This is a genomic window from Candidatus Nitrososphaera evergladensis SR1, from assembly GCF_000730285.1.
Lineage (GTDB): Archaea > Thermoproteota > Nitrososphaeria > Nitrososphaerales > Nitrososphaeraceae > Nitrososphaera > Nitrososphaera evergladensis.
The window spans coordinates 1,074,625-1,188,137 of the sequence record NZ_CP007174.1; the positions used below are offsets into that span (position 1 = coordinate 1,074,625).

Annotated in this window: 129 protein-coding genes, 3 tRNA genes and 2 pseudogenes (1 of these 134 running past the window's edge); 77 read left to right on the plus strand and 57 right to left on the minus strand. The window is 51.4% G+C overall.

Going from position 1 to position 113,513, the window contains the following annotated elements; translation table 11 throughout:
• On the plus strand, positions 1-254 hold the final stretch of the coding sequence (leuS, locus tag NTE_RS05665) for a leucine--tRNA ligase (protein WP_148700138.1). The gene continues 2,647 nt to the left of window position 1, outside the view; the window shows 254 of its 2,901 coding nt (coding positions 2,648-2,901); its start codon lies off the left edge, out of view; the stop codon is at positions 252-254.
• 36 nt (positions 255-290) lie between these two features.
• Here leuS and NTE_RS05670 read toward each other — a convergent pair whose 3' ends face one another.
• On the minus strand, positions 291-1,211 hold the full coding sequence (locus tag NTE_RS05670) for an NmrA family NAD(P)-binding protein (RefSeq protein WP_148700139.1): 921 nt from the start codon (positions 1,209-1,211) through the stop codon (positions 291-293).
• Positions 1,212-1,309: 98 nt separating this feature from the next.
• Between NTE_RS05670 and NTE_RS05675 the strand changes: the two genes are divergently transcribed.
• Positions 1,310-2,230 (plus strand): Lrp/AsnC family transcriptional regulator, encoded by a 921-nt coding sequence (locus NTE_RS05675; protein WP_148700140.1) that lies wholly within the window; start codon positions 1,310-1,312, stop codon positions 2,228-2,230.
• Positions 2,231-2,265: 35 nt separating this feature from the next.
• On the opposite strand, the gene NTE_RS05680 is transcribed toward NTE_RS05675, so the two are convergent.
• Positions 2,266-2,460: a hypothetical protein gene (locus NTE_RS05680; protein ID WP_148700141.1), complete on the minus strand. Its 195-nt coding sequence runs from the start codon at positions 2,458-2,460 to the stop codon at positions 2,266-2,268.
• 109 nt (positions 2,461-2,569) lie between these two features.
• On the opposite strand from NTE_RS05680, the gene NTE_RS05685 reads away from it, so the two are divergent.
• On the plus strand, positions 2,570-3,592 hold the full coding sequence (locus NTE_RS05685; protein WP_148700142.1) for an NAD(P)/FAD-dependent oxidoreductase: 1,023 nt from the start codon (positions 2,570-2,572) through the stop codon (positions 3,590-3,592).
• A gap of 87 nt (positions 3,593-3,679) precedes the next feature.
• On the opposite strand, the gene NTE_RS05690 is transcribed toward NTE_RS05685, so the two are convergent.
• Both NTE_RS05690 and NTE_RS05695 read right to left on the minus strand, forming a co-directional pair.
• Positions 3,680-4,063 carry a VOC family protein gene (locus tag NTE_RS05690; protein WP_148700143.1) on the minus strand — a complete coding sequence of 128 codons (384 nt, stop codon included), beginning with the start codon at positions 4,061-4,063 and terminating at the stop codon, positions 3,680-3,682.
• A gap of 27 nt (positions 4,064-4,090) precedes the next feature.
• Positions 4,091-4,495: a DUF1428 family protein gene (locus NTE_RS05695; RefSeq protein WP_148700144.1), complete on the minus strand. Its 405-nt coding sequence runs from the start codon at positions 4,493-4,495 to the stop codon at positions 4,091-4,093.
• A gap of 140 nt (positions 4,496-4,635) precedes the next feature.
• On the opposite strand from NTE_RS05695, the gene pfdA reads away from it, so the two are divergent.
• From pfdA to argF, 3 genes are read left to right on the plus strand one after another with little or no spacing between them, the layout of a single operon-like run.
• Positions 4,636-5,163: a prefoldin subunit alpha gene (gene pfdA / locus NTE_RS05700; RefSeq protein ID WP_148700145.1), complete on the plus strand. Its 528-nt coding sequence runs from the start codon at positions 4,636-4,638 to the stop codon at positions 5,161-5,163.
• 20 nt (positions 5,164-5,183) lie between these two features.
• Positions 5,184-6,719 (plus strand): signal recognition particle-docking protein FtsY, encoded by a 1,536-nt coding sequence (gene ftsY / locus NTE_RS05705; protein WP_148700146.1) that lies wholly within the window; start codon positions 5,184-5,186, stop codon positions 6,717-6,719.
• A complete protein-coding gene (gene argF, locus NTE_RS05710) occupies positions 6,691-7,656 on the plus strand; it encodes an ornithine carbamoyltransferase (RefSeq protein WP_148700147.1) in 966 nt (321 codons plus the stop codon). Before ftsY ends, argF begins: the two co-directional genes overlap by 29 nt.
• Here argF and NTE_RS05715 read toward each other — a convergent pair.
• Positions 7,640-8,320, minus strand: a complete 681-nt coding sequence (locus NTE_RS05715) for a DedA family protein (RefSeq protein ID WP_148700148.1) — start codon at positions 8,318-8,320, stop codon at positions 7,640-7,642. The genes argF and NTE_RS05715 overlap by 17 nt on opposite strands.
• Positions 8,321-8,380: 60 nt before the next feature.
• Here NTE_RS05715 and NTE_RS05720 point away from each other — a divergent pair, with 60 nt between their 5' ends.
• A complete protein-coding gene (locus NTE_RS05720) occupies positions 8,381-9,529 on the plus strand; it encodes a DUF763 domain-containing protein (protein ID WP_226987194.1) in 1,149 nt (382 codons plus the stop codon).
• A gap of 86 nt (positions 9,530-9,615) precedes the next feature.
• On the plus strand, positions 9,616-9,924 hold the full coding sequence (locus tag NTE_RS05725; protein WP_148700150.1) for a Rieske (2Fe-2S) protein: 309 nt from the start codon (positions 9,616-9,618) through the stop codon (positions 9,922-9,924).
• 2 nt (positions 9,925-9,926) lie between these two features.
• Here NTE_RS05725 and NTE_RS05730 read toward each other — a convergent pair whose 3' ends face one another.
• Entirely contained in the window at positions 9,927-10,232 is a 306-nt protein-coding gene (locus NTE_RS05730) for an MTH1187 family thiamine-binding protein (RefSeq protein ID WP_148700151.1), read from the minus strand.
• Positions 10,233-10,447: 215 nt separating this feature from the next.
• Between NTE_RS05730 and NTE_RS05735 the strand changes: the two genes are divergently transcribed.
• From NTE_RS05735 to NTE_RS05760, 7 genes are all read left to right on the plus strand, one after another.
• Positions 10,448-11,290: an SAM-dependent methyltransferase gene (locus tag NTE_RS05735; protein WP_148700152.1), complete on the plus strand. Its 843-nt coding sequence runs from the start codon at positions 10,448-10,450 to the stop codon at positions 11,288-11,290.
• Between the two features lie 35 nt (positions 11,291-11,325).
• Positions 11,326-11,694, plus strand: coding sequence for a hypothetical protein (locus tag NTE_RS05740; protein ID WP_148700153.1), 369 nt, complete (start codon positions 11,326-11,328; stop codon positions 11,692-11,694).
• 26 nt (positions 11,695-11,720) lie between these two features.
• Positions 11,721-11,987, plus strand: coding sequence for a hypothetical protein (locus tag NTE_RS05745; RefSeq protein ID WP_148700154.1), 267 nt, complete (start codon positions 11,721-11,723; stop codon positions 11,985-11,987).
• A 132-nt stretch (positions 11,988-12,119) separates the two neighbouring features.
• Positions 12,120-12,278 carry a hypothetical protein gene (locus tag NTE_RS16435; RefSeq protein WP_158385159.1) on the plus strand — a complete coding sequence of 53 codons (159 nt, stop codon included), beginning with the start codon at positions 12,120-12,122 and terminating at the stop codon, positions 12,276-12,278.
• Between the two features lie 120 nt (positions 12,279-12,398).
• A complete protein-coding gene (gene pckA / locus NTE_RS05750; RefSeq protein ID WP_148702047.1) occupies positions 12,399-13,967 on the plus strand; it encodes a phosphoenolpyruvate carboxykinase (ATP) in 1,569 nt (522 codons plus the stop codon).
• 233 nt (positions 13,968-14,200) lie between these two features.
• On the plus strand, positions 14,201-14,398 hold the full coding sequence (locus tag NTE_RS05755) for a hypothetical protein (protein WP_148700155.1): 198 nt from the start codon (positions 14,201-14,203) through the stop codon (positions 14,396-14,398).
• Between the two features lie 228 nt (positions 14,399-14,626).
• Positions 14,627-15,595 (plus strand): UbiA prenyltransferase family protein, encoded by a 969-nt coding sequence (locus NTE_RS05760; protein WP_148700156.1) that lies wholly within the window; start codon positions 14,627-14,629, stop codon positions 15,593-15,595.
• A 6-nt stretch (positions 15,596-15,601) separates the two neighbouring features.
• On the opposite strand, the gene NTE_RS05765 is transcribed toward NTE_RS05760, so the two are convergent.
• The 3 genes from NTE_RS05765 to NTE_RS05775 all read right to left on the minus strand — a co-directional run bounded on the left by NTE_RS05765 (position 15,602) and on the right by NTE_RS05775 (position 17,318).
• Positions 15,602-16,570, minus strand: a complete 969-nt coding sequence (locus NTE_RS05765; RefSeq protein WP_148700157.1) for a hypothetical protein — start codon at positions 16,568-16,570, stop codon at positions 15,602-15,604.
• 233 nt (positions 16,571-16,803) lie between these two features.
• A tRNA-Gln gene (locus NTE_RS05770) sits at positions 16,804-16,923 on the minus strand.
• Between the two features lie 35 nt (positions 16,924-16,958).
• Positions 16,959-17,318 (minus strand): hypothetical protein, encoded by a 360-nt coding sequence (locus tag NTE_RS05775; protein WP_148700158.1) that lies wholly within the window; start codon positions 17,316-17,318, stop codon positions 16,959-16,961.
• Between the two features lie 54 nt (positions 17,319-17,372).
• Here NTE_RS05775 and NTE_RS05780 point away from each other — a divergent pair, with 54 nt between their 5' ends.
• The 3 genes from NTE_RS05780 to NTE_RS05790 all read left to right on the plus strand — a co-directional run bounded on the left by NTE_RS05780 (position 17,373) and on the right by NTE_RS05790 (position 20,288).
• Complete coding sequence (locus NTE_RS05780; RefSeq protein WP_226987196.1) at positions 17,373-18,092, plus strand: YkgJ family cysteine cluster protein; 720 nt, start codon at positions 17,373-17,375, stop codon at positions 18,090-18,092.
• A 70-nt stretch (positions 18,093-18,162) separates the two neighbouring features.
• The gene (locus NTE_RS05785) at positions 18,163-19,416 is read left to right on the plus strand and encodes a hypothetical protein (protein ID WP_148700159.1); all 1,254 of its coding nucleotides are present in this window, start codon (positions 18,163-18,165) and stop codon (positions 19,414-19,416) included.
• 113 nt (positions 19,417-19,529) lie between these two features.
• On the plus strand, positions 19,530-20,288 hold the full coding sequence (locus tag NTE_RS05790; RefSeq protein ID WP_148700160.1) for an LAGLIDADG family homing endonuclease: 759 nt from the start codon (positions 19,530-19,532) through the stop codon (positions 20,286-20,288).
• On the opposite strand, the gene NTE_RS05795 is transcribed toward NTE_RS05790, so the two are convergent.
• Complete coding sequence (locus NTE_RS05795) at positions 20,278-20,901, minus strand: superoxide dismutase (protein WP_148700161.1); 624 nt, start codon at positions 20,899-20,901, stop codon at positions 20,278-20,280. The two genes, NTE_RS05790 and NTE_RS05795, sit on opposite strands and share 11 nt — an antisense overlap.
• Positions 20,902-20,943: 42 nt before the next feature.
• The gene (locus NTE_RS05800; RefSeq protein ID WP_148700162.1) at positions 20,944-22,101 is read right to left on the minus strand and encodes a SpaA isopeptide-forming pilin-related protein; all 1,158 of its coding nucleotides are present in this window, start codon (positions 22,099-22,101) and stop codon (positions 20,944-20,946) included.
• Between the two features lie 104 nt (positions 22,102-22,205).
• On the opposite strand from NTE_RS05800, the gene NTE_RS05805 reads away from it, so the two are divergent.
• Both NTE_RS05805 and NTE_RS05810 read left to right on the plus strand, forming a co-directional pair.
• The gene (locus NTE_RS05805) at positions 22,206-23,654 is read left to right on the plus strand and encodes a peptidase (protein ID WP_148700163.1); all 1,449 of its coding nucleotides are present in this window, start codon (positions 22,206-22,208) and stop codon (positions 23,652-23,654) included.
• A complete protein-coding gene (locus NTE_RS05810; protein ID WP_148700164.1) occupies positions 23,651-24,046 on the plus strand; it encodes a hypothetical protein in 396 nt (131 codons plus the stop codon). The genes NTE_RS05805 and NTE_RS05810 overlap by 4 nt, the downstream gene beginning before the upstream one ends.
• Here NTE_RS05810 and NTE_RS05815 read toward each other — a convergent pair.
• Positions 24,043-24,654, minus strand: a complete 612-nt coding sequence (locus NTE_RS05815) for a nitroreductase family protein (protein ID WP_226987197.1) — start codon at positions 24,652-24,654, stop codon at positions 24,043-24,045. The genes NTE_RS05810 and NTE_RS05815 overlap by 4 nt on opposite strands.
• 254 nt (positions 24,655-24,908) lie before the next feature.
• On the opposite strand from NTE_RS05815, the gene NTE_RS05820 reads away from it, so the two are divergent.
• Positions 24,909-26,309 carry a hydroxymethylglutaryl-CoA synthase family protein gene (locus tag NTE_RS05820; protein WP_148700165.1) on the plus strand — a complete coding sequence of 467 codons (1,401 nt, stop codon included), beginning with the start codon at positions 24,909-24,911 and terminating at the stop codon, positions 26,307-26,309.
• On the opposite strand, the gene ilvA is transcribed toward NTE_RS05820, so the two are convergent.
• Complete coding sequence (ilvA, locus tag NTE_RS05825) at positions 26,306-27,559, minus strand: threonine ammonia-lyase (RefSeq protein WP_148700166.1); 1,254 nt, start codon at positions 27,557-27,559, stop codon at positions 26,306-26,308. The genes NTE_RS05820 and ilvA overlap by 4 nt on opposite strands.
• Positions 27,560-27,712: 153 nt before the next feature.
• Positions 27,713-27,976 carry a DUF2024 family protein gene (locus NTE_RS05830; protein ID WP_148700167.1) on the minus strand — a complete coding sequence of 88 codons (264 nt, stop codon included), beginning with the start codon at positions 27,974-27,976 and terminating at the stop codon, positions 27,713-27,715.
• A gap of 127 nt (positions 27,977-28,103) precedes the next feature.
• Here NTE_RS05830 and NTE_RS05835 point away from each other — a divergent pair, with 127 nt between their 5' ends.
• A complete protein-coding gene (locus NTE_RS05835; RefSeq protein ID WP_148700168.1) occupies positions 28,104-28,883 on the plus strand; it encodes an MBL fold metallo-hydrolase in 780 nt (259 codons plus the stop codon).
• A gap of 6 nt (positions 28,884-28,889) precedes the next feature.
• Here the strand turns inward: NTE_RS05835 and NTE_RS05840 are convergent, their stop codons facing one another.
• Positions 28,890-29,429, minus strand: coding sequence for a response regulator (locus NTE_RS05840; RefSeq protein ID WP_158385161.1), 540 nt, complete (start codon positions 29,427-29,429; stop codon positions 28,890-28,892).
• Between the two features lie 528 nt (positions 29,430-29,957).
• Between NTE_RS05840 and NTE_RS05845 the strand changes: the two genes are divergently transcribed.
• Positions 29,958-30,431: an Lrp/AsnC family transcriptional regulator gene (locus tag NTE_RS05845; protein ID WP_148700170.1), complete on the plus strand. Its 474-nt coding sequence runs from the start codon at positions 29,958-29,960 to the stop codon at positions 30,429-30,431.
• Between the two features lie 46 nt (positions 30,432-30,477).
• Here NTE_RS05845 and NTE_RS05850 read toward each other — a convergent pair whose 3' ends face one another.
• A complete protein-coding gene (locus NTE_RS05850; RefSeq protein ID WP_148700171.1) occupies positions 30,478-31,029 on the minus strand; it encodes a hypothetical protein in 552 nt (183 codons plus the stop codon).
• Positions 31,030-31,276: 247 nt separating this feature from the next.
• On the minus strand, positions 31,277-31,726 hold the full coding sequence (locus NTE_RS05855) for an Lrp/AsnC family transcriptional regulator (RefSeq protein ID WP_158385163.1): 450 nt from the start codon (positions 31,724-31,726) through the stop codon (positions 31,277-31,279).
• A 578-nt stretch (positions 31,727-32,304) separates the two neighbouring features.
• Here NTE_RS05855 and NTE_RS05860 point away from each other — a divergent pair.
• Together NTE_RS05860 and NTE_RS05865 are read left to right on the plus strand one after the other, a co-directional pair.
• Entirely contained in the window at positions 32,305-33,828 is a 1,524-nt protein-coding gene (locus NTE_RS05860) for a thioredoxin-like domain-containing protein (RefSeq protein WP_148700173.1), read from the plus strand.
• A 43-nt stretch (positions 33,829-33,871) separates the two neighbouring features.
• On the plus strand, positions 33,872-34,504 hold the full coding sequence (locus tag NTE_RS05865; protein ID WP_148700174.1) for a nitroreductase family protein: 633 nt from the start codon (positions 33,872-33,874) through the stop codon (positions 34,502-34,504).
• Here the strand turns inward: NTE_RS05865 and NTE_RS05870 are convergent.
• Positions 34,498-35,241, minus strand: coding sequence for a DUF432 domain-containing protein (locus NTE_RS05870; protein WP_158385165.1), 744 nt, complete (start codon positions 35,239-35,241; stop codon positions 34,498-34,500). The two genes, NTE_RS05865 and NTE_RS05870, sit on opposite strands and share 7 nt — an antisense overlap.
• Positions 35,242-35,440: 199 nt before the next feature.
• On the opposite strand from NTE_RS05870, the gene NTE_RS05875 reads away from it, so the two are divergent.
• Genes NTE_RS05875 through NTE_RS05885 form a run of 3 tightly spaced genes read left to right on the plus strand, consistent with a single transcriptional unit; the run spans position 35,441 to position 38,651 of the window.
• Complete coding sequence (locus NTE_RS05875) at positions 35,441-36,376, plus strand: magnesium transporter CorA family protein (protein WP_148700176.1); 936 nt, start codon at positions 35,441-35,443, stop codon at positions 36,374-36,376.
• 50 nt (positions 36,377-36,426) lie between these two features.
• Positions 36,427-37,407 carry a mechanosensitive ion channel family protein gene (locus NTE_RS05880; protein ID WP_148700177.1) on the plus strand — a complete coding sequence of 327 codons (981 nt, stop codon included), beginning with the start codon at positions 36,427-36,429 and terminating at the stop codon, positions 37,405-37,407.
• A gap of 53 nt (positions 37,408-37,460) precedes the next feature.
• Positions 37,461-38,651 carry an MFS transporter gene (locus tag NTE_RS05885; protein WP_148700178.1) on the plus strand — a complete coding sequence of 397 codons (1,191 nt, stop codon included), beginning with the start codon at positions 37,461-37,463 and terminating at the stop codon, positions 38,649-38,651.
• A gap of 2 nt (positions 38,652-38,653) precedes the next feature.
• Here the strand turns inward: NTE_RS05885 and NTE_RS05890 are convergent, their stop codons facing one another.
• On the minus strand, positions 38,654-39,520 hold the full coding sequence (locus NTE_RS05890; protein ID WP_148700179.1) for a hypothetical protein: 867 nt from the start codon (positions 39,518-39,520) through the stop codon (positions 38,654-38,656).
• Between the two features lie 84 nt (positions 39,521-39,604).
• On the opposite strand from NTE_RS05890, the gene NTE_RS05895 reads away from it, so the two are divergent.
• Entirely contained in the window at positions 39,605-40,465 is an 861-nt protein-coding gene (locus NTE_RS05895) for an adenylate/guanylate cyclase domain-containing protein (RefSeq protein ID WP_226987198.1), read from the plus strand.
• 24 nt (positions 40,466-40,489) lie between these two features.
• On the opposite strand, the gene rpsI is transcribed toward NTE_RS05895, so the two are convergent.
• The 4 genes from rpsI to NTE_RS05915 are packed head-to-tail and all read right to left on the minus strand — an operon-like array spanning position 40,490 to position 42,449.
• Positions 40,490-40,936, minus strand: coding sequence for a 30S ribosomal protein S9 (rpsI, locus tag NTE_RS05900; RefSeq protein ID WP_226987199.1), 447 nt, complete (start codon positions 40,934-40,936; stop codon positions 40,490-40,492).
• A 2-nt stretch (positions 40,937-40,938) separates the two neighbouring features.
• Positions 40,939-41,400 carry a 50S ribosomal protein L13 gene (locus NTE_RS05905; protein WP_148700180.1) on the minus strand — a complete coding sequence of 154 codons (462 nt, stop codon included), beginning with the start codon at positions 41,398-41,400 and terminating at the stop codon, positions 40,939-40,941.
• Positions 41,393-41,743, minus strand: a complete 351-nt coding sequence (locus tag NTE_RS05910) for a 50S ribosomal protein L18e (RefSeq protein WP_148700181.1) — start codon at positions 41,741-41,743, stop codon at positions 41,393-41,395. Before NTE_RS05910 ends, NTE_RS05905 begins: the two co-directional genes overlap by 8 nt.
• A 49-nt stretch (positions 41,744-41,792) precedes the next feature.
• Positions 41,793-42,449, minus strand: a complete 657-nt coding sequence (locus NTE_RS05915) for a DNA-directed RNA polymerase subunit D (protein WP_158385167.1) — start codon at positions 42,447-42,449, stop codon at positions 41,793-41,795.
• Positions 42,450-42,576: 127 nt separating this feature from the next.
• Between NTE_RS05915 and NTE_RS05920 the strand changes: the two genes are divergently transcribed.
• Complete coding sequence (locus NTE_RS05920) at positions 42,577-43,266, plus strand: ribosome assembly factor SBDS (protein ID WP_148700183.1); 690 nt, start codon at positions 42,577-42,579, stop codon at positions 43,264-43,266.
• Positions 43,267-43,293: 27 nt separating this feature from the next.
• Here the strand turns inward: NTE_RS05920 and ada are convergent, their stop codons facing one another.
• On the minus strand, positions 43,294-44,388 hold the full coding sequence (ada, locus tag NTE_RS05925; protein WP_338031185.1) for a bifunctional DNA-binding transcriptional regulator/O6-methylguanine-DNA methyltransferase Ada: 1,095 nt from the start codon (positions 44,386-44,388) through the stop codon (positions 43,294-43,296).
• Positions 44,389-44,816: 428 nt separating this feature from the next.
• Here ada and rrp4 point away from each other — a divergent pair.
• The 8 genes and pseudogenes from rrp4 to NTE_RS05965 all read left to right on the plus strand — a co-directional run.
• A pseudogene (rrp4, locus tag NTE_RS05930) lies at positions 44,817-45,482 on the plus strand (exosome complex RNA-binding protein Rrp4); the annotation flags it as partial.
• 164 nt (positions 45,483-45,646) lie between these two features.
• Entirely contained in the window at positions 45,647-46,387 is a 741-nt protein-coding gene (gene rrp41 / locus NTE_RS05935) for an exosome complex exonuclease Rrp41 (RefSeq protein WP_148700185.1), read from the plus strand.
• Positions 46,384-47,208: an exosome complex protein Rrp42 gene (rrp42, locus tag NTE_RS05940; protein WP_148700186.1), complete on the plus strand. Its 825-nt coding sequence runs from the start codon at positions 46,384-46,386 to the stop codon at positions 47,206-47,208. Before rrp41 ends, rrp42 begins: the two co-directional genes overlap by 4 nt.
• On the plus strand, positions 47,198-47,431 hold the full coding sequence (locus NTE_RS05945; RefSeq protein ID WP_148700187.1) for an eL43 family ribosomal protein: 234 nt from the start codon (positions 47,198-47,200) through the stop codon (positions 47,429-47,431). Before rrp42 ends, NTE_RS05945 begins: the two co-directional genes overlap by 11 nt.
• Complete coding sequence (locus NTE_RS05950; RefSeq protein WP_148700188.1) at positions 47,406-47,654, plus strand: KEOPS complex subunit Pcc1; 249 nt, start codon at positions 47,406-47,408, stop codon at positions 47,652-47,654. Before NTE_RS05945 ends, NTE_RS05950 begins: the two co-directional genes overlap by 26 nt.
• Before the next feature lie 38 nt (positions 47,655-47,692).
• The gene (locus tag NTE_RS05955) at positions 47,693-48,094 is read left to right on the plus strand and encodes a prefoldin subunit beta (protein ID WP_148700189.1); all 402 of its coding nucleotides are present in this window, start codon (positions 47,693-47,695) and stop codon (positions 48,092-48,094) included.
• 45 nt (positions 48,095-48,139) lie between these two features.
• The gene (locus NTE_RS05960; protein ID WP_148700190.1) at positions 48,140-48,871 is read left to right on the plus strand and encodes an ERCC4 domain-containing protein; all 732 of its coding nucleotides are present in this window, start codon (positions 48,140-48,142) and stop codon (positions 48,869-48,871) included.
• 28 nt (positions 48,872-48,899) lie between these two features.
• Positions 48,900-49,673, plus strand: a complete 774-nt coding sequence (locus NTE_RS05965) for a sulfurtransferase (protein WP_158385169.1) — start codon at positions 48,900-48,902, stop codon at positions 49,671-49,673.
• On the opposite strand, the gene NTE_RS05970 is transcribed toward NTE_RS05965, so the two are convergent.
• Together NTE_RS05970 and NTE_RS05975 are read right to left on the minus strand one after the other, a co-directional pair.
• Positions 49,663-50,157, minus strand: a complete 495-nt coding sequence (locus tag NTE_RS05970; RefSeq protein ID WP_158385171.1) for an NOB1 family endonuclease — start codon at positions 50,155-50,157, stop codon at positions 49,663-49,665. The two genes, NTE_RS05965 and NTE_RS05970, sit on opposite strands and share 11 nt — an antisense overlap.
• Positions 50,147-50,959, minus strand: coding sequence for an NAD(+)/NADH kinase (locus NTE_RS05975; protein WP_148700193.1), 813 nt, complete (start codon positions 50,957-50,959; stop codon positions 50,147-50,149). Before NTE_RS05975 ends, NTE_RS05970 begins: the two co-directional genes overlap by 11 nt.
• Before the next feature lie 109 nt (positions 50,960-51,068).
• Between NTE_RS05975 and NTE_RS05980 the strand changes: the two genes are divergently transcribed.
• From NTE_RS05980 to NTE_RS06000, 5 genes are all read left to right on the plus strand, one after another.
• Positions 51,069-51,920, plus strand: a complete 852-nt coding sequence (locus NTE_RS05980; RefSeq protein WP_148700194.1) for a sulfurtransferase — start codon at positions 51,069-51,071, stop codon at positions 51,918-51,920.
• A 32-nt stretch (positions 51,921-51,952) separates the two neighbouring features.
• Entirely contained in the window at positions 51,953-52,270 is a 318-nt protein-coding gene (locus tag NTE_RS05985; RefSeq protein WP_148700195.1) for a hypothetical protein, read from the plus strand.
• A 762-nt stretch (positions 52,271-53,032) separates the two neighbouring features.
• Positions 53,033-53,347, plus strand: coding sequence for a 4Fe-4S dicluster domain-containing protein (locus NTE_RS17555; protein ID WP_264357949.1), 315 nt, complete (start codon positions 53,033-53,035; stop codon positions 53,345-53,347).
• Positions 53,348-53,411: 64 nt separating this feature from the next.
• Entirely contained in the window at positions 53,412-55,484 is a 2,073-nt protein-coding gene (locus NTE_RS05995) for a glycosyltransferase (protein WP_226987200.1), read from the plus strand.
• Between the two features lie 1,156 nt (positions 55,485-56,640).
• Entirely contained in the window at positions 56,641-56,934 is a 294-nt protein-coding gene (locus tag NTE_RS06000; RefSeq protein WP_148700197.1) for a hypothetical protein, read from the plus strand.
• A 344-nt stretch (positions 56,935-57,278) separates the two neighbouring features.
• Here NTE_RS06000 and NTE_RS06005 read toward each other — a convergent pair whose 3' ends face one another.
• Positions 57,279-57,599, minus strand: coding sequence for a hypothetical protein (locus NTE_RS06005; RefSeq protein ID WP_148700198.1), 321 nt, complete (start codon positions 57,597-57,599; stop codon positions 57,279-57,281).
• 290 nt (positions 57,600-57,889) lie between these two features.
• Between NTE_RS06005 and NTE_RS06010 the strand changes: the two genes are divergently transcribed.
• The 6 genes from NTE_RS06010 to NTE_RS06035 all read left to right on the plus strand — a co-directional run bounded on the left by NTE_RS06010 (position 57,890) and on the right by NTE_RS06035 (position 67,390).
• Entirely contained in the window at positions 57,890-58,168 is a 279-nt protein-coding gene (locus NTE_RS06010; RefSeq protein ID WP_148700199.1) for a hypothetical protein, read from the plus strand.
• A 591-nt stretch (positions 58,169-58,759) separates the two neighbouring features.
• Positions 58,760-59,395, plus strand: coding sequence for a hypothetical protein (locus NTE_RS06015; protein WP_148700200.1), 636 nt, complete (start codon positions 58,760-58,762; stop codon positions 59,393-59,395).
• 6 nt (positions 59,396-59,401) lie between these two features.
• The gene (locus NTE_RS06020; RefSeq protein ID WP_148700201.1) at positions 59,402-61,030 is read left to right on the plus strand and encodes a hypothetical protein; all 1,629 of its coding nucleotides are present in this window, start codon (positions 59,402-59,404) and stop codon (positions 61,028-61,030) included.
• 271 nt (positions 61,031-61,301) lie between these two features.
• On the plus strand, positions 61,302-62,372 hold the full coding sequence (cas1, locus tag NTE_RS06025) for a CRISPR-associated endonuclease Cas1 (RefSeq protein WP_148700202.1): 1,071 nt from the start codon (positions 61,302-61,304) through the stop codon (positions 62,370-62,372).
• A gap of 227 nt (positions 62,373-62,599) precedes the next feature.
• Positions 62,600-63,547 (plus strand): HEPN domain-containing protein, encoded by a 948-nt coding sequence (locus NTE_RS06030; protein ID WP_158385173.1) that lies wholly within the window; start codon positions 62,600-62,602, stop codon positions 63,545-63,547.
• 492 nt (positions 63,548-64,039) lie between these two features.
• Positions 64,040-67,390 carry a pentapeptide repeat-containing protein gene (locus NTE_RS06035; protein ID WP_148700204.1) on the plus strand — a complete coding sequence of 1,117 codons (3,351 nt, stop codon included), beginning with the start codon at positions 64,040-64,042 and terminating at the stop codon, positions 67,388-67,390.
• Between the two features lie 87 nt (positions 67,391-67,477).
• On the opposite strand, the gene NTE_RS06040 is transcribed toward NTE_RS06035, so the two are convergent.
• The 4 genes from NTE_RS06040 to NTE_RS06055 are packed head-to-tail and all read right to left on the minus strand — an operon-like array spanning position 67,478 to position 70,382.
• Complete coding sequence (locus NTE_RS06040; RefSeq protein ID WP_148700205.1) at positions 67,478-69,319, minus strand: DNA polymerase; 1,842 nt, start codon at positions 69,317-69,319, stop codon at positions 67,478-67,480.
• Entirely contained in the window at positions 69,298-69,690 is a 393-nt protein-coding gene (locus tag NTE_RS06045; RefSeq protein WP_148700206.1) for a hypothetical protein, read from the minus strand. Before NTE_RS06045 ends, NTE_RS06040 begins: the two co-directional genes overlap by 22 nt.
• Positions 69,691-69,745: 55 nt before the next feature.
• The gene (locus tag NTE_RS06050; RefSeq protein ID WP_148700207.1) at positions 69,746-70,141 is read right to left on the minus strand and encodes a hypothetical protein; all 396 of its coding nucleotides are present in this window, start codon (positions 70,139-70,141) and stop codon (positions 69,746-69,748) included.
• A 4-nt stretch (positions 70,142-70,145) separates the two neighbouring features.
• Positions 70,146-70,382, minus strand: a complete 237-nt coding sequence (locus NTE_RS06055; RefSeq protein ID WP_226987201.1) for a hypothetical protein — start codon at positions 70,380-70,382, stop codon at positions 70,146-70,148.
• Positions 70,383-70,455: 73 nt separating this feature from the next.
• On the opposite strand from NTE_RS06055, the gene NTE_RS06060 reads away from it, so the two are divergent.
• Positions 70,456-71,058 (plus strand): hypothetical protein, encoded by a 603-nt coding sequence (locus NTE_RS06060; protein WP_226987202.1) that lies wholly within the window; start codon positions 70,456-70,458, stop codon positions 71,056-71,058.
• Positions 71,059-71,518: 460 nt separating this feature from the next.
• Complete coding sequence (locus tag NTE_RS06065; RefSeq protein ID WP_148700209.1) at positions 71,519-71,746, plus strand: hypothetical protein; 228 nt, start codon at positions 71,519-71,521, stop codon at positions 71,744-71,746.
• A gap of 196 nt (positions 71,747-71,942) precedes the next feature.
• Here NTE_RS06065 and NTE_RS06070 read toward each other — a convergent pair whose 3' ends face one another.
• Entirely contained in the window at positions 71,943-72,386 is a 444-nt protein-coding gene (locus NTE_RS06070; protein WP_148700210.1) for a DUF3237 family protein, read from the minus strand.
• Positions 72,387-72,917: 531 nt separating this feature from the next.
• Between NTE_RS06070 and NTE_RS06075 the strand changes: the two genes are divergently transcribed.
• Positions 72,918-73,709 (plus strand): hypothetical protein, encoded by a 792-nt coding sequence (locus tag NTE_RS06075; protein ID WP_148700211.1) that lies wholly within the window; start codon positions 72,918-72,920, stop codon positions 73,707-73,709.
• A gap of 441 nt (positions 73,710-74,150) precedes the next feature.
• On the opposite strand, the gene NTE_RS06080 is transcribed toward NTE_RS06075, so the two are convergent.
• Positions 74,151-74,726 (minus strand): hypothetical protein, encoded by a 576-nt coding sequence (locus NTE_RS06080; RefSeq protein WP_148700212.1) that lies wholly within the window; start codon positions 74,724-74,726, stop codon positions 74,151-74,153.
• 166 nt (positions 74,727-74,892) lie between these two features.
• Positions 74,893-75,207 carry a hypothetical protein gene (locus NTE_RS06085; RefSeq protein WP_148700213.1) on the minus strand — a complete coding sequence of 105 codons (315 nt, stop codon included), beginning with the start codon at positions 75,205-75,207 and terminating at the stop codon, positions 74,893-74,895.
• A 517-nt stretch (positions 75,208-75,724) separates the two neighbouring features.
• Between NTE_RS06085 and NTE_RS06090 the strand changes: the two genes are divergently transcribed.
• The 3 genes from NTE_RS06090 to NTE_RS06100 all read left to right on the plus strand — a co-directional run bounded on the left by NTE_RS06090 (position 75,725) and on the right by NTE_RS06100 (position 77,484).
• Entirely contained in the window at positions 75,725-76,738 is a 1,014-nt protein-coding gene (locus NTE_RS06090) for a hypothetical protein (RefSeq protein WP_148700214.1), read from the plus strand.
• Positions 76,739-76,847: 109 nt separating this feature from the next.
• A complete protein-coding gene (locus tag NTE_RS06095; protein WP_148700215.1) occupies positions 76,848-77,309 on the plus strand; it encodes a hypothetical protein in 462 nt (153 codons plus the stop codon).
• A complete protein-coding gene (locus tag NTE_RS06100; RefSeq protein WP_148700216.1) occupies positions 77,302-77,484 on the plus strand; it encodes a hypothetical protein in 183 nt (60 codons plus the stop codon). Before NTE_RS06095 ends, NTE_RS06100 begins: the two co-directional genes overlap by 8 nt.
• Positions 77,485-77,547: 63 nt before the next feature.
• On the opposite strand, the gene NTE_RS06105 is transcribed toward NTE_RS06100, so the two are convergent.
• From NTE_RS06105 to NTE_RS06130, 6 genes are all read right to left on the minus strand, one after another.
• Positions 77,548-77,625 (minus strand) — tRNA-Gly (locus tag NTE_RS06105).
• Between the two features lie 52 nt (positions 77,626-77,677).
• On the minus strand, positions 77,678-78,298 hold the full coding sequence (locus NTE_RS06110) for a hypothetical protein (RefSeq protein ID WP_148700217.1): 621 nt from the start codon (positions 78,296-78,298) through the stop codon (positions 77,678-77,680).
• A gap of 46 nt (positions 78,299-78,344) precedes the next feature.
• Positions 78,345-79,358, minus strand: a complete 1,014-nt coding sequence (gene hemB, locus NTE_RS06115) for a porphobilinogen synthase (protein WP_148700218.1) — start codon at positions 79,356-79,358, stop codon at positions 78,345-78,347.
• Positions 79,327-80,655 (minus strand): glutamyl-tRNA reductase, encoded by a 1,329-nt coding sequence (gene hemA / locus NTE_RS06120; protein WP_148700219.1) that lies wholly within the window; start codon positions 80,653-80,655, stop codon positions 79,327-79,329. Before hemA ends, hemB begins: the two co-directional genes overlap by 32 nt.
• Positions 80,652-81,320, minus strand: coding sequence for a precorrin-2 dehydrogenase/sirohydrochlorin ferrochelatase family protein (locus tag NTE_RS06125; protein WP_158385177.1), 669 nt, complete (start codon positions 81,318-81,320; stop codon positions 80,652-80,654). Before NTE_RS06125 ends, hemA begins: the two co-directional genes overlap by 4 nt.
• An 83-nt stretch (positions 81,321-81,403) precedes the next feature.
• Entirely contained in the window at positions 81,404-82,036 is a 633-nt protein-coding gene (locus tag NTE_RS06130) for a transcription elongation factor Spt5 (protein WP_148700221.1), read from the minus strand.
• A 70-nt stretch (positions 82,037-82,106) separates the two neighbouring features.
• On the opposite strand from NTE_RS06130, the gene NTE_RS06135 reads away from it, so the two are divergent.
• Both NTE_RS06135 and NTE_RS06140 read left to right on the plus strand, forming a co-directional pair.
• Complete coding sequence (locus NTE_RS06135; protein ID WP_148700222.1) at positions 82,107-82,928, plus strand: D-aminoacyl-tRNA deacylase; 822 nt, start codon at positions 82,107-82,109, stop codon at positions 82,926-82,928.
• 28 nt (positions 82,929-82,956) lie between these two features.
• A complete protein-coding gene (locus NTE_RS06140) occupies positions 82,957-83,289 on the plus strand; it encodes an MGMT family protein (protein WP_148700223.1) in 333 nt (110 codons plus the stop codon).
• A 9-nt stretch (positions 83,290-83,298) separates the two neighbouring features.
• Here the strand turns inward: NTE_RS06140 and NTE_RS06145 are convergent, their stop codons facing one another.
• The 3 genes from NTE_RS06145 to NTE_RS06155 all read right to left on the minus strand — a co-directional run bounded on the left by NTE_RS06145 (position 83,299) and on the right by NTE_RS06155 (position 84,587).
• Positions 83,299-83,748, minus strand: a complete 450-nt coding sequence (locus NTE_RS06145; protein WP_148700224.1) for a 50S ribosomal protein L19e — start codon at positions 83,746-83,748, stop codon at positions 83,299-83,301.
• Between the two features lie 3 nt (positions 83,749-83,751).
• Positions 83,752-84,186 (minus strand): 50S ribosomal protein L32e, encoded by a 435-nt coding sequence (locus NTE_RS06150; RefSeq protein ID WP_148700225.1) that lies wholly within the window; start codon positions 84,184-84,186, stop codon positions 83,752-83,754.
• A gap of 80 nt (positions 84,187-84,266) precedes the next feature.
• Positions 84,267-84,587, minus strand: coding sequence for a hypothetical protein (locus NTE_RS06155; protein WP_148700226.1), 321 nt, complete (start codon positions 84,585-84,587; stop codon positions 84,267-84,269).
• A gap of 90 nt (positions 84,588-84,677) precedes the next feature.
• Here NTE_RS06155 and NTE_RS06160 point away from each other — a divergent pair, with 90 nt between their 5' ends.
• Positions 84,678-85,613: a metallophosphoesterase family protein gene (locus NTE_RS06160; protein WP_158385179.1), complete on the plus strand. Its 936-nt coding sequence runs from the start codon at positions 84,678-84,680 to the stop codon at positions 85,611-85,613.
• On the opposite strand, the gene rnz is transcribed toward NTE_RS06160, so the two are convergent.
• Positions 85,608-86,534: a ribonuclease Z gene (gene rnz, locus NTE_RS06165; protein ID WP_226987203.1), complete on the minus strand. Its 927-nt coding sequence runs from the start codon at positions 86,532-86,534 to the stop codon at positions 85,608-85,610. The two genes, NTE_RS06160 and rnz, sit on opposite strands and share 6 nt — an antisense overlap.
• Positions 86,535-86,583: 49 nt before the next feature.
• A complete protein-coding gene (locus NTE_RS06170; protein ID WP_226987204.1) occupies positions 86,584-87,477 on the minus strand; it encodes a ribose-phosphate diphosphokinase in 894 nt (297 codons plus the stop codon).
• A 114-nt stretch (positions 87,478-87,591) separates the two neighbouring features.
• Between NTE_RS06170 and NTE_RS06175 the strand changes: the two genes are divergently transcribed.
• On the plus strand, positions 87,592-88,905 hold the full coding sequence (locus NTE_RS06175; RefSeq protein WP_148700228.1) for a CFI-box-CTERM domain-containing protein: 1,314 nt from the start codon (positions 87,592-87,594) through the stop codon (positions 88,903-88,905).
• On the opposite strand, the gene NTE_RS06180 is transcribed toward NTE_RS06175, so the two are convergent.
• On the minus strand, positions 88,895-89,461 hold the full coding sequence (locus tag NTE_RS06180) for a DUF309 domain-containing protein (protein WP_158385181.1): 567 nt from the start codon (positions 89,459-89,461) through the stop codon (positions 88,895-88,897). The genes NTE_RS06175 and NTE_RS06180 overlap by 11 nt on opposite strands.
• Before the next feature lie 146 nt (positions 89,462-89,607).
• Between NTE_RS06180 and NTE_RS06185 the strand changes: the two genes are divergently transcribed.
• From NTE_RS06185 to NTE_RS06200, 5 genes are read left to right on the plus strand one after another with little or no spacing between them, the layout of a single operon-like run.
• Positions 89,608-90,615 carry a multicopper oxidase domain-containing protein gene (locus NTE_RS06185; protein ID WP_420835304.1) on the plus strand — a complete coding sequence of 336 codons (1,008 nt, stop codon included), beginning with the start codon at positions 89,608-89,610 and terminating at the stop codon, positions 90,613-90,615.
• A 13-nt stretch (positions 90,616-90,628) separates the two neighbouring features.
• Positions 90,629-91,843 (plus strand): ZIP family metal transporter, encoded by a 1,215-nt coding sequence (locus NTE_RS06190; protein ID WP_158385183.1) that lies wholly within the window; start codon positions 90,629-90,631, stop codon positions 91,841-91,843.
• A gap of 51 nt (positions 91,844-91,894) precedes the next feature.
• Positions 91,895-92,068, plus strand: coding sequence for a hypothetical protein (locus NTE_RS16440; protein WP_158385185.1), 174 nt, complete (start codon positions 91,895-91,897; stop codon positions 92,066-92,068).
• 48 nt (positions 92,069-92,116) lie between these two features.
• On the plus strand, positions 92,117-93,178 hold the full coding sequence (locus tag NTE_RS06195; protein WP_148700230.1) for an FxLYD domain-containing protein: 1,062 nt from the start codon (positions 92,117-92,119) through the stop codon (positions 93,176-93,178).
• Positions 93,179-93,194: 16 nt separating this feature from the next.
• Positions 93,195-93,443, plus strand: a complete 249-nt coding sequence (locus NTE_RS06200) for a hypothetical protein (protein ID WP_158385187.1) — start codon at positions 93,195-93,197, stop codon at positions 93,441-93,443.
• Here the strand turns inward: NTE_RS06200 and NTE_RS06205 are convergent.
• Together NTE_RS06205 and NTE_RS17085 are read right to left on the minus strand one after the other, a co-directional pair.
• Positions 93,440-93,679, minus strand: coding sequence for a hypothetical protein (locus NTE_RS06205; protein ID WP_148700232.1), 240 nt, complete (start codon positions 93,677-93,679; stop codon positions 93,440-93,442). The genes NTE_RS06200 and NTE_RS06205 overlap by 4 nt on opposite strands.
• A gap of 115 nt (positions 93,680-93,794) precedes the next feature.
• Positions 93,795-94,358 (minus strand): annotated as a pseudogene (locus NTE_RS17085) (methane monooxygenase/ammonia monooxygenase subunit C).
• Positions 94,359-94,629: 271 nt separating this feature from the next.
• Between NTE_RS17085 and NTE_RS06215 the strand changes: the two are divergent.
• The 10 genes from NTE_RS06215 (at position 94,630) to NTE_RS06260 (ending at position 102,103) form a co-directional block, all read left to right on the plus strand.
• The gene (locus NTE_RS06215) at positions 94,630-95,808 is read left to right on the plus strand and encodes a multicopper oxidase domain-containing protein (RefSeq protein WP_148700233.1); all 1,179 of its coding nucleotides are present in this window, start codon (positions 94,630-94,632) and stop codon (positions 95,806-95,808) included.
• Between the two features lie 116 nt (positions 95,809-95,924).
• On the plus strand, positions 95,925-96,218 hold the full coding sequence (locus NTE_RS06220) for a hypothetical protein (protein WP_075053487.1): 294 nt from the start codon (positions 95,925-95,927) through the stop codon (positions 96,216-96,218).
• Positions 96,219-96,887: 669 nt separating this feature from the next.
• A complete protein-coding gene (locus NTE_RS06225) occupies positions 96,888-97,241 on the plus strand; it encodes a hypothetical protein (protein WP_148700234.1) in 354 nt (117 codons plus the stop codon).
• 136 nt (positions 97,242-97,377) lie between these two features.
• On the plus strand, positions 97,378-98,889 hold the full coding sequence (locus NTE_RS06230) for an FAD-dependent oxidoreductase (protein WP_148700235.1): 1,512 nt from the start codon (positions 97,378-97,380) through the stop codon (positions 98,887-98,889).
• Positions 98,890-98,949: 60 nt separating this feature from the next.
• A complete protein-coding gene (locus NTE_RS06235; RefSeq protein ID WP_275451245.1) occupies positions 98,950-99,348 on the plus strand; it encodes a PKD domain-containing protein in 399 nt (132 codons plus the stop codon).
• A 54-nt stretch (positions 99,349-99,402) separates the two neighbouring features.
• Positions 99,403-100,332 carry an EF-Tu/IF-2/RF-3 family GTPase gene (locus tag NTE_RS06240; RefSeq protein ID WP_148700237.1) on the plus strand — a complete coding sequence of 310 codons (930 nt, stop codon included), beginning with the start codon at positions 99,403-99,405 and terminating at the stop codon, positions 100,330-100,332.
• A gap of 66 nt (positions 100,333-100,398) precedes the next feature.
• Complete coding sequence (locus NTE_RS06245) at positions 100,399-100,938, plus strand: endonuclease dU (protein WP_226987207.1); 540 nt, start codon at positions 100,399-100,401, stop codon at positions 100,936-100,938.
• A 53-nt stretch (positions 100,939-100,991) separates the two neighbouring features.
• Positions 100,992-101,441, plus strand: a complete 450-nt coding sequence (locus NTE_RS06250; protein ID WP_226987208.1) for a C2H2-type zinc finger protein — start codon at positions 100,992-100,994, stop codon at positions 101,439-101,441.
• A 78-nt stretch (positions 101,442-101,519) separates the two neighbouring features.
• Positions 101,520-101,609 (plus strand) — tRNA-Cys (locus NTE_RS06255).
• Positions 101,610-101,653: 44 nt separating this feature from the next.
• Positions 101,654-102,103, plus strand: a complete 450-nt coding sequence (locus NTE_RS06260; RefSeq protein WP_158385189.1) for an SRPBCC family protein — start codon at positions 101,654-101,656, stop codon at positions 102,101-102,103.
• Here the strand turns inward: NTE_RS06260 and NTE_RS06265 are convergent.
• Positions 102,096-103,166: an NAD(P)-dependent glycerol-1-phosphate dehydrogenase gene (locus NTE_RS06265; RefSeq protein ID WP_226987209.1), complete on the minus strand. Its 1,071-nt coding sequence runs from the start codon at positions 103,164-103,166 to the stop codon at positions 102,096-102,098. The two genes, NTE_RS06260 and NTE_RS06265, sit on opposite strands and share 8 nt — an antisense overlap.
• A gap of 12 nt (positions 103,167-103,178) precedes the next feature.
• Positions 103,179-103,499, minus strand: coding sequence for a TRAM domain-containing protein (locus tag NTE_RS17095; RefSeq protein WP_226987210.1), 321 nt, complete (start codon positions 103,497-103,499; stop codon positions 103,179-103,181).
• Positions 103,500-103,726: 227 nt separating this feature from the next.
• On the opposite strand from NTE_RS17095, the gene NTE_RS06275 reads away from it, so the two are divergent.
• Positions 103,727-105,568, plus strand: a complete 1,842-nt coding sequence (locus NTE_RS06275; RefSeq protein WP_226987211.1) for a beta-CASP ribonuclease aCPSF1 — start codon at positions 103,727-103,729, stop codon at positions 105,566-105,568.
• Here the strand turns inward: NTE_RS06275 and sepF are convergent.
• The 4 genes from sepF to pheS all read right to left on the minus strand — a co-directional run bounded on the left by sepF (position 105,560) and on the right by pheS (position 110,342).
• Positions 105,560-105,853 (minus strand): cell division protein SepF, encoded by a 294-nt coding sequence (gene sepF / locus NTE_RS06280; RefSeq protein ID WP_148700241.1) that lies wholly within the window; start codon positions 105,851-105,853, stop codon positions 105,560-105,562. The genes NTE_RS06275 and sepF overlap by 9 nt on opposite strands.
• Before the next feature lie 135 nt (positions 105,854-105,988).
• Complete coding sequence (locus NTE_RS06285) at positions 105,989-107,047, minus strand: DUF814 domain-containing protein (protein WP_148700242.1); 1,059 nt, start codon at positions 107,045-107,047, stop codon at positions 105,989-105,991.
• A 155-nt stretch (positions 107,048-107,202) separates the two neighbouring features.
• Positions 107,203-108,879 carry a phenylalanine--tRNA ligase subunit beta gene (gene pheT, locus NTE_RS06290; RefSeq protein WP_148700243.1) on the minus strand — a complete coding sequence of 559 codons (1,677 nt, stop codon included), beginning with the start codon at positions 108,877-108,879 and terminating at the stop codon, positions 107,203-107,205.
• A complete protein-coding gene (gene pheS / locus NTE_RS06295; RefSeq protein ID WP_148700244.1) occupies positions 108,846-110,342 on the minus strand; it encodes a phenylalanine--tRNA ligase subunit alpha in 1,497 nt (498 codons plus the stop codon). Before pheS ends, pheT begins: the two co-directional genes overlap by 34 nt.
• Before the next feature lie 63 nt (positions 110,343-110,405).
• Between pheS and NTE_RS06300 the strand changes: the two genes are divergently transcribed.
• Positions 110,406-111,581 carry a tryptophan--tRNA ligase gene (locus NTE_RS06300; RefSeq protein ID WP_148700245.1) on the plus strand — a complete coding sequence of 392 codons (1,176 nt, stop codon included), beginning with the start codon at positions 110,406-110,408 and terminating at the stop codon, positions 111,579-111,581.
• Positions 111,578-111,874: a hypothetical protein gene (locus NTE_RS06305; protein WP_148700246.1), complete on the plus strand. Its 297-nt coding sequence runs from the start codon at positions 111,578-111,580 to the stop codon at positions 111,872-111,874. The genes NTE_RS06300 and NTE_RS06305 overlap by 4 nt, the downstream gene beginning before the upstream one ends.
• Here NTE_RS06305 and NTE_RS06310 read toward each other — a convergent pair.
• The 3 genes from NTE_RS06310 to NTE_RS17560 all read right to left on the minus strand — a co-directional run bounded on the left by NTE_RS06310 (position 111,871) and on the right by NTE_RS17560 (position 113,106).
• Positions 111,871-112,209 (minus strand): hypothetical protein, encoded by a 339-nt coding sequence (locus NTE_RS06310; protein ID WP_148700247.1) that lies wholly within the window; start codon positions 112,207-112,209, stop codon positions 111,871-111,873. The genes NTE_RS06305 and NTE_RS06310 overlap by 4 nt on opposite strands.
• Before the next feature lie 62 nt (positions 112,210-112,271).
• Positions 112,272-112,748 (minus strand): phosphopantetheine adenylyltransferase, encoded by a 477-nt coding sequence (locus NTE_RS06315; RefSeq protein ID WP_226987212.1) that lies wholly within the window; start codon positions 112,746-112,748, stop codon positions 112,272-112,274.
• 43 nt (positions 112,749-112,791) lie between these two features.
• Positions 112,792-113,106, minus strand: coding sequence for a 4Fe-4S dicluster domain-containing protein (locus tag NTE_RS17560; protein ID WP_264357950.1), 315 nt, complete (start codon positions 113,104-113,106; stop codon positions 112,792-112,794).
• Positions 113,107-113,513 lie beyond the last annotated feature (407 nt).

Here is a 113,513-nt window from a genome sequence, read left to right on the forward strand (position 1 = left end):
TAAAGTCGGACCCGAACCTCGTCAAAAAGATGCAGGACGACATACTTTCAACGCCACTTGAGGCACGCAGCAGGCGTACTGCACTGACAGACTTTGACGAAGCCTCTGCAATCAAGGACGCTGCTGGGCTGATTGCCAAGGAATTCGACGGCGCAGAAGTGCTCGTCTACTCTGAAGATGACCATTCAAAATACGACCCAAAGGGAAAGGCCAAGTTCGCAAGGTCGTTCAAGCCGGCTGTCTACATGGAATAAAAAGAAGTGGTCGTTTTATTGTTACGACGACCATCTTTAATTGCTGCTGCCGTTGTTGTATATAGCCGCGAATTTCTGCGCAAACTGCTCAAATGACGTCGGGGTGGTGTTTTCGCTCGTTCTCTTTTCTAAAGGAATGCCTGTCCCTTCATTCATGCGCCGATATAATCCAGTCAGCGTTCTTGCTACGTCGAGAGGTATTCCTGCCTGTACCAGAGTTTTTATGTGTTCATCATAAGGAACTTGCACGTACCTCACGTCCTTGTTTATCGCCCTGCCGATTATCTTTGCAGCTTCTGCCATGGAAACGTCCCTCTGTCCAAGCAAGGTTTTCGCGGATTTGCCGCTAAAATTCAAATCAAGCAGCAGCCTTGCCGCCTCTGACGCGATATCCTGCGTCGCAATCATTGGAATGGCAATGTCGGGCTTGATGGGATACGCGATGACTCCTGCCTTCTTGATGGCATTGATGGAGGCAAGGAAATTTTCCATGAACATAGGTGGGCGCAGGTGGACGACATTGATGGCATCTGGGAGCCTGTTTAACCGCTGCTCCTGCTCGTACATCCTGCCCTGGAATCCTTGTTCGTCTTTGTTCGCTGCCATGCTGCTCAGGTTGACAACGTATGGAACGTGCGCCTCTGCAATGGCCCCTGCAAGGGCTTCTCCGACTTTGTCAATATAAGAGGTCCGATCCACTGCCGCCATATTGGGTGGGATCATCGAATAAACGGCCCGCGCGCCGGTAAACGCTTTGGTTAGCGCGGGTTTATCCTCGATCGAGGCTATGAACGGTTCTGCCCCCTTGTCAACCAGAGCCTTGAGATGATCCGCGTTCCTGCTAATCGCCCTTACATTCTTGCCTGACGCCAGCAGCTGTTCGGCAACTATTCTGCCGGTGTTGCCTGACGCTCCGACGACTGCGTACGTCGTCCCGTTGTCCTTGTTGTTTGCCATGCGGCGGATATGGCGTTAAAATTAATAAATCCGGGTCAAGTGAAACTGACCAAAACAGAAATCAGGATATATTAATTGCCATTACGTACCAAATTTCAATGGCAAAAGCTCCCACATTCGACAAAACAGACATCGACATAATCCGCATGTTGCTCCGGGACTGCAGGGTGTCGTACAGGAGCATCGGATCTTCGGTCGGATTGAGCAAAAATGCTGCAAAGACGCGGGTCGACAAGATGGTTTCAACCGGCGTCATCAGCGCGTTTGTAATGTCCGTAAACCCCGCGGTCTTTGGATACCACAAAATCTGCCACCTGATAATCAGGGACAGCAAGACCATGGAAGAAACCTTGAACCGCCTCCGGCTGCTGGGGGAGCCGCTGACCAAGCTGGACTGCGTCGGCGGGATTTCTCTGATCATCGTTGCCATAAAGGAGCGGGAAGAGGAAAGAATCTCCCTGCTCGCTGGCGCACTAAAACCGGCCATTGTCAAAAGCTGCATCGTGGGGCAATACCCTCCGGTAAGGCAGGAACTGCGGGAAACGGACTTTAAGATACTGAAATGCTTGATGGCCAGCCCAAGGATGGGAGTATCCGAGATAGCCAAGAGGGTCTCAATCAGCTCCAAGACTGTGAGCAGCAGGCTTTTAAAAATGAAGGAGAACAGGATACTGGACTTTCGCATCTACACCGATCCGACAAAGATGCAAGGGTATGTCAGGTTCGGGATGGTCATCCGGCTGGAGGGGAAAAACAGCCAAAAAACCAGCAGGCAGATTCACGAAGAGCTGGAGAAGAATTTTGTCATGGCCTTTCCGATGGTGATCCAGCAGGACGTGGTGACCTGGCAGCTCATCGCCCGGAGCATGTTCGACATTGATCCTGCATTGAAAAGGATCGAATTGCTGGACGGGGTTAAAGGTGTAGAGGTGTTCATACCTTTCAGGGCGGATACGTATCAGGACTGGATGCTGAAGGAAATTGACAGCAGGATAAAACACGCAAAGGGCGCTCTTTGACACAAGAAGGAGCACACGAGTCTTCAGTACATCTGTCATCTGGCCCTTCTCTTTGCCCTTATCGACGAGCCCAGGTACAGCACAAAGCCGCCGGCGACCATGCCAAGCCCGTACAGCGAGACTGCGCCCCTGTCATAGTACGTGCCTAGGCCGACTATCAGCGCGCCTACTATCAAGAGGGCGATTCCTGCACGGGCGGCGCCGGGCATCTGGATTTTCGGCTTTGACAATATATCTCTGCGCCTCTATTGCTGCAGGTCCGCTAGATAATCCATTTGGTCTTTTGCCCTGCCAATGTTTTTATTGCTTCCCTAGCCATCCAGCACACGTAAAGATAACATGAAGGTCGCAGTCGTGGGCATCGGCGTGGCCGGCGCGTACCTGATGAACCGGCTTTCTGACATGCGCGACGTGCGCGTGACGGGCTTTGAGCGTATGCCGGAGGACCAGCACGACGCCGTGTGCGCGTGGGCAACGTGCGAAAACGTCATGTCCGGCCTTGCGAAAAACTGCGGCCTCAACTTTGACGACTATGTTCTGCATCAGGGCAGGCACATGAAGGTCGACCTGAATTCTGACGACTATGTCGATTTAAAGCTGAAAGGGATGGTCAGCTATGACAAACTAAAACTGATCCAGGACATGATAAAGGGGACTGAAATAAAATTCGGCCGCGCGCCAAGGAAAGAGGAACTGGAGCCGGATTTCGACCTCATAATCGACGCGACCGGCTTTCACAGGAACTATCTGCCGCGCCTTGAAAACGAGCTGTGGATCCCGTGCGTGCAGTACAAGGTGCGCTACAAGCCGGGACGCGAGCCCTTTGACGATTTCTACCTGAAGGCGTTTCCGTCGATGACTGGCTATTTCTGGTATTTCCCGCTTGGAAACGGCTATGCCCATATTGGCGCCGGCGACTTTGCCAAGGCGCACAACCCGCTTGTACAAGAGTTTCTGAAAAAACACGAATGCGAAACCATCAAAAAAGTGGGAAGGCCGGTGCGCATCAGCCCTCCTGCAAACTGCGAGCCCTTCACCGACGGCCGCAAGTGCGTGGGCGTGGGCGAGTCCATAGGCACGGTGTTTGCGCTCCTTGGCGAGGGCATAATCCCATCGACTTGGTGCGCCGACCTGTTTGTACAGAACATGGACGACCTGCAGGCGTACCGCGACGCGGTAATGAAAAAGTTTCAGGTGTATTCGCTCATCTTCAAGTTCGTGCAGCTAAAGATACAGGGCAAGTTCAACATGGTGAGGCACGCAGGGGACATGCTAAAGATCTACAGGCACATGAAGGGCGAGGAAGACAGGTACGGCATGGCGGTCAGGATGGCCGACATGCTCAAGGTCTCGCAGGTCTAGAGAAGAAGAAAAAACGTCATCATGGTTATTGCCTTGCACTTTTTACCTACATCTTGCCAGCTGCTGGCGGCATCATCATCATCATCATCATCTTTTTGCTTCCCACAGTGCGAAAATGTTGTTTTCCGTGTCCATGCAAATTGCAAGCCAGCCTAGGCCGGGGACTTCTGTCTTTGGAACCATCACCTTGCCTCCAAGCCTTTCGACCTTTTTCGAGTATTCTATCGCAGAGTCGACGCCGATATAGTTCGTGATCGAATGTTTCGGGTACATCCTGTTCATTATGCCTCCGCTTATAGGCTGCTGTCCTTCATTTTCATCGCCGGTCCTAAACGTCCAGTATTCTATAGGGCCGCCTTCCATGGAGGCACCCTGCGTTCTTTCCGCCTTCCATCCAAACAGGCCGTCGTAGAATTTCTTTGCGCGCTCTATGTTGTCGGCAGGTATTTCAAAGTGAACTATTGAAGCCATTTGCAACTCTCGCCTCTCCTTGTGTTCTCACACTATGCGGCTGAACCCGCCGGTAACGAGGCTCTGCCCTTGCGCGATTTCGCCGTAGAACTCTTTGACAACCTTGTTGATGCTCTCGTCCTTTATCACGTTGGAAAGAACCTTGTCCGCGTGATCCCTGTCTCTAAAGAACTGCTGCAGGACCCAGAGATCCTCGCCTTCATCGGCAGCAGAAAGAATGTTGGCAATGCTTTTGCAGCCAGTGGGAACGTCGCGGGTGCCAAGCAAGAACGTCTCTGAGCGCAGCATCCCATGCTTTCTCCAAATCTGGTCGTTTTGCCTGCCGACCTGTACTACTGCGTCGCGGTTCTTTTTCGGCGCCCGCCAAAAGGTAAGCGCGACATAACTTCCAATCTCTATTTCTCTTGCAGGTTCGGTTGTGCTGTTATTCATGCGTGCACTATTGCACGTAACATAAAAGGCATTGCTCCCCAAGGGGAGGTGCTTGTCAACTAGAGAGAAAGAATCGTGCGTTTTGACATCGGATAATCTAAAGCTTTAAAAATCGTGCCGGGGCAGTGAGTTTGAGACATATGCATACCGATGATTCATCCGGACACTCTCATTCACATGATCACGATCACTCTCATCCTCATGACCACCCCCACGATCACGGGCACTCGCACGAGCAAGCCCAGATGCTTGAACAGCAGCTGAACGAAATGGTCCAGCAGGGCAGGGTGCTAGAGGCGTACATGAACGACGTCATGAACCGCCAGGCGGCTGTCGGCAGGATGCTTGAAGAGGCGCGCATCGCGTCGGCCACCATACAGGGCATCAGCGCAGAGACAGAAAGCGAGACGTTGATGCCAGTAGGCATCGGCGTGTACGTCAAGACAAGCGTGCCGGCGGCAAAGAAACTCTTGGTGAGCCTTGGATCGGGCGTCACTATTGAAAAGAGCAGGGACGACGCGCTCAACTACGTGGAGGCGCGAATCAAGGAGTACGAGGTTGCCATGAGGCAGCTGGAAGCCCAGCGCCAGCAGATCGCCATGCAGATGGAGCAGGTCCAGCAGCAGGTGAACATGATGCTCAAGGCCGCCCAGTCGCGCCAAGGCTAATAATATAACGTGCGATAGAGATGTTTGACAAGCTCAAGAAGGCTTTATCAGGCGCCGCAAAGAGCATCGGCCAGAAGGAGATAAACGAAAAGATACTTGACGAAACGCTCCTTGACCTGCAAATAGAGCTTCTTGAAAGCGACGTCGCGCAGGAGGTGGTCGACGACCTTTCTGCCAGACTGAAAAAAGACCTGCTTGGGCTAAAGCTGGAAAAAGGACAAGATGCAAGCCAGGTAATCGAGTCAAAACTGCAGGAAATAGTTGCCGGGATATTTGCCCGCGCAGGCAGGCTTGACATAGTCGAAAAAATCAGGGCAAAAAAGGAGGCAAAGCAGGGCCCGTTTGTCATCGTGTTTCTTGGCATAAACGGCACCGGCAAGACAACGACGGTCGCCAAGGTGGGAAACCTCCTCCGCAAGAGCGGCATTTCCGTAGTGGTCGCGGCAGGCGACACGCACAGGGCCGGCGCCATTGAGCAACTGACGCAGCACGCAGAGCGCCTGTCCCTGAAAGTGATTGCGCAGAGGTACGGCGCTGACCCGTCTGCAGTGGGCCGCGACGCCGTTGATTACGCAAAAAAGCACTACATCGACGCCGTCCTGATAGACACTGCCGGCAGGATGCAGACGTCGAAGAACCTCATGGACGAGATGTCCAAGATCGTCCGGGTGGTCAAGCCGGACATCAAGCTGTTTGTGGGCGACTCGCTTGCAGGAAACGACACGATAAACCAGGCCCGCGAGTTCTTCCAGTACGCCAACTTTGACGGCGCCATCCTAACAAAGATAGACGCCGACGCCAAGGGGGGCGCGGCGATTTCAATAGCGCACCTTACCTCAAAGCCGATTGCATACGTAGGGGTTGGGCAGGGCTATGACGACATGATACCTTTTGACCCTGACAAGTTCATCACGTCGCTATTTGGAAGCGCCGCTGTAAGCGTGCAGGATCTGATGTCTGCTGCGCCGCTTCCGCCTTCGCCGCCAGCCACCGAGCCAGAGACGCGGCAAGAAGAGGTGGAACCCCGGCCCGCGACTGCGGCGGTAGCAAGTGGATCGCCGATTTTTGCCCCACGTGCAGTAGAAGAAGAGCCTATTACAAAGGATGACCATGACCGCGACCTTCCACCCTCTCCTTCTCCCGTACAGGCAAGCTCTCCTCCTTCTCCACCACCGTCGCCGCCATCTCCTCCTCAGTCCTATGTACCAGAACCGGCAAGGGAAGAAAAGAAGAGCCGCTTTGGCGGGCTGTTTGGCCGCAAAAAGAGTAGTGATGATGGCGGCAATGAGGAAAAGCGCAGGCGCGAGGAGGAAGAGGACAACCGGCGCAGGGTCGAAGATCTGAATCGGCGCAAAGAAGAAGACGAAGAGCGCCAGCGCAGAAAAGAGGAAGAGCAGCGCAGAAAGGACGAGGAGCAGCAGAGAAAACGCGAAGAGGAAGAGCGCAAGCGCAAAGAGAAGGAGGAGAAGAAGAAAAAGCGCAAAGATGATAAGGACAGCAGTAAAGACGAGGTTGTATACCTTACAGATGAAGACATTGAAGACCTCCTCAAATAATAATAACAACAAGCGTGACCTGCTGGGAATGCAAGACTTGACGGCTGCAGACATACACGCCATTTTGAAATTGGCTGCAAAACTAAAGAAAGAGCAAAAGACGGGCAAAGCCCGCCCGCTCTTGCGCGGAAAAACCCTTGGCATGATATTTCAGAAACCGTCGACGCGCACCCGCGTCAGCTTTGAGGTGGGCATGAACCAGCTTGGAGGAAGCGCGATATACCTTGGCTCAACGGACATCCAGCTTGCCCGGGGCGAAACAATAGAGGACACCGCAAAGACGCTCTCTCGCTATGTCGACTGCCTGATGGCTCGCGTGTACGACCACGCGGACGTGCAGAAACTTGCCGCCTCTGCGTCGATACCCGTCATAAACGGGCTTTCAGACGCATTCCATCCGTGCCAGATACTTGCCGACCTTTTGACGATTCAAGAGCACAAGAAAAAACTGGAAGGGCTGCGCATGGCGTGGCTTGGCGACGGCGACAATGTCTGCAACGACCTTTTGCTGGGCGCGGCCAAGACCGGCATCAGCATGGCGGCCGCGTGCCCGGCAGGCTATGAGCCGCTTGAAGATGTCATAAAGATAGCAAAAGCTGAGGGCCGGAAAACCGGCGCCGAGATAACAATCACGGCGGACCCTGCCACGGCCGCAAAAGACGCCGACATCATAGTCACAGACACGTTCATCTCGATAGGCAAGGAAGGCGAGCGGGCGACCCGCGAAGCCGTGTTCCTCCCAGAGTACCAGGTAAACGCCGGGATAATGCGGCTTGCAAAGAAAGACGCGATTTTCATGCACTGCCTGCCTGCCAAGCGCGGCCAGGAAGTGTCGGCTGACGTAATCGACGGCCCGCAGTCTGTCGTGTGGGACGAGGCGGAAAACCGCCTGCACGCGCAAAAGGCCGTCCTGTGTATGCTCATGAAGGCTGCCTAGCAGACTTTTTGTTCTTGCGCCTTGCGTACCATATGACGACTGTTGCCGCCAGGCCTGCAAGTACTACCGTCCCTATCACGGTAAACGCCGACGACAGCTCCTCTGCCACTGCGCTCCATGCAGCGCCCACGTAAAACCCGACAAGGGTCAGGGCAGTGGACCACACAAGCGAGCCGGCAAACGTAAAGACCGTGTACCTTGCAAGCTTCATCCCCCCGATTCCGGCAGGTATGGATATGAGCTCCCTTATTCCAGGCACCATCCTTGCGGCAAACACTGCCAGGGAGCCGTATTTTGCAAACCAGCCTTCCGCCTTTTTCAGGTCATCCTCTCCCATGCGGATGTACCTGCCGTAGCGGAGGATGGCGGCGCGGCCTATCTTCATGGCGGCAAGGTAGATTATGATTGCGCCTGCAGTCGAGCCAAGGGCACCAACTGCGGCCATTCCAAGCGCGTTTTGAAGGCCGAGGCCGTTGCTTTGCGCGGTAAAGCCGACCAGCGGGAAGACTATTTCGCTTGGTATAGGCGGAAAGATCATCTCCAGAAATGCGGCGGCAAACACGGCAGGATAGCCGTACTGGACTATCAGGACGGATATGCCATCGGCGATCTGGGCAAGCAGTCCCGCGCTTGCAAGAACTATTATGGCAAGAATCGCTCGCATGGCGATAGCTAGCCTATAAAAAGATATAACACATATATGTTATCTCTTCAAAGGCCCAAGTTGCGCCGGACCCAGTTCATCAACCTGCCCCTGCACACCGGTCATCCGCCGGCCTACCTGATGCGCCGGATGGCAAGGCTGTCGCACGCGATGGCAAAGGTGATGGTCGACTCGTACGGCCAGCAGGAGTTTTTGCGCCGGCTCTCCGACCCGCTGTGGTTCCAGGCGTTTGGCTGCGTCCTTGGCTTTGACTGGCATTCTTCCGGCGTCACGACGGTCGTGACAGGCGTGCTAAAGCAGTCGCTTTCGCCCGACGTGCACGGCATCGCAATAGCAGGCGGCAAGGGCAAAAAGTCAACCTCTGCCATGTCTGACATACCAAGGCTCGCCGGGGATTTTGGCCTGTCGTCTGCAAAAACCGATTCACTTTTGTATGCAAGCAAAATGTCTGCCAAGGTCGACAGCGCAGCAGTGCAGGACGGCTATTCTCTGTACCACCATGCAATACTGTTTGACGAGCGGGGCGACTGGGCAGTGGTGCAGCAGGGCATGAACGCAGAGAACCGCATGGCCCGGCGATACCACTGGGTTTCTGACAGCCTGAAACAGGGAGGGTACGTGCTGGCGCCGCACGCCGGCATAATCTGCGAGCAAAAAACCGCAAGGACGCTTGACATGACTGCAAGCGGCTCGCAGGAAAGCCAAAAGGTCTCACTCGACCTTGCGCGGGGCAACCCTGACAACCTGAAATCTTCGATATACAAGCTGACGGCTGAAAACACGCTTGACAAGTGGCTCATAGAAGGCGAGCCGGCAACAACAAAAAAGAGCACGATGATGACCGGCTACGAGATGCCCCGCCGGCTTGACTGGGACCTTTTCAGGCAGATATACGACGTCCAGCCGAAAAACTATGAAGAGCTCCTGTCGATGCAGGGAGTAGGCGCAGCCACGGTGAGGGCCCTTGCGCTTGTATCTGAACTCATCTATGGCACGCCTGCATCGTGGCAGGACCCTGTCAAGTACAGCTTTGCCCACGGAGGCAAGGACGGCGTGCCCCATCCCGTTGCGCGTAAAGTCTATGACCAGTCGATAAAGTACCTTGAAGGCGCGATTGACGGGGCGGAGCTGGAGCGAGAAGAGCGCACCACCGCGCTGAAAAAGCTGGCGAAATTTTCAGAGGCCATGTTTCCTTCTTCTTCCTCCTAACAAGAATCTGGAAAAGAGCAGAGCAGCAGTGGTAGTAGTAGTTAAGTTAAAAATAGCGCCTGTACGAAAAAAACCTGCATACACATATGGCTAAAGTCGTAGTCGGCAAGGCGTCAGAGATAGGTCCGGGCCAGATGGCTCACGTGACGGCTGGCGGAAAGGAAGTGCTTGTGGCAAACATTGGAGGCGTGTTCTATGCGGCAGGAAACACGTGCAACCACGCAGGTGCTGAGCTTCACGAAGGAACGCTCAATGGAAAAGAGCTGACCTGCCCGTGGCATGGCGCCAAGTGGGACGTCACCACTGGAGAGATGACGTGGTTTCCGCAAAAGCTCAAGCCCATTGGCTCGTACAAGGTGTCGGTGGAAAACGGCACCGTCTATGTCGAGGTCTAGGCCTAGGCAAGCCTCTTTTTTACTGCCCTAACCTTGCTTTCAAGGCTCTGGTCCTTGTCAAGCCTCTCGTCTATCCTTACCGAGGAGATTATCCTTGCCACGCCGGCCTTTTTGACCGCCCCGTGCGCCGCCTTTATCGCGGCAAGCACTGCGGAAATGTCCTCTGCTTCCATCTGGGTTCCAAGCGCCGTGAGCGTCACCCTGATCCCCTGGGTCTTTTTTATTGCGTCAAACGCAACTGCGACCTCTCTGCTCATGCTGGTGCTGCCGGTCACCGGTATCACGCTTATCTCTGCGTGCACTGTCATATATGCCAGAGAAAACGGCCGGCCGGGCTAAAACACTTACTTTTTCTTTTAGAAGCTGATCCCCCATACATATGTGTGGCTACTGCTGCAAAGTCAGCGAGTGGCGCGCTATCTTGAACCGTGTTGAGAGAGATGCCTGCCAGTGATAATGATGATAACGATAACTAGGACGACAGTTTTTCCGTGGCTTTTTATTATCCGGCCTACAAATCCTCTTGCAGTTGAACATCGCCGAGTTCATGTCCACGCTTCCGGAGAACGTGGTAAGAGGGGAGTCCGTAGAACTGCCAGAGCACGCGCTCTTGCAGATGTTCAAGCTTGCAGGCGTGAAAAAAAACGATACTTTTTTCCACCTTGGCTGCGGCCAAGGCGAGGCAGTCGCGCTTGCCGTCAAGAAGTTTGGCGTCAAAAAAGCAGTAGGGGTGGAAATTGATGAAGATGCAGCAGCCAAGGCGCGGCGCAAAATATCCCACCTGAGAAAAAATAACAACGCCGAGATAGTGACAGGCGACATCCGCGATGCGGACATCTCTGGCGCCTCCGTGGTCCTGTTCTGGTTTAGCGATCCCGCTATAGTGGACGCGATGGTCAAAAAGTTCAGAAAAGAGCTGAAAGACGGCGCCCGCGTAATCACGATATGGTCGCCGCCGGGAATGATGCTTCCGCAAAAGGTGGACTTTCCGTTCTTTGTGTGCGAAAAGCCGTTCAAGTACGCGACCTCTGTCCGGCAGCAGATAAAGGCAGTCTATGGCAACAAGTGCATAGACTTTACCGCCGCCTGGCTGCTTGCAGAGCGCTACATCGACGCGCTTGGCGTCGTGCCGGGCCAGTACCGGCGCTTTGTGAACATGCTGCAGAGCATGGTGATATGGATAAACGCGTGGAACATGGGAGTCACGTGCGAAGATGGCGTGCCTCCGCCCGTCAATGCGTACCTGGGCATCCTGCGAGAGTTTTTTGGAATCGACATGAAAGACCTGTTCACGCGGGATCCAAAAGATGAAAGCATGACTATGATGAAGATGCCCTCGGATGATGACAAGATGGGCTGCTGCTGACAAAGTTATTACGCTTGCTCTCTCAAACAATATCTGTGAAGCCGCGTCCCGAGTTTGACCCTGACAGGATTGCCTTCCATGTGGCGTGCGTCGATTACGACAGGGCAAGCCTGCTTGTGTCTGACCTGCTTGAAAACATGGCCCGGATGGTCGGGATCGAGCCCCGTCTTGAGACGGGGCCGGCCGAGCTTGCTCTTGGGTGGACCTTTTACACTCTTTCCGTAAACAAAGAAGTTGCCAGGCGGTTTGCGAGCCTGCCTGAAAGCGACATACTGCAGTCAAAAGGCGCAACCTTAGACCAAAAATTCGCCACGTGGCTCAACCGCCAGCTTGCGGCAAGGATGCAGGGTATCCAGGTGCGCCTGCTGTCTGACCTGAAATCGTCGCAGTTTGGATTCTTTTAATAACAAGCCCTGCCGTACGTGCCCATGTGGACCCGCGGGTGAAAAAGGCTGTTGCGGCCAAGATTGACGAGGCCATATCAAACGCCGACGAAGTGTACAGGATACAGTCAAAACTTGGGATTGCAGGTGGAGCCGACTTTGCTTTTGGAATAGCCATCGGCCGCATCTACAACTCGTTTCACTACCAGACCCGGCGTATCCTTGGGCGCAACGCGACGGCTGCCGAGTTTTCCGAGTTCCTCTCGCTCCTGTCCAGCCGCACGCCTGAAATCCGCCGCGCGTTTTCAAAGTAGCAAAATATGCAATAGCTGCGCGCCCGCCCGTACAAAATGCCGCCGCAAGCTCTTACTTTGCAGCTTGCAGTAAAATTGAGCGTAGAAATCTTCTAAATCTTTTTAAGCTACCAGCTTCCCCTCACACAAAGCTTGGCTCTAGACGTGTCGTCATCGGGGGAGGACATGGACATGGTGCTGCTGACGCCAGACGAGATAAACAGGTTCATCTTGAATCTCAAGATGCGCTACGGTGGCAGTTCGGATCAGCAATATCAAAAGAAAAAGTCAGTCAAGACCATGCATGCGTAAAAAAGCAGCCAGTACAGTAAATAAAACCGGAAGATAGTGACCTGTTATCGTCATTCTTCGGCGTACATTTGCCTAGCTAGGTTATATGGTCCCGGACAACCCAAAGATTATAACCTCATGATGATAGAACTCGCAACGTTGGATATCAAACTTGTCAAGGCCCACATGAACCTGCCGGTACCTGCACTGGTGGAAATGATACTTCAATCCAAGGAAGGGGTGCTCTCGTCTACGGGCGCGCTCTCTGTCAGGACAGGCAAATTCACGGGCCGGTCGCCGGACGACAAGTTCCTGGTCGACGACGACGTCACGCACGGCACGGTCGACTGGGGCAAGGTCAACCGCCCGATATCTGAGGAGAACTTTGACAAGATCTACCGCAGGATGAAAAAGCACATCGAGGACAAGGAGCTGTTCGTGTTTGACGGCTACGTCGGGGCCGACCCCGAAAACCGCCTGCCAATCCGAGTCATAAACAACCGCGCGTGGCACAACCTTTTTGCCCGCCAGATCTTCATCCGGCCAGACAACTCTGGCGAGCTGGACGGCTTTAAGCCCGAGTTTACCCTCATTTCCGCAGACGACTTTGCCGCCAACCCTGCAAGCGAGGGCACAAGGACAGAGACGTTCATCATAGTCAACTTCAAGCGCAAAATAGTCCTCATCGGCTCGACCTCGTACGCAGGCGAGATCAAAAAAGCCATGTTCTCGATAATGAACTTCCTTTTGCCGAGGAAGGGCATCTTTCCGATGCACTGCTCTGCCAACGTGGGCAAGGGAGGCGACGTCGCCCTGTTCTTTGGGCTTTCTGGAACAGGCAAGACGACGCTTTCTGCCGACCCAGAGCGCAGGCTCGTGGGCGACGACGAGCACGGCTGGTCGGACAACGGCGTCTTTAATTTCGAGGGCGGCTGCTACGCCAAGTGCATCAACCTGAAAAAAGAGCACGAACCCCAGATCTGGAATGCGATCAAGTTCGGCTCGCTGATGGAAAACGTCGTAATCACGGACGGCGCAAGGGAGCCGGACTTTGCCGACGGCAGCCTGACAGAGAACACGCGCGTGGTCTACCCACTTGACTTTATCGATGGCGCAATCATCCCAAGCGTAGCCGGCCACCCAAAGGTCATCATATTTCTGACAGCGGACGCGTTTGGCGTCATGCCGCCGATTGCGAAACTGACAAAGGAAGGGGCAATGTACCATTTCATGTCCGGCTACACGAGCAAGCTTGCCGGGACAGAGCGCGGAATCACCGAGCCAAAGGAAACGTTCTCGCAGTGCTTTGGCGGGCCGTTCATGCCACTGCATGCCCAGCAGTACGCCAAACTTCTTGGCAAAAAGATGGACGAGCACGGAACACGTGTCTACCTGATAAACACGGGGTGGACGGGCGGACCCTACGGCATCGGCAAGCGCATGAACCTTTCGTACACGCGTGCGATGGTGACCGCCGCGCTTTCAGGGGATATTGAAAAGTCGCCGGTAAAGCACCACGACATTTTCAACCTCGACATGCCGACATCGTGCCCCGGAGTGCCACCAGAGGTCCTTGACCCGCGCAACACGTGGCACGACAAGGACAAGTACGACGCCGCGGCAAAGAGGCTGGCAGCACTGTTTGCCAAGAACTTTGAGAAATTCGGCAGCGTGTCAAAAGAGATAGCAAGCGCCGGCCCAAGGCCCTAAAACTTGCAGCCGCTCGTGGCATCTGTCTAGTAACTGGCACACACGTTTTGCGTACTGTGCGCATGTCAGAGATATAGCACCGGCTGAATACTCTGAAAAAAAACAAAGCCAGCTTATGCGCAAGCAGGGTATTACTCCCGGCTGGCCAAAATGGTAAGTGCAGGTTTGCTGAAAAGAAAGGTGGGCAAGTATATTATTATCTTGCCACGCTTGGCAAGGCGATTCATCAAAGCGTGTTAAAGATAGCGGGAGACGCGATTGACAACCAATGGAAACCCAAGGCAATCGATACGATGGAGATGCAAAAAGACATTCCGATTGAAGAATGCAGAAAGCTGGTTGAAGAGCTGCTAGGCAGCCTGGAAATTAAACAAATCTTTTACGAGGAAATGTGGTGTATTCACCTCTGCCCTCAGTTCTATGTCGCCTGACTTGATCTAAGCAAAAGTCTTACCGGTCTGTCAGTTAATCCTGCTCTTGATTCCAAAAGAGGACTTTTAGTGATTGCAAATCTCTGCAACACACACATGTCCTACAATGCTCCGCTTTTAGAAACTGCTTAAATACTACTTGTCGTGCCTGCAATACTGTTTATGCCAGTTACTACTTTCAGCAACTAAATTAATCTCCTCCCGAAACTATCACCAGCGTGAGCGTAGTTGAGTGAGGAGGCAGACCAATATGAAAAGCTTGAACTGGAACAAGAAAAAACTACAGCAGCGGCGACGACGACAACAACTGCATGGGAAAAAAATGCAAAGCAACAGATTCTGCTGTTTTTGCACTATGTAAAAGCCCGGTCGAACGTTTACATTTTTGCCTTTGCGACTTTTGTATCATTTCTAATCGGCTCAAACGGCAACTACGATGCACTTGTCGGCCTGCGCGTGGCAGCAAGCTGCTACTTTTTAGCACTTGCCACATACATCTACAACGATGTAACTGACTTTGAGGTAGACAGGGTAAACAAAACCAACAGGCCATCAGTCACCGGAAACGCCTCGAGGAAGCAGCTCTCGGGTCTGGTTTTTGTCTTGTTCGGTTTGTCGCTGGCACTTGCAGCTTCTATAAACATTCAAACACTGCTCATTGCATTGTTGTGTGTAGCCCTGGGTGCAACATACTCGCATCCAAGGTTTAACTTGAAAGAAAGGTTTCCTCTAAAAACAGTAACTACTGCGGCAGGTGCAGCGCTTTCCTCGTTGTTGGGTGGAGCTGCTGCTACGCATATATCATTTCCAATAGTCTACGCAGCACTTTCGTTTTTCCTCTTCTTTTTTGTGCTTGGGCCGCTAGGAGATATTGGCGACCTCAAAGGCGACAGGGCCGCTGGAAGGAGAACCTTTCCAATTGTACTGGGTACGAGAAAGACCTTGATTATCATGTTTTCCGTGCCTGTCATTCTGTTTCTGCTGATAATCACGCAACAATTCTACAAGGTGGCGACCTTTCAGAACGGTTCGTTTGGAGTGTACATGATAGTTGGCACCTGCCTTGTCGCCATGACAATGATCGTCAAAATAAGTAAAAAGATAGAGGATGTCGGCTGGATCCGCGGCCGCGTAAGGCCTGTTATGAGGTTACTCCATGCACTGCTGCAGATCTCGACACTGTTTGCGTTCCTGTAAAATCAATCAACGTGGCAATAGATTACTAGATCTACTGCTTGCAACTGCACGGCAGCCGCCATCATCATGCATTGTAGTAGTAGAAGAGTAGTAGTCTTCTGAGGCGGCATCCCATATTTTCTGATAGAATTCCATCAGCCCTGTGCAGGCCTTCTTGTCCTTTATGAAAATGGCCCCCGTAAATTTGTCCGAATTACTCCTCCCTATCAGCTCGAAACCCGCATGTTTGCCATCTATGATTGCCATGCTGAACGGGACGTGCGCAATCCTTCTCTTGACGTTCCTTGGATACCACGGATTTCTTACCATATTTAGGCGCTCCAAAGAGTGCTCGTCTGTCAAATTCAGGTATTTTTTCTCCATTTCGACGAAGCTGTTGACCATCTTTGCGTCGGCCAGTATTCTTACGTTTACGCCTGCTTTTGTCTTGTTGAGGATGCTGTTTATCAGCACTTCGTTGAGGAATCTGGTGGCAAAGACTATCTCTTGCTTTGCAAATTCTATGGTTTCAGCTAGCTTGGATGCAGCCTCTTCATAAGTCCAGACGAGATCAATTTTTGATGATGATGATAATGATTCTTGGACATCAAGACCGCCTATATTCTTGGCAAATTCCGAGATGTCCTCTTCAGAAAATTCTCCTGCGCGTTTTAGCGTGTCTATCATCCGGAATTGTTTGGTTAGCCTGATATTCTCTACAAGTCCTGAAATATGCCTTTGATGAATCACGTTTCCAAGCGTGGTGTAAACATACGTATCTCCGTGTTTTTCAACAAGACCTGCGTCCTTTAGCTGATTAAGCCTTGTATAGTACTGCTTCTTTGAAAGCCCAATGCTAGATGCTGTGCGCAGTTCGGACCTCAAGCCGTCCTTGACAAGCAGGAAAAGAGCCAGCGTGTCTCTTCTTGACAGGACAGCAAACAAATTTGCAGCACTTTTCACCGATTCAGGTCCTAATGGTGTGTCAGTTGCCATTATATGATATGTGCCTATGAGCAACCTTATAATTATTTCTATGTCATGTCAACAGACAACATGTAAATTTTGTAAATTTTATCATATGGACTTCTAAAACAAGCTACGTGTGTATGTATAAGGCATCTGAAAAGTGGACAGCGGTAGCAAAACACCAGATGGCCTTCGCAAAAGGGACGCACAAAAGAATCTCTCTCTCTCTCTCTGCTACCTTTTTTGTGGATAAAGGAAAATGGTAGCCCGGAGCAGATTCGAACTGCTGTCTCCAGGTTTCTTTTCCCTTCATGAGATCCAGAGCCTGGAATCCCTAGCCCTACCTAATATCTGGAGATTGGCCACTAGACGACCGGGCTGACCAACAAAACGGCTACTTGTCCGCTATTTGACTCTAACGTTTTGTGTTGACTTCGCGTATTACCTGACCGTACTCCAGCTGCGCCTTTTTGCGCATGTACGGGATCAGGCGGTAGTGGATTGAATAGATGTTCTTGTTTCTGGCAATGATGCCCTTTATCAGGAGCGAAACAAAGCCACCTGCGACCCTCGACGGCGGCACGCCTGTAGCCCTGCAAAACTCGTTTCTCTTTGCGTGGTATTCTTTCAGGGTAAAGTACGAGCGGTTGATGTCAAGAATAAGCGGCCAGACGACGTTTTCCCACACCATCCTGCGGTTCTCTGTGGAAGACGCATGCTTGCCCTTGTCCTCGCTTTTCTCTGCAAATTTCTCTTGTTGGGGGCTTTTCAGCATCGTCTTGGGTACATTTAAACACAGCCGGGTTTATAATTTAAGATAATCGCAACTTTGCAGAGTGGTAATTCGGTTAAAGACTCGCTTGACATGCTTGTGAAAAAGTGGCCAGTGGACAAAAGGCTCTATGACATGCAAGTGGGAATGCGCGACGACATTGTCGACAATCAGGTAAATGTGGGTGGCATTGTCTTTCACGTGCCTGCGCTCTCCCGGGACGGCCTGTATGTTTTGTGGAAGTGTCTGTGGCCTGACTGCCACAACTGCTGCGAAAGGCAGGGGCGGCTGCCGTTGACAAAAGACGACATTACAATAATTGCAAAAAAGCTCGGCTACGACTCGAAAGTAGAGTTTGTACGAAGTGAGGCAAGGATATCAAGCTGGCAGGAGCAGGAAGCCTTTGGCAACGTCATTACGACGCTGAGCATGCTTTCGCTCAAGCGAAAAAAGGACGAGCGCGAGGAACAGGACGGCACTCCGTTGCGCTGCCGGTTCCTTGACGACAAGGGATACTGCGGGATACACCCTGAAAAGCCGGGCGTCTGCTGGCTCTACCCGTTTGCGTCTTGGCTTGAATCTGACAGGTTCGGCAAGCCGGTGGTGCACGCGACTTTCCAGTTCACCGGCGACTGCCCCGGGTTTTACCTTGAAAAATCGCTTGATAGCATCATGCCCGTGCTGCAAGAGTACGCGCCCAAGATATACAGCTACAACATGGCGGTGCAGAGGACTACGCGTGAAAATTACGGGTTTATCAATTTCGTGAACGGATAATATCTCACTAATAAGAATCCTAAAGTACCAGTAGTAATGCATCTTCGTTTGAAAAATAAGAGCAACTGAGATGAAGAAAGAATTCTTAGTGGACTATCAAGCAAAAGAAATCGCGGAATATGAAAACTATCGAAAACAAATTGATTCTGGTATTGATGGTGTGGTATTTCCTAATACCCAAAGGTTTGCAAATGCGCGTTTGCCTTTAGTACGCGCAGAAACATCCTATGACTTGATCAAAGAGAAGATTTGGTCGCAAATACCATTTGCAGGTACACTGCTGATTCCTTTGTTTAATGTTAGTAAAGAAAACCTCCTAGACATGAATGGCTTTGAAATTCAGGATATTCCAAAGTTAATTGATTTATCAAAGGAAACTGGACGAGTGCAATTTGTTCTAAATATGACGCCTATAGAATACGAGGGTTTAGATCATCTAGATCCAATTCTTGAAGAATTGAAACCTCCTATGCTACAACCAATTCCTCTGGATAAGTTTGCTAGTCGCAAAACATGGGATACTTGGCATGATGAGTTTGATGAACTTGCAAGTAGATCTTATCTGAAATTTATGTATCAACGAATTACTTCGAATGGAGAAAGTCGCGCTTACTACTCTGCGTTGATGAATAATCATGCCTTTACGTATGGGAAACTGAAGATGTTGAAAATGGATGATGTTGTAGCCATGATCTCTGATACAATGATAAGTGATCCTGATATGGCAAGTAGGCTATTCTTTGCGTATAGCCTTCTTACTGGACCACAATTTGAAGCCTTACCTGCAAATTATAATCTTGCCTTTCTGAAAGCGCAGTTGTTAGGTGCCCAAGATAACAAGTCTCCCAAATATCCTGTAGAAATTGGATCATTCCTTATGGAGAAGATGACATTAAATCCTTCTTCATACTATGGATGTGTGAGTGTAATAGAACGGTATAAACAAAATGATCTTTACAAGGTCTTAGAGTCTGTTGATAAGGCTATCCGTGACCGGGAGCAAACTAAGACTCTTTCTGACATAAACGAACTTGGTATAGTTATGGACAATGTCTGGAAAGATGCAGAGAAGATAAAGAGAACCGATGAAATAACTAAAGCTGGAATAAGTATCGGAGTTGCAGCGATAGGAAGTTTTGCAACATCCTTGCTTGGTGCAGGAGTAGGTATAACAGAAGGTGCATTAGCTGGGATGGGATTCAATGTTGCAGATAGGCTGTTAGAAAAATTCGATTCCTCTCTTAGTAATAAATTGCTTAAATGGTTGAACAAAGATTATATGATTAATATCTACAACTTTCAAAAACGACTTCCTGCTAATTGATAAAATCGGTGCAGCATATAGTAATGTTCTATAATGTGAAGATCATATGAGAATTGTACCTGTCTAGAATAAACCTGCATAAACGAATTCCAGCCTATGCTTTTCTTCAAGAAATGAAGTCAAAAAGCTTGTCTAGGCAATCTACGGTCCATCTTATAAAAGACAAATTCGATATCCCTCTCTCCACATGCTATCTGTGGTTTTCAGGCTCACAGTCGCCGCACGGTGCATTAGGCAAGCTGAAAACTAGGGAAAATTTGTTTTATGTGCTAGGCGTACTTTTGGGAGATGGCTATGCCTACAACTGGCAGAGCTCATACAAAGTCGGAATTCTAGTTAAAGACGAGTCCTTTGCAAAGAAATTCGCAGAACGACTATCAACATGCACTGGTGGAAAGGTAACAGCATACCCCTCTAGAAAGAGAAATCTGTGGTTTGTAAAAGTGGGAAATCATGAACTATTTACTTTGTTCAAGGATTTCAAAAGCAATCTGAACCTAGTAAAAGACGAGACAATCTCGAAAGCACATGCATTGCAATTCATTGAAGGGTTCTTTGACGCAGAGGGCTGCGTAAAAGTGGTAAAAGAGAAAGCTAGGAAGACACCGAAGATATGCTTGGACTTTACCAACACAAACTATGAAGTCTTGGAGGTCGTGCAGAAGTTGCTAAGAACTTCCCTCAACATAGAATCGGGATTCTCAGTCCAGCACGACAAGCGGCCGAACAGAAAACCTGTTTACCACTTGCGAATTTACAAAAAAGACTACATCCGAATATTCTTTGAAAACATGCAGACAATAAAATTGAATAAAGAAAAGGCGCTGCATCTGAAAAAATGGCTGCAGCGCGACGTGACGGTTAAGCTTTGAACCTTTTCGCCACTTCGTCCCAGTTTACGACATTCCACCAAGCTGTCACGTAATCAGCGCGGCGGTTTTGGTACTTGAGATAGTAGCTATGTTCCCATACGTCAAGCCCAAGCAGCGGTGTCATCTTCTCCGCCTTCCAGCGCGTCCACGGGCTTGTCTGGTTTGGCATCGTGATAAACTGCACGCCGCCAGATCCATTCTTTACTAGCCAGCCCCAGCCGCTTCCCTGCACCGCGACCGAGTCTGTCTGGAATTTCGTCTTGAAATCTGCAAAGCTGCCAAACGCCTTCTTTATCGCGTCCGCAAGCTCGCCTGATGGCTCGCCACCGCCGCCCTTTTTCATGTTGTTCCAGAACAGCGTGTGGTTGTTGTATCCTCCGCCGTGAAAGTTGACGGCGCCCCTTGCGCTTTCCGGCACGGTGTCAATGTTCTTCAGGATATCGACAACGTCCATGCTCTGGAACTTGGCGTCCAGGCTCCCAAGCGCCTTGTTCAGGCCGTCCGTGTACGCCTGGTGGTGCTTGGTGTGGTGTATTTGCATGGTGGTGGCATCAATGTGCGGCTCGAGCGCGTCGTACGCGTATGGTAATTGTGGAAGAGTAAAGTTAGCCATGCAGTGAGATAGCCGCCGGGGCATATATTGTTTTAGCGATACTTAGCTGCTGCTTGCCTGCGGCGGGACGCGTGAAAGCGACAGCGCGTGATCGTCTATCATCGTCCCTGCGCCTACGCTTATGCTGTCCACCTTTACTGCAAGCGACGCGCGCTGCTGCGTGTCAAGGCCGTACTTTTCGCCAAGCGCTTCCCTTACCTTTTCGACGGGGTCAGAGATATCATTAAAGCCAGACCTGACAGTCACGTCAAGGGTCTTGCCGATCATCTCCTTGGGTATCTTGCCGGACGTGTCGTTTGTCACTGTAAAGACTATCTTGTCTACAAGCACTTCGTGCGGCAGCTGCTCCAGCGCGTTTGCGGTATAGAACACCTGCACGTCCAGTATGTCGACGCTTGTTCCCTGCCTGCCGACCACTGCAGTCCCGCCTGAAAGCGTGCTCAAAAGGCCGCTGTCAACCGGCACGTTGACCAGTACGAACCCTTCGACGAACGATGTGTCGTTTCCGCCAAAGAGCTTGCGCAGGTCCTTGCACACAATGCCAGTCGATGTCTGCGGCTCAAGCGTCTTTAGTATGGAATTGGTGGTCTTGCCGTTGTTTACTATGGCGTTCCACGTGAACTTGACTGAAAAGTCCTGCTTGTTCAGGATGCCGATGTCGGTGTCATAGTGGCCCGGCCTGAGAGGCCCTTCGTCGCCTGAAATCGTGCCGCACTCGAACTTGGCCGTGTACAGTATGTTGTGCACCTGCAATGTGCTGTTGTCTGGCTGCTGGCCCAAGCCCGCGTTTGAAAATGACGCAGTCGCGCTGTTGTTGTTATTATTATTCACCGCTATGCTCTTTGGCACCTGATCCCTGACGTAGCCGGGAGGCGCCTGCTGCTGCGAAACAGTATAGTTGCCGCTCTTGACTCTCGAGAGGAGTATCATCCCTGCCGCCGGGTTTGCGTCATCCCCGCCGCCGTCCTGCACGCTGTACGTGCCTTGGCCCGTGTACGGGTTTGGCGTGATAGAGTACGTGGCGCCTGTCAAAAGCGAGCCTCCTGAAACCGTGGCGATTGTTATCGAGCCCGCGTCCTTGGCTCCGTCCTGCGCGGCGCCCGGCATGTTCTGCTCCCTTGGAAGCGACACTACTATCGCTGCTACAGTTACGGCCGCTGCAAGTGCTATTGCCAGCGCAAGGCTTTGCTTTGGAGTCAAGTACTAACGCTACTGTTTTGTTTGTGCGGTAATTAAATCGTCGCGTCTTGTTGTTGTTTTTTCATTCCATCACAATTAAATATGCAATTTGTGGAGTTGAGCGCGTGAACACTGGTAGGGGAAAACTCGTAGCTCTTGCTTTTATCGCCGTTCTTGTCCTGCCCACTGTTTTAGCGTCGCAAAAAGCGTTTGCAGACGGCCTTACGCAGGAAAATCTCCCGCCTGCATCATTTGGAGACCAGCAGGCATCCCTTTTTGTCAAGATCAACCCGCCCATTTTGACAACAGAATCCAAACAGGACGCCTATTTGCAGTTCAGGTTGTTTGACGCCAAGACCAACGAGACCATAAAGTTCCCTACTCTCAACATCGCTGTTTACAAGGGCACGGACCCAAACGCCAAGCCTCTGATGCAGGATTTCTTCCAGAGCGAGAACGGGCTGCTGACGATAAAGGTCAAGCCACAGGAAGGTGATGTCCAGGTCCAGGGTAACCGTGAGCCTTTCCTTAACGCATTGAAAGCAGACCCTGGCGGAACAGTTAACATCAGTGGACCTGTGCTGTTGGACGGCGGGCTGTACCGCATTGACGTATCTGTCTTTGGTATCAAATATCCTACCAACATATTCAAGGATGAGGACGTCAAGACGTTTGAAACTGCCCTCTCTGTAGGCGATGTCTATAGCCAGAACGTCCAGTCGGAAGGCAAGACATACCCAATGTCGATAATCTCGTACTACGACAAGGTGGAGGACTTCAAGTTTAATGCAGCCTCAAAGACCTATTCCTGGGCAATGCCATTTAACTGGAACACATCAAGGATACAGAACGCGCCAAACGTCTTTGTGCATGAAGAGGTAAGAGTACCCAAGTCGTTTACGGGCGTGGGCGATGCGTCGGCATTTGACGCCAAGGTCAATGGCAAGCCAATAGCGGGCCGCATGCTGGCAGTCGACCCGTTCTCTGACGAGAACAACCTCATACTTCACTTTCTGATAAACAAGAACGACATACTGGACATGGCAAGAAACAGCCCTCCATCTGATGGCAAGATGTCCTTCTCCTTCTCTCCAGCCGGCGCCTCTGAAGGGCAGCAGACATCCGGCGAGATATCCACCGACACGGGAGGCATACACGCGCTCCTGAACTGGACTCCCGGCCAGCTCAAGGCCGGCGCAGAGACAAAGCTCGACATCCAGTTTGTAGACGCGTTTGCTGGCACCAACATCTCCGACCAAGACGTCAAGTACGACCTAAAGATCTTTGACAAGAATGGAAAGGAGGTCCTTGCAAAGACAGACCAGACAGCCCAGGGCGGCAAGGGCGAGCAGGCCGGATTGAACTTCCCCGCCGACGATACGTACCGCGTCGAGATCACAGTCAATGGCCTTGTCAAGCAGGGGCAGTCTCCTGACCTTACAAGAAACGGGATAGCCAGAGGAATAGTGGTGGTGCCGGAATTTCCTGCCGGAGCAATGGTTGCAGTTGCCGGCGCGATTGGCGCAATAGTTGTGGCCCAGAGATTGATGACGACAGCGCGAAAAAACAAATGATGAAGAGTGGCTTTTACGACGAACTGTCGGAAAAGACCTACAACGAAATACCCCGCATCCCTGCGTCAAATAGGGTGATGCTGCATGTCAGCCAGTTCTCTGTAGGCCAGAGCTACGTCACTGCCAAGGTGGAAAACCGACACGGCAACACCGTCAACATCAACATTGAAGGCGGCCGGCTGGGAGTCGACCTGCAAGAAACGCTGTTCAGGCTGGGCGACAGGCTGCCAAAGTACGCCTACATTGTCACCACCGTGAATGAGACGGGCAAGATACTGGCGCGTAAAGTCCCGGTGCTTGGCGTCAAGGACTGGCTCTTGATATACGAAGACGACTTGTTCTTGCTGGCAGTAAAGGACGCCTACGACGAGATCGAGATAATGGTGGTCTAGATGATGCTAGAGCCCCACTGGCCAAAAAACGCCCATTCGCCTGCGGGCTTTCTTGACCTTGGCGCAAGCTCTTTTTCCCTCGGCTTTTTCGGCAGCGTTTCGGGGTTTCCATAATACCCTATTGCTATCATCGTTGCCGGCTCAAAGCCATCAGGTATTCCAAAGAGCTGCCTTGCTTTTTCTGCGTCAAAGCCTCCCATGACGTGCATGGCAAGGCCCTGGTTGTACGCTTCAAGGAACATGTACGCAGTTGCCGCTCCTACATCGTGCATGTGGTGCCTGTTGTCCTTGTCGTTGTGCGTGTAGGTCTTTTTGGCAGCCGCGCACATCAGGACGGGCGCCCTTTTGGCGTACGAGTTGCCCTCTGAAAGGACCGACCGCGCCTCTTCCATCCTTTCCTTGCTGCCGTTTTCAATAGTAAAGACGATGAACCGCCACGGCTGCTCGTTAGAGCTTGAAGGCGCCCACCGCGCAGCTTCTAAAAGAGACATTATCTTTTGTTTTTCAACTGGCCTGTCGGAAAATGCTCTTGCACTCCACCTTTTTGCAATCAGGGCGTTTATTGGGTAATCTGCCTTGGCGCTTTTGTCCATTATATCTTGAAGCATCTAGGAAAAGGGAATTTCTCTGTTTTGGTAAAAATTCCGTATATGATAATAGCCTGGCCGGACGCAGCTTTTGACCACGCCGACCAGACGTTTGTTCCCCATCGGTTTGGTCGATGTAGCACTCACTATGCAACAAGATAATTTAAACCTGATGGCGCCGCATGAGAGCAAACGTGGGTCTAAAAGCTGCCATTGGCAGGTCAAATAGCTCAAGAAATACCTTTAAATGACTAGGCGCTATCCTGAATGTAGATATGCCAGTCGTGGGGATTGATGATCTGGCGATCTATGTCCCAAAGCTTTACATCGATTACAAGGATTTCGCCCAAGCTAGAGGAATTGATCCGCAGAAACTAGAATACGGCATCGGCATCCGCAAGATGGCAATTGCCGATACCAACCAAGACCCTGCCTGCATGGCAGCCAACGCCTGCCTGAAACTCATGCAAAAGGCCCACCTGCACCCGCAGGACATCGGCAGGCTCTATGTCGCCACAGAATCAGCGCTTGACGAATCAAAGGCCCTCAACTCTTTTGTCATTGGAATGCTGGAGCAGGTGTACGGGGAGGGTTCTTTCGAGCACGCCGGCGGCATCGAGTGCAAGTTTGCCTGCGTCTCCGGCTCGTACGCGCTGCATGACAACGCCAACTGGATACGCGCCGAGGAGAACAGCGGCAAGGCCGCAATCGTCATCGTAAGCGACATTGCAAAGTACGACCTTGGCTCTGCCGGCGAATACACGCAGGGCGCCGGCGCTGTCGCGCTTTTGATAAAGGAAGAGCCCCGCCTCATGGCTTTTGACCCCAAGGTTGCTTCCACCGTCATCAAAAACGAGTACGACTTTTACCGCCCCTTTGGCAAAGAGACCCCGCTTGTAAACGGCGGCTACTCTAACCTCCTCTACCTCATACAGGTAAGAAAGGCGTTTGACGCCTACAAGGAAAAAGCCCTGAAAACGGGCCTGGTAAAACTGAACGAGGGCGAGGCCATCACCGACCACATTGACTTTTTCTCCGTCCATTTGCCGTACCGCAGGATGGGCGAAAAAGCGCTTGCGTACCTCTTGAGGCACGAGTGGCGCCACCTTCCGCGCTGGAAGCATGTCACAAAGGAGATTGGCATGAACGAGCCCCAGCCAAAGGACCCGAGGGGCACGATTGAATCCATCCTTGCCGACACTGATTTCATGAAGGCCGACGAGCAGTTCCGCAGGGCGTTCATGCAGACGTCGTTCTACAACGAGACGTACGAGAAAAAGATGGCAAGCTCCCTTGAAGCCTCTGCGCAGATTGGCAACCTCTACACTGCCTCGATGTACATGGGACTGAGGAGCCTGCTTGAATTCGAGTTCAAGAAGGGCACGGACCTTGAGGGCAAGCGCGTCGGCTTTGGCTCGTACGGGAGCGGAAGCAGCGCCATGGTCTTCTCTGGCATTATGCAGCCCACGTACAAAGAGATCGTCAAGAGCCTCGACCTTGAGAACGACATTGGCGACCGCGTGAAACTGTCAATAGACGAGTACGAGCGCCTCCACAGAAAAGAGATCGACTTTAACTCTGCAGTGACAAAGGCGCACAAAGAGTTCGTGCTTGTAAAACTTGGTGGCAGCACCGCGGACAAGGCCGGCTTCCGGGAATACGACTATGTAAGTTAGCTTACTACCTTGAACTCTATTCCTTTTCTTTTCATATAGTCCAGCAGCTTTTGCGAGCGTTTCTCGTTCTCCAGCTCCAGGCTCAGGTAGACGCCTGCAGTCCCGGCAGGTATGTTGGCCGAGAGCCTGTCGTGTTCTACCTCGACGATGTTGACTGACAGTTCTGCAATGTCGTCAACCACCTCCTTTAGGGCGCCCGGCTTGTCAGGGAGCAGGATGAATATCTTGACCAGCCTGCCCATCTGCATCAGGCCCTTTGCCACCACCTGTCCAAGAAGGTACATGTCGACGTTTCCGCCTGACAAAAGCGACACCACCTTCTCGTTCTTGCCTGCAGGATGGCCGTTTGAGAGCAGGTACGCAAGGCTTGCCGCGCCCGCCGGCTCTACCACAAGTTTTGCGCGTTCCATGAGCAGGAACATCGTCTTTACGATCGCAGAGTCGTCCACAAGCACAATGTCGTCAAGGTGCTTGCTGACTATTTCGTACGTGAGCTTTCCAGGGCTCTTTACCGAGATGCCGTCTGCTATTGTGTATCCTGCCTTTACAGACTGGAGCGAGCCCTTTGCCATCGACTCTTTCATCGCCGGAAAAGCTCTGGACTCGACTCCGATTATCTTGATGTCCGGCTTTTTTGCCTTGATTGCAATAGAGACGCCTGCGGCAAGCCCTCCGCCTCCGACCGGCAGGTATATCCTGTCGGCGTCTGCAATGTCTTCCAGCAGTTCCAAGCCGATTGTCCCCTGCCCTGCTATCACGTCCGGGTCGTCAAACGCGTGGATTATAGTCTTGCCCTCTTGTTTTGCAATTTCCTGCGTGGCCTCCCATGCCTCGTCATAGTTAAAGCCCTTTTGGATGACTTCAGCGCCGTACGACCTTGTGGCCGCGACCTTGGCCGGCGACGCGTTCTGCGGCATGACGATGGTGCAGGGCACATTTTTCCTTGCGCTTGCATAGGCCACCCCCTGCGCGTGGTTGCCTGCAGATGCCGCAATCACGCCATAGCCTGCCTGCTTTTCAGTGAGGCTGCCAACCTTGGCAAGTGCGCCACGCACCTTGAACGAGCCGGTCAGTTGCAGGCATTCGAGTTTTAAAAACACGTTGGTGCCTGCAAGTTTTGAAAACGTGTTGGAACGCTGGAGCGGGGTCTTTCTGACGGTGCCCTCTAGCAGGCGCCTTGCCCTTACGATGTCGTCATAGGTAGGGACCTTGTGCTTCCTGTCTGCCTTCCACACGCTGTCGTCGTTCATATTGCTGTAGACGCAGAGCAACAGCCAAGCGCCTTAATTATAATTTGTGTCTCTCTCTCTCTTTCTGCAAAAAACCTCAAAGGCAAACGGCAAAGTCGCAGAAACGAGAGCGTGTGTTATGATAAAGAAGAAAGAAAAAAGGGCCCTAGTTAGTTAGTTAGGGCAGCCTTCCATTTTCTGTATCCAGTAGCCCTGCTGCTTGATTGATTTCTCTACAAACGGCGGAGCTTCTTGGATGTGGCAGAACTGACACTCTTCAGATGTCATCTTTTGTCCTGCCTGGCCCACGGTTGAGAGCCACTCTTGGCCGTACTGGATGGCCTTTTCATGGGGGGTGTTTGCTTCTACTACGACGTCAAAGTGCATTATCTTGCCGTCCTTCTTTTGCACGTAGGTGTCGTAAACTGCGCATTCCATACGGAAAAAGTCCTAAAAGACGGTATTTAATCTATGAACCCGCTTTTCACCTTGTGAAAAAGGTAGTAGTAGCAGCACAAGAGATGGTTCTAATGTTATTATACCCGGCTCCTCCTCGTTTCGCCACTTGGCCCTGATTTTCCAGCAGATAAGAAGAATGGATTCTGGCTGCGTCACGTACCTGGTAGGGTCGACTGAAACAAAAGAGTGCGCTATCGTCGACCCGCTCCTTGACGCCGATTATGTGATGGAGGAGGCAAAAAAGGCCGGCCTAAAGATAGCGTACGTGATTGACACGCACACGCACGCCGACCACATCTCCGGCGCACGAGCCATCGCCAAAAAGTCCCGCCTTCCCGGCGTCCACATGTCTGAAAAGTCGCAGGGCAAGTTCAAGACGATAATCCCAGTCAGAGACGGGCAGGCGATAAAACTTGGACAGGACGTCGAACTAAAGTTTGTCTATACGCCGGGCCACACATACGACCACGTGTGCGTTCTTGTCAACAACGAAAAGGTGCTGACGGGCGACACGCTCTTTATCGGAGACGTGGGGCGAATCGACCTTGGCGGCGACGCCCGCGACAAGTCCGACAAACTGTTTGACAGCCTGCATGGAAAGCTGATGAAGCTTGCAGACGGAGTGGAGGTGTACCCGACGCACGTTGGGGCTGCCCACCACCTTGCCAACGCCAAGATGTCATCAACCATCGGCGCCGAGCGGGAAAACAACGGCGCGCTAAAGGCTTCTGACAAGGATGCCTTTTTCAAGTACATGACCGAGGACTGGCCGCCCAAGCCACCGGACTATCAGAACATAATTCGCGTCAATTCATCAGATGACTGGCTGTATGGGTTTGTGACAAACGACCTGATGAAGAAGTGGCTTGCTGAGGACAAGGAATAGCAGCTTCTAGTTTCCGGTTTTCTCTTCCAGCAGGGTCATGCACGCGTCGAGCAATTCTAAAAGCTGGGAATGGTTGAGGTTGCATTCCTTGAGCTTTTGCACGTTTAGTCCAAGACTGCCAAGGGCCCTGTACACTTCTGTGCTCTCCAGCAGCTCTACCAAAGCTTCTGGCTCAAAGGGCTTTTGAATTATCTCTACTCTGTCGTACAACTCGTTTTGCAGTTCCACGGTGTATTGCACAGAGTCAGAGACAAACACAATCCTCTGATGGAGGTTGGCTAGTAGGATTTCTTTGGCTGCCTGCAGGCCGTCTTCTCTGTACGAAACCGTGTGGTTTAGTATGACTGCGTCAAAAGGCAAGATGCGAACGGTAGAAGAGTCTTCATTTGCCGCAACAGCGCAAGCCTGTTCTAATTCTGACTTGTATTTTTCTAGGCACTCTTTGGCATCTGCGGCAATCAAGACGTGGTAGCCGGATTTCAGTAGAGTGCTTTCGTAAAACGCCAGATCGCTCTTGTTGTTTTCAGCAATTAGTACTCTTTTCACAAAAGTGAGGGTAGAACCGCATGACAGGTATTAATCCGTATTGCAAAAAGAAGATAGAAGTAGTTAAATAGATCTGTACATTAGATGCATAATCACATTAATAGTGGTTTTTTTATACACAATAACATGCTAAAACCATCTAAAATGAGACCCATTGAGAAAAAGAAGCACCAGATGCCATCGTATTGCATGTTATGCCCAGACGTGGCAACAAAAGAAGTATTGTACGAGCTGGAGAACTGTGTCGTGGTCCAAAGGTATTGTGATAAATGCCTGCCCAGCGCAGAATATGCAAATCCTCAATAAACTCTTTTCTTTGATGGTAAAAAGAATTCTTCTTTCCTCTGCAGCAAAAGAGGTTAGCAAGAAAATTACTGTCGTTGAATTTTAAACAACAATTTTGGGAAAGGTGGCTTTTTTGTCGGCCCAAAAGGATTATCTTAAATAACCTCATAGCCTTCCCACGTTCGTGTGGCGATTCTTGATGATGTCTACGTCACAGTATGATGGAGTCTATGTGTATCGTCAATGAAACTTTGCGCACTAGACAGGGAGATACTGAAAATAATTCTTGCGCCGCACAACGGCAAAATTATCAGCTCAAAGGAAATAGCCAAAAGGCTTTCGGTTCCAGCCACGACCGTTCAGAGACATCGAAGAAAACTAGAAGATGAGGAAATACTGACAGCCTCCTACTGTTTAAACCTAAAGAGGTTCGGCTTGCGGCATGTTGATTTTCTAGTTTCGACACAAAACGGCAAGACAATGCTGGTGATAAAGAAACTGGAAAAAATGAAAGAAGTAGTATCTGTCACAAGGAGCATAGGCCAGCCGACAATCGACCTGCAAGTCGAAACAATTCTGATGGACAACGAGGAAATACTCAACATGCTTGAGACCATAAAGGGCATGGATGGCGTAAGGGACGCGATCTGGTCAGAATCCATACAGCGTGTCGTGCAAAAGGCCGCAGTTCCGTATCATCTGCTTGATTACGTCTAGTCACATCTGTCACTCTGTGTGTATATATATGCTAAAAAATAATCAGTTATTTCTTCGTCGTCGTTGTTGTGACACGCTTGCTTGTCTTTTCGCGTTTGTTTTTTCCAAGTATCTTTGTCAACTTGGGGCTCGTAGACATTGCATACACTTCTTCTGACCATACGACTCTTTCTACTCCATTCATTTGCTTTGTCCACGCTATCAAATCTAGCACTTCACGACTATCCTGAAACACAAAAAATCCCACGATATCTGAATTCCCGATATGCGCTCCGACCGAGTAAATGCCGTCGCGTGCGAGAAGCTTGTCCACAGCATCTGAAACGTTCCCATCGTCCAGATAGACGTGGAGAAATCCTTTCTTGACTCTGAGCCTTGAGTATCCTAATTCAAAAGTAGGCTTTAGCGCTCCATTCTGAATTAGCAGTCGGGCTCTTCTCTGGATTGTGCTCAGCGGCCTTTCTAGAATCTGAGCGCTTTGCCTAGTTGTGTGACCTGATAGTAAGAGATCAATTAACTTTAGGTCAACCTCGTCTAGACGCAATTCTGATTGCGTATTCACATTGATGCCTTCTTGGGGGTCGATGGGCTCAGACAAGGTTGTTTGCTTCCCCCATATCTTCCGTCATGTTATATTGAGCGATGACGGATTATATGAATGGAAGTAATCTGCCAGCGTTACAAAAAACCATGTTTACAATCAAAGATGCATTTTTTGTCATTCTGCATCACGTGAAATGATGGTTTTGCTCTTGCTGCAGTTTTATGCATTTTGGAATTCTTTGTATGAAGAAAGCTGTCGTACCGTCTTGGACTTTTTCGGCTACGAGAAAGAAAATCTCTCTTCAGAGTTTATCGATTATGTGTAGGGGAACCGAGGGCTTTTTTCCAACCACCTGGACTATCTCGCTCCAAACTACATCTTTGATGCCTGGCATGGACTTCAATTGCTCCATGATCCGGAGAATGTCTGCATTTCCCTCAAGAATCGCCTGAACGTGCAGATCTATGGTTTGCTGGCCTATGCTCCTGCCAACATAAACAACTTCGTCAAGTTTTGAAAGTTGTTTTGCAATCGCAATAGTCCTGCCCTTCTCGGTGGCAATAAGAAAATCTACCCTGTGCCAGCCAAACCTTTTCAAATCCAGCGAGTATGTTATGGTCAAAAGATCGTCTTCCAGCTTTCGCCGGCGCCTTTGTACAGTAGTTGCTGGAACGCCGAGTTTGTCTGCAATCGCTTTTGAGGATATTCTCCCATTTGGGGTAAGAAGGATCTTTAAAAGATCCTTGTCCAATTTTGAGAGCCGCTTCACACGCGTGATGATTATGAATCTAAATGCTATTAAATGTAATGCCGTTTGACTCACTTTTTTCCATTAGAATGATCATTTTCGCTCGTTTCAGGCCGTGTCATGAGTTTTTATTCACAAATATCAATAATTGTGATTTGTGCTACTCCAAAGGTAACTATTTATCTCAAAATACTAGAGAATGTGATTCAGAAAACAATACTATTGCAAGAATTGGGCATGGGGGCAGTAATAGACTGGACCAAAACTTTGATGGTGCTCCAAGCGATATATACTCTTTATAATTATGGATTGTATTTTCGTGAACGGCCAGCAAAAAAGTAAGGGGGTGAAGTTTGCTTGGAATCAGGCACAATTTGCCATGGCGCGCTGCTGGCGCGCGCCAGACAAGTGCTAATGATGACGGCAACAACAAAATTTACGATGTTTCTGAATGTGTCCTCTTGTTACCACTTGTCGATCATCAGCTCATGCCTTTTTCTTGCGTCAGTATATCCGAAATGTGCAAAAAGCACCAGTGCGAGATAGTTTAAATCCGATCTCCGGGATATGGTGGCTGCAGCATGTTTCGCAGGATGGCCGGAAACGTCACTAATAGTATGACCAAGGCGCAAGAATTCCCAGAAGGGTTTGCATGGCTCAATACAGAAAAGCCGCTTTCCATGGCAAGCCTGAAGGGCCATGTCGTTGTGCTCGATTTCTGGACGTACTGCTGCATAAACTGTATGCACACGCTTCCCACGCTTGACTGGCTTGAGAAAAAATACCGCGGCCAGCCTGTCGTGTTTATCGGCGTTCATTCTGCAAAATTCTCAAACGAGCAGCAGGCACAAAACGTGCAGGAGGCAATAGGCCGCTACGAGATTGGCCACCCTGTTGTTGTCGACCAGGAAATGAAGATCTGGCGCTCGTACAATGTTAGCGCGTGGCCGACGATTGTCATCATCGATCCAAAAGGCAACGTCGTGTACCAGCAGGCCGGCGAGGGCCAGCGCGATGAGCTTGACGACGTGATTGGCGTTCTGCTGGAGCGTCATCGCGCCGCAGGGACGCTTGCACAAGAGCCAATCTCAATAGAGCATCCAAGGCGAGCACAAGGGCGCGTCCTGTCATATCCCGGCAAGCTTGCATTTTCGCCGGACGGCCGGATGCTTGCGATAAGCGATTCAAACCACAACCGCGTGCTTGTCGCAGACGCGCAAAGCGGCAAGATAATCCACAAGGTGGGAGGGACGGTGCGGGACCTTCGCGACGGCAGTTTTGAAGAGGCGCGCTTTTTCCGCCCGCAGGGGCTTGCGTGGGCCAAAGAAGACAGAATATTCGTTGCAGACACTGAGAACCACGCACTCCGGGAAATCGACATATCTGCAAAAACAGTCAGGACGCTTGCCGGCAACGGCAGGCAGGGCGCGTGGATTTCCGGCGCGCAGGACGGCAAGGTGACGCAGTTGAGCTCGCCATGGGACCTGGCATACTCTGACGGGTTTTTGTTCATCGCAATGGCCGGCCTGCACCAGATATGGGCCTACCATATCGAGTCGGGCAAGATAGGTCCGTTTGCCGGCAGCGGCTATGAAAACATTGTCGACGGCACTTTTTCAGAGGCCCAGTTTGCGCAGCCTAGTGGCCTTTCCATCTATGACAGCAACTTTTTGCTGGTCGCAGACAGCGAAGTGTCTGCGGTGCGACTGCTCAATCTTTCCAAAAAGACAGTGCAGACCGTGGTAGGAGAAGGGCTCTTTGAGTTTGGCTTTAAAGACGGCGCGCTTGCCGATGCAAGGCTGCAGCACCCGCTTGGCGTGCACTGCGCCGGCAACAAGATCTATGTCGCAGACACGTACAACCACGCGGTACGCCTGATAGACCTTGACACGCAGCAGGTGTCAACTGTGGTGGGCAAGGCTGCAGGGGAAAAAACCATGTGCAAAATAGACGACCCTGCGTGCGACACACTTGGACTTTTCGAGCCTTCCGACGTCAAGCAGCAGGGAAACACGCTGTACATAGCCGACACCAACAACCACCTTGTCAGGATGTTTGACCTTGACAAGATGGTGCTAAAGACGCTTGCCATAAAAGAAACCTAACAGGAAACCTTTTTCTGCACTGCGCACACAGCTAGACTCTGAGATGTCATCTTCGTACCCATCCGACGTGTTTTCCCGGCTGTACGCCGGCGAGGAAAGCGACAAGCTGTACCCAAAGGAAGAGGCGGCCGAGCAGGCGCCGGAAGGCGTCGAGGACGTGCTCCAGACCAACATATTCAACGTGATGCTGAACCGCAGGTCGCAGCGCAAGTTCGAGGACAGGCCGGTGGAGGACTCGAAGATGGAGATGATATTTGCAGCTGCTGACACTGCGCCCACAGCCGGCGGGTTCCAGGGGTTTGAGATATTCAACGTCAAAAAAGCCGACGTAAAGGCAAAGCTGGTCGAGGCTGCAAACAAGCAGCCGTACGTGAACGCGCCAGAAGTGCTTGTTTTCTGCATGAACCCGCAGCGGGTGAAACTGAACTTTCCGCCAGAAATCATCCGCAAGTTTTCAGTGCAGGACGCCACGCTTGCCGCCGCTTACGCGCAGCTGGCAGCGCACGCGCTTGGCCTGAGCACCGTCTGGATAGGCATGATAGATGAAAAGAAGGTCATGTCCGCGCTTGGCACCGACCTCGTCCCGTCATCGATACTGTGCATAGGCTACCCGCAAAAGATGCTGCAGCCAAAGCCAAAGCGCAACCTGGTGGAGCTCATACACACGGTTCAGTAGCCGGCGTCCATCATGAACGCCAGCGTCTCTTCCCTCCTGACGATGCTGGTCTTGTCTGAGCGCTTGACCTTCGTGTTGGCCCGAACGTTGACGATGTCTTTTCCAAAGGCCATGTCGAGCCGGACGTCGACCCCTCCGGGCACCCACGTGTCATCCTGCGCGTGGTCCAGCACGATGCCGTCCATGGGCACTATTACCTTGCTTATCTTGATCACGTTGTCGATGCCGTTGCTTATTCTGATCCTTATGAGGGCTTCTGTGTACTTTTCCACGGAGATGCCTTCCTCCGTCGTGCTCGTCTCTGACTCGGCGAGGCGGCAGACGGTGCCGGCTTCAGGCGAGCCGTACAGCGCGTACCTCTGGGGCGAAAGCGAGAACGCGTCTATCAATAGCTCTTCGTCTTCCGACTGGCGGTACACGCCTATCTCTATGGGTATCTTGGCGTACACGACTGCGTCGCTCCTCTGGTCCATGATGATTGGCGACTTGAACTTGATGTACACGTTCTTGGCCACGCGCTTTGGGGTAAGAAGCGGGGCTATTGGAAATATGCCCACTACGATGCCTCCGTCCTTGTCGGAGATTATGGTGGTCTCCGCGGCAAGGGCGCCGGCGGAATAGCGCTTGTACGAGTACGCGCCGGCGGCCTCTCCGACGACTATTTTCTGGTCGCAAAACGTTATTTCAAGCGGCTCTGACCCCGCCTGGACCTTGTGGCGCCCAAACAGTTCCTGCAAACACCTGTGACATCGGAACCTATGATTTGTAAATGTTTTCCACCCGGAAAAATATGCGCCACTAACAGGTAGAGTGCACAGCTACTGCAGTCACGGGCATTATTATCGTCATCATTGTTATTTTGCGTCTCTGCGTGTGTGTGTTTGCGGCAGCGATACACAGTAAAATAGCTCTTTTCAATAGTGATAATGACTGGACATGCTCAGGCAGGTGGAAAACGAGGGCTTTTTGTGGGTGGACATTTCTGCGCCCACACGCAACGACATGCGCGAGCTTGGCCGGCGCTTTTCGTTCCACGAGCTGAACCTGGCAGACTGCCTCTCCAAGATCCAGATACCGAAAATCGACCGCTACAAAAACCACGTCTTTGTCATACTGCACTTTCCAGCCATGACAGAAGAGCGCGTGCCAAAGCCAAGCCAGTTTGCGGCGTTCCTTGGCTCAGGCTACCTCGTGACTGTGCACCAGGAAGACCTAAAGACGGTGGCAGACACGTTTGACGCGTGCCAGCGAAGTCAAGAAGTGCGCAAAGAGCTGATGGGCAGGTCTGCCGGCTACCTGTACCACAGCCTGGTCGACGCGCTGGTGGACGAGCTTTTGAACAATGTGCGCAAGATAATGGGCAACATGGAAGACATTGAAGACGCCGTATTTGACGAGCGGGTGGCAGTGGCCCGGGAGATCTCGTACCTGCGCAGAGAAGTCACGTCGCTTAGGCGCATAGCGATTCCCATGAGGCGGACGCTTGCAGAGCTTGTGGCAAAAGACATCCAGCGTTTTTCAGAAGAAGACCTCACCCTGTACTATGACGACGTGCAGGACCACATCGACAAGGTGATAGAGACGCTCGAAGAGTCCAAGGACACCATAGAGATATTCAAGGACACAGACTTTATGCACAGCAGCGACAGGTCCAACAAGATACTTGCTGTGCTCACGATAATATTCACGCTTTCAATGCCGGCGTCCATACTGGGCTCGTTCTACGGGATGAACGTGCCGATACCTGGCGGCATAGAGGGCGGGCCGTGGACGTTCCTTGGGTCGTACACGAGTTTTGCGATAATCGTCCTTGCGTCAAGCACTTCTGCAGCGGCGATGATAGTGTACTTCCGCCGGATTAGGTGGATCTAAAGAAAGAAAACACATATACATATAGAAGAAAGGCTAATGTGAAAACTGTCTTGGCGGCAGAAGAAGGAGCTCTGTCCAGTGGTAATAGTTCGGCGACATCTGTCTTTGGGCTTCCAAGCACCATCGACCTGTTTGGGGTCCAGGTGACGCCATTTTCGATAATCCTTACGCTTGCCATCATCGTGGCCGGCTTTGCCATAGCGCACGCAGTCAGGCTTGTCACGCTAAAGTACCTTGGCACGCGCCTTCCGCCCGACGCAAGGAAGGCGACCGGCAGGACGATGTACTACGGCATAATAGCGATAGCGCTCCTCTCGGCGCTTGGCGTCTCGGGGCTTGACCTCTCCGGCCTGTTCCTTGCAGGCGGGTTTGCCGGAATCGTGATAGGCTTTGCCACGCAGTCGCTGTTCTCGAACCTGATATCCGGCATATTTCTGCACATCGACAAGCCGATGAAGATAGGCGATCCTGTCCTCATAACGGGCAAGCTTCCAGATGTCACCGGCGTGGTGGTGGAGATAACCGCGCTCTCTTCGCGCCTGCGCATGTTTGACGGGACGCTCGTGCGCCTGCCAAACAGCGACGTCTTTTTGTCAGAGATACGCAACCTTTCCACAGTCGTCGCGCGCAGGATCGAGTTTGTGGTAGGGGTCTCGTACGACTCGGACACGCAAAAGGTGATGGAAATCATCAGGCAGAGCCTGAAGAACACGCCACTGGTGCTTGTCGAGCCGGAGCCGGACGTGTATGTAAACGACCTTGGCGCATCGGCCGTCAACATCAACGTCTGGTGCTGGGTGCCCTTTGTCGTGTGGTTTGACATGAAAAAGCAGCTTGTCGAGCAGATAAAGAGGGAGCTTGACTCAAAGGGAATAGAGATACCCTTCCCGCAGCAGGTCGTTTATGTTAGGGAGGAGGGAAGGAGGAGGAAAAAGGCCCCGTGGAGAGACGTGCCAAGCAACACCGCGCAGCCCGGCCCCGGCTCTAGCGCCGGAGTAAACTTGGAAGAAGCAGTCGACAAGAACGACTAGCGCAGCAATGGATACAAGCGCGGCCTGCAAACATAGTAGGGCATACAATAACATTGGTTGAAGAAGGAGAAAAAGAAAAGGCAGGCCGCAAAAACGTCTATGCCCTTGGCTTTGTCAGCTTTTTCACCGACGTCTCGTCGGAGATGGTCTTTGCGCTGCTCCCGCTGTTCCTCACGGGGCCGCTTGGGGCGTCGCGCACCCTTTTGGGCCTCATAGAGGGCGTGGGCGAGATGCTCGGCTACACCGTCAGGATGGGCTCAGGCGTGCTCTCTGACAGGGCGCAAAGGCGCAAGCCCCTCGTGACACTGGGCTACTCGCTTTCGGCTGCAAGCAAGCCCTTCTTTGGCGCGGCCGCAGGCTGGGCAGACGCTTTTGCAGTGCGCTCGCTTGACAGGATAGGCAAGGGCGTCCGCACCGCGCCCCGGGACGCGCTGATAAGCGAATCGGCGCCGGAGGCCAAGGTCGGCAGGGCGTTTGGGATCCACCGCTCGATGGACCAGGCCGGCGCAATAGTCGGGCCTGCGCTGGCGTTTGCGCTGTTTCCGTACATCGGGTTTCAGGGCGTGTTTTACGCGTCAATTCTGCCCGGCGCGCTTGCCATAGCGGTGCTTGTGCTGTTTGTCAAGGAGCGCCTTGCACCCTTGCCATCTTCTTCAAAAGCCCAGTCAGTGTCTGCAAACGTCAGGGCGGTCCTTTCGCAAAAGAGGTTTGTCGCCCTGCTTGCCATAATGGCCGTCTTTGGCGTCGGCGCATTCAACTTTTCGTTCGTGCTTGTCCGCGCGTCGGACCTTGGCGTTCCAGAAAGCGCAGTGGCGCTTGTCTACCTTGCGATAAACGCGGCCCACACCGCAGTCGGGTATCCCGCCGGCGCGCTTGCAGACAGGGCGGGCAAGGAAAAGATGCTCGTACTTGCGTACGGCATGTTTGCGGCAAGCGCGTTTTTGATGCTTGCAAGTGCAAACGTAACGCAGGCGTACATGCTGGCTATAGTGTACGGGGCCTACGTCGGGATTGCAGAAACCGTCCAGCGCGCAGTGGTCCCCCGGTACGTGGTATCAAGCGAGCACCGCGGAACTGCCTACGGGCTCTACAACCTGGTGGCAGGCTTTTCCTTCCTTGCCGCAAACGTCGTCTTTGGGTTCCTGCTCGACTCGTCGGGGATTGCAGCAGCTGCGACCTACAGCATCATCACGTCTGCACTTGCCGCGGCCGCCATGATGGCGTTTATTATCATCAAAAAGTAAAGTTACTTGGCCTTTTTCAGCGCCTTTGCCACGTTTGCAAGCTCGCCTGCCACTTTGTCGGCGTCTGCCTTTGGTATCTTTCCAGTCTCAAACATTGCCTCGCGCCTTATCGCCTTTTTGGCGCTAGTCTTTATCAGCTCGATGTCAAAATACGTGCAGGCGCCTTCCTCGCCCTGCATCAGCCTGTTATAGTCTATTGGCACGGCCGATGTCTGGTACAATTCTATCATCAAGTCGTTGAGCTCTGCAAACAGCGCGTTCTTTCTCTCGCCCATCTTTTGGAACTCGGCCTGGCCTTTCACCGACGCTGCCTTTTTGTCAAGCTCCTCTGCCAGCTTTTCGTCCTCAAACATTTTGCTAAACAAGCCTTCAAAGTCCATCCCTGCCATGCCGCGCCTTTCAAGCTCTTGCGCAAGGGCCTTGTCCGCGCTTTCCCTGATGCCTCCGTACAGCGCGGTCGCGTCGTCGGCTATCTTGGCAAGCTCTTTTTGGATCTCTATCACGCGCCTGTCAGCCTTGTAGTACGGAAGCGCATGGAACTGGATTCCAAAGTAGCCAGAGATGTAATACTTGTTGCCAACGTCCTTGTTGAACTGGCAGAACAGCCTGTGCAGGTCTTCGGTGACTGACTTTGAAATGCCGCCTGCAAGCCAGCCTTCCATCTTGTTTGTCAGCCTCTGGTAGAACGTCTGCACGTTTTGCGGATCAAAAGTGTCTGTCTGCGTGACGGTGCCGTCGCCAAGCATTGCGTGCGACTTTTGCATGGAAATTGCAGGCTTGACTGCCTCAAGGAACTCTGCCTGGATGTTCTCAAATGCAGCATTTACTTCTTTGCTGAAATAATCCGTGCCCTTGAGCGGAAGCCTCATCTTTCTTGCGCGTGGTGTGTGCTAGTCCTTACATATAATCTCAATGACTTTAAATCTCGCGAATTACAATATCCCAAAGCAGGCGTGGCCCCGGAAGCAAAGGACGACAAAAAGGAAGCCAAGAAGGACAAGTCCGAGGACAATGACAATAATAATAACAGCAGCGCCAGCAAGAACCTCGTCGGGATGATGATGGGGGGAGATAGCAGTTCTGACAAGGAAAAGATGGCAGTCGTAGTCGACTCGGAAACGCTCGTTGCGCAGACGCAGGACAGGCTGTGGCGCGCCCTGAAGCGCCGCTACCAGTACGACTCGTCGCTCAAGCCCGGGCAGGAATATTTGCTATCGCACGTCAGCAGCAAGATCCCCCTTGTCATAATGTACGCCGACCTTGTGGGCTCGACAAACATGAGCATGACGCTCCCTGTAGACAAGCTTGTGACAATCATCCGCGCGTTCACGCAGGAAATGTCCTCTGTCGTGGAAAGCCACAAAGGCTATGTGCTAAAGTACGTGGGCGACGCAGTCATTGCGTTCTTTCCAGCAAGCTACAACCGCCTGAGCGCCTGCGACAGGGCAGTCCAGTGCGCCCGGTCGATGATAACCGTGGTAAAAAACGGCATCAACCCCATCCTCAACCAGTACGACTACCCGGAACTTGGCGTAAAGATAGGAATGGACGTGGGCGAAAACGTCATCGTACAGTATGGCCACGACAAGAGCTCGCCCATTGACATCCTAGGCTATTGCATGAACGTGGCCGCCAAGATAACATCGCTGACGGGTTCAAACAGGATATCGATAGGGCAGGACGTCTACGACCTGCTCCACCCGTCAGAGAAAACCAAGTTCAAGGAGATGAAGCTTGGTACGGAAGAATGGAAGTACCGTGACCGCGTGACGGACAAGGTGTACCGTGTTTATTCTCTGATGGAAAACAGGTAAAAGAAGAGGAAAAAGAGAGAAGGCTTAACGGTACGATTTCTGCTTTCTGCGCCTTGCGCCCGGACCGCCGAACTTTTTCGATTCAGACTGCCTGTGGTCGCCTGCGAGGAAGTGCCTGTCGTACTCTGTCAGTTTCTTGCGGATCTCTTCCCTGATGCTCTTTGGGAACGGGTGCTCCTTGGGGTCCTTGTCGCCCTTGACGTCGCCGGTAAGCGCACGGGAAATCGCGACTGCGCTTGCAAACGCCTGGCCCATAAAGCCTCCGCCTGCAACCTGCACGTTAATGTCCACCTTGTTGCGCTGCTCGCCAACGAGCGTAAGCGGCGTGAGCAAGAGCTCTTTTGCAACCTCTGGCTGCACGAGTTCTGCCGGGATGTTGTTTATCCTGACTTTGCCAGAGCCCTTGGCGATTGTCGCCACGGCCTTGCTTGTCTTTCTCTGGCCCGGGTAAAGGTCTATTTTGCTTGTCATTATTATGGTAATCCCTTCCATCCTATCTGCTTGGCAACGTCGCCCATCGAGATATAGTGCGCCTCTGGCCTTGTAATCTTGGAATCCTCAAACGACTGCATCTTGGCAGCCTTCATTTCTTCAGGGACCCCGATATATACCCTGAGACGCTGGTGCGCTTCAATGCCCGACGTCTTTTGCTTTGGGACCATTCCCCTCACCATCTTTGTCAGGACGGTGTCCGGCCTCCTTGGGTGGAACGGGCCGTGAATCGGGTTTGTGACAGAGTTGATTTCAAGGTGCTCCTTGTATTGCTCGATGACTTTGTAGCGGTTGCCTGAAAGCATCGCCTTTTCGGCGTTTACGATTGCGACCTTGTTGCCCTGCAACAGCAGTTTCGAAACATGCGAGCACATCCTGCCTGCGATGCAGTTTGTCGCGTCAACGACTATGGTTTGCGGCTTCTTTGCTTTATTGTCAGCCAATTATCCTCACACCTTTTCCGTCCGGGTATTTCTTTATCAGGTCGTCAAGGCTTACCACCTTGCCTCCCATGTCGCCGATCTTTTTGGCGGCAGACTCGGAGATTGAAAACGCGCAGACTGTCAATTTGTGGCCCAGATTGCCGGTGCCAAGCACCTTGCCAGGGACCACTATAACCTCGCTTGCCTTTGTGACCTGCGCAAGCTTGCCCAGGTTGACCTCGCTCCTGTTGGACCTTGGGCCGGAAACGCGGCTTTCAAGATCCTTCCAGATAGGCGCCTTGTTTTTCTTGGCCGCCTTGCGGAGGGTCCAAACAGTATTGTCGACTAGAGTGTTAGCGAACATAGTACGTCTTCTTCACGCTCCTAAATCTAGAATCCCCAAATAAACGTACCTAGGCGCTCTTGGGTACCTTGAGCGAGCCTATGACCTGCTTGAAGTTCTTGATCTTGGACTGCAGGCGCTCCGTGGATTCTTTCAGTATCTCTTCTGCCGTAAGGGCGCCGTTTGTTTCGATAATGAGCACTATTTCGCTTTCGTCCTTGCCGTCCTTGACTACTGCTGCTGACGTGGGCTGCCACTTGGCGTGCTGCTTGCCTACGCCAAGGCGTGCGTACGCTTCAAACTTTAGTTTCTGGCTTGGGGCGAGCACGACTATTGGGATGTCCTTGCTCACCGGCTTGACCATCTCGTCTTCTGAAACCATCTCGCCGGAAGTGACGACCTTGGTCTTGTCGGTGGCCTCTGCGTCAAGCACCAGGAGAACCCTGCACTTTGAGCAACCAAGCGTGCTTCCGCAGTCGCACTCGTGGGGCATCACGAACCTGCCGGGGTCCGTCCTGAGCGGTATGAGGCCGAGGCGGTGGGCCACTGCCTCGTCGTGCATGACTGACGAGTTTTCAAGGATTACGACATCATCGATTGCAAGCGTCGGGACCTCGCTTATGGCAAGGCGCCTGAGCGCGTTGACGTACTGCCTTGGAATATTGTTAAACTTGACAACGATCCTGTTATCTGATTTTTCAACAACTTCGACCGAAGGAGAAGCCAATACTTCCGGAAGTTCCCAAAACGTCCTTAAAAATCTACCGAAACTTGCAAAAATTATCGGCTTGCAGGAAGAAGGAGTTGACACGCATAAATACATCTTGATTCAAAAAGCTGCTGTAGTAAGAGATATGACGGAGAACAAGTTCACCATAGTTCGCCTCGCAGTCGAAGGCGACAAGTTCGAGCTGCTGGTCAAGCCCGACCCTGCCCTCGAGTACAAGCTGGGCAAGAGGGCGGACATTTCAAGCGTGCTTGTTTCCGACGAAGTCTACTCTGACGCAAACAAGGGCTCCCGCGCTTCAAGCGAGAAGCTCATGAAGCACTTCAAGACCACCGATTCTGCAGAGGTGGCCCGGCAGATACTTGCCCGCGGGGAATTGAACCTCACCACCGACCAGCGCCGCAAGATGGTCGAGGAAAAGCGCAAGCAGATTGTGGCATACATCAACCGGAGTTTCGTAGATCCAAAATCGCACCTGCCGCACCCGATAACCAGGATAGAGGCCGCCATGGAGCAGGCAAGGGTGAGCATCGACCCGCACAAAAAGGCAGAGGACCAGGCCAAGGACGTGGTAGATGCCCTTCGTGCGATATTGCCATTAAAATCAGAGACTCTGAAGCTGATAGTGAGGGTGCCTCCGCAGTACGCGGGCCAGTCCTACAGCGTGATAAAGCCGGCCGGCGACCTAAAGAGCGAGGAGTGGCAGGCAGACGGCTCTCTGAGAGTGGTGATAGAGATGAACGCCGGCATGCGCGGGAACTTTATCGACCGGCTCGGCTCCGTGACCAAGGGAACGGCAGAAGTGAAAGAGGCATAATGATGGCGCCTGCTTGAACGATGTTTTTTATGATCCGTGCGTTTGGGCGCGCGCCTCTTTTTTCAACAGCACCCGCTTGCGTTCTACGCCCCAGCGATAACCTGACAGCGCGCCGTCGTTTCTCACCACGCGGTGGCACGGAATTGCCACCGCAAGGGCGTTGGCTGCGCACGCCTGGGCCACGGCCCTGACCGATTTTGGGGAGCCGATGCGGTTTGCAATGTCCGTGTAACTTGCCGTAGAGCCGGCCGGGATTTCACGTAGCGCCTGCCACACGCGCTGCTGAAATGCAGTTCCGCGGATATCAAGCGGCAGGTCAAGCCCGAGCGCAGGCGCTTCGACAAAGCCGACCACTTTTGAGACGAGTTGCTCGAACTTGGCATCGCCGCCGATCAGGTTGGCTCGCGGGAACCTGTCCTGCAGATCGCGCACCAATTCGTCGGGGTCGTCGCCCAGAAGAATGGCGCAAACACCATGCTCGCTTTGAGCGACGAGGATAGACCCAAGGGAACACTCTCCAACGGCAAAATGTATTTCTGTACTTGCGCCGCCGGCGCGGTAGTTCGAAGGTGTCATTCCCAATACCTCGTTTGATGTCTCGTAAAATCGTCTGTTCGAGCTGTATCCTGCGTCGTAAATAGCCTCTGTTACCGTTTCACTCTGGCCGAGTTCACTCCGAATGCGTTTTGCGCGGTGTGCCAGCGCGTACTCTCTTGGGGTGAGTCCAGCAACCTTCTTGAACACGCGGTGAAAGTGATACGTGCTCATTCCCGCGTGCTTTGCCAGTTCTTTGAGGCTTGGCGCGTTCTCTGATTCTTCGATGAGTCGGCAGGCTTGTGTGACTTTGGCCGCATGCTGCTCGGTCAGCGAGGGCTGGTTGGGCTTGCAACGCTTGCATGGACGGAGGCCGGCTTTCTCGGCTTCCTCACGCGTCATATGGAAGCGGACATTCTCCGGCCGCGCCCGGCGAGCAGCGCACGAAGGACGGCAGTACACGCCGGTGGTCTTGACCGAGTAATAGAATGTGCCGTCTGCCTCGGTATCACGGGCGACGACAGACGCCCAACGGGGATCACCTTCCGTTGCAGCCGCAAGTTGCGCATTTTTCGGTGTCATGCTCATAACGCTCTCTGCTTACAACTATCCGCAAAATGAATTTAAGACTATTGACGGCTTTTTGCTTTCAAATCCATGGGTGCCGATGCCTGAAATTTCCTTCGCCCCAATCACGTTCATTTTGAAAAAATCAAGATCCGTCTTTTCTCGTCGGCTTTTTGTGCCAAGCCTTCTTGAGAATTTCGCTTGTTCAATGATGCAGGCGATAGCAGTGGCACGGCGTCAGCAGCGATGACAATATTTTTTGTGCAAAAATGTGTGCAAGTCGTATAGGAATAACGCAAATTTTATCTTGGCGAGAACCGGAACCTCTTGTGAGTTGTGCAAATGGGTTATTATATAAGTCGGATATTATTATTGCCCACAAGGAGAAGAAATAATGAAATGGAACAGTCGTTTTGTGACGGGCTTTGCCCCGTGGTGAGTTAGCGTATATGAATGACGTGCGCAGAAGATATGTTATCCCCGGCGACAAGATAGTCGAGGGCAATTACAGGCCGATAATGAACGTTGTAAGGTCGGGAAACGCGCTGATAGCAACCCGCATTGGCATTGCAGAGGCGGGCCGCGACGGCGTCAAGGTGATACCGCTGTCAGGAGTCTACATCCCCCGCGTAAACGACCTTGTGATAGGCAAGATAGTAGACCACACCTCGCTTTCATGGGAGGTGGACATCAACTCATGCTTCTCGGCTAACCTTCCTGCATCCGACGTCTTTGGCAGGGACTTTTCGCCTGCAAGGGACGACATGACAAAGCACCTTGCGATAGGCGACATGATAACGGCCCGAGTCGCGGCCTTTGACAGGACGCGCGACCCGATGCTGACCCTGCAGGACCGCGACCTTGGCAAGATACCAAGGGGCGAGCTGCTAAAGATATCAGCGACAAGGGTCCCGCGCCTGATAGGCAAGCGGGGCTCGATGATCCAGACGATAGAGCAGGCGACGCAGACTCGCGTGCTCATCGGCCAGAACGGCATCGTGGTCGTGACGGGAAGAAGCCCAGAAGGCATAGAGCAGGCGGTAAAGGCTATAAGGATGGTAGAAGACGAAGCCCACACGGCCAACCTGACGCAGAGGATCAAGGTCCTCCTCAACGTGCCGGACACGCCGGCAGCAGCAGAAGAGGCGCCGCCCGCAAGTAGCAACGGTGGCAGTAGTGGTGGGGGGGCTCCGATACCGCCGCCGCAGCAGGAAGCAACCCGCGCGGATTCTTCAAGTGAAACACAACAAGGAAAAGAAATGGAGGTTCCAGATGAAAAATGACACAGACAAGAAATTTGATAGATGAAAACGGCAAGAGGACAGACGGGCGCACGATTGACGAGCTGCGCAACGTCAAAATAGTCGTCGGCACCGTGAAAAACGCCGACGGCTCGGCTTACATTGAATTTGGCAAGAACAAGATTGTGGCGGCAGTGTACGGGCCGCGAGAGGTGCACCCAAAGCACCTCGCGCAGCCCGACAGGTGCGTGCTGCGTTGCAGGTACCACATGTCGCCGTTCTCGACAGACACGCGCAAAAACCCTGCGCCTTCAAGGAGGGAAGTCGAGATTTCAAAGGTGATGCGCGAGGCGCTAGAGCCGGCGTTGATGCTTGAAGACTATCCGCGCGCTGCCATTGACGTGTTTGTTGAAGTGCTCCAGTCAGACGGCGGCTCCCGGTGCGCCGGCATCACAGCCGCGTCTGTTGCACTTGCAGACGCCGGCATCAACATGCGCGACATCGTCGCGGCGTGCGCGGCAGGCAAGGTCGACGAGAAAATAGTTCTTGACATCAACGACACCGAAGACAAGGAAGGCGGAGCAGACATGCCAGTAGCGTACATGCCGAGGCTCGGCCAGGTGACTCTGATGCAGCTGGACGGCAAGCTGACAAAGGAACAATTCAGCGAATGCCTCGACAAGGCAATAACTGGCTGCAACATGGTCTACGAGATCCAGCGCCAGGCGCTGATGCAGAAATACTTTGGCAACGAAACGGAGGTCAAGGAAGAACAATGAGCACATCAAAACGTTCCTCGATAATAGTGGAGCACCTGCGCAAGCAGCAGATGCTTGACATGATGGCAAAGGGCAAGAGGATTGACGGCCGCGCGTTTGACGAGCAGAGGCCGCTAGAGATAGAGACGGACGTGATAAAGAAGGCAAACGGGTCAGCCCGCGTAAAGCTGGGCAACTCTGAGGTGATAGCAGGCGTCAAGGTGGAGACTGGCGAGCCGTTTGAGGGACTTGAGAACAAGGGCGCCCTCATCGTGTCAGCCGAGGTCCTGCCGACCGCGTCGCCGCACGTGGAGCCGGGCCCTCCAGACGAGGAGGTGATAGAGCTTGCACGCGTGGTTGACAGGGGGGTGCGGGAATCCGAGATGGTCGACCTTGAAAAGCTGGTGCTTGTAGAGGGCAAGGTCGTCTACACGATATTCGTGGACTGCAGCGTGCTAAACGCCGACGGCAACCTCTTTGACGCAACGTCGTACGCGACTGTTGCAGCAATCCTGACGGCCAAGATACCCGTCCTTGAAATGCAGGAGGGCAAGGTGGTAGACACGGGCAAGACTATTCCGATGCCCGTTACAACGGTCCCCATCTCCATCACGCAGGTCAGAATAGGCGATGCCATACTGGTCGACCCGACTGCAGAAGAAGAGGGCGCGATGGACGCGAGGATAACCATAACGACGTCGGACGAGGGCTATTGCGCGCTGCAAAAAGGCTACACGGGCTCGTTTACGATAGAGCAGATAAAGAAGGCGGGCGAGACAGCAAGAATTAAAGGAGAGGAAGTCCGCGCCAAGATAAAGGAGATAACGAATTATGGCACGTAAAAAGAGCTCGACAGCCCTGAAGGGCCAAGGCGTCAAGTTCGGCGCCACGGTCCGCAAGCGCTATGGCAAGGTCTACCGCACGCTCCACAAAAAGCGCCGCTGCCCGTCCTGCGGGTCGCTGAGGTTTGGCAGAATCGCCTCTGGCATCTGGGAATGCCCCAAGTGCAGCTTCAAGATAGCGTCGGGCGCGTACGACATTGACCTCGAAAGCCTGCAGAGCTGAAATAAGGATCAGGGTCAAGGAGCCGTCAAAGGCAAGGCCGATTTATTCCGCACTGGCTCCAGACCTGAAAAAACTGCAAGGAAAAAACGAAAGGCTGGGACTGACTGTCTCCGGCTCTTCTCTTGGTTTTTCAATCGAAACGGACGACCTTGCGTCCCTGCGAGCAAACGTAAACTCGTATCTGCGTCTGGTCGACGCGGCACACCGGTGCCTAACGCTATGATTTTATGTTGGTGTGCTTAACGTTTTTCGAATAGCAACATGAGTGAACAGGAACTTCCACCGTGGCTTAGAGAGCAAGTATCACGCTTACAACAACTGCAGCAGAACCTGCAGGCGATAATGATGCAAAAGCAGCAGCTGGAAGTCGAGGCGGTGGAGACTGACCGCGCCCTTGAAGAGCTGAAAAAGGCAGGGCCGGAAGACGCCGTCTACAAGGCCGCCGGCTCTGTGATGGTCAAGGCAAAAAAAGACGACGTGGTAAAAGAGCTTGAGGAAAAGAAAGAGCTGTCTGCCACCCGCGTCAAGGTCCTTGAAAAGCAGGAAGGGCGCGTCAAGGACAACCTCAAGGAGGTCGAGTCCAAGATAAACGAGATGATACGCGGCGGAGGGGGTGGCCCGGGAGCCGCAGGCGCGGCAGGCCCAAAACCAAAGGCCGAATAGATAAATAAAGAAAAAATATAGCCAAGAAGGGCACTCTGCATTTTTGTGCCGGCACGCATCGTAGTCGATGAAAGGGAGCGCCCTAGCGGCATCCCTGACATCCTGCGCAAGTCAGGAGTGGTTGTCGACTTTGCGCAGCTTGTAGTCGGCGACTATATCGTTTCTCCAGACACTGCCGTTGAGCGCAAGACCGTGCATGACCTTGTCCATTCTATATACGACGGCCGGTTGTACGTCCAGTGCGCGCAGCTTGTCAAGCACTACCAAAAACCCATCGTGATAATCCAGGGCGACCTGACAAGGCTTGCAGAAATCCCTGACAACATTGAAGATGAGGAGAAAAAGAAAAAGATGGCCGAGCGCCTGCCGCTTGCCTTTGACGCGCTTGCCACCGTGGCGATGGAGTTTCGAATACCCGTGCTGCATGCGCCAGACGCCGAGCACGCCGCCGTCCTTTTGGGCACGCTTGCCGCAAAGGGACTGCAAAACGGGATAACGTCAGGCCCGCTCTTGAAAAAGATCCGCAAGGAAAACCCTGTTTATTTGCAGCAGCTGTACGTGCTGTCGTCGGTTCCGGGAGTAGGGGACAAGCTTGCCGCAAGGATGCTTGAAAAGTTCAAGACGCCCCAGCGCGCGCTCAACGCGTCGGCGGCGGAGCTTGCGACCATTCCGGGCTTTGGGCTTGCCCGCGCCCAGCGCCTGCGCAAGATACTCGACTCTGCGGCAAAGACAGACAGCGTGATACAAAAGACGCTCTTTGAATCTAATGAATTATAAAATCAGGGTGCAAACCAATGCCTCGCTTATGACGCTAATAACCGTTGAAAGCAAGTGGCTTGCGGCCAACCTTGACAATCCAAACGTAGTTATACTTGACACTCGCGGCCAGATGCTCTACCGCTTTGGCCACATCAAAAACGCGCTTTCCCTCGGGATGGAGATGGTGGTGACAGTCGCGCCAAACGGCGCCAACCTCGTAATAGAGGGCGCGCAGGCAGAAAAGGTCTTTGGCAGTTATGGCATTGACGATTCAAAAAAAGTAGTGGTATACGGCGAGCAGGACGACCCGGCCGCTGCAAGGGTAGCCTGGAGCATAATGTACCATGGACATCCTGACGTTGCGCTTTTGGACACCGGCTTTTCAGTCTGGAAGCACCTTGGCCTGCCAGTCACCAGAGACGCGGCGCAAGCAAAGCCGGCGCAGTTCACGTCAAAGCCAAAGCCTGAGATAAGGATCGACGCCGAGGCCATCAAGGCAAAGGCCGGCGACCCATCGTTTGTAGTGGTGGACGCAAGGACTCGGCAGGAGCACATGCAGGCAAGAATACCCAATTCCGTCCTGCACGACTGGGAGCAGGGCGTGGGCGCAAACGGCTCGGCGTTTCTTTCGCCGGAAGAACTGAAAAAAGAGTTTGAAAGCAAGGGAATAACGCCGGACAAGGAGGTGGTGTGCTACTGCCACTCGGGCGTGCGGGCGTCGCACAAGTACATGCAGTTCCGCCTTGCCGGCTATGAAAAGGTCCGGCTGTACGACGGCTCGATAATCGACTGGGCCATGCGCAGAAACCCTATCCGGTAGAAATTTTTTTGTACCTTCTTTTTAGCTTGTTGCCGCACAGCGGGCACTCTAGCTTTTCTGGTGAAAACGCCTTGCCGCATGCGCTGCAGTACGCAATATACCTCCGTGTCTCTCTGATGCCCTTGCCAGACGATGCGACCGTTTTGATTTCAAGCGTCGCGGCAACATTTGCAACCGCATAGTCGTCTGACGCCAAAGTGGCCTTGCGTTCTAGTGCAAGAGCAAGTATCGAAACGTCGGCGGCAGAAAGTTTCGCCAAGTCGCCTGTCTTTTTTGCGGCTGCGGCAACTGCGTCAATGCTTTTTCTGTCCGGGTCAAGCACCTGTAGGTTCCCTGCGTGTACGAGCGCGTCGAGGGCCGCAGCCTTGACGTGCTTTATTTCGTCAAAAACGGCGCTTGTAGTGACGCATTTTGCTCCTGACAAAAACGCAATCCCTGCGTAGAACGCGCTGGCGTCCAGTGCCAGCTCTTCTCTAGAACCCAAGTTTTGCAAGCTGCCTCATGCCCTTCTTGTTGAGGCGCAGAAAACGCACGTCGTGCGGGTACCGTGCAATCCTTACCTCCTGCCCCGCTTTTATGATGTGGTTTTCCTGCCCGTCAATAACGAGGTGCGACTTGTGGCTGCTCTTTACCACTATCTCCTCTATTGGTATGACAAGCTGCGGCATCTTGTTCACCGGCGCAATGGGACTCAGGATAAGGCAGCTCATGCCTTCGTGCAGGACCGGCCCGCCGATTGAAAGGTTGTGACCTGTCGAGCCTGTGGGCGTCGAAATGACGATGCCGTCCATCCTGTGGCTCTTTTCGTCCCCCATCAGCTTTATCGAGATGGTGGGCGTGCGGGAAAGGTCCGCCCTTGTTATCAGTATCTCGTTGAGCGCCGGCGAAAACGCCGTCTTGCCCAAAAACGCCTGTATCCTTATCCTTGAATCGTAAAAGCCCTTGCCGTCAAGTATGTCGTTTATGGCGCTCTGCATGTTGTCCGTGTCGACTTCGGAGAGTATGCCTCTGTGGCCTCCGACGTTTATTGAAAGCAGTGGCAAGTCGCCGGGTATCGTGCGAAACGCCTTCAGGGTTGTGCCGTCACCGCCTATTGCAAAAACAAGGTCCGCCTTGCCTTTTACGTCGTCTGGTTCAATGGTGTCGATGCCGTTTATCCTGAGCGGGGAAATCGCATATGCCAAGATGCCCTTTGAATCAAGCATCTTGGCTATCTTTGCAGCAGCCGCCTTGGCTTCGGCGTTTTTCCTCTTTGTTATTATGGCCACGGCGCGGACCTTTTCCATCTTCTCTGCTTCTATTGCTATTCTGGCGTCTTAAAATGCGTTTTGCGCATAATCAGCATAGCTACGTACCTTCCAAAGATTTTAAGTACGTCTGCAAGACATCTCCCCTATGGCAAGTTACTCTCATCCAGAGGTTCTCACCGAGACCGACTGGGTTGCAAGCAACCTGAACAACAAGAACATCAAGATACTTGAAGTCGACTATGACCCGGAAAACGCCTACAGGCAGGGTCACGTGCCGGGAGCCCACCTTGTTTGGTGGAAGCGCGACATCAACGACCCCGTCAGGCGCGACATCATAAGCAAGCAGCAGTTTGAAGCGTTGATGAGCAAGGTCGGCGCAACTTCTGACACGGAACTTGTGCTGTACGGCGATTTTAACAACTGGTTTGCGGCATTTGCGTTCTGGGTGTTCCAGTACTATGGCCACAAAAAGATCAAGATAATGAACGGTGGCAGGAAAAAATGGGAGCTTGAAAAGCGCGAGTACGCAAAGGACGAGCCGTCAGTCACTCCAAGCAAGTACGTCGCAAACCCTGCCGACGAGGGAGTGCGCGCCTTCATGCCCGACGTCAGGAGAGCGCTGGAAAGGGCTCAGGAAATAGTCCTTGTAGACGTCAGGTCGCCAAAAGAGTTTACAGGCGAGATAACTGCGCCGCCGGAATACCCGATGGAGCACGCCCAGCGCGGAGGGCACATCCCCGGCGCAAAGAACATCCCGTGGGCGCAGGCGGTCAAGGACGCAGACGGCACCTTCAAGAGCGCAGAAGAGCTAAAGGCGCTGTACGAGGGCAAGGGCGTGACGCCGGACAAGGAGGTGGTGTGCTACTGCAGGATAGGCGAGCGCTCGTCCCACAGCTGGTTCGTGCTGAAATACCTGCTTGGCTACCCGTCTGTCCGCAACTACGACGGCTCGTGGACTGAATGGGGCAACATGATAGGCAATCCGATAGAGAAATAAGCCCTTTCCTTCTTTCTTTTTCTTGTTAAGGCATGCAGCAGATAGACCCTTCTGACACGGTAAAGCGAGGACGTTTTTACTTTATCTACGACAGGCCGCCGCATTTCGTGATGGAGGACAAGACCAAGAGGGGCCTTGAAGTGCGCGAGCACACCTTGGACGAAAAGTACGGGGTTGAGGCCGACCGTGGCATGATATACGACATGGACGGAATAGGTCACAAGGTCGGGATTCGCTGGTACTTTCCAAAATCGCAGCATGCGCTTGAGCAGGTCGTCGCAAAGGCGGAGGAAATGGAAAAGCGCTACCTGGCGATCCGGGAGATGACCTGCCCGGACGACGAAGATTAGGCTATAAGAAGAAAAAACGAAATACTTTTAGACCATATAAAGGCCTAGGTACCACGAACAATCACAATGTCTGCTCTGCTCAAGGATCGAGTATGGACTATGCTGTCAGAGACTGCCAAGAGGGGTGTCTACCCGCTCCATGGCAGCAAGCTTGGTATCTACAGGATTCCAGTCGAGATAACCGACAAGGCCGACATAGCCAGCATCCAGAACGACCTGCGCCCTGCAGGCTTTACCATGCAGACCCACGCGGACAGGATCTACGTCACCTACAAGTGGACAGAGAAGGGCGTCGACCCCGTGACCGGCGAAGATCTTTCGGCAGACCTTAACATTACGGTTGAAATTGTAACGGGCGAGGTAGTTGACCTCATTTACCAGATAAGGCAGATAGAGTACTTTGGCGACCCGTACTGGATAAAGAACTACCGCGCCACTGCAGACAAGAACGCCAAGATGGTGATTGACACTATAATCCGCAATACCAAGATAGGCGACAAGATGATAGCCCAGTACCAAAAGGCCGAAAAGCTGACGCTAGAGCAGGCGATAAAGAAACTTGAAGAGCTCACCCCGCTTGCCAAGAACCCCAAGGCAAGAAGCGCCACCGCGCCTCCTCCGCCAACAGCAGCTTCGGCGGCACCCAAGCCTGCGGCAACTCCTGCAATGGCCGCGCCACAGGCGCCTGCTGCAGGCGGTAGTGGCGATACCACGGTATCGCTTGCAGGCACTGGCACCAATTATTCAAAGGTGGAAGGGCCCATCGACGTCAAGTTCAAGGAAAAGAGGCAGCAGGTCGGCAAGTTCCAGGGTATAGCCGTCTGGGGCCCACTCGACGCCCCCGGACAACTGGGAATATGGGGCACAAACGTCTGCGTCGACTTTGACATATGCGTAGCTGACGGCGCCTGCATCGAGGCCTGCCCAGTAAACGTGTACGAGTGGCTTGAAACGCCGGGGCATCCGGCTTCTGAGAAGAAGGCCTTTATGGCACGAGAAAAAGACTGCATATTCTGCCTTGCCTGCGAGAACGTGTGCCCTCCGCAGGCGATAAAGATATTCCAAAAGAGTGGCTGATACTAGAAGCTTCTCCGAGTAGCTATAAATACTAAATACAGCATAAGGAGGTCTAGTCCAAGATATGGTGATGTATGGCCCAGGTTCTTTTCTGTACGTCATCTTTCTTGTCATCACCTGGGTGACGATGTTTTACTCCCTGAACTTTTACTACCTTGCAATCCAGTCGCGCCACAATGAAAGCCACGAAAGGCGCAAGCGCCAGGTGCCCGAGCTTCCGGCGACTCTGCTTCCAACTGTCACAATACAGCTGCCGCTGTACAACGAAAAGTACGTTGCAAGGCGCCTGATAGACGCCGTGTGCAAGATGGACTATCCAAAGAACAAGATGCAGATACAGGTGCTTGACGACTCTGACGACGACACTGTCGACCTGATACGCTCCATCGTCGATGAATACCGCTTCAAGGGCTTTGACATAGTGCACGTCCGCAGGGGAGACAGGTCCGGCTACAAGGCCGGCGCACTCAAGGCCGGCATGAAGACTGCCAAGGGCGAGTTTATCGCGATATTTGACGCCGATTTCATCCCGCCCTCGTCGTTCCTGAAGCACCTATTGCGCTACTTTTCAGACCCCAAGATGGGCTTTGTGCAGTGCAAGTGGGGACACGTAAACGAGGACTACTCCTCCATGACGCAGGCGCAGGCAGTGTCGCTTGACCTGCACTTTCTGGTGGAGCAAAAGGCCAAGAGCCTCAGCAGGATATTTCTGAACTTTAACGGCACCGCCGGCATCTGGAGGACGTCGTGCATCAACGACGCAGGCGGCTGGCAGACGACCACGCTTGTGGAAGACATGGACCTGAGCTACCGTGCGCAGATGAAGGGCTGGAAGTGCATGTTCCTTGACGACTATGTCGTCAACGCTGAACTGCCGGTGCAGATGAACGCAGCCAAGAGGCAGCAGTTCCGGTGGGCCAAGGGCTCCATTCAGGTCGCGCTAAAGCTCCTGACAGACGTAATCGCGCACAGAAAGGTGCCGGTAGAGTCAAAGGTCCAGTCGTTCATACACATGACCCGCCACGTCGCACACCCGTTTTTCCTTGCGCAGTTTTTGATATTTCCGATGCTTCTTTCGATGGACTACAAGCTCTACGAGAGCAACTGGGCTCCGCTGTTCGTGCTTGCAATGTACGCAGCCCTTGGCCCCGGAGGCTACCTGGTAGTGATAAACAAGGTGTGGAAGAAGGGCTGGAAGCACAAGGCCATGCAGTTCATGTTCCTGCACTTTTTTGGCGCCGGCATCTCTGTCAACAATTCAGTCGCGGTGTTTGACGCGCTGTTTGGCCGCAAGAGCGAGTTCCTGCGCACGCCCAAGTTTGGCATCGTCAAAAAGGGAGAAGAGTGGCGCAACAAAGAGTACGCGCTGCCGTTCACAAAGACCACCCTTCTGGAGATATTCTTTGCGCTGTACGGATGCATCTCGATATTCGTGGCGATATTTTCAAACAACGCGCTCTTTACGCCGCTCATTGCGCTGCCTACCATAGGGTTCATCTACGTGGCGTACCTGAGCATCGCGCACTCGCAGCTTGGCAAAAGGAAAAAGAAGACAACAACAGCAACAATTGCAGCAGGACAAGCTCTTGCTCCCGTGCAAAACAGTGGCAGGACTCTGGGACAGCGCCTGCTACTGCCAAGCGTGCTTGCGTTTCTGATCCTTGGAGCCGGCGTCGCGTACTATGGCTACCACACGTCAATCTACCCACTGCAAGAAGCTTCGGGATTCCTTGCGCGGGCCCAGACCGCCCAGACCCCTCAGCAGCTGGCCGACTATGCAAGGCTTGCGCAAAAGTTCATCCCAGAAAGCGGCAATCCAGTCTGGCTCTTTCCTACATTCCGGACTGATTTTGAAATAATGCACATGCAGCTTGACAGCATGGTCGAGCGTTCCGAGATAATTTCGTCGCTGTCGACGCATGATGAGGGCTACAACGCCGCGCTCATCGACATGCATTCAACTGCGCTGGAAATGCAGGCAAGCCTGCACGAGGCAATCCCGTACATCTATGTCAGCCCGCAAAACATCGCCCTTGGCGCTGCGTGGATTGGAATCATACTGTCGGTGTTTGCGGCAATGAAGCGCGCAAGGACAAGGCACCAGAGAGCCGAGACAGCGTCGGCAGTGCAAACATGAGATAACTGCGAATTCTCTGGGGATATTGTTTCATGCCCGGTTCATCTCTAAAAAGAGGTTTAGCGCGACAGCCTGGGCAGATTTTTTACGCGCGACATAAATTTACGCCATTGTCTTAATCTGGACGAGTCGGCCGCAAACTTTTGCGTGTAGTACAAAAGAATAAGGTTCATTCATCGCAATCGTAATTGCCAGTTGTACACACGTTCCTTTTAAGATATCATACCACACTTACAACATGTCAAAACCATTTCAAATTAGACCATTACCGCCTAAAAAGAATGTCATAGCGCAGTATTGCGCCGAATGCGAGGAAAAAGCTACGGCGGAAGCGTTATTTCGGGTTCGAGGCTTTGTTGTAGTTCACAGGTATTGCGACAAGTGTGCGGCAACTGCAGAGTATGAAACTCCTCTGGCCTAGCCGCTTGGCAAATCCCGGCTTTTGCCAAGTTTTTTGACGGTCGTGTACAGTACAGCAACACAGAAACATTGGCGTCTCTTGAAAAACTCATTTTTATTATGGTTTAGAAGGTAATATGCGACCGGTTGTGGCTGTTGTGTCATGTTTGGGACACTAACCGGTCGGTCTGATTCCCTGCCCGTGTCATCGCCAAACCTTGGTGCGGGTAGGGGTTCTTTGTGGAAATAATCGCAGAGTACAAAAAAGATAATGGAACTGCTCATTGTTTGTCTATCGCCAAAAGTCAGAAGGAGCCGGCGGCCAATGGTTTTGCCCCGGCTCGCTTCTGACCTTGAACACGCGTGGCGCGTTTTCCCCAGGTTATGCATTAATTTCATTTCAAATCTAGACTAAAACCGTTAGGTGTACATTGCACTGCAAATAACATGACAGATTTTAATTGCCGCCGCACAAATACTTTCTACTGTGGCTGATATTATTTGGTCAGATACCCACATCTGATGATGGTGTTTTTTTTCTTTTTAGGCTTGGATGCACCGCTTCATATGCTCTAGCATTTTGTCAAGTAAACGATTTCTAATATTTTACCAAGATGTCTCGTTAATTAATATAATATCATCTTTCATGATCTATCATTATTTCTTATTATTTTTCATCAAGTTATTTGACTGTATTGTAGTTATCCTATAACTTGAAGCAATATTTAAAAGAATTTAATCCGAGAGAACTTGTGCAATGTCAAGTAATGCACGTAACGTAAAACCGAAAGTACGCGAGAACAAAAAGTGGGGATCTATTGCAGCCGTGACCGCAATCATGGCGGCATTGGTCCTTGCGGCTGCGCCATCATTTCTTCAAAGTGCGTCAGCCAAGATAACCGAAGAGGATACCTCTTGTGAGAACAGGGGAGGCCATGAACCAGGTGGTCAGCAGCCTTCATGCGAGGGTGAGGGTCTGACGCAGAATACCGAGAACCAGAATCCTGCTGGACACGCTCCACCGGGACAAAATGACGATGACGACGACTAGAGTGCCATCCTAGCAAAACCAACAAAACGAGGTATGGTGGGCGTAGTATTGCATCGTCCATCGCACCTCGCTCCTTTTTGTTTTCCCTCTGAGTTTGGGTTACATCCAAGACCAAATAATTGATTTATAGTTCAGCGTTGGCGATATTCTTACTGTCGCTGCGTGATTGCATCTTGTGCTGACCCGCTGTGGGTTTCATGTTTGTGGCTGAATTGAGGCTCGCAGGTTGGCATCATCGTGATGAGCAGCGACAGTAGATGTTCGTCGCTGGAAAAATAAAAGCGAAGGAGGTACATGCGTTAGTTATCTCACAGGATGACTTTTTCGGTTCTTTTGCGGATTTCTTAACCAAGCCCTAAAGTTGGTCGCACGTCAGGTCCCGGCTCCCCGCATACCTCGTCGGGGGTTAATGTTCTATTGGGTAAACCACCCTTGACACAAGTTATGGATGAAGCAGTATCGCCTTCTGAGGCTATACTTCTTGCTTCCGCCTCTTGTACTACATCAGCGCTGGCAAAGGTAGTAAGTTGCTCCTGAATAGCGCTTTGGTTTGAAAATGCGAAAAATGCTATTGACACCATTACTATCGTAATGATGAATGCTGGAACCAGTGCACGGTTGTACTTCTGTGCCACGGATTCAAAGAAAATCTTTCTTCTAATCATGCAGAAATATGCATATATTGCTTAATAAATTGGATCTGCTGCGAAAATCTAAAGTAAAAAACAATAATCAAAATAATTCTTGTACAGGATGAATTGATTATTCAACCCATATTTTATGCAATAAGTGAGTTCTGAATATATGCTAGGCGATTGGTCTAGCGGGCAAAGTATTAGATTTCATTAACTAATAGTATTTATTATTATGTTTTGATAAATCATTTTACTGCTTTCCAATTATCTTCATAAATGACCAAATCTTTATAATCATTTGCCTTGAGGAGACTTGTGCAATGACGGATAAGATTGCACGTGACAGGGAAGAGGCAAAACCAAGTGAGAACAAAAAGTGGGGTGCCATTGCAGCCGTGACAGCAATCATGGCGGCATTGGTCCTTGCAGCTGCACCGACCTTTCTTCAAGGTGCATCCGCAGAAATAACTTCCCATTGTGAGAACAGGGGAGGACATGAAGCGCCCGGTCAGCAAGAGAATTGCCAAGGCCAAGGTCAGGATGAGAGCAACCAAAACCCCGCAGGAAAGGAGCCGCCTGGACAGAACAAAGATGACTAAGTAGTGTATGTGTTGCTGAAACAACACTAGGGATGAAGGCACAATATATTTTGGGCACTATTCGTTGCCTTCATTCGCCCCTTTTTGTTCTTCCATTTCTCTAAAAAAACAAAACAGCAAGATGACAACTCGTTAATATAACAATTCTAATGAGCAAGCCCCACTGCCCGACTTGAAAAGTAACTCAGATGGACTTAGGCGATGCGAGCCAAAGTTCTTGGTCATTTGGGAGTTTTGCTCAGCGAGGCTTTAAGGCGCCGAGCTTTAAATTTTGTGCCTTATTCTCGTCGTGCTTGCAAAGGTGGGCACCGCCAACCTTAAAGATAGTCCGACGGCATTTGCCACTAATTAAGGTTAGACACTCCAGTACTTTCCATACTTAAATTCGGAGCGCCGGAGTACTTGTCCGTTAAAATGGTCAGATACCCTAGTACTTTCATCATATGATACAGCAATAGTGATCATCATCCCACCTCAAATGCAGATAGAGCGAAATATTAACCGTTATTCGTCACTTGTGTAATTTTATTTACCCAGAATGCAGCGAATTGTCGCTTTCGGATTTAAATAACAATTTTGAATTTCTACCTCATGACCGCAGAGGAAAGACTGGAGAAAAAGATCCTTTCTGCGGGGTCGGCCGGTGCCAAAAAGGCCGATCTTCGCAAGGAGTTTGGCGAGATCGACGCCGCACTGGAAAGCCTCGTAAGCAAGGGGCAGGTCTTCGTGGACAAGCGTTCAAGCGCGTACTATTGCTTCCACAAGGACCATTACGTCCAGAGCCTTCTCAACACTGACCCAAGGTTCCGGTTGACGTACGACATGATAAAGTCCCTTGAAGAAACCGTGAGCGCATCAAACCGCGAGGTTTCCCGCGCGGTGGAGGCGCTTGCAAACAACATATCCAACCTGGCGAGGCTTGTGTCTGAAAGGGCTAATGATAGGAGTGTGCCAGCATCCGCCGCGCCTGCAAGGAGCATAAGCGTCAGCGATTTCAAAAAAGAGTTTGACAGCGCGCTTGCAAGCTCGGCGTCTTCGATTGGCTGGGTAGAACTTGCCAAGGTGCGAAGCGACGTTTGCGGCAGGTGCGGAATTACCGGTGACGATTTCTACCGCCTAGTGAGCGAGCTTACCGGCCAGTACCAGGACAAGTACGAGCTTTCGACCGGCGGGGGAGAAGGCGTGATGGTGCGGGGCCTCTTGCACGGCTTTGTGAGGTGCATCTAGCGGGACATGTATCCTTACCGGCTGGACAAAAACCCGTATCCAAGCAGCCCGACTCCTACTTTGATTGACGCCAAGATCCTTGGAGGCAAGCGCCACAAGGAGGCCAAGGCGGCGGTCCTTTCATGCTTTTCAGACCTGCATGGCAAGGTCGTCGAAGGCAAGGCCACCGACAAGGACTTTCGCCTGCTCACGATAATCCAGGACGTAGGCTCTGGCAAGACGCACCTTGCGCTCCACATAAAGGGGCTAAAGGAAGTCGAGGACAGCACGGTGATATCGTACGTCGACCTGACGCAGATATCTCCGCGCAACATGCACAGCCTCTACTCTGCGATGCTTGGTGGTTTCACAGACGAATACATTACACATATGCGCAGGGCAGTGGTGAAATACCTGCTTGCCAAGGCCGAGCAGTCGTCGACTGCGCGCAAGATATTCAACTATGGGTTCATGGACTCTATCACCGGCAGGCGCCTGTCGGACAAGGCGGAGTTGCTGCTAAGCAACGAGCTTGTACCCAACTATTCCGCGCTTTCAGCGACACTTGGAAAAGAGTTTTCGCCCATCGAAGTCGCGATACTGAAATTGGTGGTGGAGGGCAAGTTCAGGGCGGACGCGGCAAACGTCTCTACCCTTGAAGACATTATCGCAAGCCTTGCCGCCCTTGCGTCGCTGAACCTGCGTTTCCTTGGGCGCGTGACTGTGTTCCAGCTGGACGAGTTTGACGCCGACAGGGAGACGACAGAGTTTGTCAAGGCGGTGATAAACGCGCACGTGCCGGCGGCAGCTCTCATGCTGATATTCACGCCGTCATCGTACGACGACATCAGCAAGGCAAACGCGTCCGTGTTTGACAGGCTGGAGAAAGCCAACTACAAGGTCGACCTTGCAGGCTCGAACACGTACGAAGAGATCCTTGACATCATCATGGAGTACATACGCTTCCACGACGCAAGCAAGTGCTTTACCGAAGACGAAGAGCGCGACCTTGCTGCAAAGGTCAAGGTGATCTATGACGAGTTTCCGGACTTCCGCAACGTGCGCTCGATGCTGAACATCATGTACCACGCCACGGAAAACGCCGGCAAGCGCGAGGCATCGATAATAGACGAGCAGGCAATCGACGAGACGATAAAGAACGTCTACCCCGGCCTGCGCATACGCGGGAGCGTCATGGACGTGCCGATTTCCGATTTCATCAAGATCCGCAGGAGCACAAACGATGTTTCCGTGCTTGAATCAGGAGTAAAGGACGCCGTGCGCAACCTAGTGAACTATGCGCACGAAGTAGGCGCTGTGGCAAAGCCGCAAAAGAGCAACGGGAGCGGAGTCGACGTCATGTTCTCCGACCCGTACGGCACAAAGGTGGCAATAACAGTCGTGATAAACCGCGACCATGCCAAGAGCTTTGAGCAGATATCAAACACGCTGAAAACTACGGGCTTTGTGGACAAGCTTGTCATACTGACAAACGCCAACACCACCGCCGGCACGAACGGGAACGCCGTAGTCACGATGGACCGCTGCAAGATGATAGACCTCATCTACTTTAGCAACAAATACAAGAACAACGAGATGATGGAAGACGACTCGCAGCGCGCCCTGATGCTGGCCAAGTCCATACGCATCTGCTAAGCTTTTCTGCTTTTTTAAAAAAAGCGCCCTGCGTGTGGCGCCAAGCTCTTGTTTTTGTAGGTTCTAAATTCTTTCAAATCTATTCGTCATCAGGAGATAGGGAAAAAGAGTGATTGATCGTCGGATCCAAACGAGTTCAGCGACAAAGAGTAAAAACACTCTCCCCCCTTTTTACGAGGGAATTTGTGCCGCTTGACTAGGTATTGTCTTACGTTATGATTTGTTGGAAAGTGCTTAAAGCTCAGTCATAACGCACGTCATAACGAAAGTATTGACGCTCAAGGGCAGAAAGAACCATTACAACATCAAGATGCTCAAAGGCTATGGAGCATCTATTTCACTCAAGGACAAGAAGGTATGCTTGAAGGGAGGTAGGGATGCATTTACTGGCAAGCAAGACATTGAAGAGTGGTTTGTCAGCCAAATCCCTTACGAGAAAATTGTCTTGGCTGGCAGAGGTTACGTTTCTACCGATGCTATTCAGCTTTTGACACAGCACAACGTGAATGTCATCTTGCTTGATTCTTATGGAAACTTGATTACGAACATGACACGAGTAATGGTCAGTGAAACGGCTACACGGTACAGGATGGGGCAGTACGACACTTTTCGAAGTCCTGGCAAGGTACTGTACCTGCAAAAGAAGAATCTTACCGCAAAACTCCAGAGTCAGATTGATTTTCTGCAGTCACTTCAGAAGTCAGAACTGACAGACTGCATCAATGGACTGAAGAAGTACAAATCAAGAATCGAAAAGCAAAGGGACAAGCGCGACCTGCTGAGAATTGAAGCCGGCGCCGGACAACTTTACTTCCGCTATTACACTGGCTTGTTTGATTCTAAGTTTGGTTTTGATTCAAGAAATGGAGGAGGAATAAAGACAGGCAACAGATACGCGTCAGACGTTATTAATGCCCTTTTGAACTATGGCTATTCTGTTCTTGCTGCAGAGATTGCCAAGTTCGTGCATGGCTGCGGGCTTGACCCTTACTATGGCTTTTTTCACAAAGCAGACACTTCATTTCAAGCTCTTATCTATGACCTGATTGAGCCTTTTAGATGGCTGGTCGAGTATGCAGTTTACAAATTAGCTGTAGAAGCGCCACAGCATGGGAGAGCCATTAGAAAAGACGAGTACGCTTGGACAAGAGAGAGTAGAATAATTCTTGACGATGCTCTCATCAGACGATTCTTGGAACTCTTGGAGCGCAAGTTACAGAGCGAGAGGCCATACAGATTCAGACATGGATTAAAGAGAAGAGATGGCTTATCCCTGTGCCAGGAAATTACCATTACAAAAATCAACGTCCAACAACTTGCGGATTATTGCGTGGCTAACTAGTCGTGGAATTAGAAAGTAGTTCAAAATCAGTTGGCCTCCATGATGTATCCGGGATATAGACAGAGCGGTGAAAAACGCCCCACAATTCGCCTGTGTTAGTGAAGGTTGATAAGGACTAAAGGTTTGAAAGGTAGTTTTCTGGCCGATAGGCGCGATAGTCGAGTATCGAGCCGTGACTGAAAGCAAGGTACGTTTAACTATAAGATTTCTTCATGCACTGTATCTGTATGCTGTGGTACGATTTTCTCACCCAAGCAAAGAAGGACATGTATAGAGCGCGCCTCTTACATCTGGAAGCAGATTACGGATTCGCTGCCTATTCCTGTCAGCAAGGACTGGAGAAGTATCTGAAAGCCTACCTCTTGAAACACAAAGCAATTGAAAAAGCTAGGGACATAAGCCATGCAGACATGACCAAATTATTCTACATCATCGACAAGAAGGTAAAAGCTTTCTTGGATAAACACAGGACTACCCCGATTGTTTCTGATGTTATATTACAGGACGCCAAGAAGAAGCTGAATGATCTGCTAGAAGCACTCCAACCTAATCAGAAGGTCAACGAAGAAGATAGACTAATGACCAAAACTCAACTCTGGAAATATTCTCTACAACAACCGGTTGACCAATCATACGAGTCGCGATTTAGAATCAAAAAAGAACTCTTGAAGGAGAGCCTTGGACCCGTTGGTCTCGGATTCAAAAAGAATTTTGAAAATGCGATCATACATGACCTAGCTAGGATTCCTACTGAATATAAGAGAATCACTGCGCAAAGGTACACATCCGAGAGTAGTCATTTTAGCAAATCCCTGATTCAATTAATCGAGGGGAAGTTACCGGAATTTAGTGCAGAGGAGTCTAATCGATGTATGATTGCCTTCATGGAATACATGGAAGCCGGATTGAAAAAGGGCGGCTATTACAAAACAGCAGATGTCTGGCTGGAAAGGAAGATGATCTACTTGCTAGTGTATCCGTACGACTTTTACACATCAATCACGAAAACCTACCCTCATGAAGATATTGGTCGCTATCCTACTCCCATTGGCGAAAAGAGCTCTTTGGACCTTTATCCTCTGTACGCAGAAAATCTATCAAGTCTTATTAGCGAGGTTGAGAGTGATTGTGCTAAGATTGAAAACGCGATCTATGGCAAATGGGACAAGGCTTGAATCCATCCAAAGGAAGTATCTTATATGAAGAATGCAACTCTGTTGAAGCGAATTACAGCTAGATCGGTAATTTTGTTTCGGTCTTATTGTTCCAGAGGATTTCTTCCACTTTAAGCATGTTTCTAATATCACTGGCGAATCCTGGTCCAAAGCTTGCGTTATGATTACTGGCAGGCATGATGACAAACGGAACGTCTGTTTTCTTGACAATGCCACTCCAGTACCTCATCTCATTCAGCCTCTTACGATCAGTCTTGCTGAGGTGCTTTTCATCAATGACAGGTCTTTAGCTGTGTAAAAAAGTTCATTGTGATATAATTTCACATGTCTTATTTTACTTTCTAAATATTTCCTGAATTGACAGGGTTAGAGCATTGAAAGTAAGTTCTGATAGAACCTCGCTCTTTTCCTCTCTAAGTCGTGTCTTCTGTCATACACATAAGCTTCGTTAAAAGGTAATCCTTATTTTAAGGCATACTAGTCGAAACATAATTGGCTGAAGAAGTAGCGCGTATCGCTAGCCCTCTATCTACCTCTAATTGGGGAGGAACTTTCGAACATCTAGTTGCCAGTGTGTATTTAGTTGAACTGCTGCTTGGTGATATGCCCTACGGACTGAAAGAGGGAACAATAGAAAAAGTGCAATTTCAGACAGCTTGGACGGGTGATTCTCTTGATGACCTTGCCATCTATACTAGGGAACCATCAATGAAGTTAGTTCTCCAGATAAAGAACAATCTTGAATTTTCACCTGGCGATAAGACATTCATCAAGGTTCTCAAGTCTTGTTGGAGTACTTTTAAGAAAGATACTTTCGATCCAAAAAAAGAATGGTATGGTATCGGGCTTGGAATCTACCAAAAAAATATAGATTCTCATTTGCAGCAGCTCCTCAACTGGGCGCGAGATTCTGGTGATAGCCAAGAATTCTTTCAGAAGGTAAAGGCTTTTGATTCACAAGGAAAGAAAAGATTTGTTAAGATCTTTGAAGAGGGTCTAAAGAAAGCGTCTGGTCTCGATGTCATTGACGATAGCGAATTATTTGACTTCTTGAAGAATCTAGTGGTTCTATACTATGATGTTAAACCAGAAGGAAAAGATCGAACATGGTCGATCAATTACCTAAGACAAATAGTGAAAGATGGCACTCCCCAAGAATCGATCTTACTCTTCAATCATCTTGTTCAAACTGCAGCCAAATATTCGGCGAGTGCGGGTACGCTTACTCTAGAAAGCCTTAGACAAGAAATTCCATACGGGATAATACAAACAGACCATAAGGCAGTTTTTGATACTGTAAGTTATCGGAAGCGATTACTGGAATATCTTCGCTTTGTGGAGGGATTCAGGGATTACACCCATGAACTAGATAAGAAACCATTGAAAGATTACTATTTGCAGAATAGGGCGGTTGTGCAAGATGTCCGTAAATGGGAGGAAGAGAGTTCAGTTGAAGATGGTGGTAATAATTGGCGCATCGATAAGTTTCTTGAAAGTGGTGACTGGTATTTGCTTGTCGGTGCGGAGTTCGGCATTGGAAAAACTTCAATGATGCGTATGGCGGCATCTAAGCTAGCGACCGCATTCCTCAAGAAAAAGGAAGGCTTCATACCAGTATTAGCTTTTTTCAAAGATAAATTAAGGAATGTTTACTATAAAGAGAATCTTGACTATGTTATTTCTACTATCGTCGCACCAAGACAATTCTCTAACAAGACCCACATCCTGCTTATTCTTGACGGTTTAGATGAATATGGCGAAGATATTGAGGACTTGTTGCTCCGCTTAGATTCTATGCACCAGTCCTATCCACTGATGAAAGTCATAATTACCACTAGGATGAACGCTGGCTACCCGCGGTTATTAGAGGTAGATAAATTTGTAAGATTATTACCGTTTTCAAAAGAAGAAGTAGACTCATTTTTTGATAGGTATGGTGTTTCCCTGTCATATGGAGACCTGAGTGATTTTGGATTAAGAGATGAGGAGAAAGCGAAGCCTCTCTTCTGTTGGATGATGGCTGTAATCTCTTCCCGCACATCTACAGAAATAAGAATGAATAAAACATTGACTGCCAACACCCGTCGTGCCCTAATCTATCAGGAATTCATCCATTCTCTTCTACGGGGAAAATATCGCGAGGAAGCCAAGAGATCAATAGATGGTTTCCACGCGTTGTATGTACAGGAGAAGAAAATACTTCGCAAGATAGCAGCGTTGAAACAGATGACAAAGGGAGAGTTAACGGAGGTCGGTTTGAAACAAGATCTCGCAAAGTTTGGTTTGGTTAATTGGTCACAGGATATTGAACCAATTCTTACATCATATTTCACCTTAAGAACAGATGGCTTGTATAAGATGGTCGATTTCATACATGAAAGCTTCAAGGAATACCTGGTGGCAGAATACTATATCGAAAGCATTCTTGAAGGACATTACGAACGATTGTATGTTGACATGCCAAGCAAAGAGACTCTTAGTTATCTCGAAGGATTAGTTGAATTATTGAGGAACGACTCCGTTCGAGACCAGATGGGAGAGATTGCAGATATGTTCCTAAAATCCCTTAGTCACGGAACTCCCCCTAACATAATTACATATTCTTCGTTTTGCAACGTATTGGACTCTTTGAATATTATGGCTTCCAAATGCTTTGAAGATAGGGATTTAGTAATTGGGGAAAAAGGTGCGATACAAAGCGAGTTGTGGTCTGTCACAGATGGAGGTTCATATGTTGGCAAGTCTATGAAGGATTACGAATCACTGTGGCTTCATAGATGGATAGCGGCCTATATCTTAAACAGACTTTGCAATTTGCCAGAGAAAGAAGAGCTTGAGCGTTTGGTGAAGTTTACATCTCATCAGATGCCAAACAACATCAAAGAATTCAAGGATGCAAAACTATCAAGGATTAATTTTGAAAATGCCAATTTTTCTAAAAGCAATTTTGAGAACGCTATATTCTACGGTGCACATTTAACAGGTTGTAACTTTAGCCATTCCAACCTTAGAAGCACTCGCTTCTTCGGAGCGACAATGGTTGGGACGTCATTGGACCATAGTGATTGCGAGAAAGGTAATATGACTGATGCTAATCTAACGGGGGCAAATCTTAGCTACGCAAATCTTAGAGGAGCCAAACTATCAAACGCTATTCTTGATTCAGTTAACTTTGGATCGCTTTTAGTGATTGAGGATGGAAAGGTAAAGGCTGCAGAGAATAATGGAGTGGTCAACTTACAAGATGCAACTCTGAATGGCGTAAAGATAAGAGCTACGGTCATAAGCAATATTGAGTTAAAAGGCACCAATCTCTCACAATGTGACCTTAGGAGTTCGGATATAGTTCGCGTTAGGTTAACGGAGGTCAATCTTTTCAAAAGTAATCTTCAAAATTGTAAGATAGTTTGGTGTACTTTTTCAGGTCCGAATACAGACTTATCCTACTCAAATCTTTCAACAAGCATTATAATCGAGAGTAATCTGTCAGGGTGTAATCTCAAGAATGCAGTTCTTCTAGGCGCACATCTTGATAAGGTTGATCTTACTGATGCGGACCTTAGAGGTGCAGACCTTAGAGGCACCTACTTAGGAAGGCTAAAAATCGGCAGTGTAACGGTTGATGAAAATACCAAAACAGAGGGAGTAATTTTGCATTCTGCAGATTATTTTAAGAGATTTGACAAAGATATTAGGGAGCTAATTGAAAAGCAAAATAAACAGATTCGATTTGATAAGCGAGATAGGCTAAAATCGATAAATATCATACCTAGAAGGACTAGCTCTTTCACAGCAGAAGAGATGTTCTCAGAAGTCAATGAATTTAAATACATTGATTTTTAGAAAGCAGAATGAAACCGCCTACTTTATTTCATCGTCCAGCTCTCAGGGGGCGTCTAAACTATTTACGCAATACAAAGACCATGTTTATCAAATCTGCTCCCTCGTAAAGACACTTAGAGAAAGGGGCGAAGATTCATTGAATTGGTCCTCGTTCAGAGAGTTTATTTTTCCAAGCCAGAACCTTTTGCGGTCTCCATCAAAATCGACCTTTCTGATTTCTTCTTTAAAGACACCTATCTGCGCTATCTTGCCCTGTCTTATTGCAGAACGTAGGTTAGTGACCCGCTCGACCTTGAGCTTCATGTACACACCTTCTCCAGACTGGTAAATGTCATAGTTATCCAGAGTCTTTCCTTTCTCTGAGCCTATGCCACGCTCTTTCCAGTTTCCATTCCATCTGTTTATCCCGTTTTGAATGCAAAAGACATCTTGAGCATAGTCTTTTAGTGCAAATTTACCTAGCGCCTTGGAACCTTTGCCTAGGTCTCTGGTGACGGATATCCCGTCAGTCGCTATGAATGCCACGTCCTTTTCGATTCCATTGTTTCTTATGTATCGGTAAATCTGAGCTCGTGTGCTGCCTGTAATGTGCGAAGCAATAACAGGATTGAAGAAGGTTCCCATTACTCTCTTTTTCTCTAATTGCATAGTTTCTGCCGTCTTGCCATAAATCGAGTTTAGCATTTCCTTGAATGGGATATGAAGAGGATCATTTCTTTCCTTTAGCTCTGTCTTTTTGGCATAGTATTCGCGGACGAATTCATCGTACGGGTGATAGTTAGGATCGTTTGGAACAAACTGCCACGAGTCTAATATCTCATACCACTCTTTTCTTTCACAAGCTTTCAATTCCTCTATGCTCACATAAGTGACAAACTTGCCCGTTGGATAAACGAGATTTGCATTGGCCTTAAACGGAAAAGGGCCGAGATACTTCCAATCAGGAACATTCGCAACCACCTTGAAAAAGCCCATCGTCGCGCCACTTTCAATGGCATTTCCTTGCATCCATTGGCCGTCTGTCAAGTCATGCAGCTTGGCAATCTTGTCAGGATACGCCGAGTTGATGTCATAATTTCTTGCTTCGCCGATAACGCCTCTTTTTGTCTGTTCAAACCTCCCGCCTACAAATGCTCTGTAAGCCAATACTTGAGTATGTAATGGCACCTCGGCAAACCTAGGAAATGCTATTCCGCGGAATATCATTGCCCTAGATGCAAGATATGCCGATGACAGGAGTCTTTTTGGATAGAAGCCAGCGGCTTGGTAGTAGAGCTCAAGCCACTTTTCTCCAAGTGCTTTTGTCATAATGCAATCATTGATGCAGTACTCACGCAGAAGGCGGATGTGGCGCCGGCGAAATCTTGCAGAAAATTCGCCTCTTGCAGACTTTAGTCCTTTAAAGTGCTCAGGCATCGGTCCTATGTTTCTCTCGTAGGCTTGCTGCAGGCTAGTTTTGAAAAACTGAGCAATGTCATAAAACGATACTGATTTGTGTCCTTTGGTTATGGTCAAGCATTTTTTTGGGATGTATTTTATGCGAAAGTCTCCGTGCTGAAAAGCAAGCTCTCTTGTGTGGAGGTATCTTTCAAGCTCTTTGCCAAGCAGCTTTAAAATGACAATGGCATCAAACTTTAGGTTATAGAATACGTTGACAGCATTCTGGTACTTTTTGTGAAAGAGAAAATCTAGTACAGTGTCTGCGGATACGTCTTTGTCTAGGTATCTGCCGTCCGAGTCTGCAATTAAAAATATGTCTCCCTGATACGTCTCTGTGTCTAATCCATAGACCGGCCTTATTCCCGCATCCGTTGCCTTTCTGTGCTGTGCCACTGTCGTATCGATCTTGGACAAATCTTTGTAATCTGTCATTGGTATAGACAACGATGAGAGTAATGATGGTGGTGTCATGGCGAAGGATTTTGCCAAATGACATCCGGAATCTCCCCTTTTCTTCCACGCCTGCGCTCAAAGAATAACTTGAATACTTCGCCATATGGGAGCTCATGAGGAGTACCGCGAATATTGCTATGGATAAGGCGAACGTAGCGATGAACTCCCTTCATCCATTGTGAACGCTCCGCATTTGCCTCTTGTCTTTTTTGCAGACGACTTTCTTTACTCTCTTGCTCTTTGCGTTTTTGACTCCGCTGCGATACTGCGCTTATTCTTGTCTCAACGCGTGACAATTCCTCTTTCAGTTCATTCCTCAATTTCCTCACAGTTGATGTATTTCGAAATATTTCTAAGGCATCAAGTTGTGCTTGTATCTTTTTCCTTTGCTCCGCCAGTGTTGTCATTTTTTTCTTTTCTACCTCTGAAAAAGAAAGTATTGGAAAGATTGGGAGCGGCCGGTCAATAGACCAGCCTGAATCTTCGTATCATCCTGTCGTTTCTGCTTTTGTCTAACCATGTTAGTATCTTGACAGTCTTGCCAATCTTTATCCGGCCACTGTCCAATCCCCTCGACCATTGATTGATCAGGCTAACATTGGCAGAGCCGTTTGACCTTAATGGCAGGATGGCGTCAATCCATATGCCATTGTCTTTGTATGAGACATCAGTGCACTGGCTATACTCCGTGGCGTAGATCTGCCTGGTTTGAGGCTTGACTTCGAGTACATTGGGACTGTCTTTGTCCATGCTGTCGAATCTCCCTAGGCGGATGAATTTCCTTTTCCGTGTTTCTGGAGTAGCCGAAAGGCTTTTGTCGGGGGTGGTGGAAGAAATATTGGATACCGTTTCTTCCATTTTTTTATTCGCCCTCCTGTACTGGCGTCAGCTTGAGGAACTGCTCTGTGCCCATCTGCACCAGTTTGACGTTTACGTATCTCGCGTTTTTTCCGCAGTTTGCAAGAGCACCTTTTGGCAATGCAACCAACTTTGAAAAATTCTGGTTGCAGATTTTTCTATTTCCAAAGTCGATGGTTATTTGTTCGCCACCGACTTTTTCTTTTGTACTTCCTTTCACGTTATTTCTTACGTAATTCACAACATACGTCTCCAAACCCTAATGTTTATAGCGGTACGCAAAGTACCCTAGGGTACACAAAGTAGCGTACTGAGTGATGGAACTAAATGATTATTATTGTAGAAGGATGTTGGCGAGCCTTGAAAAGAGGGGAAAGCTTGGATCTAATGAATTCAAAAGAGTGATGACTGCCGGCCCCAATCCAATAATGTCTGAACGGCCTTTTAGAGAGAGGCTGCGCCTCCTCGTGGAAGCAGGTCTCGTGACTCGTTTACCTGATAAGGAAGACAGCGGGAAAGTGTGGTATACTCTGGAACCGGGCATTCTGGACAATGAGCGTGCATTATTCAACGAAATTCAGGAACGACTTGAGGAGATGGATAGACAATATGCCCAAATGGAAAAGAATATCTCTGCAATAAGCACAGTCGATAAGGCATATCAACTGTCCTTGGCAATGAGGGAGCTAGCGAGCATCGAGTACCGTCTATGGATTCTCAAAGTAATATTTCGCAGAAATAAGAGACCTAAGGTTCTTTCCAAGAAGATAGAAGAACTGAAAGGAAAATTGTTTCATCTGACTCACATTGGAAATGCGGATAAGTGGACAGTCCAAGTTATCTTGGGAGTCCTAGAAAGGCTGGAGGCTGAGCTGCATCGAGAGTTAGTTGCATCTCAAGAAGAGATGACATCATAATCCGTGTTTATTACCGTGTAGACAGTTGTTTACAGCTGTAAACAGGCGTAAACATGTGACAAAAACAATAACTGCTAGAATACCCGACGAAGTCCACTCGGAGGTACTAAATAGATGCAATCGAGCGGGCGTAAACATCAACTACTTCCTTAATCGCGCACTTGAGCTCGTAATTACAGGAAGTTCGCAATTTGAATTTGGCGATGAAGAGGTTGAAGACGATGAAGGTCATCAACAAAGAACATTACAAAAATCCCTCGTAATTAATTGAGGAACTAGGAGCGTTTTCTATCCTTAGGAACCGTAACCGCTGCACTTGAAAATGTATGAATAGTAAATTGCGAGTCAGTGGACTATGCCCTAAGATACGAGACAGCGATAGAATACAACGTGAAAAGGTGTATGAAACAGATTGCTGACACGGAAGCTTAGACAAAACAGTATCAAAAGTATCGAAGGCATGATAGATAAGATGGAAGAACTAAATCACAAGCATGTAGAAGACGAAATGGCAAAAGGAAGGAACCCCGATGAAAGTATTGTTATGCAGGTTAACGAAATGTATCGTCTTCTCTTAAGAGGGTGGCTGCGATCAGAGAAAGAACTCTTGGAAGTTGAGGAAAGAATCCGAGAACTGGAAAAGAAGTCTAGAAAGCAAAATACAACAAGAAAGAAGCGCAAGAAATAATCAGCGAGTCCGGTCTGTTTACTCGCCTTGTTACTGCAATGATTCTTCTGGCCTTTTGTCCATGTTCAGACAACGATTGATGTTATGGTCTAAAGATACTGTTCAACAAATCATAACGTACGACAATACTTAGTCACGCGGCACAAATCCACGCTCAAAAAGGCGGAAGGAAACATCTTATCGACGGAATGACAGGTTAGGCTTTGTATCCTTTTACGCGAACTTCTCCAGTTGCCAAGTTTACCGTCCCGACTCCCCATACAACTATAGAATTTACCCAAGCGTGCGCCGAGTAGTTAGACTTCAACGTCACATTCTCCCGCAAATGGACGATGCCCTTAGCGTCGATAGTTCCTATTCCGTCGGCGAACATTGATACCTTCCCCCCATCAGCCATATCGAATTGTCCATGAATGTGAAGCTCTGATAGACCATCAGCACGAATGTTGAGATAATCCACTCCGTGCCATGAGCCTTTGAACCTGGGGCCATCGACAGTACCTTCAAGCGATACATCGAACCGCGCACCCTCGGGAGGCGGAGCGGCCTTTCCTGTGGTTATTGCCTGCAAGTTTGCACCATACTCAACAACGCCTGTGATGTGCAATGCAACCTCATAGACGAGTTCCGATGATTCCATTTGCTTAGATATCGGCTTCTTGTCTATAACTTTGTGCCCCAAGCCCGTCGTTACTTCTGGTATGCGTACTGTTGTACATCATTACAAAAAGCGGCACAAATTCCCTCGTAAAAAGGGGGGAGAGTGTTTTTAGCGACAAAGAGTAAAAGGGAACGCACCCTTCCACGCTCACTTTTGTGCCGCTTTTGCAGCCTATTTGACGCGAAAAAGCGCTTCTTTTTTGTAGCTCGCAACGCTAGCTAGCGGAAAAAGAGTAGGAAGGAAGTGGATAAAGGGAATCTCCTCTTTGAGCACAAAAATCTGTACTGTCTTGTAACCTGTAAAGCTCGGTAGCTGGTAAGGATGGCCAGCTCAAGAATGACCTTGAAAGGAAAGAAGAACCACAACAATACCTGAACATCATGATAGAATCGTCTTCCTTTAATTTGATTAATCATGATGACCTTGATAACCCAAGTGCAAAAATTGTTTGCTCGCATAATGCGGCAGCCCATAATGACCCTATTCCTTTTCGTGGCGCTATTGTTGTTATTGTTACTGAAGCCAGCGTCAATCTTTGCTCAAGGAAAAATAGATGTTACATCATCTCCAGCATATTTTGGAAACTTGCCGTCAGCTCTCGCTGCAAGCGATAATAACAATAGTGCATCTGCCGATAACACTTGGTATATCGGCAAAGGAACCAAGCCAGATACTTATGTCAAGTATGCAATCAACAATCTTGGAACTAACAACAACCAGACATTCATTATGACTATATACTTCAAAGATTACAATGTAACTGGAAAGTATTGGATAGCACCTGTGTATATTTTTGATGCTCCTAACAAGGAAAATAATATTGATGCAGGTAGATTTCCCCATCTCGTAAACGGGACATTTCTATTAAATGATGAGACAATGAGAGTAATACAAGGCTCAGACATTCCTCAGCAATTAGCTCAATACAAAGACGCTTATGGATATTCATTGGACTGGCTGAGTGATTTTGCCACGAAATCTTCTCCAAGGTCTTTATCGCAGCCTTCTTGGGGCAAAGCAGCAAGTTTGGGCGGCATCGAGATTTGGCTAAAAAGTACGGAGACTCTGACGGTGCCGGCAGGTACATTCAATACGACCGTGATAACTTGGCATAAGGGTGCTGCTGCTTCCGACAGCAAGATATGGGTAAACAAGGATTTCCCATATCCAATAAAAGCAAGAGTCTACTCTGAAGTGATTCATCCGCCTGCGCCTATTTGGTTTGAATTTGAGCTTTTGGAGTATGGCAAAGGCAGCCTGTTGAACCGCTGGCAATCGTCGGATTATTTAACCCTTAACTAGCGCAGTCTCTAGTACATAATCACTACCGTGGGAGAAGACCCGTTTATACGTGGAGACCCAAAATAGTTTCTCATCTTTGGCCTTGTCATGACAGTGCTTGCCATAGTGTTCGTCATTTTCTACGTCTTGCCAAATTTGCATATTCCATTAATTATTCTCATACTTAACGGGTACATCACAAATTGGAACAATATTCTGGCTTACTGGTAGACTTCTCGTGCATACTCTTGCCGCTAATGCAGGCAGAGATGATTTCAGGTCAGACAATGACGATAAATGAAGCTGTCATGAAATTCGCTTAGGGTGGACCGAAAAGCTAAAGCTTGGGAATTATTAGCACCGCTATGACGGTAGCTGGCCAAAAGAACCATTACAACGTCAAGGCGCTACTCCTGGTATTATCGCTGCACTGCACATGATCTAACTCTGAGATTCTCTCTATTATGTACAGACACCACAACATGCGCAATCGTAGGCTAATATCTTGCCGCTAAATGCATCGACATAATATAGATAAAAATACCTAGGTGCAGGGGCCTCATACTTTTCCTTGTCCGTTTTATCTGTGACAACCCATATGTACTTGTCGCTTGTGTCATTTTTTGATATAAAAAATGCATGGTCGCCATAGTTGCCTATGAAGGGCCGTGTATCAGTCCAATTAACCGCGAGTGTTGCAGGATTGGCTATGTAGATTACGTACTGCGAAACTGTATCGTTAGCCCAAGGAATTGTACCATTATACTTCCAGTACTGAAATTGAATTGTACGGATGATACTATCCTTGCCGATGCCCGGCAAATGGGAATTAGCTATGATTTGTGCAGCTGTTTGGTTTGAGATTGTCGTCATCATCGTGCGTAAAGACTGGACAGACGACTGCTGTTTTGTACTGATGATGGCTTTACCGTTAGTAGTATATGTGGTGTTGCCAAAGGTAGGCACAGCAAGCGCTACAGTAGATGGTGTCAGTAAAAATACAATTCCGACAACAACGACAATGCTCTTCAGCATCATCGCCTAACAGTACGAGCAAGTGGCGTTAAAGTATTGAGCAGAAATTCTAGGTAAGCATGGCAAGTAATCCCTCACCATAAGGGAAGTCAGGATACTCTTTTGGCAAAGTCGACCTGAAGGGGAAGAAGAACAATTACAATGTAAAACTTCTGAAATGTATTGCTGCCTATTCCTTGGCATTGTCATTTTCTTTGGGAATCTTTTTTAGCGTCAAAAATGACCTTTCCTCCATTCCAAGCACAAGCAAAAAAGAACCCAAACTTCCCAGTGCTACTACGGCAACAAAATAGCCCGAAGCGTTCTGCAACGCCATGTCGCAAGTTCCGGGCGGTCCTTCGTTAGGCGCAAAATCCCTATGAGAATAAACTTGGCTAGGGGAACAGCCATGGGCGACCATCTGCCATACCGGAAATGGGATGCCTATCACTCCTACTATGATGGCTATTCCTGCGGCTACCTTTTGCGGATGCATTGCAGACAAAGTAAATGTAGCCTAGGCAAACAGATAAGAAAATCGTCAGCTTTTGCCAAGTGCAAAAATCCTGTACACTTCTTCTTTATAGCGTCCTTGGACGCCTGTCTTATTTATCGGGCATGGCTTCTTTAACGCTTGAGTGAGAAGTAAAGATCAGAAAGTAGGTAGATTGCAAAGAGATTTCAGTTTTACAAGGCAGTCGACCTACAAGCACCGTAATAATAATCATGATTTCTACTACTTGAAAAATGCTGTCACATACTCTGGCCTTATTCGTTCTATTGTATTCCTAGTCACAACAGGCAATATTGTTATCATGCTAATACTATCAAGTCCACCTGCCTTTGCTGGCAGCGTTACTCAGGAAAACCTGCCGCCAGATTATGCTAGATGGCGAGAGACCAATCCAACTCTTGCAATGAATGTAACGCATTTTGCTTCACAAAATTATACGATGATTTCGCTGCGCCTATATGACAATCGTACGAACCAGAACATCCCTTTCTCAACCTTTCTTCTTGATTTGACGGATGCACGAGAAGGAACGGCTATCAACAGCAGTCGCGGCACTTTTTCTCCTCCCGCTTCGCTCTTGAAGGATTTCTTCCAAGCAGAGAAAGGCGAGTTAACGCTAAAAATAATTTATGATCCGGTGCTCTCCGGCCCTCAAATAGCCGGCAATAGGGAGCCTTTTCTGAACGCATGGAAGGCCGATCCGGGAGGATACATCATAGTCAGAACACCCTCGATAAGTCCCACTGGCTCGTACATTTTACATGTAACAATATTTGGAGCCTTTGCACCATCTGCTATATTTTCAGACGAAGATACGCCTACAGCGATTCTCTCTTTTAACGGAGATGATGTAAGAAACAAGACTGTAGTTGTTACCAATCATGGCTTGAATGCTGCGCCTGCACCTCCCGCGACAGACAAAAGCAGCAAGACTGCCAATGACTCTCAAAAACAAGGCGAAACGTCAGTAATCGCAGTAACAAAGGGCGCCATTATTCCATCTTCAAACATTTCATTGTCAAAAGGTCAGACAACTGTACAGGTGCCATTGATACTGACTTACAAGCCCAGCGTCAACGGCAGCAGCAACAATTCTGGCCTCATTCCCTTCGTAACGGTGGAGGGAGTGGGTGCATGTGATAGCGGCAACTTTATCCCTGCATCAATTGCAAACAAGATGACATCTGAGCAGAGAGTGGCGATCCTGATGGAAAAGAGCGCACAGATAGATGCAGGAAATCTCACTCCGCCCACAAACATGGATCATGGCACCTTTCTTAGATGCCAGTTTCTCGAAGCTCAAGGTATACGTATAGACGCGTCATTTGCCCCTGAAAAGGTCACATTAAAGCCCGGCCAATCAGCAACCCTCCTTCTTTCCATATCGTTGCCAAAGGATTGGCCTTCTGACTATGTCAACCGCGAGGTTCCAGTATCAGTGATGTTGTCAGACGCGGACAATCCTCGCAGGACAGACCTTTACATCGATAGAATTACGGTCTATCTCAATCCGTTAGGATGACCTGAAATATAAGTGAGGATCATCGTCCAATGACGTAAAAACTGAAAATAATTTGGCCGTTTATCGCCATAACAAAGCTCTTATTTTATGCCTGCAAAGGTACTGCGCTGTGCCCAAGCGCAACTTTAGCACTCTTGACGAGTTCAAGGCCAACCTGCACAAGGAAGGGGCTACGCTCGTCGAGTTCTCTGGAGGCAAAGTGCCCTGCATACTGGTAAGTCCCAAGAAATACGAAGAGATGCTGGGCAAGGTCTATGGCAGGCGCGTGTCTGCTGATACTCTATTGGACATCTTTTACGACGGGCGCGACGTGTTTGTAGATGTCAACATCAAATTTAGAGATACGGACTTTGAAGGAAATTTCCTCCTGTATGCAAACGACATGCTAGAGTGGTTTGAGGCGCTTGCGGAAAGCGGAATGATGGCGATGGGCCCAAGCGAGACTACGTACACAAACTCGCAGAATATCTTCATGATCCAGCTTCCAAAAAAGGACGCGGCAGAAAAGGCGCTTGAAATCATAAAGACAAACGCCAAGAACCGCGTGGTAAGGGGAATGCAGGATGGCTAGAGAAGAAGAAAAAAAGAAGAAAAAGAAAGAAGTCGAAGAATTCGCAGAGGAAGACGACGACCACTTTAAACTGTACGGCAAGCGCGCATGGGAAGTGGAGTACGGCGAAAAGTGCCCGACGTGCGGCAAGCGCATCGACGAGTTTGGGTTCTGCGCGTGCGGAAGCGCCGGCTAGTTATGGAACTCTTTTGCCATACGCGTAAACGACGTAAACTAGCGTGCTTTTTTGGAGTAAAAATGGTGCGACGGCCGGGATTTGAACCCGGGTTACCAGATTGGCAATCTGATGTCCTAGACCAAACTGGACGACCGTCGCACGCTATAACTTTCGTTAAGTCTAGGTAATTTAAACATGTCCTTGCTTTTCATCACGTGAGCAGCACTAGCGTGGAATACCCGCGGCTTTCAGCGACATAATCGTCCTGCATTTCTTCCACTACTACGGTAAGCGACAGGACATCGCCGCGCTGGCAGTTCTTTGCGTCGATGATGATATAGTCGTCAAGGATATCGGCGCCCTTTCTGCTTTCCTGGCTCAGCGAAAAGCCGACCTGCGCGCTGGCACTGAGGAGCAATAGCTCGTCTTTTTGGTAGTTGCCTATCCTGACAAGCCTGCCGGGCCTTGGCACCGCCTTGACGTTTATCCTCACGTCGCCAACAGGGTGCGTCGCGTACCTGCTTTTTCCAAGCACAAGCGCCTCAAAACCAAAGGGGTAGCCGGCGGTGTTTTCGGCCATCTTGTTGACGCCGTCGTTCATGATGATGTCTACTTTTTTTATCGTGGTCCCAAAGCGGTTTATCCAGTCGTTTGTGGTCTTGACGATATTTTCAATGACGCCCTTGCGCCTTGCAGTTTCTTGCTCGCCAAGCTGGTACCTGTCTACCCAGTCCTTGTAGTCCCTGCTGATGTCGATTATGAACTCGGTGCAGGTGTTCTGGTAATCTTCGATGTTGGTGGCACGCTCTGACCCCGCGTCGGCTGCAAACATCTCTCTCTCTATATGTTTTGGCGGCAGGCTGGAATAAAAGTGTCTACTATTCTGACAAGAGTTTTGCCATCTTTTTGGCCTGGTACGTTATTATCATGTCGGCGCCGGCCCTCTTTATTCCTGTCAAGAATTCTGTCATCACCGCGTTTTCGTCTATCCATCCTTCCATCGCAGCTGCCTTTATGAGCGCGTACTCGCCTGACACGCTGTATGCGCATATCGGCAGGCTTGTCGCCTCACTTGCCTGGTAGATCAGGTCAAGGTTCGGTATGGCTGGCTTTATTATGATCGCATCCACGCCTTCTGAAATGTCCTGCTCGATTTCCCGCATCGACTCGCGTGGGTTGGTAAAGGGCATCTGGTACGTCTTGCGGTCGCCAAACTCGGGAGCCGAGTGAGCCGCATCACGAAACGGCGCAAAGAGTGGCGACGCCTGCTTTGACGAATAGCTCATTATCGCCGTGTCTGAAAACCCTGCGTCGTCAAGGGCGCTGCGTATTGCGCGCACCTGCCCGTCCATCATTGCAGAAGGCGCGACAATGTCGGCGCCGGCCCTTGCCTGGCTCACGGCCACCCTGCCAAGCGTGCTTGCGCTTGAATCGTTGTCTATCTTGCCACCGTCTATTACGATGCCGCAGTGGCCGTGCGACGTGTACTGGCAAAGGCAGACGTCTGTAATCACTGCTATCTTGTCGCCAAAGTGCTTGCGCACCTGCTCGACTGATTTCTGGACGATGCCCTTGTCTGCAAACGCCTGCGAGCCCTTGTCGTCCTTTTCTGCCGGCAGGCCAAAGAGGATTATCGCCCTGACGCCAAGGTCGGACAGCTCCTCCACTTCTTTTGACAGGCTTGACAGCGGCAGGCGCTTGATGTCCGGCATCGAGCCAATGTCCTGCGGCTTTTTCAGGCCTTCTTCGACGAAAATTGGCGCTATAAGGTCCTTGACTGAAAGGTGGGTTTCCTGGAACAAGTCGCGGATTGCCGGCGTCTTTCTGAGGCGCCTGAGCCTGACGTCCGGAAAGCCGCTGTTATTGTTGCTGCTGTTTTTTCTCGTCTTCATACTTGAACATCTTGGCTACTATTTTCATCAGCTCTTCGCTTTCCATGTCGCCTTCCTCTATCTCCTTGCGCAAATAGTTCATCGGCGTCGAGAGTATGCCCTCGACTATTGCGTACGACAGCTGCTCGATGACCTTGGCGTCATTGTCGTCAGAACCGGCCTTTTTGCCAAGCATAGAAAGCGCTTTTTTCAGCTCGCGCTCGCGTATTGCGTCGACGCTCTTGAAAACCGACACTACCACCGGCTCGGCCTTCATGCGCTTCATCATGCCATCGACTGACTTCATCTCACCTTCGATCATTTTCTCGGCGGCGTGCGCCTCCTTCATGCGGGAGCGCATGTTCTTCTCCACAAGCTCGGCTATCTGGTCCATGTTTATCAGCTTCACGCCGTGGATGGTCGCTACCTTTTCGTCGACCGTCCTTGGGTTTGACAGGTCAAATATCATCACGGCGTCCTTACGGCCCTTTACCGCTTCCTGCAGCCTCTCGTACGTGATGAGAAAGTACGGGGCAGTCGACGCCACGAATATCAGGTCAAGCTGGCCAAGCATGTTGAGAGCGGTGTCAAACGGCACGGGCTTGCCGGCAACCGTCTCTGAAAACGACCTTGCCCGCTCGTACGTCCTGCTTGTGACCATAAAGTCGACTCCGCTGTTTTTCAATACCTTTGCCACAAGGCTTGCCGCCTCGCCGGAGCCTATCAGCATCACCCTTTTTGTCTTCAAGTCGTCAAAGTACTCGTCGGCAAGGTTCACGGCGACTGACGCAATCGAGACGTTGCCCTTGTTGATGCCGGTTGCCGTCCTCACCCTGCTTCCCACCTTGAGCGCCCTGTCAAATATCGCCGCAAGGTTTGCGTTTGCATAGCGGTTTGCGCGTGAATATTCAAATGCGCGCCTGACCTGCCCCAGGATCTGGTTTTCGCCCACCACGAGCGAGTCAAGGCCGGAGGCCAGCTTCATCAGGTGGAGCACCGCTTCCTTGCCGGTGCTGACCTCCACGCTTGCAAGGTCTTTTTTCTCAAGGCCGGCTGCCTCTGCCCACTGTCCCATGACCTTGGCCTCGTCGGCATTCTTTGCCGCCACAAACACCTCGACGCGGTTGCAAGTCTGCAGTATAACGCACTCGTCGACGCCTGCCTTGTCCACAAACGCCCTGTGCGCGGCCTCGACGTCTTTGAACGTGAATTTCTCCAAAAGGTGTATCGGCGCGTTCTTGTACGTGACGCGTGCGTTGACAACCTGAACAGGCAGCGCAAAGTGGGAAGAGTCGTGCGTCTTTATTGCCGCTGTCATTTGCTCTTTTTCACCCACTCTTGCAATAGCTCAAGCGTCGCGCTTTTAGCACCCTCCATCTTGTCTTCCTTAATAAGGTTCTGGATGCGCCGATCATAAAGAATCGAATAGAGGAATTCCTTTCTCTGCTCCACGGTTTTCAGCTTAGGCTTTGCCGCATTCCTTGCAAACTCTTGCAATCTGGCGTTTTCAATGTCTGACTTTTTTATGACGCGCCTCAGTATGCGCTCGGCGCGTATGCGCACCTGCCTTGCCATTATGGGGCTCTTGCCAGAAGTAGAAATGGCGACCTGCATCACGCCTTCGATGTTGATGACGGAAGCGTAAGAGAAATCGCTGTACGGCGGGTCATCGACCGAATACACAAACGCGCCCTTTTCCCGCCCTTTCTGGCACAGCTTGCGGTTCAGCTCCCTGTCGTCGGTGGATGCAAGCACCAAAAACGGGCTGTCATAGCCGTCAAGAATGCTTGCGTCCTTCAGCGTTGCCTTGACCGTTTCGATCTTGCCTGCCTTTTCCTGGTCGCGCAGGTATTTGTTAAATCGGTTGCTGATCACAGTTATCCTGCAGCCCTGTCCCAAAAGCGCGTTGACCTTTCTGACTCCCTCTGTGCCTCCGCCTATCACTATGGCGTGCTTGTCCTTGAGGTTCAGGTCAACTATCAAGCAAATAACACCGTAAAGCCGTACCGGTGGATTTGACCTCTTCTTTATTTAATCCTTCTTCAATTTCAATTACTACTACTATACTAGTGACCTGCCTTCTTCAGATAGTTGGCATCCACCGTGACGGGTATCTGGTAAGGCGAGTCTAAAAGCACGACTGTTGCTTCCTGCTTTTCATAGTCGACGCGGGTTATCTTGGCCTTCATGCCCTTGAACGGGCCGGCGATGACCTCTACCGTGTCGTCGATGCTAAGCTCCGTGACAGTAGGCTTCTTTACGAGGTAGCCTTCAATGTCTTTGAACGGCAGGTCGCCCCGGATCTGGCCGCGCACGTGCCTGATGCCTGCAAGGCCCTCATATGCAACGTTTGCGTCCGGCGCTTCGACAATGATGTAGCCTTTAAAGCTGTCAAGCACCATGACAGAGCGTATGCCTATCTTTTTGGCCGTGACCTTGGTATAGAGCATGTCTGCGACCATGCGCTCCTGCCCTCCTGTGGTGCGTATGGCAAAGAACCTGCTGTCGCTTGCCGGCTTGTCGCTCTGTGGCGCTGCGGCGGCAGCTGCTGTAGAAGCCGGCTTTTCTTCCTTCGCGCCTGCCCCTTTGCCCTGCTGCTGTCGTTGAGCCTCTGTATCTTCTAAATTTTGATTATTATCTTCATTATCAAAAGAGATCTCGTCTAGATCCTCCCCTTGGTCCTCTCTCGGATCGCTCATAAGCCATAAAGCGAAAAGTCGATACAATTTATAAATTTACTTAAATTATCCATACAACCACTGGTTTGCATTGAGAGATTTCATACTTGTTGCCTCAAGCCAGGATCTTGCCGGAGTGACCATGTCTGACTATCTAAGATCCAAGCAGGGATTTGCGCCGGACGGCCTGCACGACAGAAAAGAGGGGCAGTCGTTTTCTTCGCCTGCGCACAGCAGTGCCAAGCTGTACGTGGCAAACGAATCCCTGCTGACTCTGGAGACGCTTGACACGACGTATCCTGATGCAAGGGCATTTGTGTTCCTCTCAAAGCACAGGTCGGACAGCGGCATACCGACGCTTACCTGCCACTGTACGGGCAACTTTGCGGACGCGCCTTTCGGCGGCAACCCAAAAGAGATGGCAGTTGCCCTGCCGAGCCTGCAAAAGGCGTACCTAAAGGCGATAACGAATGCTCAAGTGCCCGGCTATGACGTGATTATCGAGGCAACGCACCACGGGCCAACGTCGCTGAAAAAGCCCGTGCTTTTTGTGGAGCTTGGGTCGTCAGAAAAGCAGTGGGCCGACAGGGGTGCCGCAAAGGCGATGTGCGACTCTCTTCTTGCCGTGCTTGCAAACGGGATCAAGCCGTGCGAAAAGGTGGCAGTCGCAATCGGGGGCACCCACTATCCAACAAAATTCAACAAGCTGTTGCTAGAGTCCGAGTTTGGGCTTGCGGCCGTTGCGTCCAAGCACGCGCTGGATGCAATCGACGAAGCAATGCTTGCGCAGATGATCGAAAAAAGTGTCGAGAAGGTGACGCACATTGTGCTTGACGCAAAGGGCCTTGGGAGCCACAAGGACCGCATAATGCGGCTGGCTGAAAACACCGGCCTTGCAGTCCTAAAAGTTTGAAATACGTGCATTGGCATATTCTAGTCGCATGAAAACTGGTCGTCGGCTTGACGCAAAGGACGTTTACGACCTCTTGAGGACCGTGCCGGAAGGGCAGGTCACGACGTACGGGGATCTTGCAAAGGCGCTTGGGTTTCCAAGGGCGGCAAGGGCAATCGGCAGGATAATGAATGCAAACCCTGACCCGATAGTGGTCCCGTGCCACCGGGTAGTGGCGTCAGACGGGGGCATAGGAGGCTATGGGTTTGGCATAAAGATGAAGAAGGAAATCCTGACAAAGGAAGGGTTGCTTTTTGACGGCGACATGATTGTGGATTTTGAAAAGAAAAGAGCAGTGCTAAAATTAAAAAGGAAAAAGTAGAGAGCCCGTCTAGCGGGTCTTGGCTTCCTTTACGAGGTCGCGCAGGTGCGCAAGCGACCTGACGTGACCGCCGTTTACCTGCTTGTAGAGGTTCCAGTAGATCTCGTTTGTGATGTCCTTGCGCTCCTTCATGACGCGAAGGTGGTAGCGCATCGACCTGACGCGCACGACGTACACTTCTTTTTTGCCTATCCTTGCGGTCTTTTTGCCCTTTTTGGAACCCTGGCCCTTGCCGTGCATCTTTTTCCAGACAGAGCGCTTTTCTTCCGCCCTGCCCCTTGAAGTGCCCTTTGGCTTGACGGTCCATATGGCGCCGCTCTTGACCAGCGAGCGGATGTTGTCGCGGGTGATAGAATCGGCGACGTCTTCAAGCTTGTCCGGCTCAAAGCGCACGCGGTTTACGCCCACGCCGAGAATCCTTGCGACAAGCTCGCGTTTTTTGCGGATGTTGACGACCATTTTCTACTGCTTCTCCTCCCCTGTTTCTACTGCTTCTCCTTCCTCTTTCTTTGGAGCAAGCTTGCCTGCGTTTAGGATCTTAAAGCCTGCCTTTGCCGCCTGCTCGATTATCTCTTTGCGCTTGCGGGTTCCGACAGTGTGTGCGAGCCTGACAGCGTCCTTTTTGGCATCAAGACCGGAAAGGTCTGCGACGTTGTAGACGATGTTATCGGTGTAGCCTGACGGGTGAAGGCCTCTTGCAGCCTTGGGGCCGCGGTAGCCGACCTTGACCAGGGCCGGGTATCCGCCCTTTTGCTTTCTCATCTTGTTGTCCTTGCCCTTTGGTTTGCGCCAGTTTTCTGCAAGCCTGTCGTACCTCCAGCTCTCCTGCCGGACGAACTTGGGGCGCTTGCTGGCGACCTTTTTCCTTGCGGCAAGTAACTCTCCGTTAATCACCATAGCGATACGCAGGCATGAATACCTGTTTTAAATAAATACGTTTTGCCTGTACATTTTGATCCTGCAATTATTCTTACACACTACTTGAACGTAAATAGCGTCAGGGTATAGCACCTGCCGTAGTACGAGTAGTCGGTAGATAGCGACCTTGACCTGCCGTCGTCCTTCTCTTGCGCCCCTGCAAACAGGCCCCTGACGTCGTCAGCCTCGCCGGGTTCAAGCTTGCGGGAATAGTCCCACATTGTACTCCCTCCTTTTCTTGCCATGTCGAGGCTGGCCTTTTCCACCGCCTTTAATGCCTCTGAAAGGGCCGGTATGCGAAGCACCGTTTCGTGTTCCAAGTCTTTTGCTGCAGGCGTTCCTTGGCAAGCTCTGACTTCAAGCCACATGTCTTCCTGCATATGTATATGCAGTCCGCAGCGTCAATGCGCATTATAGCCGTTTCCGCGCAGGAGGGATAATTATTAGCAAGTTTTACACCATAGTACCTGTTGTCGCAGATTGTGCGCCTTTCTGCCACCGCCGGGCCATCCGAGTTTTCGCAGGTGCTAGAGCAAGGCATCTCTGCGTTGAAGGAAGAGCAAAAACGCGGCGCAATCGCAGGCGGGACAGTCACGGGCGGGCTTGTCGAGATTAAAGACTACGATCAACTTGTCGTATTAAGCGACCTGCATGGCGACTCTCAGGCGCTCTTTCAGATACTTGATGCGGTAAATTATGAAAAGTTCCTGTCAGGCCCTGAAAACAAGATGGTCTTTCTTGGCGACTATGTGGACAGGGGAAGCGACTCGATAGGCGTGCTGTACGCCATATGCTACCTAAAGCACGCACACCCTGATTCTGTGATCTTGATGCGTGGAAACCACGAAGCGCCATCCGAGTTTCCGTTCCCGTCCCACGATCTGCCTTATGACATAGAAGACAGGTTTGGCGCAGGCGCAAAGGCAATCTATGGCAGGATTCTTGCGCTCTTTGGGCTCCTAACCCTTGCCACCGTAGTGCAGGGCAGGCTCTTGCTGGTGCACGGCGGCCTGCCGACCGATGCCCTGGGAGACTGGAGGCAGGCAATAGCAACCGCGCAGAAAAGCCACCTGAAAAACAGGGTGATGGAAGAACTGCTGTGGAACGATCCTCGCCCGCTTGGAGAAGAGTGGGAGCCTTCGTGGAGGGGAATAGGCAGGCACTTTGGGAGTGCAGTCACCAAGCGGTGGCTTGCAGATACAAACACCAAGGTCGTAGTCCGCGGCCACGAGCCGTGTCACGGCTACAGGATAGACCACCACAGCATGATGCTGACCCTTTTTTCGTGCAGGCAAGCGTATCCCGGCTTTGGCGCGGCGTATATTTCGGCAGGCAAGAACGATCTTGACTCTGTTAATGACGCAGATGATCTGGCAAAATTCGTGAAAAAGCTGCCGCAATCATGACGAAAGATACGGGATGTCGACTTGCTTTAGGTCTTCGGCAGCTTCAACGTCTGCGTGGATCGCAGACGCTTCCTTTACCAATGCAGACGTTTCGTCGTAGCGGGCGCTAAAGTGTGTAAGAAACAGCTTTTTTGCGCCAGCCTGCCTGGCGACAGTTGCTGCTTCTGTGGCAGTCGAGTGCGAGGTCTCAAGCGCCTTTGCAAGCTTGTCGTGGGTGTACGTCGACTCGAACACCAGCACGTCGCACCCTGAAAAAAATTTTGTCAATTTGTCAGTCGGCCTTGTGTCGCCGGATATGCCTATCTTTCTGCCCGGCCTTGGAGGGCCGAGTACGTCGGCCGACCTGACCGTCTTGCCGTTGTACTCAATGTCCTGCCCGTGCTGCAGCTTGCTGTACAGCTCGCCTTCCGGTATGCCCATCTTTTTCACGAGCTCCACGTTAAAGGCTCCCGGCCTGTCAGACTCGTCCAGCCTGTACGAAAGGGCCGGTACAGAGTGCCTGGCCTCGCAGCACGTTATCCTGTAGTCGCTTTCCTGTACGACGACGCCTTCGCCTTCGATAGTGTGGATTGCGACCTCAAAGGTCAGGCCAAAGTTGATTATCCTCATGTTCTCAAGCAGGAATTCCTTCAGGCGCGGCTGGCCGTAGATGTCAAGCCTCTTTTCGCGCCCCTGAAGAGACATTGTCTGCAAGAGCCCAAGCAGGCCAACGCAGTGGTCTGCGTGCATGTGAGTGACAAACACCTTCATCTTGCGGTTCATGCCAAGGCCGGCCTTGATGAAGTTGCGCTGCATGCCCTCGCCGGCGTCAAACAGCAATAGCTCGCCGTCGCGCATTATGGCGATGGATGAAAGCCCCCGCTCCGGAGTTGGCGCGGCTGATGAAGTGCCAAGGAAAACCATCTGCATGTTTGCTGCCATGTTGTCGTGCTACTATGATACGGTGCACACAGGGCCTGATTTAACCTTGTCACAAAAGAAGGGCTTTCCGCACGGCCTCTGCAAGCGCCTTGCTCAGGTCGACTTTGGCGTGCCTGCCCGGTATGGAGTTGGTGGCGATTATCTCCTGGACGCCTGCCGCCGCTATCTTTGAGGCAGCGTCGCCTATCAGCAGCGCGTGCGCGCACATGGCGTATATCTTGCCTGCGCCGTTTTTGCGCAGCACCTCCGCCGCCTTGACGATGCTTCCCCCGCTGCTTATCATGTCGTCAATAAGTATCGCATCGCGGCCTGAAACGTCCATATCTATCCTTTGCTCCACCGTGACTTCGCCCGTGGTCCTGTCGCGGGATTTTTTCAGGGCGGTCATGTCTGTTTTTAGCAGCCTTGCAAATTGCTGCGCCCTTGGAATGCCCCCTGTGTCCGGCGACACCACGAGCGCGTCTTTGAGCTTTAGGCTTGCCGCATGGGCCGCCAGAAGTGGCATCGAAGAAACGTTGGTGATGCTTGAAAAGAAGGCAAGGGCTGCTTCACTATGGATGTCGACGGTAACTACTGACTTGGCTCCAGCAGCCGCAAGCAGCTTTGCGACCAGCGCCACGCTCACTGACTCGCCTTCCAAAAAAGCCCTGTCCTGCCTTGCATAGGCAAGGTACGGTATCACGGCGCATACCTCGGCGCCATCATCGGCGCACTTTTTTATCATCATCATGGCCTGCAGAAGGTGGGTGTCGGTGGGCGGGTAGGCCGACTGCACGACGGCGCATTTTTTGCCAATGCTTGCTGTAAGCCTGATCTTGCTCTCGCCGTCGGAAAAAACACGCAGTTCCGCCGATACGAGCTTGGCGCCAAGGTGTTTTGCAATGCCGGCGGCAAGCTCGGGCGAGGAGGGACCTGCAACTATGGAGGAAATGTCGGCCGCCAAGTACGCCAGCTGTTGGCTTGCACGTCTTTTAATATCTATTGTTATTATTGTTGTTGCCAGTCCGTATTTTCAGATTTAAATATCCTGAAATCACGATCCGGCTTGTAGGTGTACATGCGCGGCCTGCTTGCGATCCCTGCAATCGTTGCTATGCTATTACTGGTTATTGCAATGCAGTATGCCGCGGCGGCCGAAGAAGGGAACTTTACCTTCCACAACGAAACCAAGTACGTGGACGAGAGCAAGATATTGCACATCTATGGCGAAATAAAGAACGAATCGACGACTACCGCCATGAAGAACATCTTGATAACAGCGTCATTCTATGATGCAACCGGCGCGCTCCTTTCGCAGTCCCAGCAGGCGCCAAAACTGCGCGTGATAAACCCCGGAAGCGTTGCGCCATTTGACATGGTCTTCCTTGACACTGCAAACGCAGGCAAGGTCGCCAGTTATTCCCTTTCAGCCAGGGGCCAGCCGACAGAGACAAAGCCCGCAAGCCTGACCATAACATCGTCAAATTCGCGCCTTGACGTGCTTGGGCTGTACTACATCAACGTGGGTATTCGAAACGACGGCAACCAGACCGTGACAAACCCGATAGCGATAGCGACCCTGTACGACAGCGCCGGCAAGGTGGTGGCGATAGGCGAGGCCCCCGCGGAGAGCGAGAGCAGGGTAGTCGAGGACATGGCGCCCGGCGACAGGGGCGGCTCCGGCATAGTCGTGTCTGAGCGCCTGCAGACCTACAAGGCCGCAAGCTATGCGCTTGTAGCCGATTCTGACCAGTACGTCTCTGACGTTGCCAAGTACAAGGCTGCCGGCCCCGGGGCAAACTCTGGCACTCCTGCAAACGGCACGCAGAGCGGCTGCCTGATAGCGACTGCCGCATTTGAAAGCGAGCTTGCGCCGCAGGTACAGGAACTTCGCAATTTCCGCGACGGCCTTGCGCTCAAGACCATGGCAGGCGCAAGTTTCATGAACGTCTTTAACGGCTGGTACTACTCTTTCAGCCCCCATGTTGCAGACTATGAGCGGGAGCAGGACTGGCTCAAGAGCACAGTTCGAACGTCTGTATATCCATTGCTTGGAATACTTGACCTTAGCACGTCCGTCTTTCACGCGCTTTCGTTCAACAACGAAGCCGCCATAGTCGGCGCCGGCCTGACTGCGAGCTCGCTCATCGGCCTGCTGTACTTTGCGCCGCTGTCTGCAGTCCTCGCAATCGCCGGCAGGAAAAAGCGCTGGGACATGAAGTACGCAAAATACGCGCTTGTCATCGCATGGGCGGCTAGCCTTGCCGCAGTTGCCGCAGGCGAAGCGGCAGCCTCAACCGAAGTCCTGATGTTTGGCACCGCGCTCTTGGTGCTGTCTGCGATAAGCACGGTCGTCCTTGCGGTAGTGCGAGTAGCTAGATTCAGATTGTAAACCGCTCTATGATGCCCGTGTTCAGTATTTCCTGCACCCGCTCCACAAACCTGTCCATGTCTATTCCATGGTACTTGCCCGTTGCGCCTTCGAGTTTTTTTCTGGCGCGCCGAAGTATCGACATGCAGATCTCTCGCTCGTCCTTTTCGTCGTGCACGAACGCCGCCGCGACGAGTATCACGCCGTTTAGGAGGTCGCGCTCCTGCCCTGACGGGGTCTCTTTCCAGACGGCCTCCAGCGCCTCGTGCGTCCCCCAGTACTTTTCGTCGTTGAAAAGCTCTATCGCCCTCTTTATTGCCTCGCCTTTTTCCACATGCCTTTCTACGATGTGCTCGTAGCTGGCAAGGGGCGAGATTTTCTCAAGCCTGCCTACGAGGCCGCTTATGTCCACGCCGTCTGGGATGCTCGTGTCAAACTCGATGTATTTTTTTGACACGCGGGAGTCGCGGACTATTGCTTTTTCGTCGTCTGCCAGCTCGCGCGCCCTTGCAAGGAGCACTGCGGCGTCTTTGGGCGTGTACGCGCTGTTTTTGAGGTGAACAAAGTACCTTTGCAATGTGTATACACTGCATTTGGCAAATGCAAAGATAAACTTCGCGAAGTAGTATAGTCTAATAATGTTAGATTAGGCTAACATTTATTATCAAGGCTAACTTAATTTAACGTGTATCACGCTTGTTGTCATTAAATAATAGCAAATTATTGTTGATAGTAGTTGTAGCAGCAGCCGTAGCGGGCACTGCGATTGCCTTTTCGTCACTTGGCTTTGGCGCAAACGCGCAGGTGACGGACAAGCAGGTAACGGGCCACAGCCTTACCTCCTACACCACGACAGGCGATGTGATTGACCCAGAACACGACAACATGCCTCTGAAAAACGCTGTGGTCGACCCTGACAAGTACCTGCGCCAGTTCAATTACGGGCACGTATCAAAGCTGCCTGACGGGACTACTCTTCGAGAGTTTACCATGGTGGCAGACGACAAGCGAGTGATGGAAGTGTCGCCGGGCGTCTTTTTCAACGTGTGGACGTTCAATGGCACCGTTCCCGGTCCTACGATCCGCGCCACTGAAGGAGACCTTGTGCGCATCCACTTTATCAACAACGGCACCCGCCCGCACACGATGCACTTCCACGGCATCCATGCCGCCGAAATGGACGGAGTGTTTGAAAAGGTGGCGCCCGGAGGCCAGTACACGTACGAGTTTACCGCCGAGCCCTTTGGCGTGCACCTGTACCACTGCCACATCCAGCCTCTTGAGGAGCACATCTCCCACGGCCTGTACGGCGTCTACATAGTCGATCCAAAAGAACCAAGGCCGCCAGCCGATGAAATGGTTATGATGATGAACGGATACGACACCGACTTTGACGGCGAGAACAATTTCTACACAGTAAACGGCATCCCGTTCTACTACATGCACCATCCGATACAGATTGAAAAGGACAGGCTGGTGCGCGTGTATCTAGTGAACATACTGGAATTTGACCAGATAAACAATTTCCACCTGCACGGAAACCTGTTCCACCTGTACCGCACTGGCACAAGCCTTACTCCTGACGAGTACACGGACATGGTGACTATGAGCCAGGGCGAGCGCGCGATACTAGAGTTCACATACAAGTACCCTGGACAGTACATGTTCCACGCCCACAAGACAGAGTTTGCGGAGAAGGGCTGGCAAGGGGTATTTCTGGTAAAGGAGTGAGCATGCGGCACAAATGACTACTACAATCACGAATGCAAAACTTGCCGCAAGCGCCCTGATACCGATTGTGATACTTGCGGGGATGATCGCGTTTTTGCTGTGGCCCGGAAACACGGTGCTCAACTTTGGCGCGCCGCTTCCAGACGTCACCGTCGAGCGCATAGAGTTTGCAAGCAAGCTGATAATCGCGCACGTGCGAAACACAGGGCCGCAGGCAGCCGAGATAGCGCAGGTGGACGTAAACGACAGGATAGTGCCAGCCGCAGTCGAGCCTTCCAAGGACCTAGCGCGCTTTGGAGAGGCCAGAGTCGTCATACCGTTTGAATGGGTGGAAGGCAAGCCCTACGAGGTCGGCGTGACGACATCAGACGGCGTGCGCTTTGCCAAGGCTGTCCCGGCCGCAATTCTGACCCCTGCGCCGGACGCAGGGCAGGCATCGCTCCTTGCGCTCCTTGGCACCTACGTCGGGATAATTCCGGTGATGATAGGCCTCCTGTGGCTCCCGTTCCTCAAGAGGCTGTCTGCCGGCAAGTACTTGTTCTTTCTCAGCTTTACCGCCGGCCTGCTCTTGTTCCTTGGCATCGACGCGCTAGTGGAGGCAAACGAGCTTGCCACAAAAAGCGTGGCAGGGGCGTTTCACGGACAGGCGCTCATTGCAACTGTGACAGTGGTGTCGTTTGTAGCCCTGCTGTACGCGTCTGAAAAACTGGTGGAAAGAGGCAAGACAACAACAACAACGACGACAACGACAACAAAGGCGCGTACGATAACAGGCTCAATCGCCGTCGCACTGATGATATCTGTAGGGATAGGACTGCACAACATGGGAGAAGGCCTTGCCATAGGCGGCTCGATGGTGGCCGGCGAAGTAGCGCTGGGCGCCTTTCTCATCGTGGGCTTTACGATACACAACACCACCGAGGGCCTTGCAATCGTGGCGCCGCTTGCAAGGGAAAGGCCGAAGGTGGCGCAGCTTGCCGCGCTCGGGTTCATTGCCGGCGCGCCGGCGATCTTGGGCGCCTGGGTTGGAGGCTTTGTCTCCTCACCGGTTGCATCGGTGGTGTTTCTTGCAGTCGGCGCCGGCGCAGTGTTTCAGGTGGTCTATGCGATATTCAAGTACACGGGGCGGCAAGAGAGCGCCGGCGGCAGCAAGTTCCTGAGCGGGCCGGTGGCGGCAGGCATAGCGATAGGCATGTTGGTCATGTACCTGACATCACTTCTGGTATGATGAAAGGCAAAAATATCCAGCGGGCCTTTCCATCTAGGCGGGTATAATATAATGACGATGAAGACGCTTATGATAGACGAGCAGACATACAAGCGCCTTGCGTCCATCAGGAGCGAGATGTCCCACGCAAAAAAGCGCGACGTCGACTTTGGCGAGACGATAAACGAGCTGATAAACGTCTACCATGACCACCTTGCCTTTTCTGGTGAAAACGCTGGCGGCTAAAGAAAGGAGAGAGGGCTTTAAATTGCCGGAGCGCTCACCACCCTGTATATGCGCCTGATGGCATGGGCCGCGCTGGCGACCCTGCTCGTGCTTTCTACCATTGCATATCCTGTTGTAGCAAATGCAAATGCGGCAAGTGACGATAATAATAACACAATCGAGCTAAAGAATTCCAATTATTCTTTTGTGGATGCGCAGGGCATGACAAACGTGGTTGGGATCGTCAACAACCACGGCGTAGCGCCGATAAGCGTCACTATGGCACTCAACGTCTCTGACAGCTCAGGGCGCGCCTCGACCCTCCATGAAAACCTGTACGGAAAGGTGATATATCATGGAGAGGGCGCCCCGTTCAAGTTCAGGCTTGGAGAAGGCGTCAAAGCAGTGGGCAAGCCGTACGTCGCTGATGTCAAGCAGGTCGACCAGCCATTCTATGATACATTGGTGCTCAACTACACCAACATGGCAGTGGGGGACGAGCGCGTCCTTACCGGCACGATGAAGAACACCGGCAACACCGAACTTCGAAATGTCGTGGTGTACGCGTCAGTCCATGATGAAAACATGACCGACCTGGATTCCGTCAGGAGCAACGTCGTGCCTCTGCTAAGGCCCGGCGAACAAGCCGTGTTTACGGCGTCGCCGGATCCAGCCGTCAAGGCAAAGGTGTATTACTATAGCTGCGCCGGCTTTGACATCAACGCCCCGATATCTACCCTGCCCACGGGCGACGGAGGTTTTATCGCGTACGACTTTGCTTCCATTGCCAAGGTGGGCAGCATGAGGTACGACAATGCGACTGACAGCATCGCGTTTGACATCACGCACTATAACCCAAAGGGCGGGTCGGCAAGCATAAAGATCCCACAACTGACGCAGAACCAGACCGTTGCGGTGATGATGGACGGCAAGCCCTACGACGGTGCCACCGTCAAGGCTGACGGCAAGACCGTGTACATCGACTTTTTCGTGCCGCCTGGCACCCACGCAGTGCAGATCCAGGGCGTGCGCAACATGCCCGAGTTTCCGTTTGCGGTTCTCGGCCTTGCGACTCTTGTAGCAGCGGTTATAGCGGCATCAAGGCTCAAGGCAGCATTTAAAATCTCCTGACCTTTTCCTCTGGGCTGTGCAGCATATCTTTAAGGTGACAAAGTCCGTGGGAGAAGCTACAGCAAATCTGGAGCTGTACGATGGCAATAGCCTCGCACTTCTTGAATCCGAGTCGTTTTCCGACCTGTACACCCTGAATTTCCACCTTCAGACGCTTGCGACAAAGTACAAGACTGCGGGTGGGCTTCTCATCGTGCACGACAAAGCCAAGAACAGCGTAGAATTGTCTTTGGCAAAGGACGAAAACTCGCTTTTTGTGAGCTAGCCTCTGTTGCTCTTGTTTTCCTTGTAGTTGCGGATGGCAATTGCCACCTTGCTGGTGGTGTGGCAGAGCGGGCATTCAGCCCAGCTGTGGCCTCCAAAGTACTGCCATTCGTGGCCGCACCGGCCGTACGTGCACTTTAGCCACTTGCCCTTGGGCACTTTGGGCCACTTGTCCTGCATGGGCTTTCTTGCCCTGCGGGCCGCCCTTGGAAACCTCTTGCCGCCAAATGCTGGCAATATTATTACTCTCTGCCGTACAGCCAGCCTCTCTGGCAATTTAAAGACAGCTAAAGTACACACACACACAAGTCCTGGAATAAAAAAAGAAAAGGAAGGATTTTTTCGGTGCTTTTTACGGTATCGACCTGCCGTACAGCTTGCCTTCAAGCGCGAGCTTGTACATCTCTGCTACATACGGGTTCTTGGCCGGCGTTTCCTGCTGCAGCTCGACGAGCCTCGCGTACACCCTTACCACGTACGCAAGGGCGCCCATGAATGCCACTACGACACCCATGTTGAACATCCAGTGGTTCGGGACGGAGAAGATTTCCTCGACCATCCAAAAGTGCCACATCTCGTTTACGCCGACTGTGAACATGGTCGCCAGATAGCCAATGATGGTTATCTTTAGGCCTGTGTTCATCGAGTTGTTTGGACCTCTGAGGACAGGGACCCTTCTGTCATACATTGCGACGAGCCCCCAGCCAACGGGCAGGGCGATAAAGTGGCTGTACAGCCACTAGTGGGCCGGCGTGAATGCAGAATCGCGGATGGACGTCTGGTGCAGCGAACCATCTACGTAGTTGTCTATCTCCACGGACAGTGCTATCTGAGCCAGCACTATGACCATGATGTAGATCTTTTTCAGCCGCTGTACCTCTACTTCTTTCGGTATGAGTGATGGTATGAGAGCCATGGCGTACCCTGAATAATGTGACATTCTTATGAATGTATCCAATATTGAATATTATCATATAATTATACTAGTATCTGCTATGTTATCACCGTGTATCCATATAGTGGCATATAGAAAAAATAACTATTAGATCATAACAGTGAATATTTATGTTAATATGTAGATTCTACAAGATAACGATAGTATCTTGACTACATATGCAAGTAATGTATTCGAAAGCAAACGCACTTTCGACAAGTCTTATATAGATCACGTTGATTATCGGTAGGCAATGAACAAGGCAATCATTGCAGGGTTGGCTGCCGGTGTTCTGGTAGTGGGTTTAATTTTCAGTCCACTTTTCAATGGATTCCCACTTTCAGCGGCACAGGCTGCTCCGACTGGTGTCACTAGACACTATACCTTGATCGCAAACGAGAAAGTCGTTCAGGTGGCCCCTGACGACGCTCTGCATCCGGGCGGAATAATGTACAACGCAATGGTCTTCAACGGCACTATCCCCGGTCCAGTCATGGCGTCAAACGTGGGCGACACCGTGGAAATCACCTTGAAGAATGAAGGCAAGCAGATCCACAGCATCGACTTCCACGCGGCCATTGGCCCAAGTCAGGTGCTCTCTGGCAACGTTGCTCCGGGAGAATCCAAGACTTGGACGTTCAACACACCAAACTCTGGCGCATTCCTGTACCACTGTGGTGCTGACGGCCTCAACGGCGTATGGGAGCACATTGCAAACGGCATGTACGGCGGATTCGTAGTGCACCCGACAAATGAGGCTCCAGCAAAGGAGTTCTATGTGGTATTCGGTGAAATCTACAACAGCGCAGACGGCGGTCTGTTCGTTGGTGCAAACAAGACAGGCTCATTTGACATTACCAAGTTTGCAACAGAGCAGCCTGACCTCATCCTGACCAACGGCATGGCGCACAAGTACGCTCCAGCTGTCGGCCAAGCAGTCAAGCTTACTCTGAATGCCAACGCCACGCTCTTTAAGGTCAAGCCTGGCGAACTCACAAGATGGTACATCGTGGCTCCAGGACCAAACGAGGGAGTTTCGTTCCACTTCATCTCCGGCCAGATTGACGTAAAGGACGGATCGTTCAAGGGCAGGGGTATGACGCAGGAAAGGAATGAAGAAACTTGGTGGGTGCCGGTAGGCTCTGCTTCAGTGATCGAGTCTACGTTCCCTGAAGAAGGCATCTATGTGGGCGTCGACCACAACATGGCTCACGTCGTAAGGGGCGGAGCGTTTGTAGTCCAGGCCACAAACAACTCTACCGCAGATGACGTGCCACCAGAAGCGTGGGTTCCATCAAAGGCATGGCTGACTGAACACCCAACGATGGGAGGTTCCATGACGGGCGGCTCCGCGATGGAGGGCTCTTCTGGCAACGCCACATCGAGCGGTGGTAACGCCACATCATCTGGCGGCAACACCACCTCGGGTTAAGAGTCCCTGTAGAGCAATGATGATGGAAGGCGAAAAGCCTCCATCATTACTTTCTCTTTTCTTTTTCTATAAAAACCACAAAGCTTTTCTATCGATTCCTTCGATTCTAGCAACTGATGGCCAAGCGCCAGTTTACCATTGACACCGGCAAGGAACAGATACCTGTAGAAGGGCACGTGCACCGGAACGTCGCCGTCAAGTACCTGATGAAGAGGCGCAGGTCGGTCCTCATGACCAAGAACCCTGAAAAGGTCGAGAAGTTGTTTGCAGACCTGCCGACCACAATAAAGATAATCGGCAAGCAGGTGACAAAGGAGTACAAGGTAAACTGGCAGCGCGAAGGCACCGAGGACACGTACGCGGGGTCGCGCTTTGTGTTCACGATGGATGAAGTTGGCATTCCCGGCTAGACATTTTCGTAAGCTAGGGACTTTCTCAATGGCGCGGCATTTGACGAAAGTTATTTTTTGTTGCGCCGGTGCCGTTCAGGATGAGATATTGCATTATTATTAGTGTAATTAATTAGTCCTTGTCGACAAATAACAACCTGTACGAGATGAAGCATGCCCTCTGTCCCTCATGTGCTTTTGACTTTGTGCTTGCGGATTTGAACCGGATTGACAATGATACGTTTGAATGTCCAAGTTGCCATCGTCTGAGCAACGTCAAGGATCTTTTCGTTTTTGAACGTTAGTGCGACATACATACTGTACGATTTTTTCCAGTCAGAGATCATTATATCGACGTTCATTGTTTTTGTGGGCACGCCAGTTTGAGAGAAAGCATAAAAATGTTTTTGCACATAATCTTGTCAAGGTAGATTTGCCTCGGATTTCGTAGTTAAGAAAAGAAGAAGAGGAAGATCAAAACAACCGGATGCTGCGATATTCTCCGGCGAGGAAGAGATCGCCGAAATAAAAAAAGAAAAGGACAATGATGGTTTCAGGCTCGTAAGACGCAGAGACGGGCTGGAATGGCTGCTTACCAATAATGTGCATGGAGAGCCCCGGCCCTTTTCGTTCTCTGTGCGCAAATTGGCAAGAACAAATCGGCATGGCAAAAGCGATGACAATGTATCATTGAAAGACGAAGTATTTGTTGTACGTGAACAGCTGTTCAAGCACAACAATAACTTTTACATGCTGGCTGGCCATCCTGCAGGCAAGCACTGGGATGAACACATCCATGGTGCAACAAGATACATCAGCAGGCTGGATGATTTTGATGATTATAGCAGTACCGACCTTTCACAGATCGACTACCAGCACCGCGATCTGCGAGACAAGATAAAGAGGCTGCGTGGTACGGCGGTGGGTGAGGCATCCGGCTTGGGAATAGAAGAGAAAGGCCATCATGTGCGGCTGGATGACGAACTGGCGGACGTGGGGCTATTTATCGCTGCGATTTCCTACTTGATGTACGCGTCCGCTTGAGTCACCCAGTTCAAGAGCCGCTTATGTACATTTTTGTGTCACGCGGATATATGCGGCGGCATTTTTATTTTACTATTGCAGATATTTGCAAACCGCAAGTAACTCTATTAAGCAAAAAAGTCCATAGAGGTTCTTGATGGTTGAGCCGAACCGCGTCGGCGCATTTCCATTTCGCAAGGCGGACGCGGGAGAGCGAAAAACCAATTTTTCGGAGGTTCAGCAACCCTATTCAGAAGAGGAGGTCATGCAAGAGGCGGAACGCTGCCTTCTGTGCGGCACTCCCGTGTGCATTGACGCATGTCCTGTCCTTTTGGACGTCAGGGGCATGAACGAGGCCGCCGCAAGGGGCGACTTTAAGACGGCCTACGAGCGGATCAGGGAAACAAATCCCTTGCTGGGTGTGACTGCCCGGTGCTGCCCTCAGCTACAAGGATTGTGCGAAGACGCCTGCGTGCTAAAGTGGTCGGGACAGCCAATCGGGATAGGCCTAATTCAAAGATATGTCGCCGACTGGGAAAGAAAGCACCGCCGACAACAGCAACAATTGCCATCGCCGTCCGTGTCCATCGAGCCGGATACCGGGAAAAAAGTGGCAGTCATAGGTGCAGGTCCTGCCGGCCTCGCAGGCTCGGAACTTCTCCGGAGGTACGGCCACAAAGTCACGGTATACGAAGCGTCTGCCATGCCCGGCGGAACGGCGTGGTACGGGGTTCCGGATTATCATCTTCCAAAAGATGTCCTGCTTGACGAAATCGAAAAGATCAAGGCCATGGGAGTAGACATCCGCACCGGCGTTACCGTGGGAAAGGACGCTACTCTTGCCCAGCTTTTAGACGAGAACGATGCGGTTTTGATTACCACTGGCTGCAAGGATGCTCGGGACCTTGATACCCCCGGGAGTGACCTGAAGGGAGTGTTGTCAGGGTATGACTTTCTTGAAAGCGTCTTTTCAGACGGCGTGGGCAACTATTTGAAGAATCCCAAGTACGACCTCGGCACCGAAATAATCGTGATAGGGGGTGGAGATACGTCTCTTGATTGCGCCAGGACCGCGTTGAGGCTTACAAAAGGAAGGGGAAACGTCACCGTGCTGTGCAGGCAGCCCGAGACCGAACTGCACACCGACCCTATAATGCTTGAAGAGGCAAAGGAAGAGGGGGTGAAATTCAGGTTTCTCGTACAGGCCCGGTCTTTTGAAGGCGACAGCAACGGCCATGTCACTGCGGCTCTAATAGACAGTTTGCGCGCAGGCGCACCCGGTGGCCAGTCCGGAAAGCAAAAGCTAGAGCCTATACCCGATAAAGAGTTCAAGATGCCTTGCTCAACCGTGCTGGTGGCAATCGGAAGAGGACCAAACTCCTTTCTGCAAAAAAAGGCAGGGATAGAAATGGGCAAGCGCAATGCGATCGCAGTAGGCGACGATCACAAGACATCTGTGGAAAGAGTCTTTGCCGCAGGGGACGTTACCAGCGGCGAAACCCTGATCGTAAAAGCCATGGAAAAAGGGCGCGACGGAGCGCAGAGGGTCCATGAATACCTGATGCATATGGAAGCCAACCACATGTCATTTTACGAAAAATACTACAAGGAAAGGTCGTACGACAGGATGCTTGCCGGCAAAGAGGATAAAGTGATGCCTCCTGATTGAGAAAAGATGGATGCTTATCTTTATAAATTCGATTTGAATTGCGTTCATTGTTTGCCTCGCGTGAGCAGCAAAAATAACGCCCTTGTTTTTGGCATAATCGGGGCCGTCGCAATAGCGCTTGTCGTGGTGTACACTGTCCCGCTAAAGCTCCCCGGAGAAAAGCCAAAGACGTTCCGCGTAAATGCAGACAACTTTTTCAAGATTAAAGTGGGCGAGAAAGCGCCGTTTGTTGGCGTTGCCAGAGACGGAGTTGAGCCTTACCGGTATGCGTGGAACTTTGGCGACGGCGGGACTTCGCAGCTGCAGAACACCACACACGTTTACACAAAAGAGGGAAGCTACAAGGTTACGCTGGCTGTGACAGACGCCGCCGGGACGGTGACTAGCATATCAAACACGGTTACCGTCTATCCACCGGACGCCAACTTTACCCGGCAGGATCGCCTGCTTGACTATTGATGATGACAACCGACCGCAAAGAATTATACGGGCACGGCTGAAAACAGCGCTGTATTGAACAGCGTCAACTTTGTCGTGCTCGGCAACCCTGCAATAGCAGGCGAGCTTGGCAAAAAGGGCACGTCTACCGACATTACGATATATGACCGCAAGACTGCGGACATTGTCTACACTTGGACCGTTCCAGTCACATTTCCTGACAAGATCCAGCCGCTCATGCAGGCGGTAAACATTGCAGAGTACGCGATACTGAACGTGTCAAAACTTGACAGGTTCCTTGGCGAGCAGGTGCTTGCACTTGACTATTCGGGCATAAAGGACGGCTTTGTGCTGCATTCGTACGAGGTCGACCGTGAAAAACTAAAGGCGCTGCTGAAAGGCACGTCGCTTGCAAACTACCAGTTCGTAGACGGCGTCGACCAGCTGAAACAGGAAATGGCAAAACTCGTTCCAAAAGGGCAGGAAGGGCCGGTGATGATACCCGTCGACCACGCGTTTGACGTCAAGGGCGTCGGGACGGTGGTCCTTGGGGTGGTGAGGCAGGGAAGCATCAAGGCGTACGACGAGCTGACGCTCCAGCCCTCCGGCAAGGGCGTGCTTGTAAAATCGATACAGATGCACGACGACCCTGTGGAAAGTTCGTCAAGCCCTGCGCGGGTGGGCCTTGCGGTAAAGGGGCCTTCTGCAGGCGACATCTCGCGGGGCGACGTGATATGCGCTTCCGGGACAGTCAGAGTGGCTTCCGGGCCCGTGACTGCAAAATTCCAGAAAAGCCCCTTTTTCAAGGGCGATCTTGCCGACAACCAGATGTACATGCTGTCTGCAGGGATGCAGATTAGGCCGGTGAAGGTCAAGCTGTCTGCTGGCGAGATTCTGGAGATAACGCCGGAAAAGCCGATGGTGTACCTGCCGGGGCAGGCGTGCGTGCTCTTAAAGCCTGACAGCCAGACCACGAGGATAATAGGCAAGGGCATTTTTCAGTAAGAAAACGCTTATCGACAGGCGCGCCGCATTACTGCCATCCGCAGGGTACATTCCGAAAAAAAGGGCGTGCGAGTCTTTGCAATAGCCGAGAGTTTCAGAAAGGCTGCAAAAAGCTCCGTCCTTGCAGGCGTGGTCATGCGCCGCGACCTTGTCATAGACGGCATGGCGTTTGGCAGGGCAACCGTCGGCGGAGACGACGCCACTGGCGCGATTGTTTCAATGTACGCGTCGCTTGGACGCGACGATGTCAACTGCATCCTGCTTGACGGCCTTGTCATAAGCATGTACAACATCATTGACGGCGAGCAAGTCATGCAAGGCACCGGCCTGCCGGTGATTGCGATAACGTTTGAGGATTCAAAAGGGCTTGAAGGGGCGATCAGGCACCATTTCCAGCAAGGGTGGGAAGAAAAGGTGGAAAAATATCGCAGGCTTGGGGTGCGGGAGCGGGTGACGCTCAAGACCGGCAAGGCGCTGTATACAAGATGCTGGGGCATTACGCAAAAACGCGCCACTGCGGTGCTGAATGCCTTTACCTTGCAGGGGGCGCTGCCAGAGCCCATCAAGGTCGCCAAGATATCTGCGCGCTCGGCCCTCTCCTTATAATAAAGGAAATAGGCGCTGCAAACTCTTTAATTATATTTTTTACGATAGTACACGTGGAGAGCACGCCCTGCAAGTCAGGCTGGACTGACATGATCAACGAGTCGGTCCACACGAGCGACGATCAAGACATCGGCGATGTCGAGGCCGTAAGCCGGCATTTTATTGTGGTCAAGCGCGGGTTTGTGCACGTGCACCGCTATTACATCCCTATCTCCAAGGTCGAAGGGTGGGACGGAGACGTCCTGTGGCTCCGGATAAGCGAGGACCACGTAAAGAGGAGCTACGAGCGAAACGTATACCCTGACCCGTACAGGTACTATGTCAAGGACCATCCGTACTATGAGGCTGGTTACTCTCCATTTCTGACAATCCCAAGAAAATACGAGCCTCCAATCTACTCTGGCGCAACAGCGCCTACAAAATTCATCTACAAATGCGACATCTGCGACAAAGAGTTTCCAACAGCCGACGACTTTGAACAGCACGTCAAGATGGCGCACTAGTGTGCCGACCGCGTGAACTGCTCTGCACGTACACCTTTACCTATAAATTAGAACTGCCGAGAATAATACCGGCCGGTTGGTGGGGTGGCAGAGCGGCCATGCGTTCGCCTGCAGCATCGTGCAAATGCAGCCAGCGAATCTATAGGGGTTCGAATCCCCTCCCCACCTCTTTAGCACAAGAGTCAAATTGGTTTGCCGATCCCCCTCTCTTGTTGCGCAGGTTTTCGCACGCCTTTGCAGTTGACGGCGTCCCAATTGACAGGGTGTGGGCCTTTTACACAGACATCGGCCATCTTGAAGTTATCACGCCTCCTGAAATGGGCCTAAAAGTGGTAAAGTGCACCACCGGCAGGCAGCTTGCAGAAGGGACGGAAGTGTGGCTTGAAGGAAACTTGGTGCTAAAAAGCAGGTGGCACTCTAGGATAACACGCATGAAGCCCTATGTGTACGTTGACGAGATGCTTGAGGGCCGGTTCCGGGTGTGGAAGCACACGCATTCGTTTGAGCCGGTTGGTGACAAAATAACAACAAAAGTCATTGACGAGATAGACTTTGAACTGCACTATGGCCCACTTGGCAAGATGCTTGAAGGCTACGTTGAAAAGCGGCTGGCAAAAATATTTGCACACCGAAAGGACGCGACGATTAAAGCGCTCAGATGACCTTTGTAGCCGCAGCAAGCTCGCGGGCCTTTTTCTTGTCCATCTTTACCTTGCTCAGGATTGTATAGCGGTCTGGCCGGAGCGACTGCGCCTTGACAAGGGCCTGCACCACGTTGTCCTCCGTCAGGCCTATCTGCTTTGCCTTCGTGGGCGCGCCCATGTCTTCAAGCGTGTGCCTGACGTTTTCCCAGTCAAGGCCGTGGAGCCTTGCCATCATTATCGTGCCAATCCCGACGCGCTCGCCGTGCAGGCCGCATTCTGCCCCTCCCGCAACGTATTCCAGCGCGTGGCTAAACAGGTGCTCCGCTCCAGAGCAGGGCCGGCTGCTTCCTGCGATGCAGGCCGCCACTCCTGCGCTGATAAGAGCTTCAACGACAGTCCTGATGCCAAGCCGCTCGTTCTTTTTCAGTTTTTCCGACTCTTCAAGTATTATCTGGGCGCTCATGTAGGCAAGGTTTGCAGCATAAGTTCCAAAGTACTCGCCCTTTTCGTCCCTTGCCAGCTCCCAGTCCTTGACCGCCGTTATCTTGGCGACCAGGTCGCCGCAGCCACCGGCCAAAAGGCGCGGGGGCGCCTGCGACAAAAGGTGTGTGTCGGCAAGGACGCCGATTGGCGTGTTGGCCTTTATCGAGTGGGGCTTGTCGATGCCCCTTACAGAGACGAACGGGCTTGATATGCCGTCGTGGGACGCCGAGGTCGGCACGCTCAGAAACGGCTTTGACAGCCTGTATGCAGTCATTTTTGCAACGTCGACCGACCGCCCGCCTCCAAACCCTATGACGAAATCGGGCCTGTCGTCCTTTATCTTGTCGTGCAGCCTGTTGACGGTGTCCATGGAAGCGTCTGACACCACGTGCCACTTTGTCCTTAGCATGGCGTCTTCCAGCGAAGAATTGCACGACACGCCTGCGCGCTCTTTGACCACCCTGCCGGTGATGACTGCGACGCTCCTTGCAGAGACATCAAGCGACCTGACAAACGGGCCGACCTCTGCTATGACGCGGTCGCCTATCAGTATCTTCCTTGGCAGTTCCATGAGGTGGGAAGGGGGGGACGCTACCATGTGCCTGTGCCCTCACTCGTCGCTGTCGGCCGAGGCCTCGGCGTCCGGGGAAAGCGACTCGATGCTACTGTCATCATCAGTGGCAACCTCTGCAGTCGCAAAACCGCTTCCCACCTTGGTTATCCTTATCCTTACTGAATCTCCAGCCTTGGTGCCGGCCACAAACACCACCAGTCCCTGGATTTTCGCAACCCCGCTGTCGCCCCTCCTGCTCATGGATTCTATCGTCACGTCGTATTCCTGGCCGGCGCTCACAGGCGCAAGCCTGAACGGCCGAGGGCCGCCAAAGCGCCTTGGACCCCGGGAGCCAGAAGAACTGCCTTTCTCTTCCAAATGTATGTGCCTCTCTTTTTCTCTCTAGCCACTAGAGTATGACGGGTTGATATTTCAACCTTGGCCAAATATTTAATATGGGCTGTACACACTATGAGCAGTACAGAGACGTACGCATACATTCTGCCGGCATCTTTTTGATGACCGCGCATGATGAACACTAGTGAGTGTGTGAGATTGCATTAATGCAGCGTAGGCCACAAAGCGAACCAGGCAGCCAAAACATAATGGCAGTGATACTGCAGAGTCTGCCGCAAGAGGCCGCGCTCACAAAAATAGAGTACGAAGGCCCAAAAATTGCGCTCTACTCAAGGAACCCGGCCTATCTGATGCAGAATAGCCAGGTCGTCTCCAACATGGTCAACACCATAAAAAAGCGCATCGTGGTGCGCACCGACGAGTCGATCCGCAAGCCGCAGGCCCAGTCTGCAGAGATAATATCAAAATCTATACCCGCGGAGGTGGGAGTTGCTGGGACGTTTTTTGACCCCGTGCTTGGCGAGGCTGTGGTGTTTGCAAAAAAGCCCTGGATGCTGGCGCAGACCGGCGAGGATTTTGACAACATCGACCTTGCAGAAAAGACCGGCTGGCGCGTCAGGATTAGAAAGGCACCGCGCAGCATGGCCGCGATTGAAAACATGTACCGGCTGATGGGCGAGACGGTCGCCGAGCGCACGCGCTTTTACAGAGAGGTGGGCGACAAGATATTTCGCGACAAGCTGATTGGCGAAGCGGAGGCAAGCCTGATGACTCTTGGCGGCTTTGCCGAAGTCGGCAGGTCGTGCATGCTGCTTGCGACGCAGGAGAGCAAGATCCTGCTTGACTGCGGCATTAACGAGTCTGCACGCGACTCGCTTTCCGCCCTTCCAAGGTTTGACATCGCCGGAATCGGCATGGACGAGATCGACGCGGTGGTGCTCAGCCACGCCCACATGGACCACGCCGGCTTTGTCCCTGCGCTCTTCAAGTACGGCTATGACGGGCCGGTGTACTGCACCGAGCCGACAATGCTCCTGATGGAGATTCTGCAGCAGGACTATGTCAAGAGGTCCAAAAACCCATTGTACCTGGAAAGGGACATCGAGCGCGCCCTCGTGCACACGATACCCCTCACGCACGGCATCGTTACTGACATCTCGCCTGATGTCAAACTCGTATTGTCAAACTCGGGCCACATGCTAGGCTCCGTCTCGGCGCACCTCCACATCGGAAACGGCGACCACAACCTAGTGTACACCGGCGACATGAAGTTCGGCAAGACGCTTGCGCTTGACAACGCCTACTGGAACTTTCCCCGCGTCGAGACGATGATAATCGAGAGCACGTACGGGGGCAAGGAGGATATCCTGTGCCCACGCGAAGAGGCCGAGGCAAACCTTGCCCGCATGATAACGTCTGCCGCACACGCCGGCGGGCGGGTGTTGATACCGGTCCCGGCGGCAGGAATTGCGCAAGAGCTATTGCTTACGCTGGATCTTTTGAGCAAGGCCAGCAAGATAACAAACGTGCCTGTGCTGGTTGAAAAGATAATCTCTGACGCCACTGCCATCTACGAGGCGTATCCCGAGTTTCTGTCACGCGATCTTAGGCCGCGCATAAGCGAGTCGGAGGAGAGCCCTTTTGGCTCGCAGTTTTCGACTGTCGAGTCGTTTGAGACAAAGCAGGGCGAGCCGGCGGTGATACTTGCGCCGTCGTCAATGCTTACCGGAGGCCCGGCGGCGGGCTACCTGAAGCAGATCGCCTCTGACCCGACGAGCAAGGTGATAATGGTGTCGTACCAGGCGCCGGACACGCCCGGCAGGCTGCTATTGGACGGCAGCCGCCAAATAACCGTAGAAGGCGAGGCGCTAAGCGTGCGCTGCCAGATAGACCGCATCGATGGCTTTGCTAGCCACAGCGACTACAACCAGCTTATGGCCTACGTCAGCAGGCTTAGGCCCAAGCTCCGCAGGGTTCTCGTAAACCACGGCGAGCGGCCAAAAGCGCAGAACCTGGCAAGCCAGATAAACAAGATATTCAAGATACAGACGCAGCATCCGCTGGTACAGGAAGCGATAAAGCTACTTTAGGTCGTACGCGCCGCGCCATATCTTGACGCCCGGAGGCGTTATGACGATGCGCTCCTCGCCAAGCCTTGCAATGTCGCCGCCAACAGACTGCGCATAAGAGTACAGTTCTTCTACCACCTTGCGCAGCTCCTCTACGTCTTTTTGTGCAAGAGGGGTCACCCTGAGGATGACAATCATGTGCTTTTTGATGTCCTCCTTTACTCCCTGGGCGTCTGTGATGTCCCGTAGGGTCAGCGCTTTTAGGTAGACTGGCGCTTTTTGAGTAGTGGTTGGCCTATCCGTCACTTGACTTGCAGAAGAAAATTCGAGCCCGCTCTCAATAGTCTAGTTGGTCAAAAGTCATTCACCGGATTGTTGATTTTAACTTGTGAGGCGGGAAAGAGGAGGTTCTGCCCGATTTTGGGCAAAAAGTAAAGAGGGCTAGATGCGCAGGGCATCGGTCTCGGGCACGCCTGCCGGCACTGCCTCGAGCTCTCGTTCCTCTTTTTTGTCTGCCATCGTTACTTTGACCTTGGATGCTGCGTCCTTGGGTGCGTCAGAGTAGCGCAGGACGATTGCTGCCGCTCTGGCAATGGTGGCCTCGTCGTGGGTTTTCCCGCGCAGTATGCAGGTCGGTCCAACGTGATCCTTGGCTTCAAGAACGATATCGGTATCATCGACTACGAGCGCCTTTATCACCTCGTTTTCGTCCTTGTTCCTGCCCACTACCAGTTTTTCTGCAGGCGTGAGGCGAAAGTGGCGTCCGACCTTTAAAAGCTCGATATCGTTTATCGTCGGGATGTCGCCGTCTGCGTGCTCCATTGCATCCTCTATGCGCTTTGAAAACGCCGGGTCGGTAAGCAGACAGCCGCCGGCTGCGTTTGGCGGCTCTTGGACGCCAAAGTGCTTGGCAAGTGCCAGCTGGCCTTTTCTTGACCTGCCTTTGATATCGCCCATGTTCTCTCGCTTTATCAGGCCCTCCTTTTCGGCATCTGTCGGTGGAAGGTGCTTTGCCGACAGCGGCCTTAACACCTTGCCCTCAAGGCCCGTCTCGTTTTCAATTATGTGCAATGCTTTATTATTCTGGCTCATGGGGCGCTGGAACAACACTTCGCCCGTCACTACAAAGTCGGCGCCGATTTTTTCCATGTGCTCCTTGGCCGCGCCGTACATCATCTCCCTACAGTCGATGCACGGGTTCATGCCCGAGCCGTAGCCGTGCTTTGGTTTTTTGAGCATGCGGAGGTAGTCCTCGCCAAAATACACCGTCTTTAGTTTCACTCCCAGTTCGTCGGCCACCTCCTTTACCCTGTGGCCGCAGCCCTTGCCGCAGTCAAAGTCGCAGAATGGCGTCTTTATCGCCACTGCCTCGACGTCGACTCCCTGCTCCAGCATCATCCTTACTGCGAGGCTGCTGTCCAGACCTCCTGAAAGGAGCGCTACTGCCTTTGGCTTTTTTGTCTCGACGTCGTCTTTTTTCTGGGCATCCTGCTGCGACATTATAATATACAGCTGGATGTGGTCAGTTTCGTTATAAAAAGGTGTGTGCCCCGTCTCTGACTCACACGCGCTCATGGGTTAGCCGTTTGACTCCTCTGCGTGCTCTTTAAACGGGGTGTACAGTAGACTGGCGCTCGTAGGTATTTGTGGCTTTCCTAAAGCGACAATAGCGCGGACAGGTCTATCTCAAACGCCGCCACAGGCACGCGCAGCTTGAAATTGTCTATTGCAAGCGGCGTGATTTCACCTATTGTGCCAACAACGCCTTTGTCTATACTTATCTTGGCGCACCTGCCCTTGATGTACAGCGGGTCATCAGACGCCTTTGTTGTTATTGCAGACACGCCAAACCCGGAGGAGAGCAGCGCCTGCATGGCCGACTTGATTTCGGTGTAGCCTGCCTCGCCGTGCGCAACGACTGCTGCAACCTGCCACCTTTCGACTATCTTGCCGCCGTCGTCATGCCGGTGGAACGTCTTGCCTATTTCAAACAGCCTCTGCGGGTATTCTTCGTGCACGTTTCTGGAAAGTGACTGCAAAAGCGACGGGACAAGCGAACTTCGCAGCACCTCATGCTCTATGCTCTTTGTCCCGTCCACTGCCAGAATGTCGTATTCCGGCCTTCCGCAAAGCGAATACTGCACTTCTCTGCTAGTGAGCGAAAAGTTGAATGATTCGAGCATTCCAAGGCCAGTCATCGTCTGCCTGATGGCGGAGAAGTATGAAGAAAGAGCCGAGCGCTGGCCCGAAGTCGGCGACACCGGGAAATTCGGCTCCATGCGATAGATTCCATAGCCTATTGCGACTTCCTCTGCAAGGTCTATTTCGTGGGTGATGTCGGTCCTGTAGCGCGGGATCGTACACGCTATTTTATTTCCAGTCGCCTTGGCGTCCAGCCTGCTCTTTTTCAGGCATTCTGCAATTTCCTTTGCAGTCAGGTTCAGGCCGAGGATCTCATTTACGTATCCTGCACCGACAGACATTTTCCTAGTTGCAGCGTCTGGCGTCTCTAGCTTTTTGCCATTGTCGTCTATAGTGACAGTCTTTATCTGGAATCCTGCGTCAAAGAGCGTGACTGCAATAACTGCAAGCGCGTCGTCGGCAGCTTTTTTGTCGGTAGCCGTAACCTCTACAAACAGGTTTTTGCATTTTTCATCTACCTTGGTCGCTTCGCCATTGATGACCGGCGGAAGCGAAAGCGTTGTCCCTGCGCTGTCGATTATCACTGGATATTTTTCCGCGCCGGCAAGCAGGTGGCCGTACACCCTGCCTGTCTCTGTTTCTTGCAGTATCTGCTCAACAGTCTGCTCTTTAGAGCCGGCAAGCGGGACAAACGAGTAGTCGCTGCTTGCAGTCGTATACCTTACCGGGAATTTTATTGCGTCAAGGTTGTGCATTCCTATTGACGCCTTTTTCCTGCGCCTGCCGACCCCGTTGTGCAGGTCCTCCTGCATCGATATCAACTGCTTTATCGTCTCGTCGTCTAGCTTGCCGTTCTTTGCGGCAAGCGCGACCACAAACGGCCTGACCTTTTTTACTGACCTGTCTACCTTGACGGCAAGGCCGCTCTTGCCTGACAGCCTGAATTTTGGCATCCCTGTCTCCTTGCCGACAAGCCCAGCAAGCGCCCTTGCAATGCCATAGTCGGAAGAAAAGTCCGGCCTGTTTGGGTTGTATTCCACCCTTACGACGTCGCCGTCGATACCTTCGATGTCGAGGCCGACAAACGGCAGCATGTCAAGCGCTTTTTCCACCTTGACGCCGGGCAGGAATTTTTTCAGCCTGTCAAGTGCGACGTTTACAACTGGCATCTTGGCACGCTCCTGAGCCATGAAACCCTGTTGATGTAAAGGTCACGCACGTCGTCCAGTCCAAAGCGCAGCATCGCTATTCTTTCAAGGCCGCCGCCCCACGCAAGCACCGGGTTTTTGATTCCAAGCGGCCTTGTCACTTCTGGCCTGAATATACCCATGCCAAACAGCTCGACCCACTTTTCCAGCCTGTCGTTGTAGACCATGCTCTGGAGCGACGGCTCGGTGTATGGAAAGAACGTCGGCCAGAACTTGACCTTCTTTATGCCCATCCTTGCGTAGAACTCTTTTTGCAGTCCCATGAGGTCCCGGAGCGACGCCTTTGGCGCGGTGGCAACCCCTTCAACCTGATGGAACTCGACAAGGTGTTTGTACGACACCTTTTCGTTTCTGAACACCCTGCCGACTGAAAAGAACCGCGCAACTTCTGGCTTTGTCTCTGCAAGGTGCTGGAGCGTGACTGGCGTGGTATGGGTGCGGAGCACCATGCGCTTGGCTTCCTCCGGGTTCCAGCCGCTCCATCCCTGCTTGTGGACGCCTGACACTTTGGCAATCTGTTCCTTGCTTGCCGGGATTTCCTGCCTCTCGCCGGAAATGTAGAACGTGTCCTGCATCTCCCTTGCAGGATGGTCCTGCGGGGTAAAGAGCGCGTCAAAGTTCCAGAATCCTGACTGCACCATCGGGCCGTCAATCTCTGAAAAGCCAAGGCCTACAAAGATCTCTTTTACCTCTTCGATGATGTCGACGAGCGGGTGGCTCCTTCCCGGGTACACCGCCGGAGCAGGCGCTTCAACGTCAAGCGCGCTAAACTCGACCTCTTTCCATTTTCCAGAAGTGATGAGTTCTGATGTTAGCCGGCGCTCTTGCGCTTTTTCGCTCTCAATGGCCGGCAAGAGTGCCCTGCCTGTTTCCGTGATGGAAACGCGCGATTCTTTTTGTTCTTTGATCGTGACGTATTTGGGGCGCTTTTTCAAAAGGTCAAGACCCTTCTTTTCCTGCTCTGACAGTGCAGAAGAATCGATGCTATCTGGTGATGACTGCAGGCGTGCAAGCAATACTTCTTCTGCAGACTGGGTTTCTGCCGTTTCGGTCGCAGACATCCTGTTGCCTTCTGCAAACTGGATCCACTGGTTGCGCCTTGCGCCTGACACTGCCGCGTTTACTTCGTCGCCCTTGAGCGCGCCTGACGTCAGGACATCTGCCATTGTTGTTTTTCCCTCCTTGACTGCTCGGACAAGTCTCCTCTCAGGCAGGCCCGATTGCGCCGCTGCTGTTCCCGCTGCATCAAGCGCAACTGTAAAAGTTGAAAGCTCGTTTACCGAAGCAAGGTTCTTGAACTTTAGCCATTCTACTCCGCGCCTTGCCTGGTCTATTGAAAGCGACGCGGCCTCGGCAAGTTTTTCAATCGAAAGCTCCTCTTTCCCAGAGAGCGCCTTTAATATCGCCCGTTCAATCGGGTGGAGCGCCGCAGCGTCGCTACTCATTGTTCAGGGTTGTCAGGTGGGAAGAGTTTTTAAACGTTAGCGCGGTGTCTTTTTGATCATCGTATGTCTTCGCCCGCGGACGATGGAGCAGCAGAAAAGAGCAACAATAATAACAATGACTTTACAGTCACCCCGTGGGAAGTCGAAGGCGAGGTCGACTACAACAGGCTCATCGAAAAATTCGGCACGCAGCCGATAACGCAAGAGCTCTTGCAAAAGATCAAGAGCATGACCGGCGAAGTGCATCCGATGCTGAAACTGGGCTATTTTTTCTCGCACCGCGACTTTGACTGGATACTTGACAAAAAGCAAAAGGGCGAGAATTTCTATTTGTACACGGGCAGGGGCCCGTCAGGAATGGTCCACATGGGACACCTGATGCCGTGGATGTTCACGAAATACCTGCAGGACAAGTTTGACTCTAAACTGCTCTTTCAATTAACGGACGACGAAAAGTTCCTGTACGGGCAGGACCGGACGCGTGAAGAAACCAAGCGCTACACGTACGAAAACATACTTGACATCATCGCCATCGGCTTTGATCCTAAAAAAACAAAGATAATCGTCGACACAAAGCACATTGAGCACCTGTACCCGATAGCGACAGAAGTTGCCAAGCGCATCACGTTTTCCACGGCCAAGGCAGTCTTTGGCTTTACCAATTCCACAAACATTGGCATGATAGGATTTCCGCCGATACAGGCTGCGCCGTGCTTCCTTCCTTCCATCATCGAGGGCAAAAACACGCCCGTGCTCATCCCTGCCGCCATCGACCAGGACCCGTACTGGCGCATGACCCGCGACGTTGCCGACAGGATGGGCTACTACAAGCCTGCCCAGGTGCACAGCAAGTTCCTGCCCGGCCTTGGCATGATGGGCAAGATGTCGTCGTCCAAGCCAGAGACGGCGATATTCACTACAGACGAGCCGGAGGTCGTGGAGAAAAAAGTGTCGTCTGCATTCACGGGAGGCCAGCCCACGATAGCGCTCCAGCGCCAGCTGGGAGCAAACGCGCTAGGCTGCCCCGTGTTCTGGTACCTGCGCTACTTTTTTGACACTGAAAAGCAGTCTGATGAGAGGATGCTGAAATGCAAGAGCGGCAACCTGCTGTGCGGCGAGTGCAAGGCCGACTTGGCAAAGGGCGCCAAGCCCTTCGTGGTCGAGTTCAAGAAAAGGCGCGAAAAAGCCAAAGACGTCGTGGCAAAATTCATGTACGACGAAAAGCCGATAGAGCCATGAAGAGCCTGAAATTTGCCTGCGACGACAGGTACGAGGCAGAGAAGCTTGCGGGCCTGGTGTCTGTGCAAAAAGACGGCACCGTCTATGTCGACGGCGTCACTGCGGTAATCGGCAATGAAATAGTGATAAAACTAAAGGACAAGTCTTCGCATGCAGTTGTCCTGAAAGACAGGGAAAACGTCACAAAACTTGAGGCGCTGCTGTGCGATATTGCAAAGGGAAAAACGACCATCGTCTCAAGCGACTTTGAAGGCGCGGTAGCGGAAATAAAAATAAAAGAAGAACAGGATTAACGCAGGTCCTTGTTCATTTCCTCTGTCAGTATCTCTTGTACCTTGCGAAAATACAGGCCGGTCGAGTAAGGCATCATGGGTATGTATTCCTCGATTACCTGCATGACAGTCGGCACCGCCCTCTTTGACACGTCCATCTTGAACTTCATCCACAATATCCTGTCCTGCTCAAAGTGCACCTTGTCCTTCAGGTGTTCCGGCACGAGCTCTCTTGACCTGTCCTCAACGCGCTTGTACCAGTAGGCAAGTATGTCCGGGTCAAGCCCTTCGCGCAGGTTCTTGACCGTGTTGTTTATCTTGCTTGCCGCATATTCTATTGGAGGTTCCTGTGACACAGCTATACTGCGGCCGGATGCAGATAAAATCCCGGTAATCAAACAAGTTTGAGCCTGCCCTGTCAGGCTTTTAACAACCTGCCGCTTTTGTCAATCTCGCCTGCGCGTATGCGGGTGGACGATATCGGCTTGCCGTCTTCTGCCTTGATGAGTGGAACTGATATCACCTGCGCCGGCGCAAGGCCGTTTTTCCTCCTTATTTCGTTGAGCCTTGCGCCTTTTTCCTGCGTCTCGGCGCTTGCCACCAGCGCGCCAACGTCGCCTGTAGTGACTGCGGGGCCAAACTCGCTGTCAAGTTTTGCAATCTCGTAGTTGGCATTGTCGCCAAACTCTTTTCTTATCATGTCTTTCAGGTTTGCGATGCGCCGTGAAAAATCGTGGTTTATCTTTTTCTTGCCCTTTACAAACTCGTCGCTTGTGACCCCGATTATCACCTTGTCGCCGACCTCAAACGCCTTGGACAAGAGCGCGATGTGCCCTGCGTGGATCTCGTCAAATGTCCCGCCCGTTGCAACCACGCGGAATCTTTTCAACGCCAAGCGTATGCATTACTATAAATAAATATTAACGCGCGCCGTCAGGCTACTGGCCTTTCTGGAATATCTTTATCGCCTGCGGAGGGCACACGTTCTCGCAGGCAAGGCAGAATATGCAGTCTTTTTCTCGTGCCATGAACGCCTTTTTCTCTGACGCCGGGTGGCCTGGAGTCTCTAGCCACTCGTACACGTTTACTGGGCAGGCCTCGATGCAGGCGCCGTCAGCTACGCATATGTCAAAGTCGACGCAGACGTTTGTGCCCCATATTCCCAGTTGTCCGGGGGCGTCGAGCGGGCCCCAGACGTTGATGCCTTTGAACTGGCCTGCTACCTGGCGCTTGCTCTTAAAGCCTGTGTCTATCGGGCCCTCCACCTTGGAGTAGCTTGTGCCCGAGCCTGTAAGTGAAATGGTGGTATCACCACTACCGCCTGCAGCAGGCGCCGCCGGGGCTGGCATTGCTGGCTGCGGAGCCGCGCTTGGCTTTGGAGCTGCTGCGGCCGCCGGACCTGCAGCTGCCGGCTTGGGCGCTGCCGGTGCAGCCATTTGCGCCACCCTTGTTTTCTGCCTCTTGACGACGCAGAGTTGATCGTGAACCTCCTTCATGCTCTGGAGGGTGTTGGGGTTAGAGTGAGTCAAAAGCGTCCCACAGTCTGCGCATACATACTCGGCAACTGTTGTTGTTGCTGCAGTAGACATATGATGATCTAGCTGGGGTGCAACTCATTTATTAATTAAATGGTTATTTGCTGGATGGCCGGCTAGATCTG

Coding starts and splice junctions, on each gene's coding strand:
- NTE_RS06020 (WP_148700201.1), top strand. CDS start 59,402: ATGTATCCTTACCGGCTGGACAAAAACCCGTATCCAAGCAGCCCGACT.
- ada (WP_338031185.1), bottom strand. CDS start 44,388: ATGAGCATGACACCGAAAAATGCGCAACTTGCGGCTGCAACGGAAGGT.
- NTE_RS05995 (WP_226987200.1), top strand. CDS start 53,412: ATGGTGATGTATGGCCCAGGTTCTTTTCTGTACGTCATCTTTCTTGTC.
- pheT (WP_148700243.1), bottom strand. CDS start 108,879: ATGGCTCAGGAGCGTGCCAAGATGCCAGTTGTAAACGTCGCACTTGAC.
- NTE_RS06215 (WP_148700233.1), top strand. CDS start 94,630: ATGAACAAGGCAATCATTGCAGGGTTGGCTGCCGGTGTTCTGGTAGTG.
- NTE_RS06195 (WP_148700230.1), top strand. CDS start 92,117: ATGCGCCTGATGGCATGGGCCGCGCTGGCGACCCTGCTCGTGCTTTCT.
- NTE_RS06220 (WP_075053487.1), top strand. CDS start 95,925: ATGGCCAAGCGCCAGTTTACCATTGACACCGGCAAGGAACAGATACCT.
- rnz (WP_226987203.1), bottom strand. CDS start 86,534: ATGGCAGCAAACATGCAGATGGTTTTCCTTGGCACTTCATCAGCCGCG.
- pckA (WP_148702047.1), top strand. CDS start 12,399: ATGATAGAACTCGCAACGTTGGATATCAAACTTGTCAAGGCCCACATG.
- hemB (WP_148700218.1), bottom strand. CDS start 79,358: ATGAAGACGAGAAAAAACAGCAGCAACAATAACAGCGGCTTTCCGGAC.
- NTE_RS05765 (WP_148700157.1), bottom strand. CDS start 16,570: ATGGCAACTGACACACCATTAGGACCTGAATCGGTGAAAAGTGCTGCA.
- NTE_RS16440 (WP_158385185.1), top strand. CDS start 91,895: ATGACGATGAAGACGCTTATGATAGACGAGCAGACATACAAGCGCCTT.
- NTE_RS05790 (WP_148700160.1), top strand. CDS start 19,530: ATGAAGTCAAAAAGCTTGTCTAGGCAATCTACGGTCCATCTTATAAAA.
- NTE_RS06190 (WP_158385183.1), top strand. CDS start 90,629: ATGACTACTACAATCACGAATGCAAAACTTGCCGCAAGCGCCCTGATA.
- NTE_RS05730 (WP_148700151.1), bottom strand. CDS start 10,232: ATGACAGTGCACGCAGAGATAAGCGTGATACCGGTGACCGGCAGCACC.
- NTE_RS05865 (WP_148700174.1), top strand. CDS start 33,872: ATGTCATCTTCGTACCCATCCGACGTGTTTTCCCGGCTGTACGCCGGC.
- NTE_RS05920 (WP_148700183.1), top strand. CDS start 42,577: ATGACGGAGAACAAGTTCACCATAGTTCGCCTCGCAGTCGAAGGCGAC.
- pheS (WP_148700244.1), bottom strand. CDS start 110,342: ATGAGTAGCGACGCTGCGGCGCTCCACCCGATTGAACGGGCGATATTA.
- NTE_RS06010 (WP_148700199.1), top strand. CDS start 57,890: ATGACGGATAAGATTGCACGTGACAGGGAAGAGGCAAAACCAAGTGAG.
- NTE_RS06070 (WP_148700210.1), bottom strand. CDS start 72,386: ATGGAATCATCGGAACTCGTCTATGAGGTTGCATTGCACATCACAGGC.
- NTE_RS05675 (WP_148700140.1), top strand. CDS start 1,310: ATGGCAAAAGCTCCCACATTCGACAAAACAGACATCGACATAATCCGC.
- NTE_RS05985 (WP_148700195.1), top strand. CDS start 51,953: ATGCAGCAGATAGACCCTTCTGACACGGTAAAGCGAGGACGTTTTTAC.
- NTE_RS05965 (WP_158385169.1), top strand. CDS start 48,900: ATGACGCTAATAACCGTTGAAAGCAAGTGGCTTGCGGCCAACCTTGAC.
- NTE_RS06265 (WP_226987209.1), bottom strand. CDS start 103,166: ATGGTAGCGTCCCCCCCTTCCCACCTCATGGAACTGCCAAGGAAGATA.
- NTE_RS06045 (WP_148700206.1), bottom strand. CDS start 69,690: ATGACAACACTGGCGGAGCAAAGGAAAAAGATACAAGCACAACTTGAT.
- NTE_RS06080 (WP_148700212.1), bottom strand. CDS start 74,726: ATGATGCTGAAGAGCATTGTCGTTGTTGTCGGAATTGTATTTTTACTG.
- NTE_RS05695 (WP_148700144.1), bottom strand. CDS start 4,495: ATGAATAACAGCACAACCGAACCTGCAAGAGAAATAGAGATTGGAAGT.
- NTE_RS05670 (WP_148700139.1), bottom strand. CDS start 1,211: ATGGCAAACAACAAGGACAACGGGACGACGTACGCAGTCGTCGGAGCG.
- NTE_RS05945 (WP_148700187.1), top strand. CDS start 47,198: ATGGCACGTAAAAAGAGCTCGACAGCCCTGAAGGGCCAAGGCGTCAAG.
- NTE_RS05845 (WP_148700170.1), top strand. CDS start 29,958: ATGAAACTTTGCGCACTAGACAGGGAGATACTGAAAATAATTCTTGCG.
- NTE_RS05890 (WP_148700179.1), bottom strand. CDS start 39,520: ATGAGGCTTCCGCTCAAGGGCACGGATTATTTCAGCAAAGAAGTAAAT.
- NTE_RS05955 (WP_148700189.1), top strand. CDS start 47,693: ATGAGTGAACAGGAACTTCCACCGTGGCTTAGAGAGCAAGTATCACGC.
- NTE_RS06145 (WP_148700224.1), bottom strand. CDS start 83,748: ATGGTCGTCAACATCCGCAAAAAACGCGAGCTTGTCGCAAGGATTCTC.
- NTE_RS06150 (WP_148700225.1), bottom strand. CDS start 84,186: ATGGTGATTAACGGAGAGTTACTTGCCGCAAGGAAAAAGGTCGCCAGC.
- NTE_RS06130 (WP_148700221.1), bottom strand. CDS start 82,036: ATGAGCGATCCGAGAGAGGACCAAGGGGAGGATCTAGACGAGATCTCT.
- NTE_RS06140 (WP_148700223.1), top strand. CDS start 82,957: ATGAAAACTGGTCGTCGGCTTGACGCAAAGGACGTTTACGACCTCTTG.
- ftsY (WP_148700146.1), top strand. CDS start 5,184: ATGTTTGACAAGCTCAAGAAGGCTTTATCAGGCGCCGCAAAGAGCATC.
- NTE_RS06110 (WP_148700217.1), bottom strand. CDS start 78,298: ATGTTTGCAGCCGACGCGGGGTCAGAGCGTGCCACCAACATCGAAGAT.
- NTE_RS05980 (WP_148700194.1), top strand. CDS start 51,069: ATGGCAAGTTACTCTCATCCAGAGGTTCTCACCGAGACCGACTGGGTT.
- NTE_RS05820 (WP_148700165.1), top strand. CDS start 24,909: ATGCCAGTCGTGGGGATTGATGATCTGGCGATCTATGTCCCAAAGCTT.
- NTE_RS05775 (WP_148700158.1), bottom strand. CDS start 17,318: ATGCTGAAAAGCCCCCAACAAGAGAAATTTGCAGAGAAAAGCGAGGAC.
- NTE_RS05715 (WP_148700148.1), bottom strand. CDS start 8,320: ATGCGAGCGATTCTTGCCATAATAGTTCTTGCAAGCGCGGGACTGCTT.
- NTE_RS06155 (WP_148700226.1), bottom strand. CDS start 84,587: ATGCAGGAAGACATGTGGCTTGAAGTCAGAGCTTGCCAAGGAACGCCT.
- NTE_RS05875 (WP_148700176.1), top strand. CDS start 35,441: ATGCTCAGGCAGGTGGAAAACGAGGGCTTTTTGTGGGTGGACATTTCT.
- ilvA (WP_148700166.1), bottom strand. CDS start 27,559: ATGAACGACGACAGCGTGTGGAAGGCAGACAGGAAGCACAAGGTCCCT.
- NTE_RS05815 (WP_226987197.1), bottom strand. CDS start 24,654: ATGCTTCAAGATATAATGGACAAAAGCGCCAAGGCAGATTACCCAATA.
- NTE_RS06100 (WP_148700216.1), top strand. CDS start 77,302: ATGGCTAGAGAAGAAGAAAAAAAGAAGAAAAAGAAAGAAGTCGAAGAA.
- NTE_RS06285 (WP_148700242.1), bottom strand. CDS start 107,047: ATGTCGCAGCAGGATGCCCAGAAAAAAGACGACGTCGAGACAAAAAAG.
- NTE_RS05725 (WP_148700150.1), top strand. CDS start 9,616: ATGGCTAAAGTCGTAGTCGGCAAGGCGTCAGAGATAGGTCCGGGCCAG.
- pfdA (WP_148700145.1), top strand. CDS start 4,636: ATGCATACCGATGATTCATCCGGACACTCTCATTCACATGATCACGAT.
- NTE_RS06000 (WP_148700197.1), top strand. CDS start 56,641: ATGTCAAGTAATGCACGTAACGTAAAACCGAAAGTACGCGAGAACAAA.
- NTE_RS06275 (WP_226987211.1), top strand. CDS start 103,727: ATGGCAGTGATACTGCAGAGTCTGCCGCAAGAGGCCGCGCTCACAAAA.
- NTE_RS06030 (WP_158385173.1), top strand. CDS start 62,600: ATGCTGTGGTACGATTTTCTCACCCAAGCAAAGAAGGACATGTATAGA.
- NTE_RS06065 (WP_148700209.1), top strand. CDS start 71,519: ATGATAGATAAGATGGAAGAACTAAATCACAAGCATGTAGAAGACGAA.
- NTE_RS05810 (WP_148700164.1), top strand. CDS start 23,651: ATGATGAAGAGTGGCTTTTACGACGAACTGTCGGAAAAGACCTACAAC.
- NTE_RS05975 (WP_148700193.1), bottom strand. CDS start 50,959: ATGGAAAAGGTCCGCGCCGTGGCCATAATAACAAAGAGGAAAAACGCC.
- rrp42 (WP_148700186.1), top strand. CDS start 46,384: ATGAGCACATCAAAACGTTCCTCGATAATAGTGGAGCACCTGCGCAAG.
- argF (WP_148700147.1), top strand. CDS start 6,691: ATGAAGACATTGAAGACCTCCTCAAATAATAATAACAACAAGCGTGAC.
- NTE_RS06175 (WP_148700228.1), top strand. CDS start 87,592: ATGCGCGGCCTGCTTGCGATCCCTGCAATCGTTGCTATGCTATTACTG.
- NTE_RS06305 (WP_148700246.1), top strand. CDS start 111,578: ATGAAGAGCCTGAAATTTGCCTGCGACGACAGGTACGAGGCAGAGAAG.
- NTE_RS06050 (WP_148700207.1), bottom strand. CDS start 70,141: ATGGAAGAAACGGTATCCAATATTTCTTCCACCACCCCCGACAAAAGC.
- NTE_RS05690 (WP_148700143.1), bottom strand. CDS start 4,063: ATGGCTTCAATAGTTCACTTTGAAATACCTGCCGACAACATAGAGCGC.
- NTE_RS05910 (WP_148700181.1), bottom strand. CDS start 41,743: ATGTTCGCTAACACTCTAGTCGACAATACTGTTTGGACCCTCCGCAAG.
- NTE_RS06015 (WP_148700200.1), top strand. CDS start 58,760: ATGACCGCAGAGGAAAGACTGGAGAAAAAGATCCTTTCTGCGGGGTCG.
- NTE_RS05830 (WP_148700167.1), bottom strand. CDS start 27,976: ATGGAATGCGCAGTTTACGACACCTACGTGCAAAAGAAGGACGGCAAG.
- NTE_RS06005 (WP_148700198.1), bottom strand. CDS start 57,599: ATGATTAGAAGAAAGATTTTCTTTGAATCCGTGGCACAGAAGTACAAC.
- NTE_RS05785 (WP_148700159.1), top strand. CDS start 18,163: ATGAAGAAAGAATTCTTAGTGGACTATCAAGCAAAAGAAATCGCGGAA.
- NTE_RS05860 (WP_148700173.1), top strand. CDS start 32,305: ATGTTTCGCAGGATGGCCGGAAACGTCACTAATAGTATGACCAAGGCG.
- rrp41 (WP_148700185.1), top strand. CDS start 45,647: ATGACACAGACAAGAAATTTGATAGATGAAAACGGCAAGAGGACAGAC.
- rpsI (WP_226987199.1), bottom strand. CDS start 40,936: ATGACAAGCAAAATAGACCTTTACCCGGGCCAGAGAAAGACAAGCAAG.
- NTE_RS05795 (WP_148700161.1), bottom strand. CDS start 20,901: ATGGCTAACTTTACTCTTCCACAATTACCATACGCGTACGACGCGCTC.
- NTE_RS06230 (WP_148700235.1), top strand. CDS start 97,378: ATGGTTGAGCCGAACCGCGTCGGCGCATTTCCATTTCGCAAGGCGGAC.
- hemA (WP_148700219.1), bottom strand. CDS start 80,655: ATGACAGCGGCAATAAAGACGCACGACTCTTCCCACTTTGCGCTGCCT.
- NTE_RS06300 (WP_148700245.1), top strand. CDS start 110,406: ATGTCTTCGCCCGCGGACGATGGAGCAGCAGAAAAGAGCAACAATAAT.
- NTE_RS05685 (WP_148700142.1), top strand. CDS start 2,570: ATGAAGGTCGCAGTCGTGGGCATCGGCGTGGCCGGCGCGTACCTGATG.